Annotated in this window: 112 protein-coding genes and 1 tRNA gene (2 of these 113 cut by a window edge); 45 read left to right on the top strand and 68 right to left on the bottom strand. The window is 71.6% G+C overall.

The window, feature by feature from the left end:
• From MWM08_RS01930 to MWM08_RS01910, 5 genes are all read left to right on the top strand, one after another.
• A protein-coding gene (locus tag MWM08_RS01930; protein WP_244457788.1) for an arylsulfatase crosses the window boundary here: on the top strand, window positions 1-417 show its 3' end. 2,118 nt of this gene lie to the left of the window's left edge; 417 of the gene's 2,535 nt are visible here — the last part of the coding sequence; the start codon falls outside the window, past its left edge; its stop codon occupies window positions 415-417.
• A 59-nt stretch (window positions 418-476) separates the two neighbouring features.
• A complete protein-coding gene (locus tag MWM08_RS01925) occupies window positions 477-800 on the top strand; it encodes a hypothetical protein (RefSeq protein WP_244457787.1) in 324 nt (107 codons plus the stop codon).
• A 70-nt stretch (window positions 801-870) separates the two neighbouring features.
• On the top strand, window positions 871-1,410 hold the full coding sequence (locus MWM08_RS01920; protein ID WP_244457786.1) for a hypothetical protein: 540 nt from the start codon (window positions 871-873) through the stop codon (window positions 1,408-1,410).
• A 40-nt stretch (window positions 1,411-1,450) separates the two neighbouring features.
• A complete protein-coding gene (locus MWM08_RS01915) occupies window positions 1,451-2,308 on the top strand; it encodes a hypothetical protein (RefSeq protein ID WP_244457785.1) in 858 nt (285 codons plus the stop codon).
• A gap of 105 nt (window positions 2,309-2,413) precedes the next feature.
• Complete coding sequence (locus MWM08_RS01910; protein WP_244457784.1) at window positions 2,414-4,759, top strand: tetratricopeptide repeat protein; 2,346 nt, start codon at window positions 2,414-2,416, stop codon at window positions 4,757-4,759.
• 121 nt (window positions 4,760-4,880) lie between these two features.
• Here the strand turns inward: MWM08_RS01910 and MWM08_RS01905 are convergent, their stop codons facing one another.
• Window positions 4,881-5,060 (bottom strand): hypothetical protein, encoded by a 180-nt coding sequence (locus MWM08_RS01905; RefSeq protein WP_244457783.1) that lies wholly within the window; start codon window positions 5,058-5,060, stop codon window positions 4,881-4,883.
• Between MWM08_RS01905 and MWM08_RS26480 the strand changes: the two genes are divergently transcribed.
• From MWM08_RS26480 to MWM08_RS01885, 6 genes are all read left to right on the top strand, one after another.
• Window positions 5,030-5,419: an AraC family transcriptional regulator ligand-binding domain-containing protein gene (locus tag MWM08_RS26480; protein WP_423816005.1), complete on the top strand. Its 390-nt coding sequence runs from the start codon at window positions 5,030-5,032 to the stop codon at window positions 5,417-5,419. The two genes, MWM08_RS01905 and MWM08_RS26480, sit on opposite strands and share 31 nt — an antisense overlap.
• Before the next feature lie 29 nt (window positions 5,420-5,448).
• Window positions 5,449-5,718 (top strand): helix-turn-helix domain-containing protein, encoded by a 270-nt coding sequence (locus MWM08_RS26475; protein WP_423816061.1) that lies wholly within the window; start codon window positions 5,449-5,451, stop codon window positions 5,716-5,718.
• Between the two features lie 306 nt (window positions 5,719-6,024).
• On the top strand, window positions 6,025-7,077 hold the full coding sequence (locus tag MWM08_RS01900; RefSeq protein ID WP_244457782.1) for a helix-turn-helix domain-containing protein: 1,053 nt from the start codon (window positions 6,025-6,027) through the stop codon (window positions 7,075-7,077).
• Window positions 7,078-7,226: 149 nt separating this feature from the next.
• Window positions 7,227-8,765, top strand: a complete 1,539-nt coding sequence (locus tag MWM08_RS01895) for a DUF1254 domain-containing protein (protein ID WP_244457781.1) — start codon at window positions 7,227-7,229, stop codon at window positions 8,763-8,765.
• Between the two features lie 108 nt (window positions 8,766-8,873).
• A complete protein-coding gene (locus MWM08_RS01890; RefSeq protein ID WP_244457780.1) occupies window positions 8,874-10,976 on the top strand; it encodes an NHL repeat-containing protein in 2,103 nt (700 codons plus the stop codon).
• Window positions 10,977-11,053: 77 nt separating this feature from the next.
• Complete coding sequence (locus MWM08_RS01885; protein WP_244457779.1) at window positions 11,054-11,938, top strand: hypothetical protein; 885 nt, start codon at window positions 11,054-11,056, stop codon at window positions 11,936-11,938.
• Between the two features lie 360 nt (window positions 11,939-12,298).
• On the opposite strand, the gene MWM08_RS01880 is transcribed toward MWM08_RS01885, so the two are convergent.
• Window positions 12,299-12,988 (bottom strand): SDR family NAD(P)-dependent oxidoreductase, encoded by a 690-nt coding sequence (locus MWM08_RS01880; RefSeq protein WP_244457778.1) that lies wholly within the window; start codon window positions 12,986-12,988, stop codon window positions 12,299-12,301.
• Window positions 12,989-13,108: 120 nt separating this feature from the next.
• Here MWM08_RS01880 and MWM08_RS01875 point away from each other — a divergent pair, with 120 nt between their 5' ends.
• The 9 genes from MWM08_RS01875 (at window position 13,109) to MWM08_RS01835 (ending at window position 21,337) form a co-directional block, all read left to right on the top strand.
• Complete coding sequence (locus MWM08_RS01875; RefSeq protein WP_244457777.1) at window positions 13,109-13,936, top strand: IclR family transcriptional regulator; 828 nt, start codon at window positions 13,109-13,111, stop codon at window positions 13,934-13,936.
• Complete coding sequence (locus MWM08_RS01870; protein WP_244457776.1) at window positions 13,933-15,036, top strand: four-carbon acid sugar kinase family protein; 1,104 nt, start codon at window positions 13,933-13,935, stop codon at window positions 15,034-15,036. Before MWM08_RS01875 ends, MWM08_RS01870 begins: the two co-directional genes overlap by 4 nt.
• Window positions 15,033-16,061: a 4-hydroxythreonine-4-phosphate dehydrogenase PdxA gene (gene pdxA, locus MWM08_RS01865; protein ID WP_244457775.1), complete on the top strand. Its 1,029-nt coding sequence runs from the start codon at window positions 15,033-15,035 to the stop codon at window positions 16,059-16,061. The genes MWM08_RS01870 and pdxA overlap by 4 nt, the downstream gene beginning before the upstream one ends.
• Window positions 16,058-17,179 carry an iron-containing alcohol dehydrogenase gene (locus MWM08_RS01860; RefSeq protein WP_244457774.1) on the top strand — a complete coding sequence of 374 codons (1,122 nt, stop codon included), beginning with the start codon at window positions 16,058-16,060 and terminating at the stop codon, window positions 17,177-17,179. The genes pdxA and MWM08_RS01860 overlap by 4 nt, the downstream gene beginning before the upstream one ends.
• Window positions 17,180-17,189: 10 nt before the next feature.
• Entirely contained in the window at window positions 17,190-18,371 is a 1,182-nt protein-coding gene (locus MWM08_RS01855) for a sialidase family protein (RefSeq protein ID WP_244457773.1), read from the top strand.
• The gene (locus tag MWM08_RS01850; protein ID WP_244457772.1) at window positions 18,368-19,258 is read left to right on the top strand and encodes a dihydrodipicolinate synthase family protein; all 891 of its coding nucleotides are present in this window, start codon (window positions 18,368-18,370) and stop codon (window positions 19,256-19,258) included. The genes MWM08_RS01855 and MWM08_RS01850 overlap by 4 nt, the downstream gene beginning before the upstream one ends.
• A 54-nt stretch (window positions 19,259-19,312) precedes the next feature.
• Window positions 19,313-20,290 (top strand): Bug family tripartite tricarboxylate transporter substrate binding protein, encoded by a 978-nt coding sequence (locus tag MWM08_RS01845; RefSeq protein WP_244457771.1) that lies wholly within the window; start codon window positions 19,313-19,315, stop codon window positions 20,288-20,290.
• Between the two features lie 11 nt (window positions 20,291-20,301).
• A complete protein-coding gene (locus MWM08_RS01840) occupies window positions 20,302-20,439 on the top strand; it encodes a hypothetical protein (RefSeq protein WP_244457770.1) in 138 nt (45 codons plus the stop codon).
• Window positions 20,440-20,509: 70 nt separating this feature from the next.
• Complete coding sequence (locus MWM08_RS01835) at window positions 20,510-21,337, top strand: SDR family NAD(P)-dependent oxidoreductase (RefSeq protein ID WP_244457769.1); 828 nt, start codon at window positions 20,510-20,512, stop codon at window positions 21,335-21,337.
• 334 nt (window positions 21,338-21,671) lie between these two features.
• Here the strand turns inward: MWM08_RS01835 and MWM08_RS01830 are convergent, their stop codons facing one another.
• The 6 genes from MWM08_RS01830 to kdpF all read right to left on the bottom strand — a co-directional run bounded on the left by MWM08_RS01830 (window position 21,672) and on the right by kdpF (window position 29,910).
• Complete coding sequence (locus MWM08_RS01830; protein ID WP_244457768.1) at window positions 21,672-22,358, bottom strand: response regulator; 687 nt, start codon at window positions 22,356-22,358, stop codon at window positions 21,672-21,674.
• On the bottom strand, window positions 22,355-25,042 hold the full coding sequence (locus tag MWM08_RS01825) for a sensor histidine kinase (protein ID WP_244457767.1): 2,688 nt from the start codon (window positions 25,040-25,042) through the stop codon (window positions 22,355-22,357). The genes MWM08_RS01830 and MWM08_RS01825 overlap by 4 nt, the downstream gene beginning before the upstream one ends.
• Window positions 25,043-25,541: 499 nt before the next feature.
• Window positions 25,542-26,081, bottom strand: coding sequence for a potassium-transporting ATPase subunit KdpC (gene kdpC, locus MWM08_RS01820; protein WP_244457766.1), 540 nt, complete (start codon window positions 26,079-26,081; stop codon window positions 25,542-25,544).
• Window positions 26,082-26,084: 3 nt separating this feature from the next.
• Complete coding sequence (gene kdpB / locus MWM08_RS01815) at window positions 26,085-28,109, bottom strand: potassium-transporting ATPase subunit KdpB (RefSeq protein ID WP_244457765.1); 2,025 nt, start codon at window positions 28,107-28,109, stop codon at window positions 26,085-26,087.
• A 12-nt stretch (window positions 28,110-28,121) separates the two neighbouring features.
• Window positions 28,122-29,819: a potassium-transporting ATPase subunit KdpA gene (kdpA, locus tag MWM08_RS01810; RefSeq protein ID WP_244457764.1), complete on the bottom strand. Its 1,698-nt coding sequence runs from the start codon at window positions 29,817-29,819 to the stop codon at window positions 28,122-28,124.
• A 1-nt stretch (window position 29,820) separates the two neighbouring features.
• Entirely contained in the window at window positions 29,821-29,910 is a 90-nt protein-coding gene (gene kdpF / locus MWM08_RS01805; RefSeq protein ID WP_244457763.1) for a K(+)-transporting ATPase subunit F, read from the bottom strand.
• A gap of 790 nt (window positions 29,911-30,700) precedes the next feature.
• Here kdpF and MWM08_RS01800 point away from each other — a divergent pair.
• Window positions 30,701-32,173, top strand: coding sequence for an FAD-dependent oxidoreductase (locus tag MWM08_RS01800; RefSeq protein ID WP_244457762.1), 1,473 nt, complete (start codon window positions 30,701-30,703; stop codon window positions 32,171-32,173).
• A gap of 136 nt (window positions 32,174-32,309) precedes the next feature.
• Entirely contained in the window at window positions 32,310-32,927 is a 618-nt protein-coding gene (locus tag MWM08_RS01795) for a MarC family protein (protein WP_244457761.1), read from the top strand.
• A 21-nt stretch (window positions 32,928-32,948) separates the two neighbouring features.
• Here MWM08_RS01795 and MWM08_RS01790 read toward each other — a convergent pair whose 3' ends face one another.
• Window positions 32,949-33,581, bottom strand: coding sequence for a helix-turn-helix transcriptional regulator (locus MWM08_RS01790; protein ID WP_244457760.1), 633 nt, complete (start codon window positions 33,579-33,581; stop codon window positions 32,949-32,951).
• Between the two features lie 239 nt (window positions 33,582-33,820).
• On the opposite strand from MWM08_RS01790, the gene MWM08_RS01785 reads away from it, so the two are divergent.
• On the top strand, window positions 33,821-35,440 hold the full coding sequence (locus tag MWM08_RS01785) for a tetratricopeptide repeat protein (RefSeq protein ID WP_244457759.1): 1,620 nt from the start codon (window positions 33,821-33,823) through the stop codon (window positions 35,438-35,440).
• 19 nt (window positions 35,441-35,459) lie between these two features.
• On the opposite strand, the gene MWM08_RS01780 is transcribed toward MWM08_RS01785, so the two are convergent.
• The 18 genes from MWM08_RS01780 to hrpB form a co-directional block, all read right to left on the bottom strand.
• On the bottom strand, window positions 35,460-36,971 hold the full coding sequence (locus tag MWM08_RS01780) for an AMP-binding protein (protein WP_244457758.1): 1,512 nt from the start codon (window positions 36,969-36,971) through the stop codon (window positions 35,460-35,462).
• A 4-nt stretch (window positions 36,972-36,975) separates the two neighbouring features.
• On the bottom strand, window positions 36,976-37,473 hold the full coding sequence (locus MWM08_RS01775) for a Spy/CpxP family protein refolding chaperone (RefSeq protein ID WP_244457757.1): 498 nt from the start codon (window positions 37,471-37,473) through the stop codon (window positions 36,976-36,978).
• 38 nt (window positions 37,474-37,511) lie between these two features.
• Window positions 37,512-37,829 (bottom strand): GCG_CRPN prefix-to-repeats domain-containing protein, encoded by a 318-nt coding sequence (locus MWM08_RS01770; protein ID WP_244457756.1) that lies wholly within the window; start codon window positions 37,827-37,829, stop codon window positions 37,512-37,514.
• Window positions 37,830-37,851: 22 nt separating this feature from the next.
• Complete coding sequence (locus MWM08_RS01765; protein WP_244457755.1) at window positions 37,852-38,112, bottom strand: hypothetical protein; 261 nt, start codon at window positions 38,110-38,112, stop codon at window positions 37,852-37,854.
• A gap of 400 nt (window positions 38,113-38,512) precedes the next feature.
• Complete coding sequence (locus MWM08_RS01760) at window positions 38,513-39,307, bottom strand: heme ABC transporter ATP-binding protein (protein WP_423816004.1); 795 nt, start codon at window positions 39,305-39,307, stop codon at window positions 38,513-38,515.
• Window positions 39,274-40,344, bottom strand: a complete 1,071-nt coding sequence (locus tag MWM08_RS01755) for a FecCD family ABC transporter permease (protein WP_244457753.1) — start codon at window positions 40,342-40,344, stop codon at window positions 39,274-39,276. The genes MWM08_RS01760 and MWM08_RS01755 overlap by 34 nt, the downstream gene beginning before the upstream one ends.
• Window positions 40,341-41,207, bottom strand: a complete 867-nt coding sequence (locus MWM08_RS01750) for a heme/hemin ABC transporter substrate-binding protein (RefSeq protein ID WP_244457752.1) — start codon at window positions 41,205-41,207, stop codon at window positions 40,341-40,343. Before MWM08_RS01750 ends, MWM08_RS01755 begins: the two co-directional genes overlap by 4 nt.
• Window positions 41,204-42,238 (bottom strand): hemin-degrading factor, encoded by a 1,035-nt coding sequence (locus MWM08_RS01745; RefSeq protein ID WP_244457751.1) that lies wholly within the window; start codon window positions 42,236-42,238, stop codon window positions 41,204-41,206. The genes MWM08_RS01750 and MWM08_RS01745 overlap by 4 nt, the downstream gene beginning before the upstream one ends.
• A gap of 133 nt (window positions 42,239-42,371) precedes the next feature.
• Complete coding sequence (locus tag MWM08_RS01740; RefSeq protein WP_244457750.1) at window positions 42,372-44,306, bottom strand: TonB-dependent hemoglobin/transferrin/lactoferrin family receptor; 1,935 nt, start codon at window positions 44,304-44,306, stop codon at window positions 42,372-42,374.
• A gap of 185 nt (window positions 44,307-44,491) precedes the next feature.
• Window positions 44,492-44,653 (bottom strand): hemin uptake protein HemP, encoded by a 162-nt coding sequence (hemP, locus tag MWM08_RS01735; protein WP_244457749.1) that lies wholly within the window; start codon window positions 44,651-44,653, stop codon window positions 44,492-44,494.
• 564 nt (window positions 44,654-45,217) lie between these two features.
• Window positions 45,218-45,859, bottom strand: coding sequence for a TetR/AcrR family transcriptional regulator (locus tag MWM08_RS01730; protein WP_244457748.1), 642 nt, complete (start codon window positions 45,857-45,859; stop codon window positions 45,218-45,220).
• Between the two features lie 6 nt (window positions 45,860-45,865).
• Window positions 45,866-49,015: an efflux RND transporter permease subunit gene (locus MWM08_RS01725; RefSeq protein ID WP_244457747.1), complete on the bottom strand. Its 3,150-nt coding sequence runs from the start codon at window positions 49,013-49,015 to the stop codon at window positions 45,866-45,868.
• Window positions 49,016-49,027: 12 nt separating this feature from the next.
• Window positions 49,028-50,236 carry an efflux RND transporter periplasmic adaptor subunit gene (locus tag MWM08_RS01720; protein ID WP_244457746.1) on the bottom strand — a complete coding sequence of 403 codons (1,209 nt, stop codon included), beginning with the start codon at window positions 50,234-50,236 and terminating at the stop codon, window positions 49,028-49,030.
• 228 nt (window positions 50,237-50,464) lie between these two features.
• The gene (locus MWM08_RS01715; RefSeq protein WP_244457745.1) at window positions 50,465-50,725 is read right to left on the bottom strand and encodes a hypothetical protein; all 261 of its coding nucleotides are present in this window, start codon (window positions 50,723-50,725) and stop codon (window positions 50,465-50,467) included.
• A 57-nt stretch (window positions 50,726-50,782) separates the two neighbouring features.
• Complete coding sequence (locus tag MWM08_RS01710) at window positions 50,783-52,207, bottom strand: sensor histidine kinase (protein ID WP_244457744.1); 1,425 nt, start codon at window positions 52,205-52,207, stop codon at window positions 50,783-50,785.
• A 12-nt stretch (window positions 52,208-52,219) separates the two neighbouring features.
• Window positions 52,220-52,900, bottom strand: coding sequence for a winged helix-turn-helix domain-containing protein (locus tag MWM08_RS01705; protein ID WP_244457743.1), 681 nt, complete (start codon window positions 52,898-52,900; stop codon window positions 52,220-52,222).
• Window positions 52,901-53,195: 295 nt separating this feature from the next.
• Window positions 53,196-54,254, bottom strand: a complete 1,059-nt coding sequence (locus tag MWM08_RS01700; RefSeq protein ID WP_244457742.1) for a S1C family serine protease — start codon at window positions 54,252-54,254, stop codon at window positions 53,196-53,198.
• 31 nt (window positions 54,255-54,285) lie between these two features.
• Entirely contained in the window at window positions 54,286-56,811 is a 2,526-nt protein-coding gene (gene hrpB, locus MWM08_RS01695; RefSeq protein WP_244457741.1) for an ATP-dependent helicase HrpB, read from the bottom strand.
• A gap of 197 nt (window positions 56,812-57,008) precedes the next feature.
• Between hrpB and MWM08_RS01690 the strand changes: the two genes are divergently transcribed.
• The 5 genes from MWM08_RS01690 (at window position 57,009) to MWM08_RS01670 (ending at window position 62,296) form a co-directional block, all read left to right on the top strand.
• Window positions 57,009-59,012 (top strand): VWA domain-containing protein, encoded by a 2,004-nt coding sequence (locus MWM08_RS01690; RefSeq protein ID WP_244457740.1) that lies wholly within the window; start codon window positions 57,009-57,011, stop codon window positions 59,010-59,012.
• A 123-nt stretch (window positions 59,013-59,135) separates the two neighbouring features.
• Entirely contained in the window at window positions 59,136-59,792 is a 657-nt protein-coding gene (locus MWM08_RS01685; RefSeq protein WP_244457739.1) for an EI24 domain-containing protein, read from the top strand.
• Between the two features lie 107 nt (window positions 59,793-59,899).
• Complete coding sequence (locus MWM08_RS26395) at window positions 59,900-60,565, top strand: bactofilin family protein (RefSeq protein ID WP_279323226.1); 666 nt, start codon at window positions 59,900-59,902, stop codon at window positions 60,563-60,565.
• A gap of 22 nt (window positions 60,566-60,587) precedes the next feature.
• Window positions 60,588-61,121: a hypothetical protein gene (locus MWM08_RS01675; protein ID WP_244457737.1), complete on the top strand. Its 534-nt coding sequence runs from the start codon at window positions 60,588-60,590 to the stop codon at window positions 61,119-61,121.
• A gap of 188 nt (window positions 61,122-61,309) precedes the next feature.
• The gene (locus MWM08_RS01670; RefSeq protein WP_244457736.1) at window positions 61,310-62,296 is read left to right on the top strand and encodes an AEC family transporter; all 987 of its coding nucleotides are present in this window, start codon (window positions 61,310-61,312) and stop codon (window positions 62,294-62,296) included.
• Between the two features lie 63 nt (window positions 62,297-62,359).
• Here MWM08_RS01670 and MWM08_RS01665 read toward each other — a convergent pair whose 3' ends face one another.
• The 3 genes from MWM08_RS01665 to secB are packed head-to-tail and all read right to left on the bottom strand — an operon-like array spanning window position 62,360 to window position 64,648.
• Window positions 62,360-63,007, bottom strand: coding sequence for an HAD family hydrolase (locus MWM08_RS01665; RefSeq protein WP_244457735.1), 648 nt, complete (start codon window positions 63,005-63,007; stop codon window positions 62,360-62,362).
• Window positions 63,004-64,098 carry a ferrochelatase gene (hemH, locus tag MWM08_RS01660; protein WP_341482850.1) on the bottom strand — a complete coding sequence of 365 codons (1,095 nt, stop codon included), beginning with the start codon at window positions 64,096-64,098 and terminating at the stop codon, window positions 63,004-63,006. The genes MWM08_RS01665 and hemH overlap by 4 nt, the downstream gene beginning before the upstream one ends.
• 52 nt (window positions 64,099-64,150) lie before the next feature.
• The gene (gene secB / locus MWM08_RS01655; RefSeq protein ID WP_244457733.1) at window positions 64,151-64,648 is read right to left on the bottom strand and encodes a protein-export chaperone SecB; all 498 of its coding nucleotides are present in this window, start codon (window positions 64,646-64,648) and stop codon (window positions 64,151-64,153) included.
• Between the two features lie 327 nt (window positions 64,649-64,975).
• On the opposite strand from secB, the gene MWM08_RS01650 reads away from it, so the two are divergent.
• The gene (locus MWM08_RS01650) at window positions 64,976-65,956 is read left to right on the top strand and encodes a Bug family tripartite tricarboxylate transporter substrate binding protein (protein ID WP_244457732.1); all 981 of its coding nucleotides are present in this window, start codon (window positions 64,976-64,978) and stop codon (window positions 65,954-65,956) included.
• 12 nt (window positions 65,957-65,968) lie between these two features.
• On the opposite strand, the gene MWM08_RS01645 is transcribed toward MWM08_RS01650, so the two are convergent.
• The 4 genes from MWM08_RS01645 to MWM08_RS01630 all read right to left on the bottom strand — a co-directional run bounded on the left by MWM08_RS01645 (window position 65,969) and on the right by MWM08_RS01630 (window position 68,850).
• Window positions 65,969-66,784 (bottom strand): hypothetical protein, encoded by an 816-nt coding sequence (locus MWM08_RS01645; RefSeq protein WP_244457731.1) that lies wholly within the window; start codon window positions 66,782-66,784, stop codon window positions 65,969-65,971.
• A 242-nt stretch (window positions 66,785-67,026) separates the two neighbouring features.
• On the bottom strand, window positions 67,027-68,346 hold the full coding sequence (locus tag MWM08_RS01640) for a hypothetical protein (RefSeq protein ID WP_244457730.1): 1,320 nt from the start codon (window positions 68,344-68,346) through the stop codon (window positions 67,027-67,029).
• Window positions 68,347-68,376: 30 nt separating this feature from the next.
• Entirely contained in the window at window positions 68,377-68,514 is a 138-nt protein-coding gene (locus tag MWM08_RS01635) for a hypothetical protein (RefSeq protein WP_244457729.1), read from the bottom strand.
• Between the two features lie 81 nt (window positions 68,515-68,595).
• Entirely contained in the window at window positions 68,596-68,850 is a 255-nt protein-coding gene (locus MWM08_RS01630; protein WP_244457728.1) for a hypothetical protein, read from the bottom strand.
• Between the two features lie 129 nt (window positions 68,851-68,979).
• Here MWM08_RS01630 and MWM08_RS01625 point away from each other — a divergent pair, with 129 nt between their 5' ends.
• Window positions 68,980-69,828 (top strand): NHL repeat-containing protein, encoded by an 849-nt coding sequence (locus MWM08_RS01625; RefSeq protein ID WP_244457727.1) that lies wholly within the window; start codon window positions 68,980-68,982, stop codon window positions 69,826-69,828.
• Here the strand turns inward: MWM08_RS01625 and MWM08_RS01620 are convergent, their stop codons facing one another.
• The 12 genes from MWM08_RS01620 to MWM08_RS01565 all read right to left on the bottom strand — a co-directional run bounded on the left by MWM08_RS01620 (window position 69,829) and on the right by MWM08_RS01565 (window position 80,366).
• Window positions 69,829-70,215, bottom strand: a complete 387-nt coding sequence (locus MWM08_RS01620) for a hypothetical protein (RefSeq protein WP_244457726.1) — start codon at window positions 70,213-70,215, stop codon at window positions 69,829-69,831.
• Complete coding sequence (locus MWM08_RS01615; protein WP_244457725.1) at window positions 70,212-70,811, bottom strand: hypothetical protein; 600 nt, start codon at window positions 70,809-70,811, stop codon at window positions 70,212-70,214. Before MWM08_RS01615 ends, MWM08_RS01620 begins: the two co-directional genes overlap by 4 nt.
• A gap of 5 nt (window positions 70,812-70,816) precedes the next feature.
• Window positions 70,817-71,776: a Bug family tripartite tricarboxylate transporter substrate binding protein gene (locus tag MWM08_RS01610; RefSeq protein ID WP_244457724.1), complete on the bottom strand. Its 960-nt coding sequence runs from the start codon at window positions 71,774-71,776 to the stop codon at window positions 70,817-70,819.
• Window positions 71,777-71,953: 177 nt separating this feature from the next.
• Complete coding sequence (locus MWM08_RS01605) at window positions 71,954-72,925, bottom strand: Bug family tripartite tricarboxylate transporter substrate binding protein (RefSeq protein WP_244457723.1); 972 nt, start codon at window positions 72,923-72,925, stop codon at window positions 71,954-71,956.
• A 26-nt stretch (window positions 72,926-72,951) separates the two neighbouring features.
• A complete protein-coding gene (locus MWM08_RS01600; RefSeq protein ID WP_244457722.1) occupies window positions 72,952-73,740 on the bottom strand; it encodes a sugar phosphate isomerase/epimerase family protein in 789 nt (262 codons plus the stop codon).
• A gap of 7 nt (window positions 73,741-73,747) precedes the next feature.
• Complete coding sequence (locus tag MWM08_RS01595) at window positions 73,748-74,176, bottom strand: SRPBCC domain-containing protein (protein WP_244457721.1); 429 nt, start codon at window positions 74,174-74,176, stop codon at window positions 73,748-73,750.
• A 23-nt stretch (window positions 74,177-74,199) separates the two neighbouring features.
• Entirely contained in the window at window positions 74,200-75,357 is a 1,158-nt protein-coding gene (locus MWM08_RS01590; RefSeq protein ID WP_244457720.1) for a dihydrodipicolinate synthase family protein, read from the bottom strand.
• A gap of 4 nt (window positions 75,358-75,361) precedes the next feature.
• Window positions 75,362-76,516, bottom strand: coding sequence for a Gfo/Idh/MocA family protein (locus MWM08_RS01585; RefSeq protein WP_244457719.1), 1,155 nt, complete (start codon window positions 76,514-76,516; stop codon window positions 75,362-75,364).
• A 13-nt stretch (window positions 76,517-76,529) separates the two neighbouring features.
• Window positions 76,530-77,582, bottom strand: a complete 1,053-nt coding sequence (locus MWM08_RS01580) for a dihydrodipicolinate synthase family protein (protein WP_244457718.1) — start codon at window positions 77,580-77,582, stop codon at window positions 76,530-76,532.
• Between the two features lie 58 nt (window positions 77,583-77,640).
• Complete coding sequence (gene ald / locus MWM08_RS01575; RefSeq protein WP_244457717.1) at window positions 77,641-78,747, bottom strand: alanine dehydrogenase; 1,107 nt, start codon at window positions 78,745-78,747, stop codon at window positions 77,641-77,643.
• Window positions 78,748-78,762: 15 nt separating this feature from the next.
• Entirely contained in the window at window positions 78,763-79,107 is a 345-nt protein-coding gene (locus MWM08_RS01570) for a DMT family protein (RefSeq protein ID WP_244457716.1), read from the bottom strand.
• Window positions 79,104-80,366 carry an AmpG family muropeptide MFS transporter gene (locus MWM08_RS01565; RefSeq protein WP_244457715.1) on the bottom strand — a complete coding sequence of 421 codons (1,263 nt, stop codon included), beginning with the start codon at window positions 80,364-80,366 and terminating at the stop codon, window positions 79,104-79,106. The genes MWM08_RS01570 and MWM08_RS01565 overlap by 4 nt, the downstream gene beginning before the upstream one ends.
• 108 nt (window positions 80,367-80,474) lie before the next feature.
• Between MWM08_RS01565 and MWM08_RS01560 the strand changes: the two genes are divergently transcribed.
• Window positions 80,475-81,011: a Yip1 family protein gene (locus MWM08_RS01560; RefSeq protein WP_244457714.1), complete on the top strand. Its 537-nt coding sequence runs from the start codon at window positions 80,475-80,477 to the stop codon at window positions 81,009-81,011.
• 73 nt (window positions 81,012-81,084) lie between these two features.
• Here MWM08_RS01560 and MWM08_RS01555 read toward each other — a convergent pair whose 3' ends face one another.
• Window positions 81,085-82,209, bottom strand: a complete 1,125-nt coding sequence (locus MWM08_RS01555) for an MFS transporter (RefSeq protein ID WP_255751427.1) — start codon at window positions 82,207-82,209, stop codon at window positions 81,085-81,087.
• 264 nt (window positions 82,210-82,473) lie between these two features.
• On the opposite strand from MWM08_RS01555, the gene MWM08_RS01550 reads away from it, so the two are divergent.
• The 3 genes from MWM08_RS01550 (at window position 82,474) to MWM08_RS01540 (ending at window position 85,295) form a co-directional block, all read left to right on the top strand.
• Window positions 82,474-83,682, top strand: a complete 1,209-nt coding sequence (locus tag MWM08_RS01550) for a type VI secretion system contractile sheath domain-containing protein (RefSeq protein WP_244457712.1) — start codon at window positions 82,474-82,476, stop codon at window positions 83,680-83,682.
• 159 nt (window positions 83,683-83,841) lie between these two features.
• A complete protein-coding gene (gene aqpZ / locus MWM08_RS01545; RefSeq protein WP_244457711.1) occupies window positions 83,842-84,549 on the top strand; it encodes an aquaporin Z in 708 nt (235 codons plus the stop codon).
• A complete protein-coding gene (locus tag MWM08_RS01540) occupies window positions 84,546-85,295 on the top strand; it encodes a maleate cis-trans isomerase family protein (protein WP_244457710.1) in 750 nt (249 codons plus the stop codon). The genes aqpZ and MWM08_RS01540 overlap by 4 nt, the downstream gene beginning before the upstream one ends.
• A 63-nt stretch (window positions 85,296-85,358) precedes the next feature.
• On the opposite strand, the gene MWM08_RS01535 is transcribed toward MWM08_RS01540, so the two are convergent.
• Window positions 85,359-85,580: a hypothetical protein gene (locus MWM08_RS01535; protein ID WP_244457709.1), complete on the bottom strand. Its 222-nt coding sequence runs from the start codon at window positions 85,578-85,580 to the stop codon at window positions 85,359-85,361.
• A 163-nt stretch (window positions 85,581-85,743) separates the two neighbouring features.
• On the opposite strand from MWM08_RS01535, the gene MWM08_RS01530 reads away from it, so the two are divergent.
• Together MWM08_RS01530 and MWM08_RS01525 are read left to right on the top strand one after the other, a co-directional pair.
• Complete coding sequence (locus MWM08_RS01530) at window positions 85,744-86,490, top strand: SDR family NAD(P)-dependent oxidoreductase (protein WP_244457708.1); 747 nt, start codon at window positions 85,744-85,746, stop codon at window positions 86,488-86,490.
• Window positions 86,491-86,720: 230 nt separating this feature from the next.
• Entirely contained in the window at window positions 86,721-87,119 is a 399-nt protein-coding gene (locus tag MWM08_RS01525; RefSeq protein WP_244457707.1) for a thiol-disulfide oxidoreductase DCC family protein, read from the top strand.
• Window positions 87,120-87,133: 14 nt separating this feature from the next.
• Here the strand turns inward: MWM08_RS01525 and MWM08_RS01520 are convergent, their stop codons facing one another.
• Window positions 87,134-87,682, bottom strand: coding sequence for a hypothetical protein (locus MWM08_RS01520; RefSeq protein WP_244457706.1), 549 nt, complete (start codon window positions 87,680-87,682; stop codon window positions 87,134-87,136).
• A gap of 193 nt (window positions 87,683-87,875) precedes the next feature.
• Window positions 87,876-88,601: an MlaA family lipoprotein gene (locus tag MWM08_RS01515; RefSeq protein WP_244457705.1), complete on the bottom strand. Its 726-nt coding sequence runs from the start codon at window positions 88,599-88,601 to the stop codon at window positions 87,876-87,878.
• 331 nt (window positions 88,602-88,932) lie between these two features.
• Between MWM08_RS01515 and MWM08_RS01510 the strand changes: the two genes are divergently transcribed.
• Window positions 88,933-89,742 carry a bestrophin-like domain gene (locus MWM08_RS01510; RefSeq protein WP_244457704.1) on the top strand — a complete coding sequence of 270 codons (810 nt, stop codon included), beginning with the start codon at window positions 88,933-88,935 and terminating at the stop codon, window positions 89,740-89,742.
• Window positions 89,739-90,122: a hypothetical protein gene (locus MWM08_RS01505; protein WP_244457703.1), complete on the top strand. Its 384-nt coding sequence runs from the start codon at window positions 89,739-89,741 to the stop codon at window positions 90,120-90,122. Before MWM08_RS01510 ends, MWM08_RS01505 begins: the two co-directional genes overlap by 4 nt.
• A 48-nt stretch (window positions 90,123-90,170) precedes the next feature.
• On the opposite strand, the gene MWM08_RS01500 is transcribed toward MWM08_RS01505, so the two are convergent.
• Genes MWM08_RS01500 through MWM08_RS01485 form a run of 4 tightly spaced genes read right to left on the bottom strand, consistent with a single transcriptional unit; the run spans window position 90,171 to window position 93,350 of the window.
• Complete coding sequence (locus tag MWM08_RS01500) at window positions 90,171-91,199, bottom strand: hypothetical protein (RefSeq protein ID WP_244457702.1); 1,029 nt, start codon at window positions 91,197-91,199, stop codon at window positions 90,171-90,173.
• The gene (locus MWM08_RS01495) at window positions 91,196-91,612 is read right to left on the bottom strand and encodes a DUF6524 family protein (RefSeq protein WP_244457701.1); all 417 of its coding nucleotides are present in this window, start codon (window positions 91,610-91,612) and stop codon (window positions 91,196-91,198) included. The genes MWM08_RS01500 and MWM08_RS01495 overlap by 4 nt, the downstream gene beginning before the upstream one ends.
• Window positions 91,609-92,343 carry a hypothetical protein gene (locus MWM08_RS01490; protein ID WP_244457700.1) on the bottom strand — a complete coding sequence of 245 codons (735 nt, stop codon included), beginning with the start codon at window positions 92,341-92,343 and terminating at the stop codon, window positions 91,609-91,611. Before MWM08_RS01490 ends, MWM08_RS01495 begins: the two co-directional genes overlap by 4 nt.
• Window positions 92,340-93,350: a hypothetical protein gene (locus tag MWM08_RS01485; protein WP_244457699.1), complete on the bottom strand. Its 1,011-nt coding sequence runs from the start codon at window positions 93,348-93,350 to the stop codon at window positions 92,340-92,342. The genes MWM08_RS01490 and MWM08_RS01485 overlap by 4 nt, the downstream gene beginning before the upstream one ends.
• 24 nt (window positions 93,351-93,374) lie before the next feature.
• Between MWM08_RS01485 and MWM08_RS01480 the strand changes: the two genes are divergently transcribed.
• Entirely contained in the window at window positions 93,375-93,974 is a 600-nt protein-coding gene (locus tag MWM08_RS01480) for a hypothetical protein (protein ID WP_244457698.1), read from the top strand.
• A 14-nt stretch (window positions 93,975-93,988) separates the two neighbouring features.
• Here the strand turns inward: MWM08_RS01480 and MWM08_RS01475 are convergent, their stop codons facing one another.
• From MWM08_RS01475 to MWM08_RS01420, 12 genes are all read right to left on the bottom strand, one after another.
• Complete coding sequence (locus MWM08_RS01475; RefSeq protein ID WP_244457697.1) at window positions 93,989-94,789, bottom strand: bestrophin-like domain; 801 nt, start codon at window positions 94,787-94,789, stop codon at window positions 93,989-93,991.
• Window positions 94,790-94,857: 68 nt separating this feature from the next.
• Entirely contained in the window at window positions 94,858-95,157 is a 300-nt protein-coding gene (locus MWM08_RS01470) for a hypothetical protein (RefSeq protein ID WP_244457696.1), read from the bottom strand.
• A 25-nt stretch (window positions 95,158-95,182) separates the two neighbouring features.
• Window positions 95,183-95,617 carry a hypothetical protein gene (locus MWM08_RS01465; RefSeq protein WP_244457695.1) on the bottom strand — a complete coding sequence of 145 codons (435 nt, stop codon included), beginning with the start codon at window positions 95,615-95,617 and terminating at the stop codon, window positions 95,183-95,185.
• Window positions 95,618-95,672: 55 nt separating this feature from the next.
• Window positions 95,673-96,386 carry a hypothetical protein gene (locus MWM08_RS01460; RefSeq protein ID WP_244457694.1) on the bottom strand — a complete coding sequence of 238 codons (714 nt, stop codon included), beginning with the start codon at window positions 96,384-96,386 and terminating at the stop codon, window positions 95,673-95,675.
• A 25-nt stretch (window positions 96,387-96,411) separates the two neighbouring features.
• Window positions 96,412-97,470: a PstS family phosphate ABC transporter substrate-binding protein gene (locus MWM08_RS01455; protein WP_244457693.1), complete on the bottom strand. Its 1,059-nt coding sequence runs from the start codon at window positions 97,468-97,470 to the stop codon at window positions 96,412-96,414.
• A gap of 29 nt (window positions 97,471-97,499) precedes the next feature.
• Window positions 97,500-98,294 (bottom strand): hypothetical protein, encoded by a 795-nt coding sequence (locus MWM08_RS01450; RefSeq protein WP_244457692.1) that lies wholly within the window; start codon window positions 98,292-98,294, stop codon window positions 97,500-97,502.
• A gap of 115 nt (window positions 98,295-98,409) precedes the next feature.
• Complete coding sequence (locus MWM08_RS01445; RefSeq protein ID WP_244457691.1) at window positions 98,410-99,789, bottom strand: L-serine ammonia-lyase; 1,380 nt, start codon at window positions 99,787-99,789, stop codon at window positions 98,410-98,412.
• Window positions 99,790-99,840: 51 nt separating this feature from the next.
• On the bottom strand, window positions 99,841-100,830 hold the full coding sequence (locus MWM08_RS01440) for a Bug family tripartite tricarboxylate transporter substrate binding protein (protein ID WP_244457690.1): 990 nt from the start codon (window positions 100,828-100,830) through the stop codon (window positions 99,841-99,843).
• 63 nt (window positions 100,831-100,893) lie between these two features.
• Entirely contained in the window at window positions 100,894-101,688 is a 795-nt protein-coding gene (locus MWM08_RS01435) for an N-acyl homoserine lactonase family protein (RefSeq protein ID WP_244457689.1), read from the bottom strand.
• Window positions 101,685-103,667: an NAD(P)/FAD-dependent oxidoreductase gene (locus MWM08_RS01430; RefSeq protein WP_244457688.1), complete on the bottom strand. Its 1,983-nt coding sequence runs from the start codon at window positions 103,665-103,667 to the stop codon at window positions 101,685-101,687. The genes MWM08_RS01435 and MWM08_RS01430 overlap by 4 nt, the downstream gene beginning before the upstream one ends.
• 4 nt (window positions 103,668-103,671) lie before the next feature.
• Window positions 103,672-104,607 carry an NAD(P)-dependent oxidoreductase gene (locus tag MWM08_RS01425; RefSeq protein ID WP_244457687.1) on the bottom strand — a complete coding sequence of 312 codons (936 nt, stop codon included), beginning with the start codon at window positions 104,605-104,607 and terminating at the stop codon, window positions 103,672-103,674.
• A 4-nt stretch (window positions 104,608-104,611) separates the two neighbouring features.
• The gene (locus MWM08_RS01420) at window positions 104,612-104,947 is read right to left on the bottom strand and encodes a carboxymuconolactone decarboxylase family protein (RefSeq protein WP_244457686.1); all 336 of its coding nucleotides are present in this window, start codon (window positions 104,945-104,947) and stop codon (window positions 104,612-104,614) included.
• Window positions 104,948-105,159: 212 nt separating this feature from the next.
• Here MWM08_RS01420 and MWM08_RS01415 point away from each other — a divergent pair, with 212 nt between their 5' ends.
• Entirely contained in the window at window positions 105,160-106,092 is a 933-nt protein-coding gene (locus MWM08_RS01415; protein WP_244457685.1) for a LysR family transcriptional regulator, read from the top strand.
• Between the two features lie 48 nt (window positions 106,093-106,140).
• Here the strand turns inward: MWM08_RS01415 and MWM08_RS01410 are convergent.
• A tRNA-Thr gene (locus MWM08_RS01410) sits at window positions 106,141-106,215 on the bottom strand.
• A 131-nt stretch (window positions 106,216-106,346) separates the two neighbouring features.
• Between MWM08_RS01410 and MWM08_RS01405 the strand changes: the two genes are divergently transcribed.
• Genes MWM08_RS01405 through MWM08_RS01395 form a run of 3 tightly spaced genes read left to right on the top strand, consistent with a single transcriptional unit; the run spans window position 106,347 to window position 109,260 of the window.
• The gene (locus MWM08_RS01405; RefSeq protein WP_244457684.1) at window positions 106,347-107,339 is read left to right on the top strand and encodes an efflux RND transporter periplasmic adaptor subunit; all 993 of its coding nucleotides are present in this window, start codon (window positions 106,347-106,349) and stop codon (window positions 107,337-107,339) included.
• Entirely contained in the window at window positions 107,336-108,580 is a 1,245-nt protein-coding gene (locus tag MWM08_RS01400; RefSeq protein ID WP_244457683.1) for an ABC transporter permease, read from the top strand. The genes MWM08_RS01405 and MWM08_RS01400 overlap by 4 nt, the downstream gene beginning before the upstream one ends.
• Window positions 108,577-109,260 (top strand): ABC transporter ATP-binding protein, encoded by a 684-nt coding sequence (locus tag MWM08_RS01395; protein WP_244457682.1) that lies wholly within the window; start codon window positions 108,577-108,579, stop codon window positions 109,258-109,260. The genes MWM08_RS01400 and MWM08_RS01395 overlap by 4 nt, the downstream gene beginning before the upstream one ends.
• A gap of 15 nt (window positions 109,261-109,275) precedes the next feature.
• On the opposite strand, the gene yddG is transcribed toward MWM08_RS01395, so the two are convergent.
• Window positions 109,276-110,118 (bottom strand): aromatic amino acid exporter YddG, encoded by an 843-nt coding sequence (yddG, locus tag MWM08_RS26390; protein WP_279323225.1) that lies wholly within the window; start codon window positions 110,116-110,118, stop codon window positions 109,276-109,278.
• Between the two features lie 137 nt (window positions 110,119-110,255).
• Between yddG and MWM08_RS01375 the strand changes: the two genes are divergently transcribed.
• Together MWM08_RS01375 and MWM08_RS26385 are read left to right on the top strand one after the other, a co-directional pair.
• Entirely contained in the window at window positions 110,256-110,651 is a 396-nt protein-coding gene (locus tag MWM08_RS01375) for a phage holin family protein (protein WP_244457681.1), read from the top strand.
• A 168-nt stretch (window positions 110,652-110,819) separates the two neighbouring features.
• Window positions 110,820-112,772, top strand: partial view of a PQQ-dependent sugar dehydrogenase gene (locus tag MWM08_RS26385; protein WP_279323224.1) — the 5' portion only. It continues 483 nt past the right edge of the window; only the first 1,953 of its 2,436 coding nucleotides appear in the window; the start codon lies at window positions 110,820-110,822; the stop codon falls past the right edge of the window.

Here is a 112,772-nt window from a genome sequence, read left to right as displayed (position 1 = left end):
GAAGCGCCGGCGGCGCTGCCGCCCGGGCGCCACACCATCGTCTTCGACTTCGCGCTGAACCCGCAGGGGCCGATCCCCTTCGGCCATGGCGGCACCGGCACGCTCTCGGTCAACGGCACGCAGGCCGCGCAGCGCGCGATCCCTCGCGGCGTGCCCTTCACCTACGCCTGGGACGAGACCTTCGATGTCGGCTTCGACACCGGCACCGGGGTGGATGACCAGGACTACCAGGTGCCCTTCGCCTTCACGGGGCGCATCGGCCGCATCGTGGTGGACCTGGGTGAAGGCTCGGTGACGCCGCAGGCCGTGCGCGCCTTCGCCGAGGAAATGGCGGCCCGCGCCCGTGCGGCCGAGCGGCCCGCGCCGGGCGCGGCACCGGCCGCGCCGGCGGCCACGCCTCCGGCCCGCCGCAACTAGGGCACTCGCCGGGCGTCGAATGCCGACGCCCGGCGGACTGCATGAAGGAGGGCGTTGGCATGACCATCTCGCGTGCCGCCTTCGCCGTCGCGATCCTGGCATTTGCGGCGGCCGGATCGGCTCCCGCCCAGGCCACGCCCGGCGCCGAGGTCCGCCCCGACGCCACGCAGTCGGCAATGGCAGACCTGGCGCGCGCGGCGCAGAACCCGGTCGCCGACCTGATCAGCCTGCCCTTCCAGAACGACACGAACTTCAACTACGGGCCGAACGGGCACATCCAGAACGTGCTCAACATCCAGCCCGTCGTACCGATCCGGCTGAGCGAGGACTGGAACCTCGTCACCCGCACCATCCTCCAGATTGCCTTCCTGTTCCCGAAATGACGCAACAGCGCGAAGCGCCGGCGTGCACCACGCCGCGCGCCCAGCCCGCAGCAACGGAAAGTCCGCCTCCATGACAACTCGTCGCAATCTCGCCATCACCGCAGCGGCAGCAGCGGCCCTCGTGAACGCAGCCGGTCCCGCCGCTGCGCAGGCCCCGGCTGCAGCGGATGCGTCGGGCAATGCCGACTTCCTGTTCGTGCAGACCGCCCGCCGCATGACTTTCGACCGCACCGCCAGCCGCCTGACCCTGCACGAAGTCAGCCCCGTCACGTTGTTCTTTTCGGACCGGCCGGACCGCATCGCTGGCAACATGCGCACCGCGGCCTTCGTGCCGTTCTGGAGCCAGGGCCGCGACAGCTTCCTGTCCGACCCGCCCAACGCCGACCTGTCGATCGTCGAGGGCGGGGAACTCCGCCAGGTCGTGGTGGTGCTGCGCAATCCGGTGCTGGAGGGCGGCAACCTCGCCTACACCGTGCAGGTCCTGTCCGGCACAATGCCCGAAGCCGGTGAGGAGGTATCGGTCTTCATCGACATCATCGGCATGCCGCGCACGCCTGTCTCCTTCGCCGGTGCGGCGCGGCGCGGCTACCGCCGCGCCTGGATGCGCTAGCCTGCGAAAACAGCTGAAGACCGAACAAGAGAGACGGAACATGAAGAATTTCTCCGCCCGGAAGCTTGCTGCAGCCGCCGCGCTGATCGCCATCGGCGCCTCCTCTGGTGCCGCGGCGCAGGACACCGGACTCCGGCCTGGCTGGAGCTTCGAGATCGCGCCCTATGTCTGGCTGCCATCGGTCAGCGCGAACCTGCGCTACAACGTGCCCAGCAATTTCGGCGGGACCGCGGACGTCAAGGCGAATGCCGACGACTATTTCGCTAATCTGAATGGCGCCCTCGCACTCGCCGGGACGGTCCGCTACGACCGCTTCTCGCTCGTCACCGACATCATGTACGTCAGCGCCAGTGCGGGATCGAGCCGCGTCCAATCCGTGAACCTGTTGGATGTCGGGCGCGACCCGATCTCCAGCCGCGTGGACGCCAGCGGCGACTCGACCCTCAAGACAACGCTCTGGACGCTCGCCGGCGGCTACACGGTCGCGTCCGGCACCTGGGGCAATGTCGATGTGCTGGCAGGCTTCCGCTACCTCGGCATCGATTCCACCACCGACTACAACGCCGCGGTCACGCTGGTCGGGCCACGCGGCAATGCCGGGCCGACCTTCGGCGGCGCCGGGCGCCTGTCCGGCACCGACAACATCTGGAACGGCATTGTGGGCGTGCGTGGGCGCATCAACATCGCGGAGTCCGGATTCTTCGTGCCCTACTACCTCGACCTCGGCGCGGGCGATTCGAACTTCACCTGGCAGACCTTCGCCGGCATCGGCTACCAGTCCGGCTGGGCGGGCGTGCAGATCGGCTGGCGCTACATGTCCTATGACCAGGGCGGTAGTTCGGTGGTGCAGGACATGACCATGAGCGGCGCCTACCTCGCGGTGAATTTCAGCTTCTAGTGCCCGGGCGCTCGGCTGATTTCGGCGGCACGCTCCGCGCGGGCTGGGCGTGCCGTGCGCGCGCGTGGTCTGATGGCAACATGACCACGGCAGAACGCCACCCGCATGTTGCCTGAGGACGGCCGTCGACCGGCGGGCTGGCCGCGCCTCCTGCTCGCGTGCCTCGGCATTGCCGCCGCGATCGCTGTTCCGTTGGCGAGCGCCCTGCTGCTCGCTGGCGGCGCACCTGTGGTGGCGGGGGAACGCGCGCGGCCGGGCTTCGTGGGATCAGGCACCTGCGCCAGTTGCCACACCCCCGAGACCGTTGCCTGGCGTGACAGCGACCACGCGCGCGCGATGGCCGCGGCGACCCCGTCCACGGTGCTCGGCGATTTCTCCGGCCAGACCGTGACCGATGGCCGCCACAGCGCCACCTTCCTGCGCGACGGCGACCGCTTCGTCATCCGCACCGACGGCCCGGGCGGCGCGATCGCGGATTTTCCGGTGAGCGAGACCTTCGGCGCCGACCCGCTGCAGCAATACCTGGTGCAGTTCCCCGATGGCCGGCGCCAGCCCCTGCCCTGGGCCTGGGACAGCCGCCCGCGCGCGGATGGCGGCCAGCGCTGGTATCACCTGATGGCCGAGGCGCCGCTGCGCGCCGGCGACCCGCTGCATTGGACCGGGCGGGACCAGACCTGGAACTTCATGTGCGCGTCCTGCCATTCGACAGGGCTCGAGCGCGGCTACGACGCGACGACGGACCGCTACGACACCACCTGGACCGAGGTCAGCGTCGGCTGCGAATCGTGCCACGGGCCCGGGGCGGCGCATGTCGCCTGGGCGCAGGCCGGCGCGCGCGCCGATGTGGCGCATCGCGGCCTGTCGGTCCGGCTGCGCGATGCCTCGGGCGGTGCATGGCGCATCGCCGCCGACGACCCCCGCGGCATCGCCCGCTGGGAGGGGCCACCGCGCCAGGCCGCCGCCGCGCAGGTCGAGACCTGCGCGCCATGCCATTCCCGCGCGCGGCCCATCGTGGCCGACCCGCTGCCCGGCGCGCGCTTCCTCGACACCCACGCGCCGATGCTGCTGCGCCAGGGCGAATACCATGCCGATGGCCAGATCCAGGGCGAGGTCTTCGAATGGGGATCCTTCGCGCAAAGCCGCATGCAGCGCGCCGGCGTCACGTGCAGCGACTGCCACGACCCGCATAGCGGCCGGCTGCGCGCCGAGGGCAATGCCGTCTGCGCGCAATGCCACCTGCCCGCACGTTTCGACACCGCCGCGCACCATCACCACACGCCGGGCACGCCGGGTACGCAATGCGTGTCCTGCCACATGCCGGCGGTGACCTACATGGGCGTCGATCGCCGTCGCGACCACGCCTTCAGCATCCCAAGGCCCGATGTGGCGGCGGCAGTCGGGGCGCCGGATACCTGCACGTCCTGCCATGCCGGCGCGACGCAAGACTGGGCGGCGACCCAACTGGCCGCCTGGCATGGGGTGCCGCGCGGTGGCCCGCATCCGGCGCTGGCGATCCAGGCCGGGCGCACCGGCGCGCGCGGCGCCGACCAGGCGCTGTCGCGCCTCGCGCTCGACCGCGCATACCCGGCCATCCTGCGCGCCACGGCGCTGTCCCTGTTGCCCAGCCCGCCGACCCGCCCGGTGGGCGAAGCCGTCGGCGGGGCGCTATTCGACCCCGAACCCCTGGTGCGCGCGGCGGCGTTACGCGCGCTTGATGCCTTGCCGCCACAGAACAGGGTTCACGCGACGCGCCTGCTCGCCGATGAGGTGCGCCTGGTGCGCATCGAGGCGGCGCGCGCCTTGGCGCCGGTACCGCTCGGCACCATGCCCGAGGCAGCGCGCCCCGCCTTCGCCCGCGCCTGGGAGGAACTGCTCGCGAGCGAGCGTGTCGCGGCGGAACGGCCCGAGGCCCATGTGAACATCGCCGGGCTGCTCCTGCAGCGCGGTGACCAGGCGGGCGCCGAGGCGGCGTTTCGCGCGGCGCTTGCGCGCGACCCCGCGTTCCTGCCGGCACTGGTCAACCAGGCCGCCTTCGAGGAGGCTCGCGGCCGGGCGGATGCGGCGGAGACGCTACTGCGTCGTGCCGTCGCGGCGCATACGGCAGATCCCGAACCCCTCTATGCGCTCGCGCTGCTGCAGGTGCGGCGCGGTCGTATCGCCGAGGCGATCACGATGCTCGACGCGACGGCACGGTTGGCGCCGGATCAGCCGCGCTACGCATATACCCATGCGCTCGCGCTGCATCGCCAGGGCCGCGTGGATGATGCGCTTGCCGTGCTATCGCGGCATCCGCGCCATCGCGCGAGCCTGATCGCCGCTGCCACCTTCGAGCGTGACCGCGGCAGGGTCGTGGAAGCGCAGCGGCACGCAAGGGCCGCGCTCGCGATGGATCCCAACGATCGCGACGCTGCGGCGCTCGTGGCTGAGATCGAACGGCGCCTCCAGCGTTGAGCTGGCGCATCGTCCTTGCATCCTGCGGCGATAAGGCCCGCCAGCTCTGCACGGAAGCACCCGATCCGGCCGGCGGGCGTGGAGTGCAGGGCGACCGTCGGCGACGCTTGTCCGGGCCGAGTCAGGATGACGCTGGCCGTAACCTGATGGTGGCTGTCGCCTTGCCGGGGCCATTGCCAGAGGCGGGGTCGAGCGTCGTGTTCGAGGTGCCCTGCACCACCACGCACAGGCCGCTTGCGAAATCCCGCCGGAACATGAGGTAGGTGTGGCGTGCCTCCCCGCCTGCTTCCAGCAGCAGCACACAGCGGCGCAGATCGGCGGAGAGGCGATTGCCAGCACGCAGCCGGCGCTGCCGCTGCGCAGCGTGCTGGCCATCGTGGACGGCGCGACGGGCGTGCGCTGCGCGACCTCTGCGGCAGCACGCCCGAAGAAGTGCGTCTCGGCCATGCAGCGCCGGTCTATGCCGGCTTCCGCCGGGCCTTCGGCATCCCCTGCGTCTTCGATGCCGAGCAGACCGCGCTGGTGCGCTCCGCGGAGACTTTGGCCGCGCCGGTATGGACCGCCGATCCTGTGCTGCCGAAGAGATCCAGCAGAATCAGGTCGCGGGCTACTGGGCGCGGAGCCAGCCCAGCATGGCGGAGCAGACCCGGCGCCTGCTGACAGCGCACGTAACGATGGTCTAGCCAACACTGGAACTGATCGCGACCGAACTCGGCATCGGCACGCGCACGTTGAATAGGCGGCTGCAGGGGGAGGGCACGAGCTTCCGTCGCGTACTCGATCAGGCGCGCCACGAGATGGCGTGCCAACTGCTGGGCACGACACGGATGGCGGTCACGGAGATCGGAACGGCCCTGGGCTACGCCACGCCGCCGGGCTTCGTGCGCACCTTCAGGCGCTCGGCGGGGCTGCCGGCACGAGAATGGCGGCGGACGCAAGACAGAACGCAAACGGTATAGCGTCGCGGACGCCATATCGGAGGGCGTTCAGTCGGCGCGGCGCGCATGGTTGCTCGTGGCGACCGTGGCCCAACCGGAGCGCCTGCCTGCCGAGCAGGGTGTACCGCCTCTGAAAAAGGCAGTTTCACCGCCCTGCGCGAGGCTTGCAGCGAACTCGATGCAAGAAAGCGGCAGGATCCCTGGCGGAACCCTGGCATTCTTGACGCAGGTCAATGCGAATGCCGACGAGCCGGCCCCAATCATCGTTGTCGTCGGGTCCTTATCCACGACCTTCAAATCCCGTTGGCTGACAGTGGAGCCGCGTCGATGCCTTTCGCAACGCAGGATCTCGTTCGCCCGGCGAACGCGGCTTCGACCGCCTGCGACACGCAAGCCCGCTCCCGTCACCTCGTCTTCGATGACCCGGAGCTCCACGCGGCGTCTATCCAGAATGCGCAGGTTCGGCCGATCTTCCGCGAAGGGGGAAAGTTCCGCAGCTGCTTGACGCTGGTCCGGCTTCCGCAGATCCACATGTCGGCCGGCGAGGAGAACCTCAGGCGCATCGTGCGCGCCTGCTACGCGCCCGACCGGATCTACTTCCGACTGAAGCGTGCGGACGAACCGACCGAGGTCGTCGACGGGCGGGAAGAAGTGCCCCAGACCGTGACGGTCAACCAGCGTGGGCGGCCGGTCATCCACTACTCGAGCGGGCTGACGCGATGGCGCAGCATCTCCATGTCGGCCACGGAGCTGGCGGCCCGCGCGGCGCTTGTCCTGGGGCGGGACCTGGATGCGCTCCTGCGCGACGCCGTTGTCCTGCATCCCGCCGTCGACGCCTTCACCAGGCTCTCCGCGCTGCAGAGCGATGCGCTGCGCATCGCGCGGGAGGCGCCGGACGTGCTCGCGCATCCCACCGCGGCCGCCGCGCTCGATGTGCAGTTGAGCGAGGCCGTGCTCGCGATGCTCGGCGATGGAACGGCCGTGTCCGACAGTGCTGCCCAGCGGCGTGGACACACGATCATGCGGCGCGCGGATGACTTCATCGAGGCCAATGCCACGGTGCCGGTCAGCAGGACGGATCTGTGCCGTGCCGCCGGCAGCTCGGCCCGCACGCTCGACATGCTGTTCCAGGAACGCTTCGGCTGCTCGATGCAGACCTATCTCCGGTCGCGGCGGCTCTGGATGGCGCGCCGGGCGCTCATTGCCGGGGATCCACTCCATCAGACCGTCACGGATATCGCGTTGGGCTGCGGCTTCTGGGAACTGGGCCGCTTCGCCGTTGCCTACCGGCATGCCTTCGGCGAACGCCCATCCGAGACGCTGCGTCGCGCTGCATACGGAACGAGCGCTGCCCCCACCGTTTTTGCGCAAACTGCATAGCCGCCCATCGGGCTGGCACCGAAAACTCGGCGCTGTCGAGCCTGGGTGGTGCGTCGCACGCGGCGCCTTCGCGGCGGCGTATGCCGCAGCCGCGCGCCAGCCGCTGCTCGACATTCGACACCATCGCGGGTGACCGCACAGGAGCATCCATGACCAACCCGGACAGCGAGCACGTGGCGCTCAATCGCAGGAACGTCTTCGCCGGCGGCGGCGGACTCATTCTCGCGAGTGCACTGATCTCCGAGGCCCAGGCGCAGCGGACCGCACCGGCCGAGGCCTGGCGTCCCGGCAGTTCTGAAGCACGGGCCCGCGCGCGCGAAGCGATCTCGGCGATGGAAGGCTGGGGCGGATCGCTGGTGCTGCAGGCGGCGACCTACGCGGCGCCGCTGGTTGCGATGTACAATCTGCGTGCAACGGTTGCCTTCGGTCCGGACGCGAAGGCGCCGCCGGGCAGCATCTGGCGGTTCGAGGACATCGCGACGCCCACGCTTGCGGCGCAGTCCGGCTATGTCTCGCCGAACGTGAACGTCATCTATGGCTTCGGCTTCGCGGATCTCGGCCAGGAACCCTACATCCTCACCGCCCCGGACTCGGGCGGCCGCTACTACATGATCGAGGTCTGCGACATGTGGACGCGGGCCTTCGCCTATCCGGCAGGTGGCCCGTCAGGCTATCGCGGCGGCAAGTTCGCCTTCGTCGGGCCCGGCTGGACCGGCACGCTGCCGGCCGGCGTGACGCGGGTCGATTGCCCGACGCGCTGGATCGAGTTCCAGCCGCGCGTACACGTGAAGAACGAGGCCGACCTGCCGGCCGCGCAGGCGGTGCTGCGGGCGATCAAGCTGGAAGGCCTGGCACAGTATTCCGGACGCCCCGCACCGGCGCGTCCCGCCTACAACTACGAGACGCCCGTCATGGCACCTGGCGTGGCCAGCAGCATGATGGACTTCACCGATCCCATGCAGTTCTGGTCGATCTTCGCCGCAGCGATGAACGAGAACCCACCGCCGCAGAAGGAGATCGACGCCGTCCTGCCGCAGTTCAGGTATCTCGGCATCGAGTTCGGTAAGCCCTGGAGCGCGGCCGGCGTCAACCCGATCTACCTGGCGCAGATGCGCAGGATCACCGCGGAGATCGGCCCCATGGTCGTGCAGTCGATGCCGCTGGTCGGCCGGCTGAAGAATGGCTGGATCATACCGCCGGCGAACACCGGCGATGCGGGCGCCGACTACATGTCCCGCTGTGTCGTCGCGATCTTCGGCCTGACGGCGAACACGCCGATCCAGGCCATCTACTATCCCGGGCCGCTCGACGCCAACAACGAGCCGCTGACCGGTGCGCGGAAATACGCGATGACCTTCCGCGGTGCGATGGAGTTCGCGCAACCGGTCGCGCCGGGCTTCTGGTCCGTCACGATATACGACGCGGCCACGCGCTACAGCGTGCCGAACGCGATCAACCGCTACGCGCTCGGCAGTGACAACGCGCTGGCCAAGAACGCCGACGGGTCCTTCACGCTGTACCTGCAGCACGAGAACCCGGGGCCGGACAAGCAGGCCAACTGGCTGCCGGCGCCGGCCGGGCCGTTCTACCTGATCCTGCGCAACTACGCGCCGGTCCCGGCCGTGGCAGCGGGGTTGCAGAACCTGGACACCTTCCAGGGGCCGCCGCCGGTGGTGCCCGTCGGCTAGCGAAAGAGCCCGCGCTCGCCGGCGTGGCACGGCCCGCCGCCGGCGACCGAGCGCACCGGTGCAGCACAACACGGGGGATGGAACAGGATGCGGAACGGGATGCGGCGGGTGCTCGCCCGCCTTGGGATCTGCGCGGATCAACGCGCCGGGACGACCACGGCGCTGCGGATCGCGGCCTTGGCCGCGACGACGCTCATAGCCTCGGCCGGCGTCGCGGCGGCCGCCACGCGGATCGAAGGCCAGGTGCAGGCCAGCGGCAGCGCCGTGGGCGGCGCGAGCGTGACGCTCTGGGCCGCCGGCGCACAGTCGCCGACGCGGCTGGCGGAAGTTCGCAGCACCGCCGATGGGCGCTTCGTCGTCGCGGTACAGCGCGTGCCGGCCGGCGCGAGCCTGTACCTGGTCGCCTCGGGTGGCGAGGCGGCCACGAACCGGACGGGCCGGCCCAACCCGGCGATCGGGCTGATGGCGGTGCTGGGCGCGGCGCCTCCCGCGCGCGTCGTGGTCAATGAATTCACCACCATCGCCTCGGTCTGGACGCATGCGCAGTTCATCGAGGGCACAGCCATCCGCGGCCACGCGCTGGGCCTACGCATCGCCGCCGGCAACGTGCCCAACTTCGTCGACCTCCGGACCGGGGGATGGGGCGCGACCATCCAGGATCCGTTGAACAGTTCGCAGACGCCGACCATGGCGAATTTCGCGACGCTGGCGAATGTGATGGCGGGCTGCGCGACGCGCGTGAAGGTGGACGCCTGCAGCAGCTTCTTCGCCGCCGCCACGCCGCCGGCGGGCGCGGCACCGGCCGATACCCTGGCCGCGGCGCAGGCGATCGCGCGCAACCCGGGCCACGAGCCCGCGCGTGTCTTTGCCCTGCTGAACGATTTCTACCCGGTGCCCCCGGCGAGTCGCGGCCTGCGCGCCACGCCCTTCCTGCCGTATCTGAGCCGCGCGCCGAGTGCCTGGGTGATGCCGCTCCGCTTCGCCGGCGGCGGCTATATCGGTGGCGCGCGCGTGGCCTTCGACGCCGAGGGCAATGCCTGGAGCGGTGCGAACTTCATCGTCGGCTCGCAGGGCGGCGATGCGCTGTGGAACGGCAACCTGTCGCGCTTCGCACCCAACGGGCGCGCGACATCGCCGCCCACCACGGGCTTTGTTGGCGGCGGGCTGCAGGGTCCGGGCTTCGGCACCGCGATCGACCGCAACGGGCGCGTCTGGATCAACAGCACCAGCGGCCGGACAATGTCGCTGTTCGATCGCAACGGGCGGCCCATCTCACCGCCGCAGGGCTACGATATGGGTGGGCGGCTCGGCTTCATGCAGGGCGTGATGGTCACGCCGGGCGGTGATGTCTGGGCGCTCGACTTCACCAATGACCGCGTGGTGTTCATGCCGCAGGGCGATCCGGGGCGGGCGCGCTTCTTCTGCGAAGCCACCGATAGCCGGCCGAACCGCGAAAGCCCCTGCAGGCTGAACGGTCCCTTCCACCTGGTGATCGACCAGCAGGACCGAATCTGGATCAGCAACGCCATCGGCGACACGGTCACGCGCTTCCCTGCGAGCGACCCCAGTCGCGTCGAGGTATTCCCCGCCGGCGGCCACAGCGGCAAGGGCATGGCGGTGGACAGTCGCGGCAATGTGTGGGTCACCAACACGCTGGGCGCTGGCCTGTCGATCGAGACTCGGCTGCATCTGCTCTACCTGAAGGAGACAGGTGCATCGCTGTCGACCATCGACCAGGTCGTGCTGCGCCAGCTGCTCGACAATCCGGGCATGGGCAGCGTGTCGGTGCTGCGGCCCGACGGAACTCCCTTGCCGGGGTCGCCGTACAACCCGACGCGCAGCATCTGGGGCGCCTGGGCGGTGTCGATCGATGGCAACGACAATGCCTGGGTGTCGAACTTCGCGCCTGGCGGCGGCATCACGCAGATCTGCGGCGTGCGCACCGAGACCTGCCCGCCCGGTGCACGCACCGGTGACGCGATCTCACCTGCCGGCGGCTATGTCGGCGGCGGCATGCAGATGCTGGTGGACGTGTCGATCGACCCTGCCGGCAATCTGTGGGCGTCGAACAACTGGCAGGATCCGACCGCCTGCTACGGCAGCGGGCCGGAGCGCGATTCAACGCGCTGCGGCGGCCAGGGCATGACCGTGTTCTACGGCATGGCCGCGCCGGTGCGCACGCCCCTGATCGGGCCGGTCCAGCGGCCCTGACGCCGCGCATGTTCCCATCGACCCCGGCGCGCTGGTGCAACCGCGCGCCGGGCCCAACACGGCACAAGGCATCGGCCATGACACGACGTGCGCTTCCCACCGTCCGCTTCCTGCTCGCACTTGGGCTGTGCACCGGCCTGCCCCTGGCGGCATCGGCGCAGTCGCCGGCGGCGCCCGAGCCCGAGGTCCGCACCCGCGCCGGCGTCGCGCCGCCGGCATCGTCGGCCAGCGCGACGGAACTCGCCAAGAAGCTGCAGAACCCGATCGGCGACCTCTACAGCTTCCCGTTCCAGTCCAACACGAACTTCCGCGTCGGTCCGAACAACGGCACGCAGGAGATCCTCAACATCCAGCCGGTAATTCCGATCCACGTGAACGAGGATTGGAACATCATCACCCGCACCATCCTGCCGCTGGTGTGGAACCCGTCCTTCCAGCCATTCGCCGACACGGTGCCCTTCGGATCCGGGCCGATCACCTTCTCGGCCTTCCTGTCGCCGTCCAAGCCGGTGAACGGATGGCTCTGGGCGGTCGGGCCGGTGCTGCAGATCCCGACCGCAAGCGACCGCTCGCTGGGTTCGCCGGTGTGGGGCGGCGGGCCGACGGCGGCGCTGGTCTACATGGGCGGGCCATGGGTGGCCGGCGCGCTTGCCAACAACGTGTGGTCGTTCGGCGGCACCTCGGGGCGCGGCGGCACGCAGTACAACAACTTCCTGCTGCAGCCCTTCGTGAACTACAATTTCGGCGAAGGCTGGTACGTCGGCACCGCACCCATCATCACCGCGAACTGGCTCGAGCGTGGCAGCAATGCCTGGACCGTGCCGGTCGGCGCCCAGGTCGGGCGGGTGATCCGGTTGGGCCGGCTGCCGGTGAACCTGCTGGCCGGCGCGTACTACAACGTGGTGCGGCCGGACGATGCCGCGACATGGCAGTTGCGCACGCAGGTGACGTTGATTTTCTGAGGTGTTTCGGAAATCCGTTCCGGAACGCTGGTTCGTACGACGGCATCGCCGCTCGTGACATGGCCCGCCTTGCGGTTGAAGCCGCCGCGCTTGAACCGCCCCGCGATCACAGCCTGCGTCTGGCGACCATCGCGAAGGCGGTGCCTGCCTGAGCCGACGTGAGCCGCAACCATATCCCGCGGTCGCAGAGAAACTCGCCCCCCCGGTTCCCATCGCTGCGCCAGCGAAAACCAGCGATCGAAACGCCCTGGCAGCAATGCGCAGCACACCGTGCACCGACAGGCGGTCCAGCGGAGCGCGTTCGCCGGTGCATCAATCGACATCTCCGGTCGACGGACAGAGCCGTTGCCCTCGGCCCAGTCAGAGCGAACTGCCGCCGCAGATCAGCAACTGCTGGCCCGTGATGGCGCCTGCCTCAGGCCCCAGCAGGAACGCCGTGAGCGCGGCGACCTCCTCGGGACGAATGTAGCGCCCGATCGGTGGCAGCTTCGGCGCCACGCCCGCCCGCGCCGGGTCGCGCAGCATCGGCGTGTCGGTCGCAGCCGGTGCCACCACATTCGCCGTGATGCCGCGAGCGGCGAGTTCGATCGCCCAGGACCGCACCATCGCGACGAGCGCCGCCTTGGTCGCGGCATACTGGCTGCGCCCAAGGGCGCCCGCCGCGGTACGGCTGCCGACCAGCACGATGCGTCCGCCATCCGGCATGCGCGGCACCAGCAGGTTCGCGAGCAGCATCGCGGCATCCACATGTAGCCGCCACAGCAGGCGCCCCGCCTCGACATCCAGGGCGCCGACGACGCCACCGCGCATCAGCCCGGCGGCATGGATGAAGGCCGTGGGCCGCAGGCCCGCGACCGCCGGCTCGAGCGCGGCCGCGTTCAGGAGATCGACGGTCCGGTGATCGTAGTGCGCGTGGTCCAAGCCGGGATCGCTCCGGCTCAGCCCGGTGACGCGCCAGCCCTCGAGCAGCAGCCGCGCGGTGATGGCGGCGCCGATGCCGGAACTCGCGCCGGTGACGATCGCGTGGCCCGCGCTGGTCTCGATCGGCATCCGGCAGCTTCTCCCGCGGGGGGTCCGACGCGCTTGACGCGCGCTGGAGGTGCGGATAGCAATTCACCACTAATCGAACAAGTGTTCGCATTCCGAACATTGACGGGAGGGCAAGCGGCGGTGGACGGCACGCAAGGCCGCGTCGAGAACCCGAAGAACCTGGTCCAGTCCGTCGCCAAGGCCTTCGCCGTGCTGAAGGCCTTCGGCCCCGACCGGCCGGAGCTGACCCTGGCCGAGGTCGCCGCGATCACCGGGCATGACCGCGGCACCGCCTTCCGCCTCGTCCACACGCTGCTCGGCCTCGGCTACCTGCGCCCCGTGCCGGAGGGCCGCCGCTTCCGCCTCACGCTGAAATGCCTGGAGCTCGGCTATTCCGCGCTATCCGCCGGCGACCTCCCCACCCATGCCCGCCCCCTGCTGCGCGAACTTGTGCCGGACGTGGCCGATGCCGGCTCCCTCGGCGTGCTGGAGAAGGGCGAAGTGATCTACCTGGCGCGCGTCGAGGCAGGGCTCGAACGCCACGGCGTGGTGCGCCGCCCGGGCACGCGCATCGGCGCCTATGCCACCGCGCTCGGTCAGGCGATCATGGCCTGGCTGCCCCGCGAGGAGCAGGTCGCGCAGCTCGGCAGCGTGCCTCGGGTCAAGCTCTCGGACCGCACGGTGACGGACCTCGATGCGCTGCTCGTGCGGCTCGATGAGGTGCGGGCGCGGGGCTATGCGGTCTCGGATGGGGAGAACGCCTATGGGCTGCGCACCGTCGCGGCGCCGGTGCTCGACGCACAGGGCGCGCCGGTCGCGGGGGTGAGCCTGACCATCGGCGGCGACCGGCTGCCGCTGCCCGACTTCATCGCGCTGACCGCGCCACGCGCCTGCGCGCTGGCGGCGGAACTCGGCACTGCGCTGCGCCTATCGCTCGGCACCATCGGGGCGGGTAGGCGCGGCCCATGACGCGCCCGGTGCTGCGCCTGATCGCAGACGACCTCACGGGCGCCTTGGATTCGGCGGCCGAGCTGACCGGGCTGTGCGGCGCGGTGCCGGTGCGCTGGCACGACGTTGCGCCAACGGGCAGCGTCGCGATCGATGCCGGCACGCGCGAGGCGTCACGCGATGCCGCGGTGGCGAGGCTGCGCACGGTCGCGCCCGCACTGCGCGGCGGCGACATCGCCTTCAAGAAGATCGACAGCCTGCTGCGCGGGCATGTCGCGGCGGAGCTCGCGGCCTGTATGGCGGCGGCGCCGTGGCGGCATGTCGTGCTGGCACCCGCGTTTCCGGCGCAGGGGCGCATCATGCGCGGCGGGCGGGTGCTGGCGCGGCAGTCGGATGCGTCCTTTGCCCCGGTGGCGCCGGACCTTGCGACGCTGCTCACCGTGGAAGGCCTGCAGGTGCTGCGCGGCGATCCCTTCGCTCCGCTGCCGCCGGGCCTGGCGGTCTTCGATGCGGACCAGGATGCCGACCTCGCGCGCATCGTCGACCTTGGCCGCCGGGCGGACGGCCCGGTGCTGTGGTGCGGCAGCGGCGGCCTGGCGCGCGCGCTGGCCGGCACCTCGGCCGCGTCGGTGGACACGGCGCTGCGTGGCCCGGTGCTCGGGTTGTTCGGATCGGACCAGGTGGCGACTGCACGGCAGCTTGCTGCGTGCGGCGCGAGCAGCATCGCGATCGGGGCCGGTGACGACACGGCCGCGGTGGCATGCAGGCTGGACACGATCGGCGCCGCGATGGTGCGCGTCCTGCTGCCCGACGGCCTCGACCGCGCCGAGGCGGCGCGACGCATCGCCGCGACCCTGGCTGGTCTGACGCGGCGCCTGCCGCGGCCTGGCACGCTGGTTGCCGCCGGCGGGGAGACGTTGCGCGCGATCTGCGATGCGCTCGGCGCCGGCGGGCTCGACGCCGTGGGCATCGTGCAGCCTGGCGTGCCACGCTCCGTGATGCGCGGCGGCGCCTGGGACGGCGTGCCCGTCGTCTCGAAGTCCGGCGCCTTCGGCGGCGACGCGCTGTGGCGTGACCTGCTCACCGACTCCCTTCCGACCTTCCGGAGCATTCCTGCATGACGCCCCGCCACCTCGCGATCACCATGGGCGATCCCGCCGGCATCGGGCCCGAGATCATCGTGAAGGCCTGCCGCGCGTTGCACGATCGAATCGCGGAGGGCTCGCTGCGGTTGCTGGTGATCGGCAGTGGCACCGCGCTGGATCGTGCGCGGGCCGCGCTGACGCCGGAGCTCGCGCTGCCCGAGGTCGCGGCGGACGCCGACTGGCCGGGGCTGGCCTTCCTGCAGGCTGGGCCGGAAGGCGCGCCGATCGAACCCGGCGTGCTCTCGGCCGATGCGGGGCGTTTCGCCTACCTCGCGGTCGAACACGGCGTGCGCCTCGCGCAGGCGGGCCGTGTCGGCGCGATCGTGACGGCACCGCTGAACAAGGAAGCGCTAAACAAGGCCGGCTACCACTATGCCGGCCATACCGAGATGCTGGCCGAACTGACCGGTGTGAAGGGCAGCGTCATGCTGCTCGCGCACGGCAACATGCGGGTCAGCCACGTCACAACCCATTGCGCACTGGAGGAGGTGCCGAAGCGCGTCACGCCGCAGCGTATCCGGCTGGTGCTGGACCTGACTCAGCAGGCGCTGCGCAGCCTGGGCATCGCGCACCCGCACATCGCCGTGGCGGCACTGAACCCTCATGCCGGCGAGGGCGGGTTGTTCGGACGGCAGGATATCGACGTCGTCGCACCGACCATCGCGCAGGCGGTCGCGGACGGGATGCGCGTGACCGGTCCGGTGCCGGGCGACACGGTCTTCGTGAAGCTGCGCGCCGGGCAGTTCGACGCGGTGGTCGCGATGTACCATGACCAGGGGCACATCCCGGTGAAGCTGCTGGGCTTCCATGTCGATCCTGCGACTGGCACATGGGATGCGCTGTCGGGGGTGAACATCACGCTCGGCCTGCCGGTGATCCGCACCTCGGTCGACCACGGCACCGCCTTTGACATCGCCGGCCGCGGCATCGCCAGCGAGCGCAGTCTGATCGAGGCGATCGAATACGCCGAAATGCTGGCGTCGCACGGTACCCACGCATGACCGACCTGCTGCGACCCATCGACCTCGATCGCCCGGCGCGCATCGCCTTCGGGCCCGGGCAGGTGGACGCGATCGGCCCCTGGGCCCGCGAGCGCGGCATCACACGTAGCCTCGTCGTCGCCGGCGGCTTCAACGCGGCGCGCGTGGATCTGCTTGGCCTGCCGGGCGAGGTGAGCGTATTCGGCACGGTGAAGCCGGAGCCCGACATCGCGAACCTCGATGCCGCGCTGGCGCTGGCGGATTGCGTGCAGCCGCAGCTGGTGGTGGGCTTCGGCGGCGGCAGCGCGATGGATCTCGCGAAGCTGGTCGCCGTGCTGCCCGGCAGCGGGCAGACGCTGCACGAGGTAGTGGGGCCGGAAAAGGTGGCGGGCCGCCGCGTCGCACTTGCGCAGGTCTCGACCACGTCCGGCACGGGCAGCGAGGCGGGATCGCGCGCGCTGGTGACCGACCCCGCGACGCAGAACAAGCTCGCGGTGCAGTCGCGCCACATGATCGCCGACCTCGCCGTGGTCGCCCCCGACCTGACGCTGAGCGTGCCCGCAGCGGTGACGGCGGCGACCGGCGTCGACGCGCTGGCGCATTGCGCGGAAGCGTTCACCAGCCGCCGCGCGCACCCGACGATCGATCTCTATGCGCTGGAGGGCATCCGCCTGGTCGGGCGTTTCCTGGCGCGCGCGGTTGCGGATGGAGCGGATCGCGAGGCGCGGGCCGGGCTTGCACTCGCCTCGCTGTATGGCGGCTTTTGCCTGGGCCCGGTGAACACCACGGCGGGGCATGCCGTGGCCTATCCGCTGGGCACGCGGCACCATGTCGCGCATGGCCTCGCCTGCGCCGTGATCTTTCCCCACACGCTGGCCTTCAACGCATCCGCGGTACCGGAGAAAACGGCGCTGGTGCTGCACGCGCTCGGCCTCGGCGGCGCGTCCGACGTGCTGGCGGCGAGCCATGGCTGGTGCGCGTCGCTCGGCATCGAGATGCGGCTCTCGCGTCTCGATGTGCCGGAGGACGACCTGCCCGTGATGGCGAGCGAGGCGCATGCCATCCGCCGCCTGCTCGACAACAACCCACGCGAGATGCGCCGCGAGGACATTCTCGCGATGTATCGCTCCGCCTTCTGAGGAATCACCCATGCCCGACGCCGGCGTGATCGACCGTCCCGAGACCTTGGCCCCCGCGCCTGGCGATCCGGCGCGCATCGAGGCCTTCATCCCGACCCCCTGCGTACAGAACCACGCGGCCTTCCTGCTGCCGCTGCCGGGCGGCGACATGGGGTGCGTGTGGTTCGGTGGGACGCAGGAAGGGGTGCCGGACATCTCCATACATTTCTCGCGCCTGGCCGCGGGCGCGGATCGCTGGTCACCGGCCGAAAGGCTGTCGGACGACCCGATGCGATCGGAGCAAAACCCGCTGCTGTTCCGTGCGCCGGACGGCAAGATCTGGCTGCTCTGGACCGCACAGGTCTCGGGCAACCAGGATACCGCCATCATCCGCCGCCGCATCTCGAACGATGGTGGGCGCAGTTGGGGCCCGATCGAGACGCTGTTCGGCGAACAGCCCGGCTTCGGCACCTTCATCCGCAGTCCGATCGTGGTGCTGGACAACGGCGACTGGCTGCTGCCGATCTGGCGCTGCACCAAGCCACCGGCTGGCGCCTGGACGGGGGACCTCGACACCAGTTCGGTGATGATCTCCACCGATGCCGGCACGACCTGGATAGAACACGCCGTGCCCGCCAGCACCGGCTGCGTGCACATGAGCATCGTCGACCTGCGCGACGGCACGCTGGCCGCGTTCTATCGCAGCCGCTGGGCAGATTTTGTCTACGTCAGCCGGTCACCGGATGGCGGACGGAGCTGGTCGGCGCCGGTGCGAACGGAACTGCCAAACAACAATTCCTCGGTGATGGCGACGCGGCTCACCGATGGGCGCCTTGCGATGGTCTACAACCATTCGAGCGCGGCGGATGCGACCGGGCGGCGGCTGTCGCTGTATGACGACATCGGCGGCGAGGACCTGGCGCCCGCCGCGCCGCCGACCGGCCGCAGCGCCTTCTGGGGCGCGCCGCGGGCACCGATGACGCTGGCGATTTCGGCCGACCAGGGCCGCACCTGGCCGGTGCGGCGCGCCCTCGAGATTGGCGACGGCTACTGCATGACCAACAATTCGAAGGACCGGCTGAACCGGGAGTTTTCGTACCCATCGCTTTGCCAGACGCCCGACGGCGCGTTGCACATCGCCTACACCTACTGGCGCCAGGCCATCAAATACGTGCGCGTCGCACCCGACTGGGCGGCGGGCGAGACCGCATGACCGCGCTGCACCCGCGCGGCGTGTTTTGCGCCGCACTGACCCCGGTGACCGCGCAGGGCACGCCCGACGCCGCGCTGTTCGTCACGCATTGCCGCCGCCTGCTGGCCGAGGGCTGCGATGGCGTAGCGATGCTCGGCACGACGGGCGAGGCGAATTCCTTCTCCTCCGACGAACGCCGCGCACTTCTGGACGCTGTGATCGCTTCCGGCATTGCGCCTGACCGGCTGCTGCCCGGCACCGGGGTGGCCGCGCTGGCCGAGACGGTGGCGCTGACGCGCCATGCGCTGTCGCTGGGTGTGACGACCGTCGTAATGTTGCCGCCCTTCTACTACAAAGGCGTCACCGAGGACGGGCTGTTCGCCGCCTATACCGAGGTGGTGCAGCGCATCGGCGATCCGCGCCTGCGGATCGTGCTCTACCACATCCCGCAGATGTCGGCGGTACCGATCCCCTTCCCGGTGATCGAGCGCCTGCGCACCACGCATCCAGGCGTGTTCACGGGCATCAAGGACTCCGCTGGCGACCTCACGCACATGGAAGCGCTGGTGGCGGCCTTTCCGGGCCTGGCGGTGCTGGCCGGCGCCGATCCGCTGATGCTGCCGCTGCTGCGCAAGGGCGGCGCGGGCTGCATCACCGCGACATCGAACCTGGTCGCGGCCGACCTCGCCTTTGTCTTCCGCCACTTCGCCGATCCCGCGCGCGCGGCCGAGGTGGACGCCGCGCAGGCGCGCATCGTCGCCATGCGCAACCGCGCGTCGCGCTTCGCGCAGATGGCATCCTTGAAGGCGCTGCTCGCGCAGCGCACCGGAGAGGATGGCTGGCATCGCCTTCGCCCGCCCCTGCTGCCGCTCAGCGAGGCGGAGCGCAGAGCGCTGCTGGACGGCTGACCGCATCAACACGGCCGCGCGCAACGTCGCGCGACCCTTCGGAGGAAGCACACCATGAACCGACGTCATCTTCTCGCCACGGCCGCCAGCGGCGTCGCAGCGCTGGCCGCGCCCGCCGTCCAGGCCCAGGATGTATGGCCGCGCGGTCGGCCGATCCGCGTCATCTGCCCCTGGCCACCCGGCGCGGCGAACGACGCGCTCGCACGACTGACGGCGCAGCGCCTGCAGGAAAAGCTGGGCGCCACCGCGGTGGTCGAGAATCGCACCGGCGGCGCCGGCCTGATCGGCACCAATGCGGTGCTGCAGGCGGCACCCGACGGCTTCACGCTGCTCGCCTCCGCCTTCAACACCGCCGTCATGCCGCTGGTGTTGCGCGGCGCGACCTTCGACCCGCAGCGCGACCTGGAGGTGATGGCCCGCACCGCGGCGGCGCCGCTCGTCATGGTGATGAGTGGCCAGCGCCCGCAGCGCACGCTGGCCGAGGTGATCGAGGCGGCGAAGGCGCGGCCGCGCGATTGGAACTTCGCACTCTCCTCCCTCGGCTCGGCGGGGCATCTTGCGACGATCGAGTTCCTGCGCCGCAGCGGCGTGCAGATCGACATGGTGACGTATCGCGGAACGCAGCCCGCGCTGACCGACCTGATGGGCGGCAATGCGCAGTTGCTGATCGACCCGAGCTTCGCCCTGCTGCCGGCAACGGGCGATGGCCGGGTCCGCGCGCTCGGCATCGCGACGGCCGCGCGTTCGGGCCTGGCGCCGAGCGTGCCAACCATGGCGGAAGCGGGCCTGCCCGGCTTCGAGTTCCAGTCCTGGTACGGCGTCTGGGCACCAAAGGGCACGTCGGCCGACATCAACGAGCGGGTCAATGCACTGATGCAGGAGACGATGCGCGAACCCGGCATCGTCGATCGGCTCAAGAGCCAGATCCTGGAACCCGTGACGGAGAGCATCGAGCAGACGCGAAGCTTCATCGCCGCCGAGATCAATCGCGCCACCGAATTGCTGCGCAGCGTCAACTACCAGCCGGAGTAGGGAAGGTAGCCATGGTCACCAGACGAGCGCTGGCGATCGGCGCGGCCGCGATGGCGCTCGGCGCGCCAGGCGTGGGGCGCGCGCAGACGGCCTGGCCGCTCGGCCGGCCCGGTCGCGCCTGCCCTGCGCGCATCGTGATGCCGTCATGATGTTGACCGAAAACCTGCCCTGGCTCGGCAGCGCGGACATGGCCACCGTGATGGGTACATCGCGCTGCCCATGGCTGAACTGGCGGGCATGATGGCCGATGCCGGGGCGCATCGGCGCAGTGTTTGCGTCACCGGTGGCGCACGCGGCCTGGGTGCCGCCATCGTCCGCGGCTTCGCGTGCCAGGGTGCCCATGTGCATGTCTGCGACATCCTGCGGCTGGAGGGCGAGAATCTCGTCGGAGCACTGCAGGCGGAGGGCCTTCGCGCATCCTTCCACCTGCTCGACGTCGCGCAGGAGAGCGACTGGCAGGCACTGGCCAGCGTCCTCGAGCGCGGGCCGGGGCGGCTCGATGTGCTGGTCAATAATGCGGGGTTGATCATCCGAAAGTCACTCGCCGCGACGACGCGCGCTGAATGGGACCGCGCCATGGCCGTGAACGTGACCGGGGCGTTCCTCGGCATGAAGCACTGCCGCGCGCTACTCGCACGCTCGCCGCCCTCGGCGGTCGTCAACATTTCCTCGACCGCCGGTCTGATCGCGCATGCCGACCCGTCCTACACGACCAGCAAATGGGCGCTGCGCGGCCTGACGAAATCCGCGGCGCTGGAGTTTGCGGCCGAGGGTATCCGGGTCAACTCCATCCATCTCGCGACGATCGCCACACCACTGACGGATGCCGCGCCGGACGGCCATCTCGAAGCCAATCGGCATGCGATCCCGATCGGCCGCGAGGCGAGCGCGGAGGAGATCGCCGCCATCGTGCTGTTCCTGGCCTCCGAGGCGGCGTCGTTCATGACGGGTAGCGAGGTCACGGCGGATGGCGGGCTCACGACCGGCGGCGTGGCCCACATGCGGTCGCACTACCAGAAGATGTTTGCCGAGAGCGGGAAGGCCTGACACCGTCCACCATCCCCGCAGGTGCGGTGCACGCGTCATCTCCGACAAGCCCGGCGCGCCACCGCATGGCCGTGGCGGAGGCGAGCACGTCGCCCGCGATCTCCTCCCGCACCGTCGGAGGCCCGCACGCAAAGGCGGCTGTCCAGTACGAATGCCTACGCAGGCGCCGTCTGCACCGCGAAGTCGACGCCACGGTTGGCGTCCAGCAACTCCCGACCGCCCGCAGCACCGGCGTGCCGAAGGCGTCGACGACCCGATCGGCGCCCGATCGCCCGTGACGGCGCGAAGGCTCCTACCTGAATGCGCAGCCGCCGGGGTTCGTCAGCGCTGTCGTTCACCCGGCATCCAATAGCCGGTATCCAACCCCCGGTTCCGTCCGCAGCAGCCGCGCTGCATCGCCGAGCTTGGCCCGCAGCTGCCCGACATAGACCCGCAGATACTGGCTGTCCTGCACATGCGCCGGCCCCCAGACCTCGGTCAGCAGCCGCCGTTGCGTGACCACTTTTCCCAGGTCACGAGCAAGCGCCGCCAGCAGGTCCCATTCGCGCGGGGTGAGCGAGAGCTCGACCCCGGACACCCGCGCCAGCCGCCGTTCCAGATCAATGGCGAGCGCGCCGGTGATCACGACGGGCGAAGGCGCTTCGGTCAGCACCGCACGGCGCGTCGCAGCGCGCAATCGCGCGAGCAGTTCCGCCAGGCCGAACGGCTTTTCCACATAGTCATCGGCACCGGCATCCAACGCTGCGACCTTCTCCGCCTCGCGATCGCGCGCGCTGATGATGATCACGGGCACGCTGCTGAAGGCGCGCAGCCGGGCGAGCACCTCCTTCCCGTCCATGTCCGGCAGACCGAGGTCGAGCAGCACGCAGGCCGGCCCGCGCGATGCCGCGAGGCGCAACCCCTCGCGCGCCGTCTCCGCCCGCAAGGGGGCATAGCCCGCGGCCTCAAGCGCCGGGCCAAGGAAGCGGTGGATCTGCGGCTCGTCATCGATCACCAGGATCGGCAATGGTGCAGCCGTCATGCGGGGAAGCGCAGCGTGACGCGTGTCCCTCGCTCTGCCGCGATCGGGCTCTCCGCCGTGATGCGTCCGCCCATCGCTCCGACCAGACCGCGGCAGATGGACAGGCCGAGCCCGGAGCCGGCGGCGATGCTGTCGGTGCGCGCCGCGCGGAAGAACGGATCGAAGATTCGTGGCAGATCCTCGGCGGGAATACCGGGACCATCATCCTCGACAGCCAGCACGATCTCCGTTCCTTCCCGACGAGCCAGCAGGCGCAGGGCAGTGCCTGGAGCAGAATACTTCATCGCATTGTCCATCAGATTCTCCAGAACGCGATCCAGCAGCGCCGGGTCGAGTCCTGGACGTGGCAGATCCGCCGGCAGGTCGCGCAGCACTGTCCTGCCCGGATGCGCCTGCTGCGCGCGCAGCGCCGCCTCCTCCAGCGCCTGGGCCACATCGACCGGCTCGCGCCGCGGCACGACCTGGCCGCTCTCCAGACGCACGATGTCCAGGATGGCGGACATCCAGCGGGCGAGGCGCGTCGCTTCCTCCTCGATGCTGCTGAGCAGGTCGGCGCGGGTTGCGTCCGACAGCGCCGTGCCGGCGGTGCGCAGCGTCTCGGCCGCGCCGCGGATGACGGTGAGCGGCGTGCGCAGATCATGGCCGAGGCTTGTCAGCAGCGCCGTGCGCAGCGCTTCCGTCTGGCCGCGCGCGCGCGCATTGGCCGCCGTATCAGCCAGGCGCGCGCGTTCCAGCGCCACGGCCGCCTGGTCCAGCAGCGCCTCGATGGCGCGATCCGCCTCGGGGTCGGCGGTCTCCTCGACCGGCCGCAGACCGAGCAGCGCGAGCACGATCGTCTCGCCATCGCGCGGCGCCGTAAGCGGCAGGAAACGCCAGGCGCTGGTCGGCAGCGTCGCGGTGCCTCGTCCGGCGGCGCGGCCGTTGGCCAGCGCCCAGCGCGCAGCGGCCATGGCGCCGTCATCGGGCGTGGCGTCCGCCGGGCTCGCCGCACGCAGCACCGGTTCGGCCTTGAGGATGGTATCCCGGCTGAACTGATCCGGCAGCGTCGTTGCCAGGGCTTCGTCAAGCGGCAGCAGAAGGCAGGCCGGGCCACCGATGATCCGCGCGGCCTCCTCGACCACGGCCATCTGCAATTCCGGCATCGAGGCCTGGGCATTCAGCCGGCGCGACAGTGCGGTGAGCCGCCGCAGCGCCGCCAGCCGCACCGCTGCGGATCGAACATTCCGTCCAAGCCGGCCGGTGGTGCCGGCCAGCAGCGCGGCGACGGCGCCGAACACCGCAGCGCCCAGCACGTCCTGGGCCGACGCGATGGCGAGCGTATAGCGGGGCGGCAGAAACAGAAAGTTCCAGACCAGAAAGGACAGCGCTGCGCCGACCCCGGCATGCACGGGCCCGACGATAGCGGCGATGGCCACGATGGCGGCCAGGTAGACCATCCCGAAGGCGGCATCCGGCACCATCCCATCCAGCGCCAGGCAGACCAGCGTCGCCGCACCGACCAGGAGCGGGACCGCAAGCCACGTCGTCCATCGCGGCAGCGGACGGGACGCCGGCGTGGCACGCGCGGCCGCCTGGCTCGGCACCACATGCAGGGTGAATTCCTGCGCCTGCCGGGCCAGCGCAGCCACGAGCGTCCGCCCGAACACCCGTCGCCACCAGGGTGGCTCGCCCCGGCCGAGGATGATGTGCGTGGCACGCCGGGCGCGCGCATGGGCAAGGATCGCCGCCGGAAGGTCCGTGGCGGTGGTCACCTCGGTCTCCGCGCCCAAGTGCTGGGCGAGCGCGATGCCGGGGCCAGGGTCGGATTCCTGGCCCGGCTGCTCGACATGCAGCGCCAGCAAGGGCGCGTGGAGCGCATCGGCCAGGCGGCGGGCCTGATGCAGCACCGGGTCGCCGCTGGCGCCGCCGGGAATCAGCACCAGCACCCGCTCGCCGACCGGCCAGGGTCCGGCCACCGCGTTGCGACGCATCCAGGAGGTGACGTCGGCATCCACGCGGTCCGCCGTGCGGCGCAGCGCAAGTTCGCGCAAGGCGGCGAGCGCGCCCTCCTTGAAGAAGCCGCGCAGGGCGCGCTCGGCCTGCTCCGGACGGTAGATCTTCCCGGCGCGCATACGCTCCAGCAATTCGGCCGGGGGGATATCGACCAGCTCCACCGCATCGGCACCTTTGAGAACGGCATCCGGCACCGTCTCGGCCACGCGCACGCCGGTGACGCGCGCAACCGCTTCCGCGCTGCTGTCCAGGTGCTGGACATTCATCGTGGTCCAGACTTCGATGCCGGCGTCGCGCAGCTCCTCCACATCCTGCCAGCGCTTGGCGTGGCGGCTGCCGGGCGCGTTGGTATGGGCGAGTTCATCCAGCAGCAGGATGCCGGGCCGCCTTGCCAGCGCCGCGTCCAGGTCGAATTCGTGCAGCACCTGGCCGCGGTACGCGATGGCGCGCAGCGGCAGCCGCGCCAGCGTGCCGATCGCGGCTTCCGTCTCGGCGCGCCCATGCGTCTCGGCCAGGCCGATCAGCACGTCACTGCCGGCCTCATGGAGCCGGCGCGCCTCCGTCAGCATCTCCACGGTCTTGCCGACACCGGGTGCTGCGCCCAGGAAGACCTTGAGCCGGCCGCGCCCTTCCCGGGCCGCGATCTCGGCCAGGGCATCGGGGTCGGGGCGTTCCGGCTCGGCCGTGCTCATCGGCCGGCACGATAAGCCGGCATGGGCCTCACGTCAGCGACGCCCGGCGCGTCCTGCGCAGGCGAGGTCCGAGATCGGCAGGGACAAGCCGAACCACGGCGTGAGCGCCACCAGGACCGGCGCGGCCGGAGCGCGGGGCAATGGCCCCACGTCGGATCATTGCGCGAGACGGCCCCGCGGAGGTCGCGCGTCCCCTCGTCCACGGGCGAAGAAGCGCTGCAAGGGCGAGGGCGGCAGGGGCTGGCGAGGCAGGCCGCACCGCGCGAGGTCGGGTCTGCCCGGGCTGACGCGGCGCAGATCGCGCAGCACGCGGCCCAGGCCCCAGAGCCACAGCGCGGCGAGCGGCGGCAGAAGGGCGCGCAGCAGATCAACGAAACCGAGAGGGTCTTCCATCTGTCCCGGCAAGGCGTTCGCCTGCCTCCTTGTTGACGGCCAGACCATCGCATCGCGGGGGATCAGGCCGCGATGCGGAAGCTGGCGCGGCCCCGTAAGGGCGGCATCAACGCATCGCCTCCAGCGCCAGATTGAGCCGCAGGACATTCACGCGCGGATCTCCCAGAAGGCCGAACTCACGGCCTTCGACGTGCTGGTCCACGAGTGCGGCCACCCGCTGCGGCGGCAGGCTGCGCGCCGCCGCCACGCGCGCGACCTGCGCCCGCGCATTCTCCGGGCTGATATGCGGATCGAGGCCGGAGCCGCTGGCGGTCGCGGCATCGGCGGGCACATCCCGCGCGCCGGCGATACGCTCGGTGACGGTCGCGAGCAGCGCCGCGCTGGTCGGCCCCAACTGCGATGCAGCCGAGGAGGCGGCGTCATAAGGTGCGGCGGAGGTCGCGGAAGGCCGGCCCTGGAACCAGCGTGGTTCCTCGAAGTGCTGACCGATGAGGGCGGAGCCGATCACCTGGCCCTCGCGCCGGACCAGGCTGCCGCCGGCGCGCTCGGGCAGGGCAAGTCCGGCGATGGCGGTGACGCCGAGCGGCACGACGACGCCCAGCAACAGCGTGAAGCCGAGCAGGAGAGAGACAAGCGGGCGCAGCATGGTTCAGGCTACTCCGATCAGGGTGAGGAAGACGTCGATGATCTTGATGCCGATGAAGGGTGCGACCAGGCCTCCCAGCCCGTAGATCAACAGGTTGCGGCGCAGCAGCGCGGCCGCGCCCACCGGCGTGTAGGCAACGCCACGCAGTGCCAGAGGCACCAGCGCCACGATGATCAGCGCGTTGAAGATCACCGCCGAGAGGATGGCGCTCTGCGGGCTGGTCAGCCCCATGACGTTCAGCGCGGCGAGGCCCGGATACTGCACGACGAAGATCGCCGGCAGGATGGCGAAATACTTCGCCACATCGTTGGCGATCGAGAATGTGGTCAGCGCGCCGCGGGTGATGAGCAGCTGCTTGCCGATGTCCACCACCTCGATGAGCTTGGTGGGGTCGCTGTCGAGGTCCACCATGTTGCCGGCTTCGCGCGCCGCCTGGGTGCCGGTCTGCATGGCGAGGCCGACATCGGCCTGCGCAAGGGCCGGCGCGTCGTTGGTGCCGTCGCCCGCCATGGCGACGAGGCGTCCTTCGGACTGCTGCGCGCGGATGTAGTCGAGCTTCTGCTGCGGCTTGGCCTCCGCGAGGAAGTCGTCCACGCCGGCCTCGGCGGCGATCGCGGCCGCCGTGAGGCGGTTGTCGCCGGTGACCATCACGGTGCGGATGCCCATGCGGCGCAATTCGGCGAAGCGCTCGCGGATGCCGGGCTTGACGATGTCCTTCAGTTCGATCGCGCCGAGGATCCGGCCATCCCGTGCCACGGCCAGCGGCGTGGCGCCGCTGCGCGCGATGCGGTCGATCCCGGCGGCCAGTTGGGGCGGGATCTCGCTCCGCAGCGTCGCGGCCAGGCTGTCCACCGCGCCCTTGCGATAGGCGCCGCTCGGCAGGTCCATGCCGGAGATGCGCGTCTGCGCCGTGAAGGGCACGGCTTTCGCACCCTCCGGCATAGTGGCGACGATGCCGTGGTGTTCGCGCGCGAAGGCCAGGATGCTGCGGCCCTCCGGCGTCTCGTCCGCGAGGCTGGCCAGCACTGCCGCCTCGGCGATCTCGGCCTCGCTCACGCCGGGTGCGGCGATGAAGGCGGCGGCCTGGCGGTTACCGAAGGTGATGGTGCCGGTCTTGTCCAGCAGCAGGACGTCGACATCGCCCGCCGCCTCCACCGCGCGGCCGGAGGTGGCGAGCACGTTGAAGCGAACCAGCCGGTCCATCCCCGCGATGCCGATCGCCGAGAGCAGCCCGCCGATCGTGGTGGGAATGAGCGTCACGAGCAGCGCGGCGAGCACCACGACCGAGGGCGCGGCGCCGCTGTAGCTCGCGAAGGCCACGAGCGTGACCACGGCGATGAGGAAGATGATCGTCATGCCGGCCAGCAGGATGTCGAGCGCGATCTCGTTCGGCGTCTTCTGGCGCGATGCGCCTTCCACCATCGCGATCATGCGGTCGAGGAAAGTGCCGCCCGCCTCGGCGGTGATGCGCACCATGATGCGGTCACTGACCACCAGCGTGCCGCCCGTGACGGCGCTCCGATCGCCCCCCGCTTCGCGGATCACCGGCGCGCTCTCGCCGGTGACCGCGCTCTCGTTCACGCTGGCGATGCCCCGCACGATCTCGCCATCGGACGGGATGATCTCCCCCGCCTCGACCAGCACATGATCACCTCGGCGGAGTTCGGCGGCGGGGCGCGGTGCGGTGATGGCGGGGTCATCGGGGTTGGGCACCCAACGCGCCATGGTGTCCCCCCGCGCAGCGCGAAGCGAGGCGGCGCGTGCCTTGCCGCGGCCCTCGGCCACCGCCTCGGCGAAGGTCGCGAAGACCACGGTGAGCCACAGCCAGGCGGCGACGCTCAGCTGAAAGCCGAAGGGGCCGCCTTGCACCGCGTCCCGCACCGCGAGCAGCGTGACCAGGATGGCCACGACCTCGGTCACGAAGATCACCGGATTGCGGATGAGGTGCCGCGGGTCGAGCTTCAGCACAGCGTCGAGCGCCGCGCGGCGAAGAATGGCGCCGTCGAACAGCGCGATGGAGGTTTGCATCGGGAACAGCCTTCAGAAGGTCTGGCCGGCGAGCATCGCGACATGCTCCGCGATCGGGCCGAGAGCGAGGGCCGGCAGGTATTGCAGCCCGCCGAGGATCAGGATCACACCGGCCAGCAGGCCGATGAAGAGCGGCCCATGGGTCGGCAGCGTGCCGGGCCCGTCAGGCGCGCGCGGCTTGGCAGCCAAGCTGCCGGCGATGGCCAGTACCGGGATGACGAAGCCAAAGCGCCCGGCCAGCATCGCGAGGCCCAGCGTCGTGTTGAGCCAGGGCGTATCGGCAGTGAGGCCACCGAAGGCCGAGCCGTTGTTCCCCGCCGCCGAGGTATAGGCGTAGAGCATCTCGGATAGCCCATGCGGCCCGGCATCCTGAAGCGAGGCGGTGCCGACCTCGAGCACCAGCGAAAGACCGGCCAGTCCCAGGATAACCGCCGGCAGCACGAGGACGGCGAGCATGGCGAGCTTCACCTCGCGCGCCTGAACCTTCTTGCCAAGGTATTCGGGTGTACGGCCGACCATGAGCCCGGCCACGAAGACCGCCAGCAGCGCGAAGACCAGCATGCCATAGAGCCCGGATCCCACGCCGCCGGGCAGGACCTCGCCCAGCTGGATCAGGAACATCGGTACCAGGCCGCCCAGCGGCGTGAAGCTGTCGATCATGGCATTGACCGCACCGCAGCTCGCCCCCGTGGTGGTGGCGGTAAATAGTGCGGCGAGGGCGATGCCGAAGCGCAAATCCTTGCCTTCCATGTTGCCCTGCGCGGGTGCCAGGCCGGCCGCAATGTGCAGTGGGTTGCCGGCTGCCTCGGCGGCGTAGATCGCCAGCGTCGCGACCAACACGAAGCCGACCATCACGGCGAGCAGCGCGCGCCCCTGCCGCAGATCGCCGACGATGCGGCCGAAGGCCAGGCACAGGCCGAAGGGAATCACCGTCTGCAGGATGATCTGCAGGCTGGTGGCAAGCGCGCTCGGCCCCTCGAAGGGGTGCAGCGAGTTCACCCCGAAGAAGCCGCCGCCATTCGTGCCCAGGTGCTTGATGGCGAGCTGGAAGCCGACGGGCCCGAGTGCGATGGTCTGCTCGCCGCCCGCCAGGGTGGTGGCGGCGGCGCTGGCCTGCAGCGTCTGCGGCACGCCCATGGCGATGAAGGCGAAGGCGGCCAGGATCGAACCCGGCAGCAGCAGCCACAGCGTGACGCGCGTGAGGTCCGCCCAGAAATTACCGAGCTGCGCCACGCGGCCAACGGCGAAGGCGCGCATGACGGCGAAGGCGAGCGCGATGCCTGTGGCGGCGGAGAGGAAGTTCTGCACCGCCAGGCCCGTCATCTGGCTGAGATGCGACATCGCCACCTCGCCGGAATAGGCCTGCCAATTCGTGTTTGTCACGAAGGAGATGGCGGTGTTGAAGGCGAGATAGGGCGGGATGCCGCCAAGGCCCTGCGGGTTCAGCGGCAGCACGCCCTGCAGACGCAGCATGGCGTAGAGCACTGCGAAGCCCGCCGCGTTGAAGGCGAGCATCGCCAGCAGGTAGGCCTGCCAGCCTTGGCCGCGCGACGCATCCACGCCGGCTGCGCGCAGCACGACAGCGTCGAGACCCGCGAGCACACCAAGCCGGCCCTGCGCCAGCCGCGCCAGCCATAGGCCGACCGGTACCGCGAGCAGCAGCGTACAGCCGAGCACGAGCGCGATCTGCGCCCAACCGATGAGAGTCATGTCAGAGGCTTTCGGGCCGCAGGAGTGCCCACAGGAGATAGGCGAACAGGCCGCACGCGACGCCGCCGCCAAGCCAGAGTTCGAGGCTCATGGTCAGACCCGCCCGCAACCACGAACGTAGAAACCAAGCAAGCCAAAGGCGCCCAAGGCGGTGGCCAGCAGGATGAAGTCGAGCATGGAATTCCCCTCGTCAGGGGAAACACGTTGCAGGTTGTCGGCGTTGCGGCGCGATGTGGAACCGACGCCATGGGCGTAAGGGATTCGTAAGGGCGACACTGGACGGAGGCCGACCTGGTCGTTGCATCTCGCTCAGGGCGTACGCCGCCTCGTCACCCGCGCCGCAACGCGGTCGAAAGCCGCCGGAACCTTGTTCTCGTGCAGGGCACGACAGCGCACGGAGGCAACCTGCTCCGGCCTGACACGCGCGTCGGTGAGCAGATGCGTCAGCAGCACGAGGTACCCCAATCGACCCAGATGATGCTGACCACGACGCGCCGAGAGAACATACCTCACACGGCAGGTCCGGTGACCTTCGCGCAGGTCGGCCGCGGAGGTTCATCCGTGCGGCAACCTGGTTCGCCTGTCGCGCGTGTCCACCGCGCAGGCGGGCGCGGTCGCTGGGCCTGCCGAGGCGCCCAGGTGCCGATGGCGCGATCGGCGGTGCCGGCGCTCAACCACCACCCACGTGGCCTGCCGCCAAGGGCGGTCCGGCGGTTCGCCAGAAGATCATCGCGCCGCACGGGCATGTCGAACACGGCGCATCTCAGCAGCACGACCAGCGCGACGATACGCCGGCGTTGACGGCCACCACTTCTGGGCATGCCGCCAGGCCGCCCGACCTGCACGGTGGTCGCCGTCACAGCAGTCCGCCGGAGGAGATCATGACCGACACCGTGCTCATCATTGGATCGGGGCCCGTCGGCCTGACCCTCGCGCTCGAACTGGCGCGGTACGGCGTCGCGGTCCGTATCGTCGACCGCATCGCCACGCGCAGCACCACGTCGCGGGCCGTCGGTATCTGGCCCCGTACGCTGGAGCTGCTCGAACGCCAGGGCCTGTCCGACGACCTTGTGGCCCGTGGCAATAGGGTGACCGCGATGAATATCAGCTCTGCCCGCAAGCCCATCGCGCGGATCGACCTGGCAGCGGTCGCCTCGCGCTATCGCTTCGCGTTGATGCTACCGCAAAGCGATACCGAGGAGATCCTCGAACGGCATCTCGACGCCGCCGGCATCCGCACCGGTCTCGGTGTCGAGCTGACCGGCCTCGACCAGGATGACGCGGGCGTCAGCGCCACGTTGCGCCACGCCGACGGGCGGGAGGAGACCGCTCGCTTCGCCTGGCTGGTCGGCTGCGACGGCGCCCACAGCACGATTCGGCACGCGCTCGGACTTTCCTTCGACGGCGACACGATGGACACCAGCTGGATCCTCGCGGATTTCCGACTGAACGGTGCGCCGTTCCCTCCGCACGAGGGATTCACCGACTGGCATCCCGACGGACCGCTGCTCATCCTGCCGCTGGGGGCGGGTCGCTACCGCATGATCGCGAGCGACGGCCCCGCGGGGAGCGCGCCACGCGCGGCACCGGACGCGGCCGCGGTGCAGGCGGTCCTCGACCACCGCGGGCCGGGCGGGGTAGCCTTGACCGAGCTGATCTGGAGCAGCGCCTTCCGCATCAACGAGCGCCAGGTGCCGCGGTATCGCGACCGCCGCGTCTTCCTCGCGGGCGATGCTGCGCACATCCACAGCCCGGCCGGCGCCCAGGGCATGAACACCGGCATGCAGGATGCGGTAAATCTCGCGTGGAAACTCACGCTTGTCAGTCGCGGCCTGGCCCGGCCCGCCTTGCTCGACAGCTACGACGCCGAACGCCGGCCGGTGGGCGCGGCGGTGATTGCGGCCGCGGGCCGCATGACGAAGGCGACGCTGATCGACAGCGCCACCGGCCGCGCCTTGCGCGACGGCCTGGCGCACCTGCTGCTCGGCTTCGCGCCCGTGCAGCATGCGGTGGTGGATGTTGCGGCCGAGACGTCGGTCGGCTACCCCCACAGCCCGATCAACGGCGCTTCGCGCCACGCGCCACGCGCGGCGGGATCGCGGGTGCCGCCGGTCGAAGGCGAGGCGCCCTATGGCGCGGGCGATACGCCGCGCTTCGTGCTGCGGGCCGACGAGCCGCCACCGCCCGGATTGCTCGAACGCTTCGGTGCGCTGATCGATCCCACGCCCCGCAGCGCCGCGGGCAGCGGCTTCATCGAAGTGGTCCGCCCGGACGGCTACCTTGTCCTCGCGGCGCCGGCGGGGGATTGGACCGCGGTCGCGGCCTGGTTCGACGCATTCGTGCCGGCCGGATGACCGTACGACCCAAGGGGCTTGCGGCGCGATCCGGCGCGGCAGGCCCGGGAGCACCGCTGCACGGCTTTGCCGCACGGCTTGGCCGCCTGCTACGCACGCGGCCCGGAACACGAGAGGGAAGACGGTGATGATGGGCGTGGATGACGCGTTCGCCCTGAAGTTTCTCGGCGCGCTGATCGCCATCATGAATCCGCTCGGCGGCCTGCCCTTGTTCCTGGCGCTGACGGCTGGTCTCGGTGCGCAGGCGCAGCGGGGGATCGCACTGCAGGTTGTCCTGTGCATCGCGGCGATCGGCGCTGTCGCCGCGATGGCCGGCACGCCGATCCTGGCCTTCTTCGGCATCGGCATCCACGATCTGCAGGTCGCCGGCGGGCTCATGGTCCTGAAGATCGCCTTCGACATGCTGGCCGGCACACCGGGCGACGCGCCAGCGTCGCCGGACGGCGCTGCCGGCGGCGTGGCCTTCTATCCCCTGGCCTTCCCGATGCTGATGGGTCCCGGCGCCATCACCACCATGATCATCTTCGCAGGCCGGGCCCAGCATCGCGGGGCGGATTGGGCTGCCTGCGTTGTCGCCTTCGGCGCGGCGCTGCTGTGCGTCGCGGTGGTCCTGCTGCTGGGTGCCAGATTCGGCGCGCTGCTGTCGGATACCGCGCGGGTGATCATGACCCGCGTGATGGGGCTGATCCTGGCCGCGATCGCGGTGCAGATGGTCGTCGATGGGCTGCGCGCCCTGTTGCCGGGACTGGGATGACGGCGCGCCGCCGCCCGAACGTCATACCGCCGCGGCGATACTGGCCGCCACCGTCGCCATCAGGCGTTCGAAGTCGCGCAGGTTCGCCGCATCGGATTTGCGCAGGATCGCCCGGATCTGTCCCCGCACGGTGTCGAGTGATACGCCACGGCTGATCGCCACCTCCTCCGCGCCCGCACCGCCACTGAGGCCGAGCGCCACCTCGGCCTCGGCCCGGCTGAAGCCGAACAGGGCGCTCAGCGTCGCCACGGACGGCACGGCGCGGCGCACGAGGTCCTCGATCTTCACCAGCGCCAGCCCCGGTGAGGCCGGCAGCGGCAACACGAAAGCCACCTGCATCGACTCGCGCGCATCCTCCGCCCCGTTGGACCGAATCCGCAGCGAGCCGCCCGCGCCGCCACGCGCGGCATCGCCGATCAGGCGCCGCAGCAGGGCCGCGTCCTCGCGGTGCAGCGCCGTCAGCACCAGCCCGCCGGTGCCGCCCGGTGCCGCCGGCCGCAGCGCCACGCCCGACCCGGCGCGGCGGATCGCCGCCACACTCATGACGCTGGCCAGGCGCACCGCCGCCTGGCTGTCCACCACCAGGGCGCAGACCGCCAGCGCATCCAGCACGCCCGAGGCCACCGGCGCCGCATCCTCGGTGACGATCGGCATGCGCGCCGCATCTTGCGCCGGCCGATCCCATCGGGCCGGGACGTATCGCGCGGGTCCGCCGCTGAGCATCGCTTCCGTCATTGCCATCGCCTGTCTCCAGATCATCCACGCCGCAGCGTGCCTGGCGCCGGAGGTACCGATGCCCTTCGTGGAAGTCCTGAGAGGCGCCTCAGCAAGTTCCGAACAACTTCCGATCGAGCGCCAGCTCGCCGCTTTCCGCCTCCTGCCGATGCGGCATAATGCGTGAACACCTGTGGGCAATGACGCGCGTCATGCAGACCGAGGCGAGCGATGCGGCGTATCTGTTCGCCAGCTATCGGCTGGACCCGCTGCGCGGCATGTTGTTCGACGCGACGGGCGGGGAAGTGCGGCTGCGCCCCAAGCCGTTCGCGTTGCTGCGCTACATGCTCGACGATCCCGGCCGGCTGTTCGGGCGCGACGAACTGCTTGCCGCGCTGTGGCCGGGCGTGGTGGTGACCGACGATTCGCTCACCCAATGCATCAGCGATCTGCGCCGTGCCTTCGGCGACCGGGCCGCGGAGATCCTGCGGACGGTGCCCCGGCGCGGCTACATCCTTACCGCCACCGTCACGCGCGAGGCCAGTCCGGAAGCCCTGCCCGCGGCCGTTCCTCCGGTGGACCACCCCTCGCCCGCGCTCGGCCTGCAGCGGCGCGACACGCTGATCGTCGTGCCGGCGGCGACGCTGCCGGGCGACGCCGCGGCAGCGCGGCTCCGCCCTGCCTTCGCCGCCGACCTGATCGCCGAGCTTGTCCGCTTCGAGGATCTGCGTGTGGTCGCCGGCCCCGACACGGCTGCGTCCCATGGCTATGCGGTGTTCCTGGACGTGCACGCGGCGGAGGAAGCGGCACGCGCCGTCATGCGGCTGGAGGACATCGCCACCGGCACGACCTTCTGGGCCGACCGCATCACCTGGCCGGTGCACGACCACGCCCCGCCGCTGGCCGCCATCGCGGCGCTGGCCGGCGCGATCGACCTGCAGATCGGCCGCAAGAGCCTGCGCCGCGCCCAACAGAAGGCGCCGGAGCGCCTGACCGCGCGCGAACACATGCTGCTGGGCCGGGACCTGCACCAGCACGGCACCGAGCAGGACACCATCGCCGCGCGCGCGATGTTCCTGCGCGCAACACGGATGGACCCGACCTTTGCCGCGCCCTATGCCTGGGCCGCCTTCACGCTCATGCGCGTCACCACCTTCGATTGGAACGCCGCGCTGCACGGCGGCGGCGCCGAGGCGGCGGTGGAGCTCGCGCGCCAGGCGGCGCGGCTCGACCCGGAATCCCCGCTATGCCAGTCCGCGCTGGCCTTCGCGCTATCATTGACCGGGCACTGGGACGAGGCGGTGGATTTCGCGCGCCTCGCGCTGCAGCTCAGCCGCGTCGCCGACTACGGCACGCGGTCGGCCTGCGGCGAGGTGCTGACCGCGGCAGGCCATCCGGAGGAGACGATCGCTGCGCTGGGCGAGACCCTCGCCCTCGATCCCCATTGCCCACCGCGCACGCGCGCCGTGCTCGGCCGCGCCCTGCTGCTGGCCGGCCAGCCGGAGGAAGCGATGCGTGAATTGCGGCGCTGCGCCGCGCATCTGCCGGACTACGCGCCCTGCGCCCGCACGATGGTCGTGGCCGCGATCGAGACCGGCATGGTCGAGGAGGCGCGCAGCGCCATCCAGCTGGTGCGGCGGCTGCGCCCGCAGTGGCTGCCCGGCGGTGATCCGATCTTCTGGTTCCTGCGCCGGCCTGGCGACATCGCGCGGTTCGAGAAGGCTTTCGCCGTCGCGATGCGCCTCGATGCCGCCGGGGCGTCCGGCGGACTGGCACGTCCGAGCACCATGCGGTCCTGACCCGGCGGCGCCAGGCGCCTCACGCGGCCGCGGCCAGGCGCAGGATCGCGGCGCGGTCGGGCTTGCCCTGTTCGGTCAGCGGCACGCGGCTCACCGGCAACCAGGTCACCGCCCGCGCCAACGCATCGCCATGCGAGTCGGCCACCGCGCGTTCGCACGCCGCGGGATCGAAGCAGCGGCCAGGCCAGGCCACCACGGCGGCGACCCAGCACCGCATGCCCGGATTCGCCACGACGGAGGCGTAGCGGATGCCCGGCAGCCGGCACAGCGTCTCCTCGATCATCGTCGGCAGCACCGTGACGCCATCGACCGCGATGGCATCGCCGGCGCGGCCCAGCACCTGCAGCGCGCCCGCGGCATCGCGGCGCGCCAGATCGGTGCTGCGGAACCATCCATCGCGGAAGGCCTCCGCCTCCTCCTCGGGACGATTGCGGTAGCCGGTGGCCATGGCGGGGGACCGGATCTCCACGATCCCGGGTTCATCCACACCCGCCAGTCCGCCACCGGCGCAGCGCAGCCGCAGCGTCACCCCGGGCAGCACATGACCGGCAGAGGAGAAGCTCTCGGGCCGCGCGGGATCGAGCCCTGTCGGCGGCAGCAGGCTGACCAGCCCCATGTCGCTCGCGCCGTAGGTATGCGCGATGACCGGCCCCAGGCGCTCCCACGCGCGGCGCCGCAGCACCGGCGGCGCCGAGGCACCGACATGCACAAGCTGGCGCAGCGACGACAGGTCGCGCCGCGACAGGTCCGGATGGTCCATCAGCTCGAACAGCTGCGGCTCCACCAGGAACAGGTGCGTGATGCGCTCGCGCTCGATGGTGGCGAGCGTATCGGCGGCGTCGAAGCCGTCGCGCAGCACCACCGACCCACCGCCGAGCAGCGTCGCATCCACCAGCGTCTGCGATAGGTAGGCGAGTGGCCCGTTCACCAGTTGCCGCCGTCCCGGCGGGCTCGGCGCCGCGACCAGCGCGCCGTAACCGGCGAAGCTGCGCCACGATCCATGCGGCACGCCGGTGGTGCCGCCCGAGGAGACGATGATGCCGAGATCCTCCGGGCGTGCCGCGCAAGCGAGCGGTGCATCGGATTCCGTGGCGGCAAGGTGATCGAGCCGCACCGCACCGTCGATGGCGATGCCGACCGTCGCCAGCCGCACGGGGGTGCCGGGCGGGATCAGCGCCGCCGTGTCCCGGAATACCACCAGCAGCGACGGCGCCATCTGCGCGATCAGGCCGGCGCGGCTCTCCTGCGCCGGCGGCGCGGAGAGGAACACGCTGCCCGCACCGAGCAGGCTCGCCGCGTAGCGGATGGCCAGCGCATCCGGGCAGTTCGGTGCCAGCAGCGCCACCAGGCTGCCGCGCCCGATGCCCAGCGCATCGAGGGCACGGGCATGACGGTGGATCGCCGAGCGCAGCGCCGCCGCCGGGATGTCCCGCCCACCGGCACGCAGCACGGGCGCTGCGCCCCGGCCGGCGAGGCGCTCGACGAGCGCCTCGATGTACGTCGTCGTGCCGAGGGCGGCGGCGGCGCTCATCGGATCAGCCTTCCTCTTCCTCGAACAGCCAGAGCTGCCCGCTGGCCTGCGCCGGGCCGGCATGGTCGGTCATGCCGAGGAAGGCCGGCAGGCGCCGGCGCTGGGCGTCGGTCAGCGCGTTCACCAGCGGCTTCGCGGCATCCACGAAGCGGCGCAGGTCGCGCCCGCGCGCCGCCTCGCCGTCGGCGATGGCGCCGAGTACATCGAGGAAATGCGCCGGCGGCGTGGCGGCGAAGCGCTGCGCGCGCCGGTTGGCGGCGTCACGCACGATGTCCCGGATGGCCGCTTCGACAGCCGCCCAGAGCGGCTCCTGCTGCGGCGTCAGCGCGATCACCGCCTTGAGCGCGGCGAGGCGCGCGTTGAGCACGGCGCGGGCGTCGTCCGCCGTGTAGTCGGGCACGGTGGCCGCGGCCGGCGCAGGCTGCGCCTGGGCGAGGCTGATGGCCGGGGGGGCGGCGACGGCCAGCATGGCGGCGGTGGCGAGGGTGAGCAGGGTTTTCATGGCGAAGGTCCTTGGGATCCGGTGTGTCGGTTCGGGTGTCATTGCCAGCCGCCGCCAGGCAGGCGGCCGTGATACGGGGTGTCGCGGCAGTGCCCCCAGGGCCCGTGCCAGAAGCCAGGCGGGCAGCCGTTCCAGCCAACCGGCGGCCCGCCGTAGCCGTAGCCAGGGCCGGGGCCCCAGCCGGGGCCGCGACAGCCGCCCCAGGGGCCGCGCCAGCGGCCGGGCCCGCAGCCCTCGGCGACCGGGGTGACGGGCGTTGCCGCCATGCCGAGCGCCGGCGGGAAGGGCGAGGCGGAGGCCGGGGCCGCCGCGGCGATCAGTCCGGCGAAGGCCGCGATGATGGTCAGGGTTCTCATGGTCATCGTCCTGGTCTGGAGGTCAGCGGAAGGCGAGGCGGGCGAGTTCGATCTCGTTCAGCGCGCCGCGGATCAGCCGCGCCGCCTCGGCCTTGTGGCCGCCGAAGCGGTCGGGGGCGCGGTGCAGCGCCTCGAGCGCCGCGGCGAGGTGTGCTTCCGCCTCGGTGAGGTTTGGGAAGGGCAGCTGCGCCACGGTGCAGCCGGCCGCCAGCATGCCGATGCCGGCGGTCAGCAGGGGCAGGGCGCACAGCATTCCGCGCCGGTCGTGTTCGGTGTCCGTCATCATGCTCTCCGTCAGCGACGATCGGCGCCCGGCCGTGTCGTGGAGACGCTTTTGCGCCGCAGCAGCACGGCGCGCATGACCAGGACTGATGATGGCGCGCGGGGGCGCGCAATTGGCCGGGCCAGCACGCAAACCCTGACCCCACGCGCGGTCGGCAGGTCGCCGTTCCCCCTGACCCGCCACGACTTCAGGCCTTCGCGCGCACAGGCTGCCTGCCCTGCCGCAGAACATCGCGCTGCGGCGCGAGCCTGGGGCCAGGGGTTGCGCGCCGATACCGAGGATTCAGCGCTTCCGCCGCACTGGCGCCGGTCGCGGTGCCGAGCACCTCCGGCCGCATGTCGGTGCAGAGGCGACCCGCGCGACCATGACGCGGCGTCGCCTCAGCCGTCGGCCGCCGGCGTCATGCGCCAAAGGCCGGCGCCAGCACGCCGTCCAGGCTGCGGAAGCCGATGCCATAGACGCGTTCCAGCAACGCGGGCTGCAGCACCGCCCCCGTCGGACCGAATGCCACGAGCCGCCCGGCGTCCAGCACCGCGACTTGGTCGGCCACGAAGGCGACCTCATTCAGATCGTGCAGCACCACCAGGATGGCGAATCGATCCCGCGCGAGCCGACGCAGCAGCGCCAGCAGCGCCGCGCTGTGCTTCACGTCGAGGCTCGCCGTCGGTTCGTCCAGCAGCAGGGCCGCGGGCCGCGCCGCGACGTCGAGCTGCGCGAGCGCGCGCGCGCATTGCACGCGCTGGCGTTCCCCGCCCGACAGCGTGGGATAGGTGCGGCCCGCCAGGTGCCCGACACCGGCCGCGGCAAGCGCGGCCAGAACGGCAGCGGCGTCGCGTGGCGCCTCCGCCGTGCCGCGCCACGGCAGGCGCCCGAGGCCCACCACCTCGGCCACCGTCATTGGGAAGGCGAGCGCGACATGCTGCGTTACCACCGCACGCCGGCGCGCCAGCGCCAGCGGCGTCCAGGCCGACAAGGGGCGCCCCTCGCATGACACACGCCCCACATGCGGCGTGAGCTCGCCCGCCACGACGCGCAGCAGCGTGGACTTCCCCGCCCCGTTCGGCCCGACCACCGCGACAACCTCCCCCGGCACGAGCGCGAGCGAGACGTCCTCCAGCAGCGCATGTCGTCCGGCACGGATGCCGATGCCCTCGGCTGCGATCATGCCGCTGTCCCCCGCCGTCGCAGCAGCCACAGGAAGAAGGGCGCGCCCAGCAAGGCCGTGACCACGCCGACTGGCAGTTCCGCCGGCGCCGCCAGGCTGCGTGCGGCAAGGTCGGCCAGCACCAGCAGCGTGCCGCCGAGCAAGGCCGCGCCCGGCAGTACCAGCCGATGGTCCGCGCCAAAGCCGAGGCGAATGAGGTGCGGCACCACCAGCCCCACGAAGCCGATCAGCCCCGTGAAGGCGACGCCCGCCGCGACGGCGATGGCGGCGAGCACCATCGTCATGCGCTTGACCACCTCCACCGGCACGCCGAGGTGAAACGCCTCCGCCTCACCCAGCAGCAGCGCATTGAGCGGGCGCGCCAGCAGACACAGTAGCAGCGCCGGCAGCCCGACCAGCAGCAGCACGACGGGCACGTGCGCCCAACGCGCACCGGCCAGGCTGCCCAAGGTCCAGAAGGTTATGTCGCGCACCTGGCGGTCATCCGCCATGAAGATCAGAACACCGGTGAGCGCGCCGGCCAGCGCGTTCACGGCCACGCCGGCAAGCAGCAGCGTCGCGACCGAAGCGACACCGCCGACCGTGCCCAGCCGCGCCATCAGCAGCGTCGCCACCACCCCGCCGACGAAGGCTGCGACCGGTAGCAGCCACAGCCCGAGCAGCCCGGCCGCGGGGCCGAACACGCTGCCGCTCAGCACGATCGCCGCGACGGCGGCCAGCGCGGCGCCTGCCGAGACGCCGATCAGCCCCGGATCGGCCAGCGGGTTGCGGAACAGCCCCTGCATCGCAGCTCCCGCCGCGCCGAGCCCGGCGCCGATCAGCGCAGCCAAGACCACGCGCGGGGCGCGGATCACGCCGAGCACCGCGGCATCGCGCGCATGCTCCGCCGGCAGCGGCGCGATGCCCAGCGCATCCGCGATCGTCGCGAACAATCCCGCCGCCGTGATGCGCGCCGGCCCCAGCAGCAGCCCCGCCACGACCGCGCCCAGCAGCGGCAGCAGCCCGAGCGGGAGGAGGGCGAGGCGACGCCCTGCTCGCGGCAAGGCGCCGGCCAGGCTTGCCCTCACGCCCAGGCCCGCGCCGGCAGGTCGGGCAGCATCGCGCCCGGATGCACCAGCCGCGCAAGATCCCGCCGCGCATGCGCCGCGCGCGGCCCGAAGCCGAGCACGTAGGATCCATCCACCACCAGGATGCGCCGATTGCGCGCCACCGGCGTGACGGCGAGCGCGGGCATGCCGAGCAGCGCCTCTACGCCGCCGGATTCGGCGATCGCGTGGTCCATCATCACCACCGCTTCCGGCGCCGCCTGCGCCGCTGCCTCGGCCGAGAGCGGCCGGTATCCGGTGAAGCCGGAGACGGCATTCACCGCACCGGCCGACCGCAGCATCGCATCCGCCTGGGTGCCCTGCCCGGCCACCAGCGGCGCGCCGCGCGCGGCCGACAGCACGAACATTGCCCGCACGGGCTGCAGCGCCGCGATCGGCGCATCGAGCAACGCCCAGTCCGCCCGCACCGCCGCGGCCAGCGACGCGCCGTCGGTGCCGAGGGCCGCCGCCACCGCCGCAATCTTGCGCATCACCGCCTCGGGTTCCTGCGCCTCGGGGATGGTCGCCAGCGGCGTACCCGCGGCGCGCAGCACCGCGATCGCCTGGGCCGGGCCGGCATCCTCCGACAGCAGCACCAGGTCGGGGCGGAGCCCGACCAGGCCCTCGGGCGCCAGCGCGCGCATGTAGCCGACCTGCGGCAATGCACGCACCTGCGCCGGAAAGCGGCTCGTGCTGTCCACCGCGACCACGTTCTCGCCGGCGCCGAGGGCGAAGACCGTCTCGGTGACCGACCCACCAATCGAGACGATGCGCCCGGCCTGCGCCGCCCGGGCCGCGATCGGCGCCGCGAGCACGGCCGCGAGGACCGATCGCCGGCCGGTCACGCCGCGTGCTCCGCGAGCGCATGGCGCGTCTCGACGCTGGCGGCCACCTCGCGCCATTCATCGCGTTCGGGCTGGCCGGGCTTGCGCGCGCCGAACAGCAGCGCGATCACCTCGCCCGCGGCGTCGAGCAGTTCGACGGACGTGACGGCTCCATCCTCGGTCGGCTTCACCACGCGCCAGGCCTCGGCCACGCCGGCCTCCCGCAGGTGAAGGTTGAAGTCGGGGTCGAGCACGTTGAACCAGCCGCGCACATCCACCAGGCGCGACACCGGACCGGTATGGATCTGGATGGCGGCGCGGTTGCCCACGAACACCATCACCGGCACCGCGCCGGCGGCGGCCAGGCGCAGCGCCTGCGCGCCGGCATCGGCCGACAGGCGCAGCGCGAGATCCTCGCCCGCCAGCCCGAAGGCCTGCCGGCGCGAGGTGCCGTGCCGGCGAAGCATCGGGAAGAAATCGTGCGTGTCGCGCAGGCCAAGCCAGTCGCTGCGCAGCGCCGCGGCATCCACCACGCCCGGCGCCGCCACGGGGCTCGGTGCCACGGGCGCGGCAGGCGGCGCGGCGGCGGCATCGATCGCGAAGTCGCGCAGGATCCCGGCCCAGCCGTCGCGGTCGGTCGCGTCGGTCGCGAAGACCTTGTGCGCGGCCACGCCATCGGCGTCGAAGACCTGGATCGACGGGCGTTCGCCACCCAGTGCATAGGCATGCGCCCAGCGCCCGGGGAACAGCCGCAGGTCGATGTCCGGGCCGAGCACCAGGATATGACCCGGCCCAGCGGAGACATCTTCGAAGCGCCCGTGGCGTTCATGCACCGCGTGGTCGTTGCGTGTCAGCGCCATGACGCGCCCGGCGCGTGGCATGGCGCCGATCAGCGCGGCCCAGTCGGGGCGCAGCGGGGTGGCGGGGCCGGTGGCGCCCGAGGCGACCAGCGCGGCCTCGGTGGTGCCGAGCCGTTCGGCCGCATCGCGCGCGCGGACCATGGTGCCGGCGCTGCGCAGCAATTCGGCGTGGCGTTCGACCAGGGCGGTCATGGGCGGTCTCTCCTTCGTCGGTTCGGTCGGAAATGGAGGGCAGCTCGACGCAGGCGGCCCAGGCGCGCGGCCGCTTCGACGGCGGGGCGGCAGCGCCGCGGCATCGCGCAAGGCGGGCCGCCGCGGGCATCGTTCAGAAGGTGAGCGTGACGGCGCCGCGGATGTTGCGCCCCGTCTCGTAGAAGGGCGGCGGCGGCGAGGAGTTCCACGTCGACCGGCGGTAGGCCTGGTCGAACAGGTTGTCGACGCCGACGTCGAAGCGCAGGTTCGGCGCGAAGGTCGGCCGCCAGGACGCGTAGATGTCGAGCAGCCCGTAGCCCGGCGTCTCCTGCGCGAGGCCCGGAATGTTCGTCGGGTTGCGGTCCTGCGTGGCCACCAGTTGCCAGCGTGCGCCGACCACCACCCCGTCCTCGAGGAAGCGGTAGCCGCCCGACAGCGTGGTGCGCGCCGCCGGCACCGATGCCAACGGCTGGTCGTCGGTCAGGTTGTCGCCACGCAGCGCGCTGGCCGACACGGCGGCGAACCAGCTGCCGGCATCGTATTGCAGTTCGGCCTCGACGCCCGAGATGCGCGCCGTACGTACGTTGCGCGAGACGGTGGTGCGCGTGAAGACCAGCTGCTCGATGAAGTTGTCGATGGTGTTCCGGAAGGCGGTGACGCGCATGCGCAGTCGGTCGCCGTCCCGCAGGACATCGCTGAACCGCAGGTTCACGCCGGCCTCGATATTGTGCGAGGTCTCCGGCTGCAGTGTCGGATTGGGCACGAACACATTGCCAGGGAAGTGCTGGCCCGCGACGTACAGCTCGGTCAGGGACGGCGCGCGGAACGCCTCGGCATAGGAGACATAGGGCTGCAGCCAGGGCAGCAGCTGGTAGGCGGCGCTGACCTTGGGCGAAAGCCGGTCCACATCGTTGCCCGGCAGGTTGCCGGCGGCCGACTGGCTGAAGGCGTCGTAGCGCAGCGCGCCCACCAGTGTCAGGTCACCGATTGCGACCTGGTCCTGCAGGAACACCGCGAAGACTTCCTGCGAAGCGGAGGGGAACTGCGCGCGCGGGCGGCCGTTCTGCGTGCCCTCCTGTTCGTCGCGGTAGAATTCGGTGCCGACGGTCAGCGTGTGGTTGTCCCAGCCGAACAGGGCAAACCGGCTGGTGTTCTGCGCATCGATGCCGTTGGTGGTCAGGTCCGTCGTGTCGCGCGCGCGGGTGCCGGTCTGGCGGCGTTCCTGAAGCAATACGTGATTGTGATAGGCGACGATCTGCGGGTTCAGCCAGGGCAGGTCGGGATCGGCGTAGCTGTAGCGCAGCGTATAGACCTGCTGTTCCGTGATGCGGTCCGTCACCGACTGCGTCGTCGCGGTATTCGCCGCGATGGGGATGACGTGGCTGTCGCGGAACATGATGCCCGACAGGTCGAAGCTGTGGTTGCCCGGCCGCCACTGCAGCCGTGCCAGCCCGTTCGCGACGCGGTCCGCGGAATACGGAATGGTATTGCCCGGCCCGTCGGTCAGGTTCTGGTTGTTGAAGCCCGAGATCGCAGCGAGTGCCGCGAAATCGTCCACCCGCGCCGCGCCGGCGGCGAGGCCGCGCCACATGCTGCCCTGCGACTGGTAGCCGCCGCGCAGGTATGCGCCGAGGTCGTTGCCCGGCTGGATGATGTCGTCGGGTTCGATGGTGCGCATGGCGATCACACCGCCGATCGCGCCCGATCCGTACAGAGTCGATCCCGGCCCGCGCAGCACGTCGATCTGGCGCAGCAATTCGGGGTCGATGAACATCCGGCCGCGATGGCCGGCGTTGAAGTTGTTCCGCGCACCGTCGACGCGGAAGACGATGCGGTCCGACCCCAGGCCACGGATCAGCGGTTCCATCGCGGTGGTGCGCGGCGCGCCGGAGATCTCGACGCCGGGAACGTCGCGGATGGTCTCGCTGACCGATCGCGCGTCGCGGTCCAGGATGTCCCCGCGCCGCAGCACGCTGACCGGCACCGCGCTGTCGCCCGAGACGGTCGGCGTGCGGGTGCCGGTGGTGGTGACGGCATCGAGCGGCGTGGCCGCTGCGGGGGGCGCCACGGGATCCGGGGCCGGGCTCTGCCCTGCGGCCGGGAGACCTGCGAGCAGGACAAATGAGGCGGTGAGGAAATGACGCGAGTCCATCGGGTTCCGATCTCGTTGGTCGGCGCCTGGCGGGCTCGCAGACGGACCGGCTGTCCGTGGCTGGCTGGCTTGGCTTGGTGTTGATGCCGGGAAGCGGCGGGCTACTTGGTGAGGATCAACTTGCCGTTGCTCGTGAGGCGAAGCCGGTAGGCCTCGCCTGCATGCTGGATGACGACCTCGCGTGCGCCCTTGAAGACGTCCTCGCTGCGCAGCACGACAGGCGTGTCGGTGATGTTCTGCTGCTCGGCCAGGGGCTCGATCACGCGTGAGCCCCCGCGCCCGCTTGCCGGCCGCGAGCGCGAGCGACCCAGATATGGCGCACGGACATTTCGACGGGTTCCCTTCGGCGAGGCTTGAGCTGGCGACAACGGCGCGCGCGCCGCTGACGACGCGCCGCCGCGGGCGTTTTAGCAAACTTGCGAATGCGTCGCAATGGCACAATTCAGGATGGTACGGTTAGGTCCCTGCCCCAGTCGTCCTTCGGCATGACGGCCGCGGCATCCGCGGCCGCCCGCACGCTCTGCGCGCGCAGCGACGTGGCGATGGTGGCCCGGTCGGACGCGTCGTCGTGGTATCCCGAACCGTCTTCGCGCCGCTACGCGCGGGGCTGGTCACGGGACGCATCACATCGCGCGGGATCGACGCGGCGATGCCCACGCCGACATGTTTCGGGTTGCAAGTGCGAGTCCCGCACCGCGCGCGGCGTTCACGGCCGGCGGGTCAGTCCGGCTGGTCCTGGCGGCCATGCCCGCCGGCAAGGCCGGCGCCGAAGGGCCCGCATCGCGCAGACAGTCCAATGGCGGAACCGCAGCCCGGCGGAAGGGTGGTCAGACGCCGGCGGGATCCTGCACGCGGACAGCCACGCCATCGAGGAAGATCCTGACCGCCTCCCCGGCGAGCGCCTCGATCTCCTGCGCTTCCAGGGGGTCGCGCACGCCGAGCAACAGGCGCATCTGCGCCGAGCCCAGCACCATGCCGTACAGCATCCGCGCCGCCGCGGCAGGATTGGACAGGCGCAGCCGTCCCGCCGCGACCTCCGCGCTCAGGCGACGTTCCAGCGCGCTTGACCCGCGGCTGGTCAGCACGCGATGCGTCGCCGCCGCGAGTTCCGGCGAGCGCTGCCGCTCGCCGATCACCAGCCGGAAGATGCCGATCTGCCGCGCCGCCAGCAGGTGCCCCGCGGCCGCCGTCAGGATGCCGGCGAGCGCCCGCCGTAGGTCAGGCTCATGCTCGGCATCGAGGGCGATCGGCACCAGGGTCGCCGCGATCGTCGCCTCGAACAGGGCGGCCTTGGACGGATACACCTGATACAGGGTGCGCTTCGACATCCCGGCCGCGCGCGCCACCTCGTCCATGCTGGCGGCGGCATAGCCGTCGCGCAGGAACACGCCGGCGGCCGCCTCGCACAGACGCTCGCGGCGCGCTTCGCAAGTTACGACGCCGCGCGGACGGTCCAGCACCTCGCTCACGCGCGTCTATTCCGCCGGTGCGTGCAGGGATGTCGCCGGCGCGGGCGCCGCTTCCTCCTTGCGGCGCGCGCCGAAGATGCGCAGCACCAGCACGAAGAACAGCGGCACGAAGATCACCGCGAGTACGGTGCCTGCGACCACGCCGCCAATCACACCGATACCGATCGCGTTCTGCGCGCCCGACCCGGCGCCCGATGCAATCGCCAGCGGCACCACGCCGAGCGTGAAGGCCAGCGATGTCATCACGATCGGCCGCAGCCGCTGTCGTGCCGCCTCGGTCGCTGCCTCGGCCAGGGACAGGCCGCGGTCGAAGCCCTCGCGTGCGAATTCCACGATCAGGATGGCGTTCTTTGCGGTCAGGCCGATCGTCGCCAACAGGCCGACCTGGAAATACACGTCGTTGGCCAGGCCCTTGAACAGCGTGGCGGCGACGGCGCCCAGCACACCGAGCGGCACCGCCAGCATGACCGAGGTCGGGATCGACCAGCTTTCGTAGAGCGCGGCAAGGCACAGGAACACCACCAACAGCGACAGCGCATAGAGCGCCGGCGCCTGGCCGGAGGATTGCCGTTCCTGGAAGGATATGCCGCTCCATTCGAAGGCGAAGCCGGGCGGCAGCTGGGCCGCGAGGCGTTCCATCTCCGCCATCGCCTGGCCGGTGGTGAAGCCGGCGGCGGGCATGCCCTGGATCTCGCGCGATGGGGTGCCGTTGAAGCGTTCGAGCCGCGGCGAGCCGAATTCCCAGACGGTGCGCCCGAAGGCGGAGAACGGCACCATCTGGCCCTGCGCGTTGCGCACGAACCATTTGTCGAGGTCCGAGGGCACCATGCGCGCCTCGGGCTGGCCCTGCATGAAGACACGCTTGACCCGCCCGCGATCCATGAAGTCGTTGACGTAGGTGGATCCCCAGGCGGTCGACAGGGTGGTGTTCACCTCGGTGACCGACAGGCCGAGCGCGCTCGCGCGTTCCCAGTCCACGATCAGGCGGAACTGCGCCTCGTCGTTCAGGCCATTGGCGCGCACGCGGGTGAGCACGGGGCTCTGCTGTGCAAGCGATAGCAACTGATCGCGCGCGGCCATCAGTGCCCCATGCCCCTGCCCGCCCCGGTCCAGCAGCTGGAACGAGAAGCCCGTGGCATTGCCGAGTTCGCGCACCGCCGGCGGCGAGGAGGCGATGACCAGGGCATCCTGGTAGCGCCCGAAGCGTTCGTTGATCCGCGCGGTCAGCGCCAGCACGTTGTCCTGCGGGCCGCGCCGGGCGTCCCAGTCGCGCAGCGTGATGAAGCCCAGGCCGGAATTCTGCCCGCGCCCGCCGAAGCTGAAGCCATTGATAGCGAAGAAATTGTCGACGACGGCGTTCTCTTCCTCGCGCAGGTAGCGGCCGATCTCGTCAAGCGCGCGCTGCGTGCGGTCGGCGGTGGCGCCCGGCGGTGCGGTCACCTGCACGAAGGCGATGCCCTGGTCCTCGTTCGGCAGGAAGCCGCCGGGCAGGCGCATGAAGCCGTAGCCGAGTGCCGCCAGCAGCGCGGCATAGACCACCAGCATACGCGCGGGCCGGCGCAGGCTGGCGCGCACGCCACCCACATAGCCGCGGGTGAGCCGGTCGAAGCCGCGGTTGAACCAGCCGAAGACGCCGCGCTTGCCCTGGTCGGGCTTGTGCGGCTTCAGCATCGTGGCGCAGAGCACCGGCGTGAAGAAGATCGCGACCAGCACCGACAAGGCCATGGCGGTGGCGACAGTCACCGAGAACTGCCGGTAGATCACGCCGACCGAACCGCCGAAGAAGGCCATCGGCAGGAACACGGCCGACAGCACGAGTCCGATGCCCACCAGCGCGCCGGTGATCTGGTCCATCGACCGCCGCGTGGCCTCGAGGGGCGAGAGGTGCTCCTCCGCCATCACGCGCTCGACGTTCTCGACAACCACGATGGCATCGTCGACCAGCAGTCCGATCGCCAGCACCAGGCCGAACATAGTGAGCGTGTTGATGCTGAACCCCAGCGCGCTCAGCACGGCGAAGGTTCCCAGCAGCACCACCGGGATCGCCATGGTCGGGATCAGCGTGGCACGCAGGTTCTGCAGGAAGACGAACATGACGACGAACACGAGGACCACCGCCTCGATCAACGTCATGATCACGGCCTTGATGGACCGCTGCACGAAGGGCGTGGTGTCCTGCAGGTACATTACCTCGAGCCCCGGCGGGAAGCTCGGGCGCAGGCGGTCGATCGTGGCACGGACGGCCGCGGCCGCCTCCAGTGCATTCGCCCCGCTTGCCAGGCGGATCCCGATGCCGCTCGAGGGCCGGCCGTCCAGCAGCGTGGTGATCGCGTAGTTCTCGCCGCCGATTTCGATGCGCGCGACATCGCGCAGGCGCACCTGCGCGCCGTCAGCGCGCACGCGGATCAGAATGGCGCCGAAATCCTCCACCGTCTGCAGGTAGGACGGGCCGATGATGGTGGCGTTCAGCTGCTGCCCGGGCACCGCCGGCAACGCGCCCATCTCGCCGCTCGAGACCTGCACGTTCTGCGCGCGCACCGCGGCCGCGACATCCGCGGGCGTGAGGCCGAAATTCACCAGCTTCGCGGGATCGAGCCAGATGCGCATGGCGAACTGCGCGCCGAAGACCTGGAAATCCCCCACGCCGGGCGTACGGCTGATTGGGTCCTGGACATTGGCCACCAGGAAGTCGGAGATGTCGATCCGCTCCATCCGCCCGTCGGTCGACACGAAGCCCACCACCAGCAGGAAGTTGCCCGACGACTTCACGACGCGGATGCCCTGCTGCTGCACGGTCAGCGGCAGGCGCGGCACGGCCAGCTGCACACGGTTCTGCACCTGCACCTGCGCGGTGTCGGAATTGGTGCCGGGCGCGAAGGTCAGCTGGATGCGGGCCTGGCCGTCCTTGGTGGTCTGGGAATCGAAGAACAGCAGGTTGTCGATGCCGCTCAGCTGCTGCTCGATCACCTGCACGACGGTGGTCTGCACCGTCTCGGCCGACGCACCGGGGAAGGTCACGTTGATCGAGATCGCGGGCGGCGCGATCGCCGGGTATTGCGAAACCGGCATGCCCCGCAGTGCCAACAGCCCCGTCAGCATGATGCCGATGGCGATCACCCAGGCAAAGACCGGGCGATCGATGAAGAAGCGGGCCATCGCGCGCGCGCCTCAGCTGCCGGTGGTGGCGCGCTCGCGCGCCTGCACGCGTGTGCCCGCACGGATGCGCTGCAGGCCTTCGATCACCACGCGCTCGCCTTCCGCCAGGCCCTGCGTCACCAGCCAGTCATTGCCCACCGTGCGGCTCGCGCGCAGCATGCGGCTCTCGACCACGCCCTCGGCGTTCACCACGAAGGCCATGGGCTCGCCGCGCGGGGTGCGCAGCACGGCGCGCTGCGGCACCAGGATCGCGCGATCGGTCACGCCTTCCTCGACCCGCGCGCGCACGAACATGCCCGGCAGCAGCAACTGGTCCGGGTTCGGGAAGACCGCGCGCAGCGTGACCGACCCGGTCCCTTGGTCGACGATTACCTCGGAGAACTGCACCTCGCCGGCATGGGGGTATTCCGACCCGTCCTCGAGCACCAGGCGCGCCGTCGCACGGTCGGCCGACGGGCGCCGCAGCGCGCCGCTTTCAACGTCGCGCCGCTGCTGCAGCAGTACGGCACTGGGCTGGGTGAGGTCGACCAGGATCGGATCGAGCTGCGTCACCGTCACCAGGGCGGTGGACTGGTTCGCGGTGACCAGCGCGCCGGGCGTCACGGTCGCGCGCCCGGTCCGCCCCGCAATCGGGGACGCCACGCGCGTGTAGCCGAGGTCGATCCGCGCGGTCTCGAGCGCGGCGCGGCTTGAGATGATGTCGGCCTGGACCTGGCGCAGCGTCGCCTCGGCATTCTCGAGGTTCTGCTCGCTCACCGCCTGCACCCGCGCCAGCGCACGCAGCCGGTTGGCGGTGCTGAGCGCCACGCGTTCGGCGGCCTCGATGCGCGTGAGCGCCGCCTCGGCGCGCCGCACAGCCGCCTCGAACGGTGCGGGATCGATCTGGAACAGGGGGTGGCCGGCGGCCACGGACTCGCCCTCGGTGAACAGGCGTTCGCGCAGCACGCCGCCGACCTGGGGGCGGACCTCGGCCGCGCGGTAAGGCGCGGTGCGGCCCGGCAGCACCGAGGTCACCGGGATCTCGCGGCGTTCGAGGGTTACCACCGTCACCGCAACCGGTGCGGGGGGCGCACTGCTGGCGGCGGCACGCATGGGGGATTCATCGCAGCCGGCCGCGGCAACCCCCGCAAGGCCCAACGCCAGGATGCGCGCCCGCCAGGCGGCCGACGCCAGGATTGCGCGCGTGGCCACGCGCGGCGGTTCGCCGGACAGTCTCGACATGGGGCCTCGTTTCGTTCGGAGAATTCGTCGCTGCCGGGAACTGGTGAGTTTCCGAAGGACTTCAACCGGCCGTCCGAGACGATTTCCGACGAATTCGAGCTGACGGCGCGCGATCTGGCGCGGAAATGTGCAGGCAATCCACCCGGTGACGCCAGCATGGGCGGTGCCGAACATGACGCGCACGCTGGCCGTCTCCAGGGTCCGGGACGCAGCCGCTCCCGGCCCGCGTCACTCCTCCAGGCGCGCCGCCCGGATCGCCCGGCGCAACCGCGCTACGCCGGATCGTGGGTGGCCGCTCTCGCACAGGCGCATCCCGTCCTCGGCCAGGCTGCGCGCGGGTTCCTTGTCGGCCCCAGGCAGCGGTGCCAGGCGCTGCACCAGTTCGCGGCAATAGTCCGGGCTATCGGTGGTGACGCGCGCGACCGGCTCCGCTCCGGTCACCGGGACAGGTGCAGCCAGTACGAACACGAGGAACGGCAACCGTACCATGATGCCAGCATCGCAGACGCCGCCTCGCCGTCCGGTGACCCAGCCATGACCTTGCCGTCATGCAAGGCCCAGGCGGATGCTCGCCCGCAGGCCCGGCAGCGCCGCGCCGGGCGTCGCGTCCTCCAGCACCAGGTCGCCACCATGCAGGTAGGCCACCGCGCGCACCAACGACAGGCCAAGCCCCGAACCCGGCGTGCCGCGCGAGGCGTCGGCGCGAAAGAAGCGTTCGCCGGCGCGCGCCCGGTCGGGCGGCAGCAGCCCCGGCCCGCTGTCCTCGACGATGATGTCGATGCGCTCGCGCGCCGGCGCCCGGGCCGTGATACGGACCTGGCCGCCCGGCGGGGTGAACTTCAGGGCATTGTCGACCAGGTTGCCCACCGCCTGCGCCAGCAGGTCCCGGTCCCCCACCACATCGAGCCTCGGCGGCACGTCGATGGCGATCGCCTGGCCCCCGCTCTCGGCGACGGCCCCGTAGAACTCGGCCACGTCGGCCAGCAGCGGCACGAGGTCGAGCGGCGCGAAGGCGGCGCGCCGTGCCCCGGCCTCGGCCTCCGCGATGCGCAGCAGGGCGCCGAACACGCGGGTGATGTGGTCAAGGTCCGCAATGCCCTGTTCCATTGCCATCCGCAGCGCCTCGGCGTCGGCCTGCCCGCCCAGCGCCTCCTCAAGCTTGGCCCGCGCGCGCGCGATCGGCGTGCGCAGGTCGTGCGCGATGGAATCGGACACGCCCCGCACGCCGTCCATCAGCCGGTCGATGCGTTCGAGCATGTCGTTCATGCTCTCGCCCAGCCGGTCGAATTCATCGATGCGCGTGGAGATCGGCACGCGCCGCGACAGGTCGCCCGCCGCGATCGCCTGCGCGGTCAGCGTGGCGGGACGCAGGCGCTGCTCCACCGCGCGGCGCAGCACTGCCGCGCCGACCAGCGCCACGAAGGACGCCGCCACCGCCGCCCAGGCAAGGCCCTCGGCCAGCAGGGTGCGCAGCGCCTGCTTCTCCTCGACGTCGCGCCCCACGACCAGGCTGTGGCGTTCACCCAGCAGCAGGGCATAGAGCCGCGCGTCGATCCGGCTGCCTTCGCGCTGGACCGCGCCGAAGGACCAGGGTGCCTCGGGCGAGACGTCCGGCGGCCAGCGGTCGAGATTGCCGGCGAGCCGCACGCCGTTGGCGTCGAGCAGCAGGTAGATCGCCGTGCCCTCCACGTCCGAGGCGAGCCGGTCGGCGATCGCCTCGGTCACCGCGCCCGGTCCGGCCTCGCGCCAGCGCTCGATCAGGCCGAGCGCATCGGTGCGGATGGCCGCGTCGGTCTGCCGGTCGAGCGACCCCGCAGTGGCGTACCACAGCACCAGTGCAAACAGTGCGGCGGCGCCGATGAAGATGCCGGCGAACAGCAGCGCGAAGCGGAAGCCGGCGCTGCGCAGGAAGCGCAGCAGCCCCTCCCAGCCGCCGGCCGGCGCGCCCAGGGGATAGGGCGGGGGCGACATGGTCGGGCCCGCTCAGGCCTCGGCGCGGATCATGTAGCCGGCATTGCGCACGGTATGGATCAGCGGCTTGTCGAAGCCCTTGTCGATCTTCTGGCGCAGCCGGCTGACATGCACGTCGATCACGTTGGTCTGCGGGTCGAAGTGGTAGTCCCACACCTTCTCGAGCAGCATGGTGCGCGTCACCACCTGTCCGGCATGGCGCAGCAGGTGCTCGAGCAGGCGGAACTCCCGCGGCTGGATCTCGATGCGCTTGCCCGCGCGCGTGACCGACCGCGCGAGCAGGTCCATCTCGAGGTCGGCGATCTTCAGCCGCGTGGCAGGCGCATCCATGGTCGGGCGCCGAGCCAGCACCTCGACCCGCGCCAGCAGTTCCGCGAAGGCGAAGGGCTTGACTAGGTAGTCGTCACCGCCCGCCTTCAGCCCCTTCACGCGTTCATCGACCGCCGACAGCGCCGAAAGGAACAGCACCGGCGTGCGGTTGCCCTGCGCGCGCAGCGTCTCGACCAAGCGCACCCCGTCCACGCCGCCCGGCAGCATGCGGTCCAGCACCAGGATATCGAAGGATTCCGACGCCGCGAGGAACAGCCCGTCGCGCCCATTGGCCGCGTGCTCGACATTGTGCCCGGCTTCGGCCAGGCCCTTGCGCACGAAGCGCGCGACCTCGGCATCGTCCTCGACCAGAAGTATCCGCATTCCGTGCTTCCAGGGCTCGCACGCGCCCATGCGGCGCGACGTCCAGAGACCATAGACCGGATTCCGGCCCGGCAGGAATCCCGGCCACCCTTTCGAGCACCTGGCGTGGGCGGACCGGCCGAAGCTCGGCGCCGGCGGCCCTCGGCGCCTGTAAGGCACGTCCGGCACGTCCGGCACCGGCCGGTACGCCCACCCGGCCACCCCCGTCAGTGTCCCGGAAGGGCTGGCCGTGCGGGGGTGCGAACCCGTGCCCAACGTCTCGAATGCATCAAAAGGCGCATTCGCGATCAGACACTCAGCCCTCGCTCGGCCGCCGTCCGATCTGCACCGCGATCTCCTGCACCCGCCCCGCGCGCTGCAGCGTCAGGCGCACCGTCTCGCCCGGCGGCAGCACCGCGACACCGCGCACCAGCGCGCGTGACGTGGTCACCGCCTCCCCGTTCAGCGCCGTGACCAGGTCGCCCTGGCGCAGGCCAGCGCGCGCGGCGGGGCTGCCGCGCTCGACACCCATGATCACCGCACCGCGCTGGCGCCTGCCCTGTTCCTCGGCGTCGGAGACCGACACGCCGAGCCATCCGCGATCGACCCGCCCGCCCCTCAGCAGCGCCTCGATCACCGGCCGCGCGAGGTCGGAGGGCACCGCGAAGCCGATGCCCGCCGAGGCACCGGAGGGCGAGTAGATGGCCGTGTTGATGCCGATCACCTCGCCCTGCATGTTGAACAGCGGCCCGCCGGAATTGCCCGGGTTGATCGGCGCGTCGGTCTGGATGAAGTCGTCGAAGGGCCCGGCGCCGATATCGCGCCCGCGCGCCGAGATGATGCCGCTGGTGATCGACCCGCCCAACCCAAACGGGTTGCCTGCCGCCATCACCCACTGGCCCACGCGCATATTGCCCGAAACGCCGAGCGAGACGGCGGCGAGCGGCGCGCGCGGCGTGATGCGCAGCAGTGCGAGGTCGGTCAGTTCGTCCGCCCCGATCAGGCGCGCCACATAGTCCGTCCCGTCCTGCGTCGTGACAGTGACGCGGGTGGCGTTGCCGACGACATGCCCGTTGGTCACCACGATGCCCGCCGGCTCGATGATGAAGCCCGATCCGGCGCCCTGGACCAAGGGCGCGCGCCGACCGCGTTCGACCGGGCCGCCGCGCGACTCCGCCGCACCGCCGGTCGTCTCGCGGCTCGTGACCTGGATGCTCACCACCGCCGGCAGCACGCGCTCGGCAAGGTCGGCGAAGTCGGGCAGGCCGCGCTGGGCGCGCGCCGGTCCCGAGCAGGCGGCGAGCACACCCGGCAACAGCAGGGCCGCGCGGCGCGACAGGCGGGGCGAATCGGACGATGGCTGGGGCGCGGTCACGCAGGCAATCTGCGCTTGCCACCCCGCCCGTTCAACCAGGCGCTGCCGGATCCTCCGGCCAGGCGTGCTTCGGATAGCGGCCGCGCATGTCGCGGCGCACCTCCGCCCAGCCGCCTTTCCAGAAGCCTGCCAGGTCGCCTGTGACGGCCACCAGACGCCCGGCGGGCGACAGCAGCGCCACCTGCAGCGGCACCCGCCCGCCGGCCAGCGGCGGCATGGCGGCCAAGCCGAACAGGTGCTGCGCGCGCGCCTCCAGCGTGGGGGTGTCGCGCGCGTAATCGATGGCGGCGGACCGCCCGCCCGGCAGGGCGATGCGCGCCGGCAGCGCGGCATCCAGCGCGCGGCGACGGTCCCAGGGCAGGGCATCGACCAGGAGCACCGCAAGGTCCAGCGCGCGCAGTTCGGCCAGGCGCGTGCGCCCGTGCAAGTGCGGCGCGAGCCAGTCGCGCACCGAGGCCACCAGCGCGGCGTCCGAGACATCCGGCCAGGCCTCGCCCTCGACCCGCCGCATCCAGCCGATCCGTGCCTGCGCCTGGCGCGCGGCGTCGATCCAATTGAGGTCGCGCAGCCCGCGTTCGGCCGCCGCCTCGGCCAGGGCGATCGCCACCGCGGCGGGGTCGGCATGCGGCAGCGTCGATTCCTCGAGCACCAGCGGGCCGAACATCAGCCGGCGCCGCGCCACCACGGCGCCGGCACGTGCGTCGAAGGCCGCCCCTTCGTCGCGGCGGAGCCGTTCCGGGAAGCGCGCTTCCAGCACGGCGCGGTCGATCGGCGCTGCCATGCGGATGCGCGTGTCGGTGCCCTGCAGTTCCAGGTCGGCCACGGCCAGCAGCGCGGCACGCGCGAGCGGATCGGTCACAGGCAGCCGGGCGCCCTGGCCTGATGCCAGCCGGAAGGCGCCATCCATGGTGCCGCGCTTGGCCGCGATGCGGTCGGGGAAACCGGCGGCGAGCAGCGCGCCGGCATCGCCCTGCGCCGCGACCGACCCATGCACGCGCAGCCGCCTCCGATGCAGCGCCGCGGCGCGGCGGATGCGGTGGATGGCACCTGCGTCGGAATCGCCGCGGTCGCGGCCATGCAGAAGGTCCAGGCGCAGATGAATATCGGAAGGCGCGTCGCGCCCGCGAATGGGGTCGCGTTCCTCGAGCAGCGCGGCGATGTCCGCCGCCAGCGCGCGTTCCCCGTCATCCGTCGCTGCCAGCATCATGCGCGCGAGGCGCGGATGGGTGCCGAGGCGCGCCATGCGCCGCCCGACATCGGTGATGCGCCCGGCCCCGTCCAGCGCATCGAGATCGCGCAGCAGCGCCTGCGCCGCGGCCACCGCGCCGGCCGGCGGCGGGTCGAGGAAGGCGAGTGCTGCGGGCGCCGCGCCCCAGGCGGCGCAATCCAGCACCAGGGAGGAGAGCTCCGCCTCCAGCATCTCGGGCCTGTCGGCCTGCGGCAGGCCTCGGTGCAGCGCCTCGGTCCACAGGCGGATCGCAACGCCCGGCGCCTGCCGCCCGGCGCGCCCGGCGCGCTGTTCCGCGGCCGCGCGGCCGATGCGCAGCGTGGCCAGCCGCGACAGGCCGGTCGCGGCATCCAGCCGCGGCGCGCGGCGATACCCGCCATCCACCACGATGCGCACGCCGGGCACGGTCAGCGACGTCTCGGCAATGGAGGTCGCCAGCACCACCTTGCGGCGGCCATCCGGCGCGGGGTTCAGCGCGATATCCTGTTCGGCCGGCGGGAGTTCGCCATGCAGCGGCACGACCAGCGCATCGAGGCCCGACAGGCGTTCGGCCGTGCGCCTGATCTCGCCCCAGCCGGGCAGAAAGGCGAGCACATCGCCGGGGTGGTCGCGCAGCGCGTCGCGGATGGCGCCCGCCATGGCCTCGGGCAAGTCACGAGCGTCCTTGAGGTCGCGGCTGCGATGCTTCACCTCCACCGGAAAGGCGCGACCCAGGCTTTCGATGACCGGCGCCTCGGCGAGCCCGATCGTCGGCCCGCCGGCGGGCGCGGAGGCGTCATCCGGCCCGGTCTCCGCATCCTGCGACGCCCCGGCGCCCATGAGCCGCGCGAAGGCCGCGCCGTCCAGCGTGGCCGACATCGCCAGCAGCCGCAGCTCCGGCCGCAGGTTCGCCTGCAGGTCGAGGCACAATGCGAGCGCGAGGTCGGTGTCGAGGTTGCGCTCATGCGCCTCGTCGAACAGCACCGCGGCCACGCCTTCCAGGCCGGGGTCCGATTGCAGCCGGCGCACCAGCAGGCCCTCGGTCACCACCTCGACGCGCGTGCGATCGGACACCAGGCGGTCGAGCCGTGTCGCCAGGCCGATGGTGCCGCCGGGCTGGCCTTCGCCCAGCATGTCGGCCATGCGCCGGGCAGCCGCGCGGGCCGCGACGCGGCGCGGTTCCAGCACCAGGATGCGGCTTCCCTCGGCCCAGGGCTCGTCCTTCAGCACCAGCGGCACCAACGTGGTCTTGCCCGCGCCGGGTGGTGCGACGAGCACGGCGTTGGGCGCGGCGCGCAGCGCGGCGGTGAGGCGCGGCAGCGCCTCGGCAACCGGGAGGTCGATCATCATGCCGGCCCCGTCTAGCGCGTGGCGCCGCGAACCGCGATGGCGCGCGCTGCGGTCGGCGCGCGCAGCGCCCGTCCCCGGTGTCGCGCGGGCCACCCGGCTGCACGAAGCGCCGCGCAGATCTTGCCGTTGCAGCGCGTCCCCGCGATGGTTGCGGCAACGTCGTCAATCAAAGCGACATCGCACGGAGCCGGACCCTGATGCGCCACTTCCTTGGCCTTGCCTTCACGCTCGCCTGCCTCGGTGCGCCATCCGCGCATGCGCAGCAGCCGGCGCAGCAAGCGGGCGAGACCATCGTCATCCTCGACATGTCGGCCTCGATGTGGGGGCGGATCGGCGACCAGACCAAGCTCGAGATCGCGCGCGAGGCGGTGCGCGGCATGTTCTCCCGCTTCCCCGCCGGCAGCCGGGTTGGGCTGATGGCCTATGGGCATCGCCGCGCCGGGCAATGCAGCGACATCCAGGTGCTGTTCGAACCCGGCCCGGTGGACGCCGCCGCGGCCGGCCAGGCGCTGGACCGCCTGACCGCGCGCGGCCGGACGCCGCTGACCGAATCGGTCCGCCAGGCGGCGGCGGCGCTGCGCGTGCGCGAGCGTGGCGGCACCATCATCCTGGTCACCGACGGCATCGAGACCTGCGACGGCGACCCCTGCGCCCTCGCTGCTGAGCTCGAATCCGCCAATGCGTCCTTCACCGCCCATGTCGTGGGCTTCGACCTGCGGACGGCCTCCGAGCGCGCCCGCGTCGCCTGCATCGCCGAGCGCACCGGCGGGGTGTTCGTGCCCGCGGCCAATGCGGATGAACTGGCCGGCGCCCTGGCCCGCGCCACCGAGGCGCGGCCCGCGCCCACCACCCCTGTCGCGCCCCCGCGTGGCGTCGGCCTGCGCGCCACCAACGGCCCCGGCGGCCCGACCCTGGCGGAGGCCACCTTCACCGTGCTGCGCGAAGGCGAGGAAACGCCGGTGCATGAAGGCAGCGCCGCCAGCCTGCCGTTGGCGCCGGGCCGCTACATCGTCACGGGTTCGACGATCGACCGCATCGGCACCGTGACCGCCGAGGTGACCGCGACCGCCCCGGCCGAGATCGTCGTGCCACTGGCCGACGCGCTGCCGCGCGCGACGGTCACGCCGGCGCGCACCAGCGTCGATGCCACCACGACGGTCGAGGTCACCTGGACCGGACCGAACGAACCCGGCGACTACCTGGTCATGGCCCCCGCCGCGCAGGGCCAGGAGGAACCCGAGACCCGCCATTACGCCTATGCCCGCGACGGCAGCCCCGCCACGCTGCGCGCCCCCGGCGTGGCCGGCGCCTACGAGGTCCGCTACGTGCTGGCCCGTGCCGCGCGGCCGATCGGGCGTGCCTCGATCACGGTCACACCGGTCACCGCCACCCTTGCCGCGCCGGCCGAGGCCGCCGCCGGCAGCCCGGTCGCGGTGCAATGGACCGGCCCGCGCGCGCCGGGCTCCTGGATCGGCATCGTGCCGGCGGGCGCGCCGCCCGCCCAGTACATCGCGGGCGGCTTCGTCTATGTCGAGGATGCCGCGACGCCGCTGACCCTGACCGCCCCGGCGGCCGCCGGCGCGTACGAGATCCGCTTCGTCGAGGGCATCGACGGCACGCCACTGGCGACCCGGCCGCTGGCGGTGACCGCCGCGACAGCGACGCTGGATGGTCCGGACAGCGGCATGGCCGGCAGCCCGGTAACGATCCGCTTCGCGCCGGCCGCGGCATCGCAGGGCAGCTTCATCGCCATCGTCGCGCCCGATGCGGCTGCCAGCGACTATATCCAGGGCTCCTGGGCCTATGCCGAAGGCGGCGAGGTCGCCTTCCACCTGCCGCCAACGGCCGGGCGGTACGAGCTGCGCTATGTCCTGGTCGCGCCGGGCAGCGCCGAGATCATCCTGCGCCGCCCGATCACCGCGACGGCGCCGGCCGCGACGCTGACCGCGCCCGCGACCGGTGCCGCCGGCACGCCGATGACGGTCGGCTTCACCGGGCCGCGTGGCAGTGCGGATTACATCGCCGTCGCCGCGGTCGATTCCGCTGGCGACCAGTACATCACCTACTTCACCATCGGCGAGGCGGCGCAGGGCGAGATCACCCTGCCCGAGGAAAAGGGCACCTACGAACTCCGCTACGTCATGGGCGCGGCGGATGCGGCGAACGCCGTGATCGCCCGCCAGCGCATCACCGTGCACTGACGCGGCAGGGGCGGCCCGGCACGGCCCAACCGGGGCGCAGCGTGCCGCCCGGCAGCGCCGTTGCGGGCCGGTGCGGCGGCGCCCCCCTCGTCGTGACGCGCGATCCGTCCGATATGGCGGCGCATGATCCGCGCCGTCGCACTCGCCTTCGCACAACTCGACGACCCAGCCTTCCGGCGCCCCTTGCTGTGGGGCGTGCTCGGCGCCCTGCTGGCGGTCGGGCTGCTCACCTGGGGCGCCATCGAGGGCGCGGCCTGGCTGGCCGGCGGGACCGGCTGGCTGTCCTGGCTGGCCCAGGCGGGCGGCGGGCTGGCCGCGCTGGTCCTGGCCTGGTGGCTGTTCCTGCCGGTAGCGGCGGCGATCGCGGCACAGTTGGTCGAACCGGTCGCTGCGGCGGTGGAACGCCGCCACTACCCGGCCCTGCCGCCGCCGCGGGGCGCCTCGGTCGCGGCGCAGGTGGCGTTCGGGTTACGATTCGGCTTGCGGCTGCTGGTCGTGCAGGTGCTGTTGCTGCCGCTGCTGTTCATTCCCGTGGTGGGGGTGGTGCTGGCGCTCGCGGTCTCGGCCCATGCGCTGGGGTCGGGCATGGTGCAGCAGACCGCGCTGCTGAGGATGGACCCGGCGCAGGCGCGCGCGGCCTGGCGCCGCCTGCGCTGGTCCGGCTGGGGACTCGGCCTGGTGCTCGCGGCGATGGCACTGGTGCCGCTGCTCAACCTGCTGGTGCCGGTGCTGGGCACCGCGGCCGCCGTTCACCTGCTGCAGCGTGGCACGATCGCGTGAGGTGGTGATTCCTGGGGATAATCCCGGCTGCGGCGTTGTGGCGGGCTTCCGGCGCGTGCTAGCCCCGACGGGCACCACGCAACAGCCGGGAATCGAGGGGAACCGACATGTCGATCTTCCGCCGCAAGGATGAGACGGGCCAGCCCGAAGCCACGCCGGCCAGCGTGCCGGTCGCGCGCGATTCCGACCTCGCCATGCCGCCCTTCCGGCCGGCCGGCGTTCCGCTGCCGGCTACGGCATCGGGCCCCGCCGCGCCGAAGCCCAGCGCACCGCCCGCCGGCGCCGGCGTGGCGCGGGTGCCGCCCGCACCCGGCGCCGCGCCCAGCGGGCCGGCCGCCGCCCGTGGTGGCCCCGGCCGCGCCGAGGCCGCCGACCGCCGCACCATGATCATCGGCAAGGGCATCAGCCTTCAGGGCACGGTGACCGAGGCCGAGAAGCTGGTCATCGAAGGCACCATGGAAAGCCAGTTGCTGCAGGCGCAGGAATTGGTGATCAGCCATTCCGGCGTCTTCAAGGGCGAGGTCCAGGTCGAGGACGCCGAGATTGCCGGCGTGTTCGACGGCACCCTCACCGTCAATGGCAGCCTGACCATCCGCGCCACCGGCCGGGTGATCGGTGTGGCGCGTTCGCGCCGCCTGTCGGTCGAGGATGGCGGCCAGCTCTCCGGCAAGATGGAGATGATCACCGGGGATGCCCCGGCCGCGACCGCGCCGCGCCTGGCGCCGGTGCCGGTGCCCGCGCCGGCCCGCACCACCGAGCCCGCCGACGCCTGACGATCCGGCCCGGGCGCGCCCGATGTCTGGCCTGCGCCCGGCCGTCCTGCTGCCGATCCTGGCCCTGGGCTGTTCTGCCGACCGGGGCGAGGAAGCGACAGCGTTGTTGCAGCAGGCACTGTTCTCGACCCAGGCGAGCCTCGCCATGGCCGGCGGCGCGGCACCTGCGCAATCCGGTCGGGCGGCACCGCCTGCGGGCCGGCCCTCGGTCGCGGCCGCCACGCCACCAGCTGTCGCGCCAGGCCCCCGCCAGCGCGGCAGCACGCCGCCTGGGTCGGCGGCGGCGCTCATGGGGTCGAGCGCCGACCAACTCCGCCGGATGCTCGGCGACCCCGCGCTGCGCCGCGCTGAAGGCGAGGCCGAGATCTGGCTCTACGAGGCACCGCCCTGCCGACTCGACCTCGTGCTCTATCCGCAGGGCGGCGCGCTGGTCGTGGCGCATGCCGCAGCACGGGCGCATGGCACCGCGCAGGGCGTGACGGAAGCAACGTGCCTGTCCGCCATCGCCGCAGCGCCCGCCACCCTGCCCTGGGGCGACCCGGGACCACGGGCGTGATGGCCGTTCCATGACACGCCCGGTGCTGCCGGGCGGCAGCGCGGCGCGAGCAGACGCCAATCGGATGGAACCCTCCGATGGGGTGAAGATGCGCGCGACAACGGAAGGCTAGACGCGTTGCAGCGGGCCAAGACAAGCGGAACGGGCTGCAGCGGACGGGCAAGCGCCGCTTGCACGGACGCGTGGCGATGTCCGTCCTGCGAATCGGCCTGCGCCAATGCAGTGGTGCGCGGCCGGCGCGCGTCTCGTCCGGGGTGCGCATGAACGCCTGGCTCGATGCCTTCGTGCCGGCCTTCGCCCTGCTGGCGCTCGGCGCGCTGCTGAAGCGGCGCCTGCTGCGCGACGACGCGGTCTGGGCAGGGATGGAGCGGCTGATCTACTGGGTGCTGCTGCCCTCGCTCATCATCGCCGCGCTGTCGCCGCTCGACCTCGCCACGCTGCCGCTCGGGCGGATCGCCGGCGCCATCTGGGGCGCGCTGGCACTGGGCAGCCTGGCGGCGCTGGCGCTGTCGCGCGTGCTCGGACTGGCGCACCCGGCCATGACATCCGTGCTGCAGGGCGGCATCCGCTTCAACAACCTGATGGGCTTCGCCATCGTCGGCGCGCTGTTCGGCGCCGAGGGCACCGGCTTCGGCGCGGTCGCCACCGGCATCATCGTGCCCTTCGTGCAGACCGTCACGACGCTCGCCTTCGCCTTCGATGGCCAGCGCGGGCCGCCGCGGCCGCTTGCGGTGCTGCGGCAACTGGCGCTGAACCCGCTGCTGCTGGCGGTGGGAATCGGCTTCGGCATCGCGGCCCTGGGCGGCTTGCCGGCGGGTCTGGCGCCGACGGTGCAGACGCTGGGTCGGGCTTCGGTCGCGCTTGGCCTGCTGTGCGTGGGGGCGGCGCTGTCGCTGCAATCCTTCTCCGACCGGGTGGGCGTACAGGCGGCGACAGGCGTGCTGAAGCTGGTGGTGATGCCGGCGGTCACCTGGGGGCTGTGCGTGCTGCTGGGCGTGCCGCCGCTCGCGACCGCGGTCGCGGTGGTGTTCATGGCGCTGCCGACTGCCGCCACATCCTATGTCATGGCGCGCGCGATGGGCGGCGATGCGCCGCTGATGGCGGCGATCACGACGACCGAGCACATCGTGTCGATCGTCACGCTGCCGCTGTGGGTGATGCTGGTCGCGCCGTGAACCGGGGGGCGCCGCCCCGCGGGATCCCCGCCCGGGGGACCGTGTCCCCCGGACCGGCCGAGACTAGAGGCCCAGCAGGGCGGGCAACTCCGCCATCGACGCGAAAGGCTCGGCGCCATGCGCCGACAGGACACCAGCAGGCGTCTCGTGCGCGAAGCCCAGCACGCGGCAGCCGGCAGCGCGGCCGGCGCGCACGCCGGGCACGCTGTCCTCGATCACGACGCAATCCTGCGGCGCAACGTGGCAGGCGGCGGCCGCCGCCAGGTAGATGTCCGGCCAGGGCTTGGGGCGGTCGACATCCTCGAAGGAAAACACGCGGTCGGCGAAGACCGCAGCAAGGCCCAGCGACCGCATCTTCGCCATCAGTTCCGCGCGCCCGGAATTGGACGCGACCGCCACGGGCACGCCGGCGGCGACCACGGCGCGCAACGCATTGGCAGCGCCCGGGATGGGCGGCGTGCGCCGATTCATCTCGTGTGCGATGAGGGTCGAGATTTCCTCGACCCAGTCCGGCGGAAGCTGGCCGACCCGCGCCTCGATCCGCGGCACCATGTCGGGCAGCGCCATGCCGAGGAAGGTTTCGCGCGATTCCGCCGCACTCATGGGCCAGCCGAGCGCGGTGAGCTGCTCCGACACCAGCGTGTTCACCAGCATCTCGGTGTCGGCCAGCACGCCGTCGCAGTCGAACAGGACCGCGGCAGGTCGGCTCACGCGGGTTCCTTGACCGCCACGCGCGCCTCGACGCGCGCCTTGGCATGCGGGCAGTCGCGATGCTGCTTCGGGCATTGCCGTCCGCCGGCGAAGGAACACAGCGACCGCCCCGACCCGAGCGCGCCGCGCGCCAGGTCCGCCAGCGCCGCGATGAAGGCCGGGTCGGAGTTCTGCGCGGGCACGCGGAAATAGCCGGGGATGCCGAGGTGGTCGGCCTCTTCGCGGTATTCCACGTCCAGTTCCACGAGCGTCTCCGAATGCTCGGACACGAAGGCGATCGGGCAGATCAGGATCGCCACCTTCTCCTCGGCGGCGCGCTCGATCTCGTCCTCGGTGGACGGGCCGATCCACTTCTGCGGCGTCACGCGCGACTGGTAGCAGACGATGTGGTCCATATCCGGGATATCGAGGTGCTTCACCACCGACGCCACGGTCTGCTCGACCTGCCACTGGTAGGGATCGCCGGCGTTGACGATGCTCTCGGGCAGGCCGTGCGCCGAGAACAGGATGCGCAGCTTCACATCGGCCGGCAGTTCCGCGCGCGCCTTCTCGAAGCTGTCCTGCACCAGGCGGGCGGTGGCGGCGGCGAAGCCGCCATCGGAATGCCAGCAGCACAGCGTCGTGGTGGGCACCGACAGCCCGGCCTTGCGGCAGGCTTCGTCCCAGGCCGCGATCGAACTGCCGGTCGTGGTGGTCGAGAACTGCGGATAGAGCGGGAACAGCAGCACCTCGTCCGGCGCCCAGTCCTTCACGGCATGGGCGGCCTCATCCGACATCGGGTGCCAGTAGCGCATGGCCACGAAGGACCGGACCTCGATGTCCGGGTCATGCGCCATGGCGGCATCGAGCGCGCGGCCCTGCTCCTCGGTCAGTTCCAGCAGCGGGGACTTGCCCCCCAGCACGGCGTAGTTCTCCATCGCCGGCTTGGTGCGCCGCCAGGCGATCAGCCGCCCGAGCCAGGGCCGGATGAAGCCTGGCACGCGCAGGATGGCGGGGTCGGTGAACAGGTTCACCAGGAACGGCCGCACGCTCTCGGAGCGGTCCGGACCGCCGAGGTTGAACAGCACGATGGCGACGCGGCGCTTGGTCATGGCCTGTCCGCACATGTCCCGCCCCGCGCCCGAATCAAGGCCCCGCGTTCCCTCAGGCATTGGCCACGGATGCGGATGACGGCTGGCCGCGGCGCGACTGCCACAGCTGCACGAAGTCGATCGGCGCCAGCAGCACCGGCGGGAAGCCGCCGTCGCGCGTGACATCGGCCAGGATGTTCCGGGCGAAGGGGAACAGCAGGCGCGGGCATTCCACCAGCAGCACGGGCTCCAGCATCTCGGCCGGCACGCCGTTCAGGGTGAAGATGCCGCAATAGACCAACTCGGCGATGAAGGCCGTCGCGCCCGCACCGGTCTTGGCGTCGGCGCGGATCTGCAGGGAGATCTCGTAGGTCTCCTGGCCTTCCTGCAGCCGGCGCGCCTGGACATCGAGGGCGATGTTGATCGCCGGCGCCTCGCGCATGGTCAGGTAGATCTCGGGCGCGCCGGGCACCTCGAAGGACAGGTCCTTGGTGAACTGCAGGTTCAGCACCACCGGGCCGGTGGCAGGGGCGGCGCCGCCGTTCACGGGCGGAGTCTGCTGTTCGGACATGTCAGGGCCTTTCGAAGCGGGCGCGGCAGACGCGCCTGTCGGTCGCGCGGCGGTTAGCACGAGCAACGGGGAGCGCCAACCCGCGGCCGCTACGGCCCGGCCATGGCGGGGCGCCTGCGGCTGCCATGCTTCGGGGCAGGCATTCCCACGTGAAAGCTGCACGGCAGCCGGGAACCGCACCGTTCGCCCTGGCGCGCGTCAGCCTCACTAGCGGCTTGTTTTGGCAGGCATCTTCGCCCGGATTGCACGATTCCGTCCGGTCGGCATGTGCTCTAGGCTGGCGGTCGAGCGGCCCCGACCAAAGCGGGCCGCCAGGGAGGATTCCGCATGACGCTGATCGCCATCCGCCGTCGCAGCCTTGTCGCGGCCGCCGGTCTGCTCGCCGCCCCGCGCCTGGCCCGCGCGCAGGAGGCCTGGCCGGCGCGTCCGGTCCGCTACATCAACCCCTATACCGCCGGCGGGCCGACCGACACGCTGTCGCGCCAGATCTGCCAGAAGATGGCGGAACTCTCGGGCCAGCAATTCGTCGTCGAGAACCGCACCGGGTCGGGCGGCATCGTCGGCAACCAGGCGATCGCAGCCGCCGCGCCGGATGGCTACACGGTGGGCCTGGGCGGCATCGCCACGCATGCCATCGCGCCGACGCTCTATGCCCGCCTGCCGTTCGACCCGCATCGTGACTTCACCTTCGCGTCCGGCATGTGGCAGCTGCCCAACCTGCTGGTGGTGAACAACGATATCCCCGCGCGCAACGTGCCCGAGCTGATCGCGCACCTGAAGGCGAACCCGGCCAAGTACAGCTATGCCTCGGCCGGGTCGGGCACCACGCTGCACATCTCGGGCGAGTTGTTCCGCGCCATGGCGGGCGTGGAGATCACACATGTCCCGTATCGCGGCAGTGCGGCTGCCTATCCCGACATCATCGCCGGGCGGGTGCACATGATCTTCGACAATATCCCCGGCGCGCTGGCGCAGGCGCGGGAGGGGCGGGTGCGCGCGCTGGGCGTGACCTCGCTCGCACGAAGCCCGGTGGTGCCCGACACCCCCGCCATCGCCGAGACGCTGCCCGGCTTCGACATGACGTCCTGGACCTGCCTATGCGGCCCGGCGGGCATTCCGCCCGCGGTGGTGGCGCGCATCGCGGCCTTGGCGCGGCGCGCGCTCGAGACCGAGGAATTGAAGCGCGCCTACCTGGACCAGGGTGCGACCGCCTGGCCGACAACGCCCGAGCAGATCGCCGATTTCCGCGCGGCGGAGGAAGCGCGCCTCGCGCCGATCATCCGGGCGTCTGGCGCGCGCGTGGACTGACCGGGCGCGACGTCAGGCGGCGTCCGGGCAGCCGACCACCACGCGCTGCTGGGTGCGCACGCCTTCGAGCGTGTCCCGCCAGCGCTGGTCGCCCTGCGGCGGCGTGAGCAGGCGCACCGCCTGCGCCAGGTCGGCGCAACGCTGGTCGTCGGCCCCGCACGAGACGGACACACCGACCAGCCGGGCGCTGCCGCCGTAGAACCGGGCGCTGGAATTGCCCGGCGCGTCGCGCAGCAGCGTGTCGGCCTCGGCGCGCATCAGGTCGTTGTCCGGGCAGATCCCCGCGCGCGGCGTGATGGCGCGTCGGTCGAACAGCGCGGCGAGCAGCTCCTCGCGCCAGCCGTTGCGCTGCGCCTGGGTGTTGGCCCCGCCCGCCGCCAGCGCCGCCTGGCCGGCCGAGACGGCGCAGTCGAGCAACCCCGTCCGCTGGTCCCGCGCCGCCGAGGCCGCCTGGCGCCGACACGCGCGCGCACGCAGGGCCTGGGCCTCGGCGCAGTCCTTGTCGGCGTCGCCGGTGCAGGCCGCCAATTGGGTGGCGGCGATGGAATCCCAGGCATTCTGCCCCGCCGCGGCGGTCATCTGCGCGAGCTGCGCGGCCGCCGGGCTCGCGGCCGCACCCGCCGCCGCCCCGGCCACCTGGCCTGCCGGTCCGCCGACCGCGCCGGCCACCGCGCCGGAGGCCGCACGCCCAGCCGCGCCGCCGGCAACCCCGGCCGCCTGGTTCGCGGCGCCGCCAGCGATGCCGGCCGCCTGGTCGCAGGCACCGAGCAGCACGAGGGTCGCGAGCAGCGGCGCGGTGCGGCGCCAGGACAGGACATGGACCGGCACGGGGCGTCTCCATTGTTGTGACGGCGCGGGGGCCGCCGTCGCGATCACGACGTCTAAGCCAGAGTAGAGCAGTTTCCGATGAACCGGAAACGACCGATCGGATTTCTTGCTCCAGAAGCCATTGAGTCTACAGCACGAAATCCGATCACACCGTTTCGGTGCGACCGGGCCGTGCTGTCGGGCAGCCCCGGCCCGGGTGGGCACCGCCGCGCGGCCACGCCGGCACCCAGCGCTGAAGGTGTTCACGGCCCGGCCACGACCGCGAACAGCCGGAAGCCGCCGAGGTCCGCGGGCAGCGGCACGGGCGTCAGGCCCGCCACCGGGCGGCCGCCGCGGATCGCCTCCGACACCGCGCCGCGGCGGGCCGCGGGCCATGGGTCGGTCGGGCAGGCCAGCAGCAGACGCACCCCGCGCCGCTGGAGCACGCCGAGCGCCGCGGCATCAGGGGATTCGAGCACGGCGACGGTGTCGGCGATCGCGGGCCCGGCGCGGTGATGCGCCAGCGCCACGATACGATAGGGCGTGCGCCACGCGACCTCGGCGCCATGGAACAGGTCGGCCGTCATCAGGATCGGCGCGGGATCGCCCGGCGTGACGGCGGGGCGCGCGGCGTCCAGCCAATGCGCCATCGCTGTCCAGTCGCAGCCCCCCGCCCGCGCCGCCGGGCGCGGCGCCTGCGGCAGCGCCAGGCCAGCATAGGGCAGCGCCAGTGCGCCGAAGAACACCGCGGCAGCGAGCAGCGCGCGCGTCACCGCCGCGCGCGGCCAGGCGGCGTGCACCAGCAGCCCGACCACGCCGGCGCCGGCCACCGGCGCCGGCGCCGCAAGGTCGAGCGCGAAGCGTCGCGCCAGGAAGGCCGCCGCCAGCGTCACCAGCAGCGCGCCTGCCAGCACCATGCCCGCCGGCCAGCGCCCGTCCCGCCACCAACCAGGCGCACCGAGCAAGATCCCGGCAAGCCCGAGCGGCACCGCGCCGCCGAACAGGATGATCGGTTCGGCCAGGCTGCCCGGACCGAGCGGGGGCAGCGTGCGGATTTCCTCGACGAAGGGCACGAAACTCGCGAGTGCCTGCGCATCCGCGCTACCGAGCGGCCCACGCAGCATGTCGGGATACAGCGCGACCAGCAGCGCGAAGGCCACCAAGCCCGCGCCGCCCGACAGCACGACCCGCCACCTACACGGCGCCGCGCCCGCCTGCCAGGCCACCGCGAAGACTGCCGCCATCAGCAACGCCAGCACGAGGTGGTGCACCGTCACCACGTCATACGCGACCACCGCCCATTGTGCCGGCGCGTGCTCCACCACGATCGCCGCCGCCAGCATCGCCGCCATGCCGGACGCGACCAGCAATCCCTGGCGCGCCGCGGTGCGGCCGTCGGGTGCGATCACCGCCACGATCCCCGCCGTGGCGAGGACAGGCACCGCGACCAGCACCACCTCCGGCCCGACCCACAGGCCGAAGCCGTAGGCCGCCCCCGCAGCGACCGCCATGCCGGCCCGCGCACCCGGCAGGAAGGCGCGCAACGTCGCACCCAGCGCCACCACGATCGCGAGCAGGATCAACGCGTGATGATCCGCCCGCCCGACGCTGCTTTAGGCCTGCGCCGTCGGCATGATGGCCAGCAGCAGGGCCGCGAACCACGGCGCCGCGCCCTGCCACACCGCCTGCGCCGCCCAGGCCGCAGCCACCACCGCCGCCACCAGCAGCACCGGCGAGACGAACAGCCCCACGACGAACAACGCCGACGCCGGCGGCAGGCCCAGCAGGCGTTCGACCGCGAGCGCCGGCAGCAGGATCAGCAGATCGAGCGGTCACGTCCATTGCATGACCAGGCCCTCGGGCGCGGCCACGCGGGGCATCAGGTCGTCGAACCAGGCGCCGCCCTCGCGCAGCGCCAGCACGCGCAGCAGCCGCAGGTAGCCATCGGCATCCGCGAGGCGTTCCAGTTTCAGCATCCCGTCGGGCCGCACGACAAGCGCCAGGTCGGCCAGCGCCACGATCACGGCCGCGAAGACCACGAGCCCGATGCCGATGCGCGCGGGCGGCGGCGCGGAAGAGATCGACATATCGAAGCGAAGCCCCCCGGGCTGCCGCATCCACCGTGTGGAAGCCGGCCGCGTCGCGTCAAGCGGCGGGGCGATGCTTGCCTGGCCTGTGGTGCGGCGGCAGGCTGCCTGCAGCCGCAGGAGTGCCCCATGCCCCGCCACGAGCTTCGCGTCCGCCTTGGCGAGACGGTCTATCGCGTTGAACGCCCGTGGGGCGAGGTGCCATCCGGCCAGGGCGTGCCATCCGATGTCGCCTGCGACGCGAAGGGCCGCGTCTATGTCCAGTTGCGCCAGGACCCGATGACGGACGCGGAGGGGCCCGCCGTCGTCGTCCTCGCGCCCGATGGACGGCGCGTCGCCGCCTGGGGCGGGGCGGAGGTGGCCGATGGGCACATGCTCTCGGTCCATCCGGACGGCCGCGTCTTCGTGGTGGACCGCGACGCGCAGGAAATCATCATCTTCTCCGCCGAGGGCAAGCGGCTGGGCGGCATCGGCAAGCGGCACGCACCAGGCGAGCCCTTCAATGCGCCCTGCGACGTGGCCTTCGCGCCGGACGGCACGATCTACGTGGCCGATGGCTACGCCGCCTCGGTCGTGCATCGCTTCAGCGCCGAGGGCACGCCGCTCGGCCGCTGGGGCCGGGAAGGCACGGGGCCCGGCGAATTCTCCACGCCCCATTCCGTCTGGGTGCTGCCCGATGGTCGCGTGACGGTGGCCGACCGCGAGAACAACCGCGTGCAGGTCTTCACGCCGGAGGGCGCCTGGCTCGCCGACTGGCGCGGCAACCACAAACCCATGAGCGTCCATGGCGGCCCCGATGGCGGCCTGTATGTGACCGACCAGGTGCCGCAACTGTCACTGCTGTCGAAGAATGGCGCGATCCTGGGGCGCTGCCGGCCGGTGCTGAACGGCGCGCATGGCATGTGGCGCGCGCCGGATGGCTGCATCTTCCTCAGCGAGCAGACGCCGTCGCGACTGACGCGTCTGGTGCCGGTGTGATCATTCGGCCCAGGAGGACCGCCCCTCGATCGCCCAGCGGCCGTCCTTGAGCGTCACGATATAGAAGGACCGGTAGGACCCGATCAGCGATCCATCCTTGCGGTAGCGGCTGAACTGCACGCGGAAATGCACCTTGCCCGGGCCGGCATCGACGCATTCGACGTAGTCCCAGGCGCTGCGCGCCCATTCCGCCGCCTGCCCGGTCTTCGCCAGCACGATCGAGGCATAATCCGCCGGCGTCTGGAACACCGTCACGCGGCTGCTGTGGAAGCGCACATGCGGGAAGTGGAACCAGCGGGTGCGGATGGCCTCCGCATCCTCGGCATTCAGCGCGGCCATGAAGCCATCCATGGCGGCGCGGGCGGCGGCGATGTCGGACTCGCTCATGTCGATTCGGCTCCGTGCACGGTGACCCAGGTGTCGACCAGCATGTCGCGGCGCCGCGCGAACAGCGCGCCCCATTTGGCGCGCTGCGCCTGGTCCGGGCCGGCGGCGGCGCTGTTCCAGAAGCGGCTCTGCTCCCAGCCCGCGAGCGACGGATACCAGGTCATCAGCAGCACATGGGCGGGATCGCCGGCCGCGCGGTCCTGCCACAGGCCGAGCGGCTCGCTGCCGGTATCGCCCTCGAAGCCGACCCAGGCCTCGGTGGTGATGGCGACCATCTCGGCCACCTTTTCGGCCGGCAGGATGAACCAGCGATGCGTGACGATGCCGCCGCGCGCGGGGTCGGGTGGCGTCTCGCCGCGGGTGAGGATGGTGAGCGTGCGGCTGCGCAGCGCGGCGATGTCGGGGTCGGCAGCCTCCGGCGTCGCGGGCGGTTCGCCCGGCCACAGCGAGGCGCGCGTCACGATGTTCATCGACGGCCCGATCTGCGCGCGCCACAGGCCGAACAGCCGGCCGCCCGGGGTATCGCGCAGCTTGCCTTGCAGCGCGGCGGCCCGGCGGGGCCGTGCGGTGAATTCCTCGAATCGCAGCAGAGTCATCCGCGTCATCCCTCCAGCCTGAGGCCCGTGCGGGCGATGATCTCGCGCCACCGAACGCGCTCGGCCGCCAGGAAGGCGCGGAACTCCGACGGGCCGAGAAAGGCGGGGTCGAGCGCCAACGCCTGCAGCCGCTCCGCCGTATCCGGCTCGGCGATGATGCGTCCGAGCAGCGCACCGGTCTGGTCCACAAAGGGGGGCGCGACGCGCGCCGGCGCCGAGAGCGAATAGAAGGCCGAATGGTCGTATTCCGCGAAGCGTGCCTCCGCGATGGTTGGCACGCCGGGCAGCGCCGGCTGCCGGCTGGCCCCGGTCACCGCCAGCACGCGCACCGTACCTTCGCGCAACAGGTTCAGCAGCCCGCCGGCCGAGACCGCGTAGAACTGCAATCGTCCCGCGACCAGGTCCTGCAGGGCCGGGCTCGCGCCGCGATAGGGCACGTGCTGCATGTCGAGGCCAAGGCCCTGGCTCATCATCTCCCCGATGACATGCGCGAGCGTCCCGGGCCCGGCAGACCCGTAATTCACCCGCCCCGGATTGGCCCGCGCCCAGGCGACGAATTCCGCCAGCGTGCGCACCGGCAGCGCCGCATTCACCGCGACGGCGTACCAGGAGACCACGAGGCGCGCGATCGGCGCGAAGTCGCGTTCCGGATCATAGGGGATGCCTCGGCGCAGCATCGGGTTGCGCACCAGCGAGGAATCGCTGCCGAGGATCAGCGTATGCCCGTCCGGTTCCGCGGCGGCGCCGGCCTGCATGGCCAGGTCGCCGCCCGCGCCCGGGCGGGCTTCCACAACCACCGCCTGGCCGGTCAGCGCGGTGATGCGCGCACCCACCAGGCGGGCCAGCGTGTCGGTCGAACCGCCGGTGGCGAAGGGGGTGATGATGCGCAACGGACGCTGTTGCGCGCGCGCCGCAGGGGCGGCGAGCAACGCAGGCGCGACGAGCAGGGCTCGACGGCTGGGCATGGCGGTTTCCTCCGCCACGGATGCTGCGCCCGCCGTGGACGGAAGGGAAGGTCGGGGGAGGAGAACCTCCCCCGAGCCCCCACCCTTCTTCTGTCACCTGGGACCTGACAGCCGAGGTCAGTTCCCAACGGCCAGAAAAAGGAGAGGGTTTGGGGGAGTTCTCTCCCCCAACCTTTCTCAGTTCACCGTGATCCGCGCCTCGCGCACCACGCGCGCCCACTTGGCACTCTCGGCACGCAGATAGGTGGCAAGTTCCTCCGGCGAGGAGGCCACGCCATCGGCACCGGCCGCGGCCAGCCGGTCCTTCACCGCTTGCTGCGCCAGCGCCTCGCGGATCGCGGCATTGAAGCGCGCGACGGCGGGGGCAGGCGTACCGGCAGGCGCCATCACCGCGCCCCACGACGTCGCCTGCGCGTCGGGCAGGCCGATCTCGGCCATGGTGGGCACGTCGGGCAGCAGCGGCGAACGCCGCGCGCCGGTGACCGCCAGCGCACGCACCCGCCCGCCCTGGATCTGCCCGATGGCGGACGGGATCTGGTCGAGCATCATCTGTACATTGCCCGCGACCAGGTCATTCAGCGCCGGCGCGCTGCCGCGATAGGGCACGTGCGCGATATCGACCTGTGCGGCGAGCTTGAACAGTTCCGGCACGGTATGGGTGGACGACCCCGCGCCAGCCGAGCCGTAGGACAGCCGCCCGGGCTGCGCGCGCACCAGCGCGAGGAATTCCTGCGCGGTCTGCGCCTGCACCTGCGGGTTGACCACCAGCACGTGGTCGGTGGTGAAGGCCATCGAGATCGGCGCGAGGTCGCGCAGCGGGTCGAAGCCGAGGTTGGAATACAGATGCGGGTTCACCGTCAGCGTGCCGGTCGTGCCCATCAGGATGGTGCTGCCATCCGGCGCGCTGCGGACCACGTTCTCGACGCCGATATTGCCGCCGGCGCCGGTGCGGTTCTCGACCACCACGGGCTGGCCGAAGCTCTCCTGCATGCGATCGGCGAGCACGCGGGCGACCACGTCGGTCGCACCGCCCGCGGGGAAGGGCACGACGAAGCGCGTGGGCCGCGTGGGTGCCCATGGCGCCTGCGCGCGCGCCACGGCGGGGGCGAACAGCGTGGCGGCGATGAGCGTGCGGCGCGTGGCGGTCATGGTTGTTTCTCCCGGTTGTTGTTTGGTCAGCAGAAGGCGTGGCGGGCCTTGATCTCGCGCAGCACCGCCTCCGGGTCCTGCGCCCACCAGTGGTTGGACAGGATCTCGACTTCCACGCCGCCGGTCCAGCCCGAAGCCTCGGCCATGGCGCGGATGGCGGGGATGTCGATGACGCCCTCGCCCGGCAACCCGCGGTCGAAGACCAGGTCCGTGGTGGGCGATTTCCAGTCGCACACATGGAAGCCGGCGATGCGGCCCTTCGCACGCGCCATCTGCCGCGCCAGGTCGGGGTCCCACCACACGTGATAGACATCGACGGCGACGCCGGTGCCCTCGCCGAGTTCGTCGCACAGGTCGAGCGCCTGGCCGAGCGTGGAGAGCACCGAACGATCCGCGCAGGTCATCGGGTGCAGCGGTTCGAGCGCGATGGTCACGCCGGCGGCGCGGGCCTCGGGCAGGATGGCGTGCAGGCCGTCGCGGACGTTGTCGCGCGCGGCGGGCAGGTCCTTGGACCCGGCGGGCAGGCCACCGCAGACCATCACCAGGCAATCGGCGCCGATGGCGTGGGCCTCTTCGATGGCGCGGCGGTTGTCGTCGATCGCGCCGGGCAGGTTGAACATGCCGCCGCGGCACAGGCCGGTCACCTTCAGCCCGGCATCGCGGATGTGCTTCGCCGCGGCATCGACGCCCATCGCCTGCAGCACGTCGCGCCAGGGCGAGATGCCGGGGATGCCGTGCCGCGCGCAGGCCTCGATGCATTGCGCGAGGGTCAGCGACTTCACAGTGATGGTGTTGAGGGAGAGTTCCGGGCCCATGCGTTTCTCAGCACCCCCGTGCGATGATGAGACGGGCCTTCGCGGCGGTAAGCCCTGCGGAACGGCCGCTTTCCAGCCAGGTCTTCAGGTCGGACAGTACGATGGCGAAGCCTTCCGTCGTCGCCAGCGCCGTCGCGACCTGTGTTTCCGCCGGACCATCGAAACCGGTGCAGGCAACGGCGACGGCCGTCTCCTCGCCTTCGGGTTCGATCGTGATCTCGACCTTCGTGCCGTCGGACCAGTTCCAGGCCAGGCGACGCGGGCGGTCGAGCGTGGTGGCCGTCGCCTCGGCCTCCGCGCCGGGGACCAGGAATGTCCAATGCGCCGGCTGACCGAGGCGCAGCGGAGCGCTCGCTGAGCCGAGCCAGAAGCGGACCAGCGACTCCGGCTCGACGAAGGCGTCGAAGACGCGCTCCGGCGTCGCCGCGATCATCATCGACGCACGGGCGACAAGGGGCGTCATGCGACGCCGTGCAGCGCGAGCAGCGAGCGCATCCGCGCCACCGCCATGTCCGGGTCGCGCAGCAGCCCGGCCTTGTCGGCCAGGCGGAACAGCTCCGAAAAATGCTGGAGGCTGCGCGTGGACTGCTGCCCGCCCACCATGACGAAATGGTCCTGGTGGCCGTTCAGCCAGGCCATGAACACGACGCCGGTCTTGTAGAAGCGCGTGGGCGCCTTGAAGATGTGGCGCGACAGCGGAACCGTCGGCGCCAGGATGTCGTGGAAGGTGCTGAGATCGTTGCGCGACAGCGCCGCCAGCGCGCCCCCCACCGCCGGCGCGATCGGGTCGAAGATGCCCAGCAGTGCGTCCGAATGGCCGTGCTCGTCGCCGGCGATCAGTTCCGCGTAGTTGAAGTCGTCGCCGGTATACATGCGCACGCCGCGCGGCAGGCGGCGGCGCATCGCGATCTCCTTCTGGTCGTCCAGCAGCGAGATCTTCACGCCATCGACCTTGTCGGCATGGGCGTGGATGACCGCCAGCGCGGTTTCCATCGCGGCCATGTGGTCATGGTTGCCCCAGTAGCCTTCCAGCGCGGGGTCGAACATTTCGCCCAGCCAGTGGATCACCACCGGCTGCTTCACCTGCGACAGGATGCGGGCATAGACGCGCTCGTAATCCGCCGGGGACTTCGCGGCCTTCGCGAGCGCGCGCGAGGCCATCAGGATGATGCGCCCGCCCATCGCCTCGACGGCTTCGCATTGTTCCTCGTAGGCGCGGATCACGTCGTCCACGGTCACGTCCGGGCCGGGCGTCAGGTGGTCGGTGCCGGCGCCGGACGCCATCACCGCACCGGGATGGTCCTTCATCGCGTCCAGCGAACGCCGGATCAGTTCCTGCGCACCGGTCCAGTCGAGGCCCATGCCGCGCTGCGCGGTGTCCATGGCTTCCGCCACGCCGAGGCCGAGAGACCAGAGATGCTTGCGGAAGGCGATGGTGCGGTCCCAGTCGATCTTCACATCGAGCCACGGGTCCTGCTCGGCCAGCGGGTCGGCCACGACATGCGCGGCGGCGAGGGCCACGCGCGGGAAGGGCGGCGTGGCCTTGGCGAATTCGCGCGGCGGGCTGGTGGCGAAGGGCTCCACGCGCGCGCCGTTGGGCAGGTTGATCACCGGCATGGCGTCACGCCTCAAGCTTCGGCAGGTCGATCCAGCGGCGTTCGGCCCAGGACTTCAGCCCGGCCTCGGCGAGCTGTACGCCCTTTGCGCCGGCCATCAGGTCCCACGGATAATCGGCGCGCTCGCCCGCGACGTGCTTGAGGAACTCCTCCCATTGCACGCGGAAGCCATTGGGGAAGTCCTGCGTGGTCGGCACTTCCTGCCAGCCGGCGAAGAAGTCGATGGTCTGCGGCTGGTCGGGATTCCACACCGGCTTCGGCGTGGCGACGCGCGACTGCGTCCAGCACTTGTGCAGCCCGCAGATCGCGGAGCCATGCGTGCCATCCACCTGGAAGGTCACCAGGTCGTCGCGCCGCACGCGCGTCACCCAGGATGAATTGATATGCGCGATCGCCCCGCCTTCGAGCTGGAAGGTCGCATACGCCGCGTCATCCGCATCCGCGACATAGGGCTTGCCGTCCTCGCCGATGCGTTCCGGGATATGCACGGCACCGAGGCACGACACCGCCTCCACATTGCCGAACAGATTGTCCAGCACGTAGCGCCAGTGGCAGAGCATATCGAGGATGATGCCGCCGCCCTCGGCCTTCTTGTAGTTCCAGGACGGCCGCTGCGCCGGCTGCAGGTCACCCTCGAAAACCCAGTAGCCGAATTCGCCCTTCACCGAGCAGATGCGCCCGAGGAAGCCGGAATCGATCACCATCTTCAGCTTGCGCAGCCCGGGCAGGAACAGCTTGTCCTGCACCACGCCGTTCTTGATGCCCTTGTCCTTCGCGAGCTTCGCAACGGCGAGCGCATCGGCCAGCGTGTCGGCCGTCGGCTTCTCGCAATAGATGTGCTTGCCGGCGTTGATCGCCTTGGTCAGCAGGCCAGCGCGCATCTGCGTGGTGGCGGCGTCGAAGAAGATTTCGTCCTTCGGGTCGGCCAGGCACGCGTCGAGGTCCGTCGACACGCGCGAAATCCCATGCGCCTTGGCCAGCGCCTCCAGCTTGCCGCGGTTGCGCCCAACGATCACCGGGTCCGGCATGATGGTGTCGCCATTGCCGAGCTTCACGCCGCCATCCGCGCGGATCGCCGCGATGGAACGGATCAGGTGCTGGTTCATCCCCATCCGGCCGGTGACGCCGTTCATGATGAGGCCGATGCGGCGTTCCGCCATGTGTCGTGGTCCCTTAAGAAAGCCAGCGATGGAGATTTTCGCGGACGAAGCCGTCGTCCGTCAGGTGCGGGTAGCGTTCGGCCACCGCGGTCAGCAGATCGGCCTGGCCGGGCGAGAGCGCCTCGTGTTCATCCAGGCACCAGGTGCCTTCCAGCAGCCCTTGCCGGCGCAGGATCTCATGGCAGCCGGCAATGACGCCGTGGAAGTCGTGCGCGACGTCGAAGACCGCGGCGTTCATCTCCGTGACGGCGGCGTCCAGCGCCAGCAGGTCGGCCGGTATGTCGCCTTGCACCGTCGCGCATCGCGCCTGCACGTGCACCGCCGCGCGCGTCCAGACGCTCCAATGGCCCAGCAGCCCGCCGACAATCCGCAGCGTGGTCGGCTGGCCGCGATGCACCAGGCTGAAGGGCGTCAGCAGGTCGGCGACGATGTGGTCGTCATTGCCGGTGTACAGCGCGATTCGATCCTGCGCGCCCGCCTCCAGCACGCCGCGCAGCACATCGAGCGTGGCGTACCGGTTGAACGGCGCGATCTTGATGGCGACGACATTGTCGATCGCCGCGAAGCGCCGCCAGAACGCTGCCGACAGCTTCACCCCACCCACCGCGGGCTGAAGGTAGAAGCCGAAGATCGGCATCTCCGCCGCGACCGCCGCGCAATGCGCGATCATCTCGTCTTCCGACGCGCCTTTCCAGGCCGCCAGCGACAGCAGCACCGCGTGGTAGCCGAGGCCGCGCGCGACCTGCGCCTCGGCCACGGCCTGCGCGGTGCGCCCGATCGCGCCCGCCACCAGGATCGGCTGGCGTGCCTGCTCCGCCGCCGCCTCGGCCGCGACCCGCAGCACCGGTTCGAACAACCCCGTCTCGCGGATCGCGAACTGCGTGGTGTGGACACCGACGGCCAACCCGCCCGACCCGGCATCGAGGTAATAGCGCGACAGCGCCTTCTGCCGGCGCGGGTCCAGGGCACGCGCCGCGGTCAGCGCGAGCGGATGCGCCGGGATGGCGCAGCCCGCGCGCAGCCGCGCACCCAGGCCTTCCGGCCAATCCTGCCAGCGCAGGCCCACGGCGTTTCCTCCGCAACCAGTAACCAGGCGGTTACCTTCGCCCGCGGCTGCCGGCCGGTCAAGCCGGCAGCGCGGCCAGCGGCAGCCCCAGCGCGGCCGCCACCGCGGGATGCGTCACCGCCCCGCCGTGCACATTCACCCCGGCCGCCAGATGCGGGTTCTCCGCCGCCGCGCGCTGCCAGCCCTTGTCCGCCAGTTGCAGCGTGAAGGGCAGCGTCGCGTTGTTCAGCGCCACTGCGCTGGTGCGCGCCACCGCACCCGGCATGTTGGTCACGCAGTAATGCACCACACCATCCACCACATAGGTCGGATCGGCATGAGTGGTCGGGCGCGACGTCTCGAAGCAGCCGCCCTGGTCGATCGCGACATCCACCATCACGCTGCCCGGGCGCATGCGCGACACGGTCTCACGCGACACCAGCCGCGGCGCCGCGGCACCGGGCACCAGCACCGCGCCGATCACCAGGTCGGCGTCCAGCACAGTGCGCTCCAGCGCATCGCGCGTGGCGAACACGGTATCCACCAGCCCGTTGAACTCGATGTCGAGCGCGGCCAGCACGCGCGGGTTGCGGTCCAGCACCGTGACATTCGCGCGCATGCCGTTGGCGATGCGCGCCGCGTTCGACCCAACCACCCCGCCGCCGATGATCGCAACGCGCCCCGGCGGTACGCCCGGCACGCCGGACAGCAGGATGCCCGCGCCGCCAGCTTCCTTCTCGAGGCAGCGCGCGCCGACCTGCACGGCCATGCGGCCTGCCACCTCGCTCATCGGCGCCAGCAGCGGCAGCCCGCCCTGCGCGTCCGTCACGGTCTCGTAGGCGACGGCGGTGCAGCCGGACGCCATCAGCCCTTCGGTCTGCGCGCGGTCGGGGGCCAGGTGCAGATAGGTGAACAGCACCTGCCCCGGCTTCAGCCGCGCCCATTCGCCGGGCTGCGGTTCCTTCACCTTCACCACCAGCTCGGCCTCGGCGAAGACCGTCGCGGCGTCGGGCGCGATGCGCGCGCCGGCGGCGATGTAAGCCTCGTCCGGAAAGCCGATCGCAGCACCGGCCTGCGTCTCGACCAGCACCTCGTGCCCGTGCAGCACCAACTCCCGGACCGACCCCGGCACCAGGCCCACGCGGTATTCATGGACCTTCACTTCCTTCGGGACACCGATGCGCATGGCCGTTGCCCTCCCTCACTCCACCGGCAGGAAGATGAACACGACCGCCGCCACCAGACAGGCCCCGGCCGCGAGGAAATTCCAGCGCAGCGTCTCCCCCAGGAAGGTCACGGAGAATACGCCGAAGACGGCGATCGTGATGACCTCCTGCATGACCTTCAGCTGCTGCCCGGTGAAGGTGCCGTAGCCGATCCGGTTGGCCGGCACCGCCAGGCAGTATTCGAAGAAGGCGATCCCCCAGGACACCAGCACCGCCAGCCACAGCGGCCAGGACGGCGCCTTCAGGTGCCCGTACCAGGCGAAGGTCATCAGCACGTTCGACCCCACCAGCAGCAGCGGCGTGACGATCCAGGGGTTCATGGTCTCTCCGCGGGCGTAGGCGGCGGCAGGCGCCGCAACAGGAACAGCATGATGGCCATGGCCGGCAGCGCCGCCGCCGTGGTCAGCAGGAAGAACCACGTCCAGCCCATCGAGGCCGCCAGCACGCCGCCCGAGGCCCCCAGCGTGCGCAGCGGCACCGCCGCAAGCGAGGACAGCAGCGCATACTGCGTCGCGCTGAAGCTGCGGTTCACCAGCCCCGACAGGTAGGTCAGGAAGGCCGCATCCGCGAGCCCGTCGGTGAAGTTCTCCACCCCCACCTGGGCGAACAGCATGGGCAAGTCGCGCCCGCCCCCGACCAGCGTGAGGTACATCAGGTTCGACAGCATCTGCGTGATCCCGGTCAGGATCAGCGCCCGCCCCACGCCGATCCGCCCGATCAGCCAGGCGCCGCACACCGCGCCCACCAGCGTCGCCGCCAGGCCGAACACGGTGCCGACCGTGGCGACGTCGTCGCGGGTGAAGCCCTCGGACCGGTAGAAGGGCGTGACCATGATCCCGGCCAGCGCCTCGCCCAGCTTGAACAGCGCGACGAAGGCCAGGATCGCAAGCCAGTAGCGCCGCCCGGTGAAGTCGATGAACGGCCCCACCACCGACAGCCGCATCCGCGCCCGCCAGCCGACCGGCGCGACGACAGGCGCCGGCGGCTCGCGCCCCGCAAGGGTGGCAACGATGCCGACCAGCATCAGCGACGCCGCCACGCCATAGGCCATATGCCACCCGACATGGCCCACCAGCAGCAGCGTGCCGGCACCCGAGGCCAGCAGGCCCGCCCGGTAGCCCCAGACGTAGGCGGTCAGGCCCCAGGCCTGGTCGCGCTCCGATGTCTCCATCATCTCGATTCGCCAGGCGTCGATGACGATGTCCTGGCTGGCCGACAGGAATGCCACGACCACCGCCAGCACCACCGTCATCGTCGCACCGCCGGCCGGGTCGGTGGCCGCCAGCGCCGCGATCGTGGCCACCAGCGCAACCTGCAGTAGCAGTAGCCAGCCCCGCCGCCGCCCCAGGACGGGCGGCCGCACGGCATCCAGCGCCGGCGCCCACAGGAACTTGTTGGCATAGGCCAGGCCGATCAGCGCCGTCAGGCCGATCTCGGCCAATGACATGCCGCTCTCGACGAACCACTGGCGCAGCACCTGCCCCGCCACCAGCGGCAGCGGCACGGCGGCCGCGAAGCCCAGGGCGAGCATCACCAGCAGCCGCCGATCGGCCCAGCGCGAGAACCGCGAATCGTCCATCCGGGTCAGGCTGGCAGAAGCCCCGGGGCGCCGCCAGCGCGCCGGGCTTGCCCCGGGCCGCGCCCCCTGGGCAGTATCGCCGTGGGAACGAGGGGCAAGAGGCTAGGCATGAACCACCTGATCGAACGCGTGAAGGGCATGGCGATGGCGCCGGCCCAGGAATGGCAGAAGATCGCGCGCGAGCCGATCGAACTCGTGCCGGTCTTCACACGCTACGTGATGATCCTGGCAGCGATCCCGGCCATCGCCGGCTTCCTGCTGCTGCTGTTCTGGGCCCCCTTCACCGCCTTCAGCATGGCGATCGTGGGCTACATCCTGTCGGTGGTCGGCGTCTTCGTGACCGCGAAGATCATCGAGATCCTGGCGCCGAAGTTCGGCGGCCAGCCCGATGCCGACGCGGCGCTGAAGCTGGCGGCCTTCGCGCCGACCATCGCCTGGGTCGCAGGGGGCGCCATCATCATCCCGCTGCTGGGCGGCATCATCGCGCTGATCGGCGGGTTCTACGCGCTGTACACGCTGTACATCGGCGTGCCGATCGTCATGCGCGTGCCGCAGGAAAAGGCGCTGACCTTCACCCTGGCGGTGATCGGCGTGGCTATCCTGGTGAACATCGCGGTGCGCATCCTCACCGGCGTGTTCATCTGACCGGACCGGTACCACCCGGGAATGCGCCGCCCGGCGCAGCCCCGGGCCGGCGCCGGTAGCGGCTGGGCCGTCCTCAGCGCAGCGGCATGCCGGCGACCCATGCCGCCAGGCCCGCGGTCGCGGCGGCCGCGAGGGCGAACACCGCCCCATAGCCGCCGGCGTGCAGCACGGCGCCGAAGGCAAGCGCGCCCGCGCTCTGCCCCAGGAACAACGCCATCGCGAAGGCCGACACCGCAGTGGCGCGGGAATCGGGCAGCGCCTCGGTCGCGCGCGCCTGCAGCACGCCATGGAACATGTAGAACGCCATGCCCAGCGGCACCTGCAGCAGCGCCACCACCCACCAGGCGGGTGCGACCGCCAGCGCCGCGAGCGCCACCGCCAGCACACCGCCGCCCACGCCGAGCAATCCCGGTTCGCCCAGCCGCGCCACCAGCCGCTTGGCCAGGCGCGTGTAGATGAAGGCGCCGATGCCGAAGCCCGCCACCACCAGCCCCGCCTGGCCGGGTGACAGTGCGAAGCGCTCGATCAGGAAGGCACCGATGAAGGGGAAGGCGCCGCCGAACAGCACCGCGCCATCCAGCGCTGCCGCCCCCATCAACCGCCGGCCGGCGGGCGCGCGCAGCAGCACGCCATACTGCGACAGCCCCAGCCCGCGTGTCGTGGCCACGCGCGGTTCCGGCGCCGCGCGGCGCAGCATCAGCACGCCGACCACGAGCGCGAGCGCCGCCAGCACCAGGAAGGATGCGCGCCAGCCCGCGATCTCCGCCATCACGCCCGAGACGGGCCCCACCAGCAGCTGCGCCATCACCATGCCGGTGAGGAACTTCCCGATCGTCGCCTGCCGCTCCGCATAGGGCACCGCATCGCCGATCCAGGCGATGGCGAGCGGAATGACCGCGCCCGCCACCAGCCCCGTACCGGTGCGCAGCACCACCATCGAGGTCAGGTCCCACGCCAGCGCCGAAGCCGCCAAACCCACGCCGTAGAGCACCAGCGCAATGGACGCGACCCACACCTTGCCGAAGCGGTCACCCAGCGGCCCCGTCACCAACTGCCCCGCGCCATAGGCCAGCGTGAACCCCGCCACGACCGGCGCAATGGCCGCCACGCCCACGCCGAAATCCGTCGCCAGCAACGGCAGCAACGGGTCCATCAACCGCATCCCGCCCCCGGCGGCGAAACCGGCAAGCGCGAGCAACGGGAGCAAGGAAAGGTCAGGGCGCAAGCGGGCAGCCTCGCAGGACAGGCGGGGGCGTCAAGCGTGGGTGCGGGCGCGCGGAGGGGGCTTTGCCCCCTCCGGACCACCCCCACCAAGGGCCTAAGGGCCCTTGGAACCCTCGACTTGATCGGGCGGTCCAGGGGGCCGTAGCCCCTTGGCGGGTGGGGTCCGGGGAGGGCAGAGCCCTCCCCGCGCCGCCCATCCCGCGCTAGCGTTCCCCCCCAGCCGCGAAGGACGCCCGCCATGCCCGACACGCCGCCCGGCGCCGACGACCCGCTCGCCGCCGTGCTCGCCGCCACCGAGGCCGCGCGGCCGGTCCAGGCCACCGGATCGGAAGCCCAGGCCATTGCGAAGGTCGACGCGATGATCGCGCTATTGACGGCCGCGATCCGCAACCATCCGCGCTTCGTGGCGCTCGAGGCCGCTTGGCATTCGCTGCACCGCCTGGTGGCGCAGCAGCAGGACGCCCCCGTGGTGACGAAGCTGCTGCCGCTGACCAGGCGCGATATCGTCCGCGACCAGCGCGCCGTGCAGGACCCCGAGGACAGCACCCTGGTCGCGCTGCTCTGGCACGAGGGCCTGGGCGCCGGCGAGCCCTTCGGCCTGCTGCTGGCCGACATGCCCTTCGGCGCCGACGCGGAGGATGTGCAGGCGCTGCGCGGCCTCGCGGCGGCGGGCGCCGGCGCCTTCGTCCCGGTGGTCGCGCATGTCGACCCGGCGCTGGTCGACCTCGCGGCATGGCCCGACCTGCCCGGCAAGCGCGACATCGCGCGCGTCCATGAAGGCCCGCGCCACATCGCCTGGCGAAGCCTGCGCGAAAGCGAGGAGGCGCGCTTCCTCGCCCTGGTGGCCCCGCCCGTGCTGGCCTGCGACGCGCAAGGCGCACCGCGCTGGACGGGCGGCGGCTGGGTGCTCGCCGCGCGCATCGCCGCCGCCTTCCGCCGCGACGGCTGGGCCGCCGGCATCGAGGGCCGCGAGGACGGGACCGAAACCGGCCTGCCACCGATGGGCAGCATCCCCACCGCCTGCGACCCGGCCGATGGGCAGGAAGTCGCGCTCGCGGCGCTCGGCCTCACGCTTCTGGTGCCGCGCGGGGCGGACCGCGCGGCGGTTCTGCTCGCGCCCAGCCTGCACAAGCCGCCGAAGTTCCAGGCGGCCGCCGCGACCGCCGATGCGGCACTGGCGGCGCGGCTGCCCTGGGTGCTCGCAACCGGGCGCGTGCTGCAGGCGCTGGCACTGCGGGCGCGCTGGGAACTGCAACGTGGGCGCGGCACGGCGGCGGCGGTGCAGGCGCTGAATGCCTGGCTCGGGGCGCTCGCCACCGAGGACGGCCCGCTGGCGTCGGCCAGCGCGGAACTGCCCGAACCCGGCGTGGTGGCGGCGCGGCTGCGCGTGCGCCTGCCGCAGGGCACGCCGGCGGCGGCGCACCGGCTGGCGCTGGCGCTGCCATAGCGCCTGCTGCGCGCCGGCGGCGTCGCGACCGGCGTCTGCGGCGCACCGTCACCTGTGGGACGCAGCGTCACGAAACGGGCCATGACGTGCCCTTGCCGAGGTGTCACAGTCCGGCGCTAAGCTCGGTCGTGACCGACAATATGTTAGGGAGATAACTGCATGGCCCCGAAACTTGCCGCCGAATTCCTCGGCACCCTCTGGCTCGTGCTCGGGGGCTGCGGCTCCGCGGTGCTCGCCGGCGCCTTCCCGGAATACGGGATCGGATTGCTCGGAATCTCCTTCGCCTTTGGGCTCACGGTGCTGACCATGGCCTATGCGATCGGCCACATCTCGGGCTGCCACCTGAACCCGGCGGTCACGCTCGGCCTGGTGGCAGGTGGGCGATTCCCAATGGCACACGCGTTGCCCTACATCTTCGTGCAGGTCCTGGGCGCCATCGCCGGCGCGGGCATCCTGTACGTGATCGCCACCGGCAAGCCGGGCTTCGAGCTGGGCGGCTTCGCCGCCAACGGCTTCGGCGACCATTCGCTCGGCAAGTACAGCATGAATGCCGGGCTGGTCTGTGAGATCGTGATGACCTTCTTTTTCGTGCTGATCATCATGGGCGCGACCCATGGCCGCGCACCGGCCGGCTTCGCGCCGATCGCCATCGGCCTGGGCCTGACGCTGATCCATCTGATCAGCATTCCGGTGACTCAGACCTCCGTGAACCCGGCGCGCAGCACGGGGCCGGCGGTGTTCGTGGGCGGCTGGGCGCTGCAGCAGCTCTGGCTGTTCTGGGTAGCGCCGATCATCGGCGCGGTGATTGCCGGCGTGGCCTCGCGCACGCTGTGGCCGAACGCCACCACGCCGGTCGAGGGCAAGTGACGGATCGCTGCCCTCTCGCGCAGCGGCTGCTGATGGGCGTGGTGGTCCCGGCCACCAACGTCACCACCGAGGCGGAGATGGACGACCTCCGCCCGCGCGGCGTGATCAACGCCACCGCGCGAATCGCCAACCCCGATGCGCGCGTGGCCGGCGATGCCGATGCGGCCGCGGTACGTGCCGCGATGGTGGGCGGGCTGATGGGCGCGCTGGACACGCTGGCTCCCGCGCGGCCCGACCATGTCGCAATCGGCGTCATGGTCGAGAATTTCGTCGGCGGCGGTGCCGCTGGCGATGCGCTGCTGGCCGAGGCCGCGGCGCGTATCGGCTGTCCCGTGACGGCGCCGACGCACGCGACGCTGGCCGCGCTGGCGGCGCTGGGCGTCACGCGCATCGCGCTGCTGACGCCTTTCTTCCCGGCCGGCGATGCGGCGGCGAAGGCCTTCCTGGAACAGGCGGGCATCGACGTGCTGCGGGTGGTCGGCCTGCGCGCGCCGGGACCGGCAGCGATCGCGCATGTGCCGCTCGACCGCCTGCGCGATGCGGTGCGGGACCTGGACGGCCCGGATGTCCAGGCCGTGGTGCAGGTTGGCACCAACCTGCCCTTCGCGGGCGTGGCGCGGGCGGCCGAGGCCGAACTCGGCAAGCCCGTGCTTGCCACCAACCCGGTCACCTACTGGCACGCCCTGCGGCGTGCCGGGATCGGCGAACGCATCGCCGGCGCGGGGCGGCTTTTCGCTCTGGCCTGACGGACCGGTCGCGACTTCACGCCCGGCGGCGCGTCCCGAAGCCCGCCGCGCGCATGCGACGGGTCAGCTGCCCGCGTCGTCGTCCTCGACCATAGCGGCCTGCAACTGCTCGGTGCTGATGAGCAGGATGCGGCGCGCGTCCAGGATCTGCGGCGCCTGGTGCTGCAAAGTCTCCCAGCGCGCCTCGACGGCGTCGAGCGCGGCGTCGAGGTCGGGGAAGGTCTCGGTCTCGGGCGCGGCGGAGCCGGTGCGCCAACGGAGATGGACGGGGCCTTGGGTGGTCATGGTGTCATCGCTGCATGCACGGGGTGGGGGCGGCACCGGACCGCCGAGGCGCCATGGATACGGGGGAAGCGGGGCGCTTGGCAAAGGGGGCGGCCGGCGCCTCGCCAGCCTCGGTGCCACGCGGTAGGAACGGTGGACAGCATCCATCGGGGGAACGCAGGACATGGCAGGACGCGGCAAGACGGCGCTGGTGACGGGCGCGGGGCGCAACATCGGGCGCGCGGTCGCACTCGGCCTGGCGCAGGATGGCTTCGACGTGGTGGTGAACGGATCCTCCGACCGCGCCGCCTGCGACCGGGTGGCGGAGGAAGCGCGCGGCTTCGGCGTGGCGGCCGAGGTGGTGATGGGCGATGTCGGCTCCGCAGCGGAATGCGCGCGCATCGCCGATGCAGCGATCGCGCGCTTCGGCGCCGTGGACGTGCTGGTGAACAACGCCGCGCTGCGCCCGCAGAAGCCCTTCCTCGAGATGACCGAGGAGGAATGGCGGCGCGTCATGGCGGTGGACCTCGATGCCGCGGTGTGGCTCTCGCGCGCCTGCCTGCCGGGCATGGTCGCGCGCGGCTGGGGGCGCGTGGTGAACTTCACCGGCATGAATGCGATCCACGGCTATGCCGGGCGCGCGCCCGTCAGCGTGGCGAAGCACGGCGTCTGGGGGCTGACCAAGGCACTGGGCAAGGAATTCGGGCCGAAGGGAATCACCGTGAACGCGATCTCGCCCGGCCCGATCGCGGCGGATGACGAGGCCGGTGCGCCGCTGTCGTCCTATCGCCAGGCGATCGTCGCGCGCGTGCCGCTGGGGCGCGAGGGCCTCCCGGCCGAGGTCGCGACCGTGCTGCGGATGCTCGTGAGCGACGGCGGTGCCTACGTGAACGGCCAGATGCTGCAGGTGAACGGCGGCGCGCAAACCTGATGGCGCGGGCGCCGCGACTGGATGGTGCCTGAGCCGCGGGCGTCGACGCCTCCTTTCCGGGGCCGCTGCATACCTCGCCGCGGCCGTGACGATGGATGGGAGCTTCGGCACAGCCGGACCGACCGCCGGCTTGCCTGGGCCCCGTCACGCGCCAACATCAAGCCTCGATGGGTGCTCGCGAAGGGTGTTGCACAGCGCGCCGGGCAAGACGGCTGGACGCGGGAGGGGTCATGGAAAGCCAAGTCTTCTACAATGGAGAATGCCCCGTCTGCGGACTCGAGGTGGCCCGCTACCGGCGCATGCTGCCAGGCGCCGACGCAACCTGCTGGAGCGATGTCGCGGTCAATCAGGACGCGCTGGCCGCGCATGGCCTGACCGTCGATGACGTGGTGCGCCGCATCCACGTGCTCACCCGCGACGGACGCATGCTGGTCGGCGTTCCGGCGCTTGCCGCGATCTGGCGAGAGACGCCTTCCCGTCCCTATCGGGCGCTCGCGCGATTTGTCTCCCTTCCCGTGGTTCGATGGGTCGCGGCCGGCGCCTACGAGGTCTTGGCCGCGATCCTCTATGCCTGGAACACGGCGCGAGGGTCGAATCCGGCCAGGCGCCAGGCCGGCGCGCAGACCTGACGGCACACCGCGCATCACCCCACGCGCTGGATGGTGCCGTCCAGGTCCATGATGGCAGTCACCACCTGAAGCTCGGGCTGGCGACGCGCCGCCTCGGCGCGGAAGGCGGTCAACGCTTCCGCGTGGGTCGCGGTTTCCTGTGCACGGGTGGCCACGGCGGCATCGCCGAAGGCGAGCTTCGCCGCGCCGCAGTCGCGATGCGTCATCGCCATGACCTGGCGGATGCCGTGCAGTTGCACCGTCACGCCCAGATTGTCCCAGAAGGCCTGGTGCCAGCTGGCGAAGCGTGGATGCACCACGCCGATCGGCCCCCCGGCGATGGTGAACTGGCTGTAGCGGTCGCGCAGCCCGTGCGAGGACATGAACAGGAAGCTGCCGGTCGTGAAGCGCGGGTCGATGCAGTTCAGCAGCATCGCCTCGTACTGACCGGACCCGGCCGCGGCCCCGCGCGCGATGCCCGCGGCGGCCAGCAGCCCCAGCACGGCGCGCCTGCCCGGCCGCGCGGTACAGCCGCAGCCGGGAGCATGGTGGAACCGTGGCATGGCGTCGGTGCAGGTGCGCATGGGGGACCTTTGGGCTGCGGCGCGGTGCGGCACGCGATCATGCGGCGGGCAGGCTTAACCCCATGTTGCCGCGACAGTGCCGCGACCACGGACCCGACTCATTGCACGGCGCGCACGGGCAGCGGGCGCCGTGGCCAGGCTGCCGTCGCAGACCGACAGACAGGCGATGAAGGATCGCCCTGCCCCGCAGCGGTCAATCCGTTGCGGCCAGCGCCTCGCGCGGGGCGGGTTCGTCCTCCTCCTCGGCTATCGCCTGCCGGTCCGCCGGGCAGGCGGCGGCGCGGCGCTGCAGGAAGGCGCTGCGATGGACCGCGTAGGAATCGAGCGCCTGCGCGTCGATCTGCTGCAGCTCCGCATGGAACGATGCATAGGTCGTGAACAGTTCGCCGCTGCGCCAGCCCAGGAAGGCCTCGGGCCCCACCAGTTGCGACAGCGCGGCGCTGGTCGCGACCATGGCGCCCGCGTCGCGCAGCGTGGACGGGCCGATCACCGGCAACACCAGGTAAGGCCCGCTCGGCACGCCCCAGCTGCACACCGCGTCGGCGGTGGCCATCGGCCTGCGGGGGAAGCCCAGCGAGGCCGCCGCATCCGCCACGCCACCCAGGCCGAGCGTCGTGTTGATGCCGAAGCGCAGCGCCGCATTGCCCGCCCGCGGCAGGTCGCCCGCGGCGATGCTGCTGATGGCGGTGATCGGCTCGCCCAGGTTCGCCAGCGCATTGGCCACGCCCTCGCGCACGCCGGGCGGCGTGTATTCGACATAGACCTCGGCGACCGGGCCCAGCACATGCGCCTGGAGCAGGCGGTTCAGCGCATGGATGCGGCGGTTCACCGGCTCGAGCGGGTCCGGCGCTGCCTGCGCAGGCGCCGCCAGCACCAGGGCCAGCAGGCTGAAGATGAGAAATCTGGTCGAGCGACGCATCCGGTCCGCCTTTGCCTGGGCGCAGGCCCGGCCGCGCCGCTTTTTCCGGCCGGACCGAGCAGGGGGTGCCACGCGCTGCGCGCCGCCCCCGGGCAATAGTGTATTTTCGGTTAACGCGGAACCGGAATCCGCACGCTGGCGGGCGCGCCGGCACGAAGCCGCTGCGAGAACGGACGGCACCAGGCCCGCTGCCCCGCCCGACCTCTCAGCGACATCGCCCCGGATGGGTGGCCGGCCGGAGCCGATACCGGCAGGCCGGACACAGCACTAACCACTTGGTGAAGCACCGCATGCGAGGCTCCCGCCCCTGTCGCGAGCCGCCGCACCCGCCATGCACGCCCTGCCGTCCCTGCACGACCTGCCGAGCACCCTCGTCTACGCCATCTTCATGGCCGCGTCGGGCAGTGCGGCGGCACTCGCCTGCGTGCTGCTCGCCCCCGTGATCCGCGCGCCGCAGACCAAGGAGATGCTGGATGTCGCGATGCGCACCACCGGCGCCATCACCGCCGCGCTGACCCTCACGCTGGCCTTCTGCGCCGTGCAGGCGCGAAGCCAGATGGCCGATGCGCAGCGCCTCGTGCAGGCTGAGGCCAACGCCATCGCCGGCCTCGCACGCATGGCCGACCGGATCGGGCCCGCCGGGCGGCCACTGCTGCCCGCCATCACCGCCTATGCCCGCGAGATCCGCGCCGTCGAATTCCCCGCCATGACCCGGGACGGCCGCCAGGACACCACGCAGCTGCGGGCCGAGGCGCTGGAGGATGCGGTCTACCTCGCCGCCGCCGCGCTCCCGGAAAGCCTGGCAGCCGACCTGATCGACCAGGCCGACCAGGTGGAGACCACGCGCGAGGCACGGCTGCAGGCAGCCGGCGCGGCGCTGCCGACGCAGTTCTGGATGCTGATCCTGCTGCTCGGTGGCCTACTGCTGGCGACCGGGCCGCTATATCCAGCGCGCCCGCATGTCGTCGCCATGCTGGCGATCCAATCCGCCGCGCTCAGCGCGCTGGTCGCCTTCGTATTCCTGATGGACCAGCCCTTCCGCGGCGAACTCACCGTCTCGGCCGAACCGTATCGCGTGCTCGAACACAGTCTGGCGCACCGCGGCACGGCCGCGCGGCCGGCGCGCACGGTCAGCCAGTGACCTGGCCCGGCGTGCGGCGCGGGCCACGGATCGCGGCGCTGAACGGGATCGGCGGGCGTTTGCTGCTGTACCGCGACTGCATCCGGATCGAGCGAAGCGGACCCTGGTTCACGGCCGTGAACCTGTTGTCGCATGTCGAACGCGAGATCGAGACGACCATCCTGCTCGACCGGCTGGTCGCGGTGCACATGGTGCGGTCGCTGCTGCTGGTGCAGTTCCTGCGCTTCACCTATGCCGGCGCACCGACGCCGACCGGGCACTACCTGCGCGACGCCTTCGCGGAGAACGCCTTCATGCTCTCCCTGGTCGACAACCGGCCGCTGCTGGCGATGCAGGCGCGCATCGTGGACGCGGCACGCGCGCGCGACGCCACGCCGTAGCGGTGCGGAAGCCGGGGCCTGCGCACCGCACGGCGGCTGGATGCGGCGCTACGCCTGCGCCATGCGGCGGAACCAGGTGGTGGACCGCAGCACCCCCTCCGGCCGCGGCTGCAGCCCCTCGGCCTCGACCAGCGCGGCGATGCGGCGCGTGGCCTCGGCCTCGGTGGCCTGGCGGCCGGTGACACGGCGGTACAGCGCTGCGGCATGCAGCGCGTCGGTCCGCGCCACGCGCCCGCGCGGGTCGGCCTGGGCGCGCAGATAGGCGCGCGCCTCGGCGGCGGCGGCCGCCGCGCCCGCCTTGCCGCTGCGCGTCGCCTCGGCCTGCACCACCGCGCGCGCATCCGCGGCGGTCAAGCCATGGCGCACCACCCCCTCGGTGAGCAGCGCGAGTTCGGCCTCGGGATCCGCGAGGCCACCGGTCGCGCGCAGGCGCACCAGTTCGGCGAAGGCGGTGCTGTCCGGCGCCGCTGGTTCCGGCGCGGGCGGCACGATCCGCGCACCGCCTGCCATCGCCGCCGCGGCAATCACCGCGCCGGCGGGGTCCACTGCCTCGGCCCGCAGCCCGCCGGACGGCGCGCAGGCCGCGCAGGGCAGCACGCGCGCGCTGCCATCCAGCTCCATCAGCTTGATCTCGACCGTCATGTCGGGATGGCGCGCGCGCACCGCGGCGGCGGCGCGTTCCAGCACGGCGTGATGCTGGCGCAGCTCCTCCGCCGGGTCGTCGGACAGGCGCCGCCCGGCCCACAGGTGCATCGCGCCGCAGTCGCGGTGGTTCACGAAGATCACCTTGCGCACGCCATGCAGCTGTCGCGACGCGGCCAGGTTCTCCCACAGCGCCGTGTTCCAGGCGGGGCGGTTGGCATCGACCGCCGCCAGCGCAGCGCCGGCGATGCGCATCTCGCTGTAGCGGTCGGTGCGGCCGAGTGCCGCCATCAGGCAGGTGACGTCGTCGGTCAGCCGCGGGTCGATGCAGCTGACCAGGAAGGCGTCGGCCTTGCGCGGAGGCGCAGCATCGGTTGTGCGCCAAGGCGCAGCATCGGTCGTGCGCGGCGGCACGGCTTCGGTGGCCGGGGTCACTTGTTGAGGTCCTCCGTATGCGAGATGCCACCCAGGCGATGATGCAGGTGCGAGTAGCAGAGCCCCGCGGTGAACACGCCCGCCAGGCTGGCCAGCGCGCCGATCAGCAGCGTGTCGCCGGCCAGCAGCCGGCTGCCCGTCAGGTGCAACCCGGTCATGCCCATGCCGATGCAGAAGGCGACCACCAGCAGCACGCCACGCGCGCCCAGCACGCCGATCGTGGTACGCCACATGACCATGCAGATAACCGCCAGCGCCGCGCCCGTCGCGAGCTTCACCCAGAACCAGTCGAACCCGGACAGCACCCAATGCACGAAGGACGTGCCGGACGGGTTGTAGATCGCGAAGACGATGAACAGGCAGAACAGCGCGCGCGAGACGACGCCGCGCCAGTCGAAGCGCTCGGCATTCATGGCGCGACCGCCTGGGCGCGCTCCAGCGCCAGGGCCGACAGCCGTGCCTGCGCCTGGTCGGCCGCGACACGCCGGCGCAGCCCCGCGCGCCAGTCGCCCAGCGCCTCGGCGGTGGCGGGCGGCAGCGTGGCGAGCATCGCCTCGGCCGCGACCGCATCGCCCGCGGCCAGCAGCGCCGCGGCTTCGCGCAGCGCCGCCAGCCCCGGCGTGCCAGCGGCGCCGAGCGACGCACCAAGCCGCATGGTTGCGGCAGCACCACGCGCCAGCCAGCCGGCATCGGGGCCGAAGCCCATCTCGGCCAGCACCGCGGCATCGGCGGCGGCGGCGAAATCCTCGGCCAGGCGGCGCAGCGTTGGTGCACCCTCGGCGGCCGCGGGCGCCAGCGGCAACAGCAGCCGCGTCACTTCCGCATCGCCCGACGCCAGCGCCACCGCCACCGCGAAGGCGCGCGGGAAGGGCGCGCCGCGCGGCAGGTGCGGCAACAGCAATTCGATCGCGACCAGGAGGCGCGGCGCATCCCCAGCGAGTGGCGGTTCGGCCCGCACGTTGGCGTTCCAGTTTGGCGTGGCGGCATGGGCCGCGGCGGCGACGGGCGGCGGCGCACCATGCAGCGCCACCACCAGCGCGAGCACCGAGAACAATCCGGACAGCGCCGCCAGGCACAGCGTTACCAGCCCGGTCCAGTCCCCGGCCACGGCGCGCTGCGGCGCCACGTCTGTCGGTTCGGTCATGGGCAGGACGTCTCCGCCACGAGTGCCACGAGGCGCTGCTGCAAGGCCGCCGCCACGATCGCGGCAGACCCTTCGGCCAGATGCCGTTCGGCCCGCGCGATCGCCTCGATCGCCTGGCCTTCGAAGGCAGCGCGGTTGATCGACGCATCGAGCCTGTTGATCAGCCAGTCGATCGCCCAGGAAGCGCCGATGCCGCTGCCCACGCCGATGACGGTGCCGGGCACGCCCGCCATGGCGAAGCCGAGCCCGCCGCCGGCCGCGACCAGCGACCCCGCCTCGCTGACCCGCACCACGACCGCGCCCAGGCGCGCCGCCATCGGGCGCATCGACCGTAGGAACACGGTGCCGCCATCGGCGCCGTCCTCGGCGAGCAGCGCCATCGGGTCGGACGGTGCGGCTTCCAGCACGCCCGCCATGTCTGGCCGTCCCGCGGCGGCCAGGCCAAGCCGGTGGGTCGGCGGCGCGGCGGCGCGCGGCAGCGCCGCGATACGCGCCGCGCTGGCCGCGAGCGCCGCATTCCACGCGTCATCCACCGCGGCACCCACATGCGCGAGGTCGGCGGCGAAACTGCCCTGCCCCAAGGCGGGGGCCAGCACGCGGGCGCGGAATTCGGCGCGGATCGGCTCCGCCATCTCCTCGGCGATGCGGTTGGCGATCGGCGTCTCGTCCTCCGCGGCGACCGACCGCGCCAGGCCGGTCACGCCGCGCAGCAGGATCCGATAGGAGGTGACGTAGCTCTGCACCCAGCCATAGGCCCAGTCACCGAAGCCGGGCACGCCCTCGCGCGCAGGACCGAGGCGCATCGCGGCCGCATCGGCCAGCAGGCGGGCGGCGAAGGCCGCGATGCGCGTGGCCTCGGCCTCGAGCAGCGCGACTTCGCCGGCATGGGTGCCCGGCGGCGCGGCATGGATGCGGCAGGCACCGCCGGGCGGCGCAAGGGCAATGGTCTCGGCCCGCAGCGGTGCCGCCAGCAGCAGCGCCGCGACCCACAGGCAAGCAAGTGTCAACCCGCGGTGTCCTATGCAGGACGCATGGCGGGCGGTCTTGGCGAGATTCTGGGCGGTGTGGCCACGGCGCTGCTGGCGCTGGGCCTGGCCGTGCTGCTGGCGCGCCTTGCCGGCGCGGCCTTTGCCATCGCCGCGCCCCATGATGCCGAAGCGGTGCCGCTGCTGCGCCTGTTGGCGATCTGGTCCGGCTTCTCCTTCGGGCTGGCCCTGGTGTTGGCCGCGCCGCACAGCGCGATGTTCACGCCCGGGCGGTTGCTGGCAGCCGAGGGCCCCTGGAGCGAGGGCCTGCCGACACTGCTCGGCACGCATGCCCTGCCGCACGCGGAGTCCTTTGCCGCGCTGCCGGGCGCGCTGATGGGCGCCAGCGTCGCCACGGCCATCCTGGCCTGGCTGGCGCTGCTGGGCTTCGCCCATGGCAGCCTGACGGCGCTGCGGCTGTGGCGGGGCAGGCCGCGCCGGCGTGCCTTCGCCGCCTTCCTGATGCTGGTGCTGCACACCGCGCTGCTGGCGCACTACAGCGCATACCTGCTGGGGTGGTTCGCGGCGCAGCTCGGCCCCTGGCTGTTCGCGCTGGCGCTGCTGGCGTTCCAGCACTGGCGCTACGCGGTCCGCCCCGCGCACTGACACGGCCGCCGTCATCAGCGCAGGTCCATCATCGCAAGGAAGGGTGCGGGCGTCAGCAACGCCGGGTCGCCCACATAGGGAAAGGCGAGCTTCACCGACACGAGCAGCACCGATCCCACGATCACGGCGATCACCGCCGCCATGGCGTAGTGCATCGCCGCACTGGCGCCGCCGAAGAACCACTGGAAGGCGATCACGGCGACGGAGACGGTCAGCACCAGCATCCAGATCAAGCCCGACAGCGTGCGCGACTGGACCGACAGCCGCGCGATCCGCGCCTCCGCCACCTGGCCGAGCCAGTCGCCGGTCTTCTGCTGCAGCACCTGCTGGGCGGAGCGTTCGCCATCGGCATCGAGGAAGGCGCGCGTCATGCGCTGGAAGGCGGCGTCGGAGGCGGTGGAGGGCAGGCCCGCCTGCATCGCCGGCCAATCCTGCGCCACGACCGACGCGGCATAGGCGCGGATCGCACCGCGCATCTCGTGGCGCGTCGCTTCGAGCCGCGGCCCGTCGAAGGTGTCGACCGCGAGGGCGAGCATGTATAGGCCCGAGGCCTCCTTCTGCAGGGTGTCGCGCGCGGTCTGGAAGGTGTCCCACGCGCCGACAAGCGTCAGGGCGGCCACCACGGCGTAGATCTCGACGACGAAGCCGTACTTGACCGCGCCGACCACGGCGTTCGCTTGGAATTCCGCGTGCGTGAACAGCGTGTACATGACGCGCCCGAGCAGCAGCGCGATCGCCACCGGTACGGCGATGGTGATGGCGATGCCGAGCCAGGCCGGCAGCGTGGCAAGCCCATGGGGCAGCAGGATGTCCAAGGCCCGGATCCTCCGCGGCGCTTCGGGTGATGACGGGCGGCCGCACGTTCTGCGCGGCCGGGTGGGCGTCAGTCGGCGTCGTCGCGGTGGTGTTCCGTCCAGTACCAGTGGCCGACGGTGACGCCGGCGGCCGCACCGATCAGCGCGGCCAGCGCACCACCGTGAATGAGCGCGGAGCCGGCCAGCGCGCCGACGAACATGCCCGCGCCGAGCGCCGCGGCGTGCCCGGCGGAGATCTGCGGCACGCCGGCTGGCGGCGCCGCACGCGTGGCGAAGGGAACCTGCGCAGGCAAGGACGCGGCGGGCACCTGGGCCGCCGCCGGCACAGCCAGCAGCAGCAGCGAGAGGACGGCGAGCATGCGTGTCATGGGATGAGCGCTCCGGGTCATGGGATCAGGCCTCGATCGCGCGGTACCAGCGGCGCGACCGGATGATCCGCCCGGTCGGGCGCGGCTGCAGGTTGAGTTCCTCCATCAGCCGCTTCACGCGCTTCTGCGCGTCGGCTTCGGTGACGCCGCCGCCACTGCGCGCGCGATAGAAGGCGACGGCGCGGCGGAAGTCGTCGCGCGCGATGCGGTCGCGGCGGTCCGCAAGGGTACGCAGCAATTCGCGCGAGGAGGCGCCGAGCTCGCCTTCCAATGCGATCGATTCCTCCTGCGCCGCACCGCGCAACAGGCCGCTCGCCTGGTCGAGGCTGAGCCCGTATCGGGTGATCGCTTCCTCGAGCAGCCGGCGTTCCTGGTCACGGTCGAGGAAGCGGCGGCCCTGGAGCTGCAGCTTCACCAGTTCGGCAAAGCGTTGCCGGGGCAACGTGTCCGTCGCGGTCATCGGGCCTTCTGCCTTTCGCGGTCTGCGCCGTCCTGGCGCGGTCGGGTGAGCGGGATCAGTGCTGGATGGCGGTCGCCGGCAGCAGCGGCTGCGGCGTGTTGCCGGGAAGGTCGAGCGTCTGCCGGCCACCCGGCGCGGGCGCGCGGGACATCGCCTGGACGCGGTGGTTCAGCCGGTCGATCGCGCGCAGGATGCGGCTCGCCTCGACGCCGAGCGGCGCATCGGCGGGCGAGAGCTGGAACTTCACGCGCGGCAGCGGCAGCAGGTCGACCTCGACCTTGTCGACCGCGAAGCCGCCCAGCTCGCCGGCATCCATCACGCCGCGCACGATGGTCCGCTGCAGCGCCGAGATTGGGCCGGAATGGCGCCGCGCATGGCGCTCGAGCATGCGCTCCACGTAGTCGCGGTCGGCGTCGGTGAGCTCGCGCGCCTGGCCGAAGGTGAGCGAGAGGCTGGGAAACAGGCTGATCGAGGATTCGATCTCCTTCAGCTTGTAGCCGGCGATGTCCATCAGCCAGGCGAAGTCGTCGCGGGCCTGCTGGTGCGCCGCGGCCACGGCATGGCCGCGCGCAATCGACCCGCCGGCGCCGAAGCCGATGCCGAAGCTGTCCATCACGCCGCTCCAGAGGCGTTCGGCGCGCGCCATCACGCCATCATCCGAGGGCAGGTCCTGGAGCGGCGCCGGAATCAGCGCCTGGGGCGCCGGCTGCGCGATCGCCACGGCGGGCAGCGCGAGCAGGACGGAGACGGCAAGGGCCTTGGCGAGCATGGGGGGAGCTCCGTTTCTCGGCGATTCAGCGGGACATCAGCCGGGCCTGCTCGGCGATGCGGCGCTGCGCCGCACGCTCCGCCGGCACCAGCGGCACGAGGCCGGCGGCGAGCAGATAGCCGCCCGGGCCCGCGGCCTGCTCGCTGGTGCTCTCGACCAGGAACTCATGGATGCCGCGCACCACGCCGACGCCCTGCTGGTTCCGGCTGTGCTGCCGCTTGGCATAGACAAAGAAGGTGCGCGCCTGCTCGTAGTCGAGGCTGCCGATCGACGCGACCGTGGGCGCGATGCCATCGAGCGGCACCGCCACCAGGTTGCCGCCGCTGGCCAGCAGCTGGTCGTAGCTGACCACCGCGAGCGTGCCGGGCGGTGCGGCGAGCAGCGCGGCCACCGCCTGGTCGGCCCGCACATCGAGGGCGCGGCCGTCGGTGCGCGCGGTGATGCACTTGGTGCGGCGGTAGGCGGCCTCGAACAGCAGACGGATGTCGGGCACATAGCGGCAGCCGGCTTCCATCACGAGGTCGTCGAACAGCGCGCGGTGGCCGGAGCCCACGACCGGGAGGATGACGCGGATGTCGGTGCGCGGCAGGCCGGCACCGACATCGGACCAGAAGCGCGCCTGGTTCGGCACGAATTCCTCGGCGACCACACGCTCGGCAGCCAGGGCCTCGAAGACCTGGCGGGAGGAGAGGGCGGGCATCGGCTCGCCGCGCCGCGCTGCCAGCACAACGGCGCCGAGGCCGAGCTGGACCTCGATGATGTCGCGCACGCCGTTGGCCACGCAGCTCTCGATCACCGCGCGCGACAGGCGGCGGGTGACCAGAAGGATGTCGGGCGTCTGCGGACCGATACCACTGCAGAAGGCTTCCATCGCGCGGGCCGAGCCGAGCGTGCTGGCCTGCGGCGGCTGCACGCCCTCGAACCTCTCGGCGAAGCTGCGCGCCAGAATCTGCGCGAGGCCCGCGGTCGAGGAGGAGTTCACGATGACCAGCCGGTCGCGCAGCGTGAGCGTTCCCTGGGCATGAGCGGAACCCCCGCCCAGCAGCAGGAGCCCGGCGACAAGGCCGAGGACGAGGTGGCGCAAGGCGGCCTCCATTCTGGACGGGGGGTGGGTCATGCCGGAGGCACCTGGGCGACCAGGGCGCGCAGCAGCGTCTCCTGCACGGCCTGTTCGACCGCCAGGCGCGCGCGCGCCTGCGTCAGCCAGCCGGTGAGCAGCGGCTGCAGTGGGGGGGCGAGCGCCGCGGCATCGGCCACCGCGGCCGCCAGATTGCCGCGCCGCAGCTGCTGCGCGACGCCGGCGATCGCCTGCTCCTGATCGGTGGGCGGCGGCGGCGCGGCGATGCCGATGGTCGATGCGGCGCCACGGATAGCCGAGAAGGTCTGGTCCAGCGCATCGCCCTGGCGCGGGGCGCGCGCAACCAGCTGCGGCGCCAGAACGGCGTAGCGTTCGCGCAACTCGGCCTCGGTCGGCAGGCCGCGCACGGCATGGCTCAGCAGCACTTCCGCCAACGGCGCGGGCAGCGCTCCGGGCGGGGCGAGCGCCACCATCACCTGGTATTCCCGCAGCCAGGGCCGCGGCGTCGCGACCGCCGATTGCAGTAGCAGCGCGGCGGCGATGAAGCGGTCGGCCTGTGCGGGCGACGCGGACTGTGCGGCCGGCATCACCGGTGCCGGCGGCAGACTGCGCGCCGCGCTGTCCTGCGCTGCGGCCAGCGCGGCTTCGAGGCGCGCGACGCGCGCGGCCAGCGGATCGGCCGCGGCGCTGGCCTTTCCGCCGCGCAGCGCACCGGCGCCGGCAGCCACGCCCAGCACAACCAGCACCGCCGCGGTGCCCACCAGCGCATACCGCCCGGCACGGGACGTCGTCGCGCTGTCCTGCCTGGCACTGTGGAGGGCGGTGCTCACGTCGGTGTCGATCCATGCGGCCGGAGATCGGACGAGGGCCAGCGCCATCGCCACGACCGCACTTCACCAGAGGTGGGGTTTTGGAACCCTTAATCGCGCCGCACTGCAGCGAAAATCAGCACTGCACGACGTTGACCGCGAGCCCGCCCAGCGAGGTTTCCTTGTACTTGTCGGACATGTCGAGCCCGGTCTGGCGCATGGTCGCGACCACCTGGTCGAGGCTCACCAGGTGCTGCCCATCGCCATGCAGCGCGAGGCGCGCGGCGTTGATCGCCTTCACCGCCCCGATCGCGTTGCGTTCGATGCAGGGCACCTGCACCAGGCCCGCCACCGGATCGCAGGTCAGGCCGAGATTGTGCTCGAGGCCGATCTCGGCGGCGTTCTCCACCTGCGCATTGGTTCCGCCCAGCGCGGCCGCCAGGCCGGCCGCGGCCATCGCGCAGGCGGAACCGACCTCGCCCTGGCAGCCCACTTCGGCACCGGAGATCGACGCATTGCGCTTGATGATGGCGCCGATCGCCGCCGCGGCGAGCAGGAAGGTCTCGGCCCCCGCGGTCGTCGCACCCGGCACGAAGGTGTCGTGGTAGCGCAACACGGCCGGGATGATGCCCGCCGCGCCGTTGGTCGGTGCCGTCACGACGCGGCCACCCGCCGCGTTCTCCTCGTTCACTGCGAGCGCCCATAGGTTTACCCAGTCCATAGCGCCGAGCGGGTCGGACTCGTTCAGCCGGGCGCGCGCCTCGAGCCGGCGGAGTAGGTCGGGCGCACGGCGGCGCACCCGCAGGCCGCCGGGCAATTCGCCCCCGGTGCGCAGGCCGCGGACGATGCAGGCGGTCATCGCCGCGCGCAGCCGAGCGATGCCGGCCGAGACCTCGGCCACGCCGCGCTGGCTGGCCTCGTTCGCGCGCATCAGTTCGGCGATGGTCAGGCCGGCATCCGCGGCGCGACGGAGCAATTCGGCGGTGTCGTGGAAGGGATGGGGGACGTCGCAGGGCGCGGGCGCGGCATCGGCCAGCGGTGCGCCCTGTCCATCGACGACGAAGCCGCCACCGACCGAGTAGTAGGTCTGCACGGCGTCCGGCCGGCCGGGCACCCGCGCGCTGAAACGCATGCCGTTGGTGTGCAGCGGCAGCGTCTCGCGCGGGTGGAAGACGATGTCGGCCTGCGGGTCGAAGCCGATGCGCCGGCCATCGGGCAGCATGATGCGCCGCTGCGCGCGCACCTGCTGCACGACCAGGGCAGCGTCGTCCGGGTCGATGGTGTCGGGTCGCGCGCCCGTCAGGCCGAGGATGATCGCCGCATCCGTCGCATGGCCCTTGCCGGTCAGCGCCAGGGAGCCGAACAGCTCGACCCGCAGGCCTTCGGCCGCGCTTTCGAGCCCCGACACGAAGGCTGCGGCCGCCACCATCGGCCCGACCGTATGCGAACTGGATGGGCCAACGCCGATCCGGAACAGGTCGAACAGGCCGATCCAGGGCGTCGCCGTTCGGGTCATGCGCGGCAGGCTAGCGGCGCGGCGGGCGCCGCCACAACCCTGATCAACGCGTCAGTCGAGCCGCGCACCCGAGAGTTCGACCAACTCGCGCCAGACGGCATCCTGGCTGCGGATGAAGGCCACCAGGGCCTCGGGCGTCTCGTCCCAGACCGGCGTGAAGCCGAGCGGCGTGAGCCTTTCGCGGTAACTGTCCTGCCGCACCGCTGCGACGGTGGCGCGATGCAGCGCGGCGACGATCGGCGCGGGCGTATTGGCCGCGCCCGACAGGCAGTACCAGAACTCCATGTCCATGCCGGAACCGGGCAGCAGTTCCGCCATACCCGGTGTCTGCTCGAGGCCCGGCACGTAGGTCACGCGCTGCTGGCTGCCCACCGCGAGCGCGCGTAGCCGGCCCTCCCGCACATGCGGGATGATGGCGGGAATGCCGTCGAAGATGATGTCGACATTGCCGGCGATCAGGTCGTTGAGGCTCGGCGCCAGTCCGCGATAGGGCACGTGCGTGATCTCGATGCCCGCCGAGGTCATCATCTTCGACAGGCTGAGATGGCTGATCGTGCCGAGCCCGGATGACCCCGCGCTGATCTGCCCCGGCCGGCGCTTCGCGTCCGCCACCAGGTCCTGGAAGGTCTGCCAGGGCTTGTCGGCGCGCACCACCATCAGCGTGGTGCCGACCGACACGCGGGAAATGTGCGAGAAGTCGGTGATGCCGTCGAAGGGCATGCCGCCGCGGTACAGGTACTTGTTCGCACACAGGATGGTCGCGCCGCCGAGGAACAGCGTGTGCCCGTCGGGCGCGCTGCGTGCCACCGCCTCGCCGGCGATGTTGCCGCCCGCACCCGGACGGTTGTCGATGATCACCTGCTGGCCGAGCAGCGTCGCCATGCGTTCGGCGACCAGGCGCGCGGTGATGTCGGCGGCACCGCCCGGCGGGAAGGGCACCACCAGGCGAAGCGGGCGGTTCGGGAAGGCCTGCTGCGCATGCGCGACGCCCGGCGGCGCCAGCGATGCGCCCAGCAGGATGCGGCGGCTCAGTGTGGTCATGGTTGTCGTTCCTCCCGTTGTGGCGGCGCCTTGGACCTGCGCCCTTGCCGTGATGCGTGTGGTTCAGTCCGACGGGTCGCGATGCAGCTCCACCGCGATGCCCTCGAGGCCCAGCACGGCGGGGTAGCGGCGCATCACCTCGGGGTCGTGGCCGGGCACGATGTGCCGCACGCTGGGTGCCAGCGCGCGCAGCCGGTCGAAGCCGTCCAGCATCAGCCCGACATGGAAGCAGGTGGTGAAGGGGCGGCCGCTGTCCATATTCTCATAGAAATGCGTGACGTCGGAGGCGAGCACGACCTGGCCGCGCGCGGTGTTCACGCGTACGCATTGCAGCCCGGCGGAATGGCCGCCCACCGCATGCAGCGTGATGCCCGGCGCGAGGTCCCCATCGCCCATGTGGAACACCGTGCGGTCGGCGAAGGTCATGCGCACGATGCCGGTGACGTCCTCGACCTCGAACGAATGGCGCAGCTTCTTGTGCTTCATGAAGTGGCCGCAGGCGTAGTGCATCTCGGCTTCCTGCAGATGGAAGCGCGCCTTGGCGAATTTGTGGAAGCTGCCGACGTGGTCGTAGTGCAGGTGCGTGAGCACCACGTCCTCGACCTGGTCGGGATCGACACCGATCAGCGGCAGGCTCTCGATCGGGCAGCGCAGGTAGATGCGCTTGCGCCGCGCCGCGACTTCCGCCGTGAAGCCGGTGTCGATGACGATGGCGCGGTCGTCGTTCACCGCCACCCACACGAAGTAGTCCATCGGCATGGGCGCGTCATGCGGGTCGCCGCCGATGAAGTGCTCGTGGCGGCGCGCCTCGCGCATCGCGTAGCGCAGGGCATAGACGCGGTAGGTGGGCTCGGTCATGCGGCGGTCTCCCGGGTGGTGACGTTGGCGGGGCGCGCGCCGAGCGCCAGGCCCACCATCGACGCGTCGCGCAACACGGACAGGTAGTCGCCCGGCTGGTTGGCATCACCCACCAGCGTGTGCGGCAGGCCGGTGGCCTCGACCACCGCCAGCGCATCGCGGTTCGGCAATGCGCCGATGGCGGCGATGACATGTGTGATGCCGTCGTGCCGGTGCGCCGTGCCGGCTTCGTTGAAATGCAGCACGCCATTCTGCAGCCGGTCGGCGCGCGCGTTGGTGTGGAAGGCGACGCCCGCGGCGCGCAGGCGGATCATGATGTCGGTGCGGTTGTTGCGCGCCATGGCCGGCGCGATGGCGGACAGCGCCTCCAGCACCACGATGCGGCAGCCGCGCAGCGCCAGGATCTCGGCCACTTCCAGCCCGACGATGCCGCCGCCGATCACCGTCACGCCCGCGCCTTCGGGCACCAGCGACGGATCCAGGATGACATCCCAGGCCTGCAGCGGCGCGGCACCCGGCAGTGCCAGCGGCCTCGGCCGCGCGCCGGTTGCGACCACGACGTGATCGGGTGCGAAGGCGCGGATCATCGCCGCGGTTGCCTCCACGCCGCAGCGCACGCGCACGCCGGCGGCGATCGCCTGGTCCCAGCGCCAGGTCCAGAGCGGGCGGACCTCCTCCTTGTCCGGCGCGGCGACGGCCAGGTGGATCTGCCCGCCGGGACGCGCGGCCTTGTCCCAGACCTCGACCTCGTGCCCGCGCAGGGCCGCAAGCCGCGCGACCTCCATGCCGCCCACACCCGCACCCAACACCAGGATTCGCTGGCGCTGCGCGGCGGCGGGCAGTGGGGGTTCGGAGAATTCCGGCGCTTCGAATTCCGTGCCGAGCATCGGGTTCGTCACGCAGGCGACGTCACGTTCCAGCGTCAGGCGTTCGAAGCAGACATTGCAGGAAATGCACAGCCGGATCGGCACGGCCGACTCGCCGAACGCCTTGCGCGGCCAATGCGCATCCGCCGTCAGAGCGCGGCCGAGCGAGACGTAGTCCGCCGCGCCGCCTGACAGTACCGCCTCGGCGTCCTCGGGTGTCAGGATGCGCCCGGCGATGATGGTGGGGATATTCACTGCATCCGTGATGGGCTTCGCGTGCGGTTCGAGCGTGCGGCGCGGCATCGAGGGCGGCTGGATGCAGAAGCGCGACAGCGCCGGGCTCTCGTTCGTACCGCCCGAGAGATCCAGCGCGCTGACCCCTGCCGCTTCCAGCATGCGCGCGAGTTCCGCCATCTCCTCGATCGGGTAGCCATCGTCGCAGTATTCGGTGCAGGAGATGCGGACCCAGAGCGGGAAGTCGGGCAGCGCATCGCGCAGGCGGTGCACCGTCTCCAGCAGCAGGCGCGCGCGGTTCTGCAGGCTGCCGCCATACGCGTCCGCGCGCTTGTTGATGCGCGAGGTCAGGAACTGCTGGAACAGATAGCCGTTCGCGGCGTGCAGCTCGACCGCGTCATACCCGGCCTGCCACAGCCGACGCGCGGCGGTGACGAAGTCCTTCTGGATCTCGACGATCTCGGCCTTGTCGAGTGGGCGCACCGCGTCGCCCGTGTTCGGATTGTGCCAGGGCGATGGCCCCACCGGCTCCATGTTCAGCACCATCCGTCGCAGCAGCGCGCCGCGGTGGTTGAGCTGGCCGATCGTGACGCAGTCATGCAGCTTGATCGCCTCAACCAGCCGCGCCAGGCCAGGGATGAAGCGGTCATGGTAGATCCACAGCGAGTTATTGTGCGCGCGACCGCCGGCGCTCACCGCCATCGCTTCCGTCACGATAGCGGCCACACCACCCTTGGCGCGTTCCTCGTAGTAGGCACGGTCGCGTTCGGTGGACAGGCCGTCGCTGGTGCTGAAGTTCGTCCCCATCGGCGCCATGACGACGCGGTTCTTCATGCGCAGCGGGCCGATCATGCCCGGGCGCCGCAGCAGCGAAGGCATGGCGCTACTTCGCCTTGTCGGCGTCGAGCACCGCCTGCACCGCGGCCGGGTCGCACTTGATGGCGACCCCCGCACGCTCGAGCTGCAGCTTCATCGGCACGCGGCTATCCAGGTTCTCCCAGCCGCGGTTCATCGCCTCGTTCATTTCCTCGAGCGTGAGGTTGCAGAAGCGCATCGGCACGCCGAGCTCGCGCCCCATCTGCACCGCGAGCGAGACATCCTTGTGCGCCAGCTTCAGCGAGAAGGCCGGCGGGTCGTACTTGTCCACCAGGAACTGCTCGGTCACGCGGTCGAAGGTGCGCCGCCGGCCGAGCGACCCCTGTCGGATCGCCGCCCACAATTCCAGCGGGTCCATGCCCGCCTTCACGCCCATGGAAAACACTTCGGCCATCGCGGTCTGGATCGCGTAGCCGGCCATGTTGTGCACCAGCTTCGCGACCGTGGCGCTGCCCACCGGGCCGATATAGGCCGCCTGGTCGCCGAAGGCGTCGAGCACCGGCTTGCAGCGGTCGAACACCGCCCGGTCGCCGCCCACCCAGATCGCGAGCTTGCCGCTCTCGGCCCCCTTCGGCCCGCCGCTCACCGGCGCGTCGAAGCCGTAGGCGCCCTTCTGCGCGAGCGCTTCGGCGAAGCGCTTCACCAGCGCCTGCGAATTGGTCGACAGGTCGAAATACGCAGTCCCCGGCTTCACCCCGGCCAGGATGCCGTCGGGGCCAAACACCACCGGCTCGACCTCCTTCGGGCCGGGCAGCGAGGTGAAGATCACCTCCGCCTGCTCCGCCACCACGCGCGGCGTATCGGCCCAGACGGCGCCGGCGGCCAGGCGGTTCGCGCCAGCCTCGCGGCGGATGTCGTGGATGACCAGATCGTAGCCGGCCTTCTGTAGGTTGGCGGCCATGAAGGCCCCCATCGTGCCGAGGCCGATGAATCCCACCTTCATGACGTCAGCCCTTCGCCTTGTCCTGGGCTTCGAACACGTCCACTGCGACATGCGCGGCGGTCATGGCGGAAGGCCAGCCGGAATACATTGCGAGATGCGTAATGATCTCGCTGATCTCCTCACGCGTCAGGCCGTTGGTCAGGCCGCGGCCGATATGGCTGTTGAGCTGGTCCTGCCAGCCGAGCGCCACCAGCGCGGCGATCGTGACCATGCTGCGGTCGCGCTTTGACAGTTGCTTGCGTTCCCACACGTCGCCGTAGACGTAGGTGTTGGTCATCTCGACCAGCTTGGGGAAGGCCGGGTTGATCCGGTCGCGGCGGGCGGAAGGCGGGGCGGCCATGGGGTTCTCCTGTGCGGCGTCGCGGGCGCTGGCCGGCACGCCGCAGGACCGGCCAGGCCACCTGCGGCGACCTGCCCCGAACCCTCGCGTTTCCGTCCCGCGCCGATGCCCTGCGGCATCGACACCACGAGCATTCCAGCCGCCGGGCATGCGGTCCACCGCGATGCCTGCCATGATCCATTGATGCGGTTTATGCCTGACGGGAGCCCGCGATGAACCTGCGCCAGCTCGAAGTCTTCCACGCCGTCATGCGCGCCGGCACCGTGACCGGCGCGGCGCGGCTGCTGGGCGTCACGCAGCCGTCGGTCAGCACGGTGCTCAAGCATTGCGAGGCCCAGCTGCGCATCCCGCTGTTCCGGCGCACCGGGGGGCGGCTGCACCCGACGCCCGAGGCCGAGGCCATCCTGCCGGACATCGAGGCGATCTTCGCGCGGCTCGATTCGGTGGGGCGGCAGCTGCGCGACCTGAAAGGCGGCAGCATCGGCACGCTCTCGCTCGCCGGCGCCTATCCGATCGCCAATGGCTACCTGGCCGCGGCGGTGGCGTCCTTCATGGCGGAACGGCCCGGGGTGCGGGTGGTGCTGCAGGCGCTGGCGTCGTCGGAATTGCTCGACCGCGTCGCGAGCCGGGAGATCGAGCTGGGCGTCGGCCTCGAGCCCATCGTGCATCCGGAAGTCGAGACCGAGGTGCTGGTCTCCTCCGGTGTCGCCTGCGTGATGCGCGATGACCATCCGCTGGCCCGGCAGGAGGAGGTGGCGATCCGCCAGCTCGACGGCCTGCCGATCATCACCTTCCTGCCGCGCGCGCCGCTGCGCGGCTATGTCGACCGCGCATTGTCGGAGGCCGGGATCGTGCCGCGCATCAGCGTGCAAGTGAGCATGTCCATGACCGGCATGGCGCTGGCCTTCCACGGTGCGGGGATCGCGCTGGTGGAACCCTTCCTGCTCAACACCTTCCCAGTGCCCGGCCTGGTGGCGCGGCGGCTGCGACCGGGGATCGAGATGAAGACGCTGCTGATCCGCGCGCGATCGGCGCCCCGGTCCGCGATCATGGGGCATTTCGTGGCGCATCTGCGGCGAGAGGTGCCGCGGTTGCTGGGCGGGGAGGCCACGCGGCGCGACACGTCCAGCCAGGCAGTGCCGTAACGTCCACCTTCCGATGCCTGTCTGTTCTGTAACTCTCGGCTTGGAAGCTGGTGCCGGCACGCGGATTTGAACCGCGGACCTACTGATTACGAATCAGTTGCTCTACCACTGAGCTATGCCGGCCCCGAACCCCTCGCGCGGCATCTGCGCGACCCGGGCCGCGCCTAATACCCGCCGCGCTGTCCCCCCGCAACCGGGTTTCACCCCATCCCCCCCGCGCGCCGCCGCCACTGCCGTGCTAACCATGCCTGACCATGCGTCGCCGCCTGCTGCTGACCCTCCTCCTCGCCCTCGCCGCCGCCGGCGGCTGGTTCTGGTGGACACTGCCCCCTGCCGTCGCGATCGCCGTGGCCACCACCGGCCCGGCCCTGCGCGCCGTCTACGCCACCGGCAGCGTCGAGCCGGTCCATTGGGCCCGCGTCGGTCCCGCCGTCCGCGCCCGCGTCACCGAAGTCCTGGTTGACGAAGGGGCCCGCGTGACCGAAGGCCAGCCCCTGGCGCGGCTCGACAACCGCGAAGCCGCCCACCGCGCCGAGGAAACCGAGGCCCGCGCCCGCTTTGCCCAGGAAGACCTCGCCCGCATCCGCACCCTGGTCACCCGGGACATCGCCGCGCGCGCCAGCCTCGACCGCGCCGAGGCCGAGGCCCGCGCCGTGCGCGCCGTGGCCGAAGCCGCCCAGCGGCGCCTGGACGACTACATCGTGCGCGCCCCGGCCGATGGCGTGGTGCTGCGCCGCGACATCGAGGTCGGCGAGGTGGTCGACACCCCCGCCAGCCTGTTCTGGATCGGCGAACCCAGCCCGCTGCGCGTCACCGCCGAGGTGGATGAGGAAGACATCGCCCAGGTCCGCGAAGGCCAGCGCGTGCTGCTGCGCGCCGATGCCTTCCCCGGCCAGGTGCTGACCGCGACCGTCGGCCAGATCACCCCCAAGGGCGATGCCACCCGCAAGGCCTACCGCGTGCGCCTGGTCCTGCCGGACGACACGCCGCTCATGATCGGCATGACGGTCGAGGCGAACATCGTGCTGCGCCAGACCGACAACGCCGTGCTGGTGCCGCCGGCGGCCTTGCGCGACGGGCGCGTCTTCGTCGTCCAGGGGGAGGCGGTGCGCCCCCGCCAGGTCGAACTCGGCGTGCAGGGCCCCCGCGCGGTCGAGATCCTGCGCGGCCTGGCGCAGGGCGAGACCGTGGTGCTCGACCCGCCGGCCGGCCTCGTCACCGGCCAGACGGTGCGGCTCACACCATGAGGCTGATCCTCGACCTGGCGCGCGGCATGCTCTCCCGCCGGCGGCGACAGACGCTGGTCAGCGTGCTCGGCGTCGCGCTCGGCGTTGCATTCTTCATTGCGATCGCGTCGCTGATGCGGGGCTTCCAGACCTATTTCGTCCAGCAGGTGATCGACGTGCAGCCGCACATCACCATCAAGGACGAAACCCGCCGCCCGCTGCCCCAGGCAGCCGAACTGGCCGCACCCGACGGCGCGGTGTCCGTGAACGGCGTGAAGCCGCGCGACCGCGTGCGCGGCATCCGCTCCGCCGGCGAGAAGATGGCGATCCTGGAGGCGATCCCCGGCGCCGCCGCGGCCCCGATCCTGACCGGCCCCGCGCTGCTGCGCTACGGCTCGCGCGACGTCAGCATCAGCGTCACGGGCATCGAGCCTTCCCGCTATCGCCGCGTCGCGAACCTCGAGAAGGACATGATCCAGGGCAGCCTCGAGGATCTGCGCTCGGCCGCCAATGGCCTGATCATCGGGGATGCGCTCGCGACACGGCTCGGCGTGCAGATGGGCGACAGCGTGATCGCCGTCTCGCCGCGCGGCGTCTCGCTGCAGATGAAGATCGTGGGCATCTTCCACACCGGCCTGGTCAGCCTGGACCAATCGGCCGGCTACGCGCTGCTGAAGGTGAACCAGGTCCTGCAGGACCGCCCCAACGTGGTGAACCAGATCCTGCTGCGCCTGGCCGACGTGACACAGGCCGAACCGCTCGCGCGCAGCATCGAGGCACGCTTCGGCGACCGCACCGAATCCTGGGAGGAGCAGAACCGCAACATCCTCACGGTCTTCATCATCCAGAACGCGATCATGTACAGCGTGACCGGCGCCATCCTGCTGGTGGCCGCCTTCGGCATCTACAACATCATCTCGACCGTGGTGTTCGAGAAGACGCGCGACATCGCCATCCTGAAGTCGTTGGGCTTCACGGAAGGCGACATCCAGCTGCTGTTCCTGGTGCAGGGCATCATCGCGGGGTTGCTCGGTGCGGCACTCGGCTGCCTGCTCGGGCAATTGATGATCGAAGGGCTGGGTCAGGTGCGCTTCCGGACGGAAACGCCGGCCGGCAACGACCGCTTCCTGCTCGCCAAGGACTGGCGGATCTTCGCGGTCGCATCCTTCTTCGCGGTGGTCTCGGCCGCGCTGGCGGCGGTGATCCCGGCGCGCCGCGCCGCACGGCTCGACCCCGTGCAGGTGGTGCGGGGCGCGGCGTGACCGCGCCGCTTCTCGCGGCCGAGGGCGTGACCAAGCGCCTGGGTGAAGGCGTCACGCTGGTCAGCGACATCTCCTTGACCGTGACCAACGGCGAATTCGTCGCCATCACCGGCCCGTCGGGGTCGGGCAAGTCCTCGCTGCTGTATCTGCTCGGCCTGCTGGACCGGCCGAGTTCGGGGCGCGTGCTGCTGGAAGGCACGGATACCGCGCGCCTCGCACCGCCCGACCTCGCGGCGCTGCGCCTCGCACGGCTCGGCTTCGTGTTCCAGTTCCATTTCCTGCTGCCGGAGTTCTCCGCGCTGGACAACGTGCTGATCCCGATCCGCCGCCGCGGCGCGCTGCAGGGCGAGGCAGCGCGGGCGCGCGCCATGGGCCTGCTGGAAGCGCTCGGCCTCGGTGATGCCGCGGCGAAGCTGCCCGAACAGCTCTCGGGCGGCATGCGCCAGCGCGTCGCCATCGCGCGTTGCCTGGCCAACGACCCGATCCTGCTGCTGGCCGACGAACCGACCGGCAACCTCGACACGAAGAACGCCGCCGCGGTGTTCGATATCTTCGCCCGCCTGGCGGCCGAGGAAGGGCGCGCCGTGCTCGTGGTGACGCATGATGCCGACCTGGCGCGCCGCGCCACGCGGCGCATCCACCTGGTGGATGGGCGGATCGTCAGCGACGAGCGCGGCTGAAACCGCCCGCGCCCCTCAGTCGCGCGCGGTCGCCGCCAGCAGGCCCCCGCCCGCCACCAGCGCGGCCGCCACCGCCACCCGCCAGTCGAGCACCCCCTCGCCGGCGGCCACCAGCAGCAGCGTGGAGGCGACCGGCACCGCATAGGCCAGCGTGCCGAGCAGCCGCGGATCGCCCCGCTTCATCCCCGCATCCCACAGGAAGAAGGCGGCGCCGAGCGGCCCTGCGCCGAGCAGCAGCACCGCCAGCCATTGCCGTCTATCCGGCATCACCGGGGTCTCGAAGGCAAACGACGCCAGGCCGGCCAGCCCGGCAGTGGCGAGGCAGAAGCCGGCCAGCGCATCTGTCGGCACCGCGGCCATGCGCTTCGACGTGACGGAATAGACGGCCCAGACCACCGCGCAGCCCACCGCGCAGGCGAAGCCCCAGCCCGCCCCCGCCGGGAAGGACGCGCCCGCGCCCACCAGCAGCGCACAGCCCGCGAAGCCCAGCCCCACGCCCGCGAGCCGCCGCGCACCGAGCCGCAGCCCGAGCACCGGCGCCGACAGCAGCACGATCAGCAGCGGCCACAGGTAGTTCAGCAGGTTCGCCTCGACCGCCGGCGCCAGCGCAAGTGCCGCGAAGTACAGCGCATGGTAGCCGAACAGCCCGCCCACCCCGTGCAACCACGCGACCGGCCCCTGGCGCAGCGCCGCAAGCCGCCCGCGCGCCGCGACCACGCCGACCGCGATGACCCCGCCCACTGCAAAGGCGAGGCTCGTGAGTTGGAGCGCCGGCAGCCCGCTCGCCATACGAGCGAGCAACGCGAGGAAGGCCCAGAGCAGCAGGGCGCCCGTGCCGGCGAGGGTGGAAATCGACATGCGGTCGGCGCAAACTGCCAGGAGATGTGACGGTGGTCGCGGCGAAGGGCCTGACGCGAACCTACAGCATGATCCGATCACACGGAATTCAGTGTGACCGGGTATCGTGCCGCAGGATCGACGGCGCCTGAGGACAGGTGCCGCTGCAGGGGCCGCGCGCCGGCGTGGCGATGTGCGAGGCGGGGGAAATGCTGGGATTCGTGCTCCGGACGACGGTCACCGCGGTGGCGTTGTGGGTAGCCGTCGCCATCGTGCCGGGCCTGCAGGCCGGGAGCAGCACGGCGCTGCTGATCGCCGCCATCGTGCTCGGCATCGTCAATGCCACGATCCGGCCGGTCGCGCTGCTCCTGTCCATCCCGATCACCATCCTGACCTTTGGATTGTTCGTGCTGGTGGTGAATGCCGGCATGCTCGCGCTCGTCGCACGCCTGGTGCCGGACTTCACGGTGACGGGCTTCTGGGCCGCATTTTTCGGCTCGTTGGTGGTGTCGCTGGTCTCCGCGGCCATCAACGGCGGCATGACGAATGGCTGATCCGGCATCGTGACAGGGGCGTGACGGCCCTGCCGCGCGCCCTTCGCTGGCGCGTGCTCCGGACAGACGACGCCCACCCGCACCGCCACCTGGCCAACCGTTGCGCAACGGTGCCGATACCGACAGGTCGAAAACCGCGCTAGGGTCTGGCCCGGCAGGGGGACAGGCATGGCCCAGATCACGGGAAGCCAGGCGGGAGAGACACTGGCGGGCGGCTCGACCGACGACGTGATCATCGCCTTCACGCCGGGCCTCGCCGTCAACAGTATCGTCGCGACACGGATCGCCGAGGGTCTCGCGAAGCCGATCGCGGTTGCCGCACCGCCGGACGAATCCGGCCGCCTGTTCATCCTGGAACGCGACGGCCTGCTGAAGGTGATGGGCCTCGCGACCGGCACCATCGCGCCCACGCCGGCGCTGGACCTGACCGGGCAGATCGCCATCACCGGGGAGCGCGGACTGCTCGGCCTCGCCTTCCATCCCGACTTCGCCACGAATGGACGCTTCTTCGTGTTCCTCTCGCAGCCCGAGGGCACCAGCGAGATCCGCGAATACCGGCTCGGCGCCGACGGCATTGTAGTGCCGGGCAGCGCGCGCACCATCCTCGAGATCCCGCAGCCGAACGCGGTGAACCACAAGGCCGGATGGATCGGCTTCGGCCCCGACGGAATGCTGTATGCGACATCGGGCGATGGCGGCGGCGGCGGGGACCCGAACAACAATGCGCAGAACCTGAACGTGCTGCTGGGCAAGGTGCTGCGGGTCGATGTGGATGGCGACGACTTCGCCGCCGATGACCGCCGCAACTACGCCATTCCGGACGACAACCCCTTCGCGGCCACGGCGGGGCTCGACGAGATCTACGCCTATGGCTTGCGCAACCCGTTCCGCGCCGGCTTCGACCCCGCGACCGGCCGCCTGTTCGTCGGCGACGTGGGGCAGAATGCGCGCGAGGAGATCAACATCGTCGGTGCCGGCGACAACCTCGGCTGGCGCCTCTACGAGGGCAACGCCCCCTACGCGACGCCAACCGCGCCGACCGACGGGCTGGTCTTCCCGATCCACGACTACACGCATGAGTCCGGCGACGGGCGGTCGGTCACCGGCGGCACGGTCTATCGCGGCCCGTCCGAGGCGCTGCACGGCCAATACATCTTCGGCGACTTCGCAAGCGGGCGGATCTTCGCGCTCGACGACACCGATGGCGACGGCACCTGGACGCGCACGCAGATCAACACGCTGATCACGCCCACGGCCGGTGCGATGCAACTGCCGGCGGCCTTCGCCACGGCGCCGGACGGCGCCCTTCTGGTGGTGGACTATGGCGGCGAGGTGTTCCGGCTGGACCCCGTCGCCGCGGTCCCGGCCGATGGCGCGGACCGCGTGCGCGCGGGCGCCGGACGCGATATCGCCTATGCCGGGGGCGGCGACGACACCGTACAGGGCGGGGCCGGCAACGACACGCTGTATGGCATGGACGGCAACGACCGGCTGTTCGGCGAGGGCGAGGCCGACCGCCTCTCCGGCGCCGCCGGCCGCGACACGCTGCTGGGCGGGGCCGGCAACGACACGCTCGACGGCGGCGCGGCGGACGACCTGCTGGCGGGCGGCGCCGGAGACGACCTCTATCTGGTCGACGGCCAGGGCGATCGCGTGAGCGACACCGCCGGCGCCGACACCGTGATCGCTGCGGCGACCTTCCGCCTGTCGTCCGGCATCGAGACGCTGGTACTCTCGGAGGCCGCGGGCGCGGCCGGCGGCACCGCGGCCGGAAGCGCGACACGGATCATTGGCAATGCCGCGGCCAACCGCCTGTTCGGTCTCGCCGGCGACGATACGCTCGAAGGCGGTGGCGGCGCCGACCTGCTCGATGGGCGCAGCGGGCGCGACCGCCTGGTGGGCGGCGCGGGCACCGACACGCTGCGCGGCGGCGCGGGCGACGATACGTTGCTGGTCGACAGCCGCGCCGACCGGGCGCTGGAACTGCCGGGCGGCGGGGCGGACACGGTCATCGCCTCGGGCGCGGACGGATACCAGCTTGGCGCCGGGATCGAAGTGCTGGTGCTGGACGGCGCGGCCCGCTTCGGCGTGGGCAATGGCGCCGACAATACGGTGGTCGGC

The organism is Roseomonas fluvialis (assembly GCF_022846615.1).
GTDB classification, from domain to species: domain Bacteria; phylum Pseudomonadota; class Alphaproteobacteria; order Acetobacterales; family Acetobacteraceae; genus Neoroseomonas; species Neoroseomonas fluvialis.
Note: the sequence above shows the minus strand (reverse complement) of the source record. Positions and strands in the feature narration are given on the sequence as shown.

Coding starts and splice junctions, on each gene's coding strand:
- MWM08_RS01790 (WP_244457760.1), bottom strand. CDS start 33,581: ATGCCGATCGTCACCGAGGATGCGGCGCCGGTGGCCTCGGGCGTGCTG.
- MWM08_RS01830 (WP_244457768.1), bottom strand. CDS start 22,358: ATGACGGCTGCACCATTGCCGATCCTGGTGATCGATGACGAGCCGCAG.
- MWM08_RS01895 (WP_244457781.1), top strand. CDS start 7,227: ATGACCAACCCGGACAGCGAGCACGTGGCGCTCAATCGCAGGAACGTC.
- MWM08_RS01745 (WP_244457751.1), bottom strand. CDS start 42,238: ATGACCGCCCTGGTCGAACGCCACGCCGAATTGCTGCGCAGCGCCGGC.
- MWM08_RS01855 (WP_244457773.1), top strand. CDS start 17,190: ATGCCCGACGCCGGCGTGATCGACCGTCCCGAGACCTTGGCCCCCGCG.
- MWM08_RS01550 (WP_244457712.1), top strand. CDS start 82,474: ATGCCCGACACGCCGCCCGGCGCCGACGACCCGCTCGCCGCCGTGCTC.
- MWM08_RS01525 (WP_244457707.1), top strand. CDS start 86,721: ATGGAAAGCCAAGTCTTCTACAATGGAGAATGCCCCGTCTGCGGACTC.
- MWM08_RS01915 (WP_244457785.1), top strand. CDS start 1,451: ATGAAGAATTTCTCCGCCCGGAAGCTTGCTGCAGCCGCCGCGCTGATC.
- MWM08_RS01420 (WP_244457686.1), bottom strand. CDS start 104,947: ATGGCCGCCCCGCCTTCCGCCCGCCGCGACCGGATCAACCCGGCCTTC.
- MWM08_RS01845 (WP_244457771.1), top strand. CDS start 19,313: ATGAACCGACGTCATCTTCTCGCCACGGCCGCCAGCGGCGTCGCAGCG.
- MWM08_RS01685 (WP_244457739.1), top strand. CDS start 59,136: ATGATCCGCGCCGTCGCACTCGCCTTCGCACAACTCGACGACCCAGCC.
- MWM08_RS01400 (WP_244457683.1), top strand. CDS start 107,336: ATGAGGCTGATCCTCGACCTGGCGCGCGGCATGCTCTCCCGCCGGCGG.
- MWM08_RS01630 (WP_244457728.1), bottom strand. CDS start 68,850: ATGTCGATCTCTTCCGCGCCGCCGCCCGCGCGCATCGGCATCGGGCTC.
- MWM08_RS01705 (WP_244457743.1), bottom strand. CDS start 52,900: ATGCGGATACTTCTGGTCGAGGACGATGCCGAGGTCGCGCGCTTCGTG.
- MWM08_RS01725 (WP_244457747.1), bottom strand. CDS start 49,015: ATGGCCCGCTTCTTCATCGATCGCCCGGTCTTTGCCTGGGTGATCGCC.
- MWM08_RS01775 (WP_244457757.1), bottom strand. CDS start 37,473: ATGAAAACCCTGCTCACCCTCGCCACCGCCGCCATGCTGGCCGTCGCC.
- MWM08_RS01780 (WP_244457758.1), bottom strand. CDS start 36,971: ATGAGCGCCGCCGCCGCCCTCGGCACGACGACGTACATCGAGGCGCTC.
- MWM08_RS01785 (WP_244457759.1), top strand. CDS start 33,821: ATGCGTGAACACCTGTGGGCAATGACGCGCGTCATGCAGACCGAGGCG.
- MWM08_RS01415 (WP_244457685.1), top strand. CDS start 105,160: ATGAACCTGCGCCAGCTCGAAGTCTTCCACGCCGTCATGCGCGCCGGC.
- MWM08_RS01520 (WP_244457706.1), bottom strand. CDS start 87,682: ATGCGCACCTGCACCGACGCCATGCCACGGTTCCACCATGCTCCCGGC.
- MWM08_RS01470 (WP_244457696.1), bottom strand. CDS start 95,157: ATGACACGCATGCTCGCCGTCCTCTCGCTGCTGCTGCTGGCTGTGCCG.
- MWM08_RS26395 (WP_279323226.1), top strand. CDS start 59,900: ATGTCGATCTTCCGCCGCAAGGATGAGACGGGCCAGCCCGAAGCCACG.
- MWM08_RS01670 (WP_244457736.1), top strand. CDS start 61,310: ATGTCCGTCCTGCGAATCGGCCTGCGCCAATGCAGTGGTGCGCGGCCG.
- aqpZ (WP_244457711.1), top strand. CDS start 83,842: ATGGCCCCGAAACTTGCCGCCGAATTCCTCGGCACCCTCTGGCTCGTG.
- MWM08_RS01600 (WP_244457722.1), bottom strand. CDS start 73,740: ATGGGCCCGGAACTCTCCCTCAACACCATCACTGTGAAGTCGCTGACC.
- MWM08_RS01490 (WP_244457700.1), bottom strand. CDS start 92,343: ATGACCGAACCGACAGACGTGGCGCCGCAGCGCGCCGTGGCCGGGGAC.
- MWM08_RS01835 (WP_244457769.1), top strand. CDS start 20,510: ATGGCTGAACTGGCGGGCATGATGGCCGATGCCGGGGCGCATCGGCGC.
- MWM08_RS01625 (WP_244457727.1), top strand. CDS start 68,980: ATGCCCCGCCACGAGCTTCGCGTCCGCCTTGGCGAGACGGTCTATCGC.
- pdxA (WP_244457775.1), top strand. CDS start 15,033: ATGACGCCCCGCCACCTCGCGATCACCATGGGCGATCCCGCCGGCATC.
- MWM08_RS01405 (WP_244457684.1), top strand. CDS start 106,347: ATGCGTCGCCGCCTGCTGCTGACCCTCCTCCTCGCCCTCGCCGCCGCC.
- MWM08_RS01585 (WP_244457719.1), bottom strand. CDS start 76,516: ATGGCGGAACGCCGCATCGGCCTCATCATGAACGGCGTCACCGGCCGG.
- MWM08_RS01515 (WP_244457705.1), bottom strand. CDS start 88,601: ATGCGTCGCTCGACCAGATTTCTCATCTTCAGCCTGCTGGCCCTGGTG.
- MWM08_RS01560 (WP_244457714.1), top strand. CDS start 80,475: ATGAACCACCTGATCGAACGCGTGAAGGGCATGGCGATGGCGCCGGCC.
- MWM08_RS01430 (WP_244457688.1), bottom strand. CDS start 103,667: ATGCCTTCGCTGCTGCGGCGCCCGGGCATGATCGGCCCGCTGCGCATG.
- MWM08_RS01440 (WP_244457690.1), bottom strand. CDS start 100,830: ATGACCACACTGAGCCGCCGCATCCTGCTGGGCGCATCGCTGGCGCCG.
- MWM08_RS01565 (WP_244457715.1), bottom strand. CDS start 80,366: ATGGACGATTCGCGGTTCTCGCGCTGGGCCGATCGGCGGCTGCTGGTG.
- MWM08_RS01880 (WP_244457778.1), bottom strand. CDS start 12,988: ATGCCGATCGAGACCAGCGCGGGCCACGCGATCGTCACCGGCGCGAGT.
- MWM08_RS01570 (WP_244457716.1), bottom strand. CDS start 79,107: ATGAACCCCTGGATCGTCACGCCGCTGCTGCTGGTGGGGTCGAACGTG.
- ald (WP_244457717.1), bottom strand. CDS start 78,747: ATGCGCATCGGTGTCCCGAAGGAAGTGAAGGTCCATGAATACCGCGTG.
- MWM08_RS01465 (WP_244457695.1), bottom strand. CDS start 95,617: ATGACCGCGACGGACACGTTGCCCCGGCAACGCTTTGCCGAACTGGTG.
- MWM08_RS01595 (WP_244457721.1), bottom strand. CDS start 74,176: ATGATGATCGCGGCGACGCCGGAGCGCGTCTTCGACGCCTTCGTCGAG.
- MWM08_RS01850 (WP_244457772.1), top strand. CDS start 18,368: ATGACCGCGCTGCACCCGCGCGGCGTGTTTTGCGCCGCACTGACCCCG.
- MWM08_RS01840 (WP_244457770.1), top strand. CDS start 20,302: ATGGTCACCAGACGAGCGCTGGCGATCGGCGCGGCCGCGATGGCGCTC.
- MWM08_RS01615 (WP_244457725.1), bottom strand. CDS start 70,811: ATGACTCTGCTGCGATTCGAGGAATTCACCGCACGGCCCCGCCGGGCC.
- MWM08_RS01770 (WP_244457756.1), bottom strand. CDS start 37,829: ATGAGAACCCTGACCATCATCGCGGCCTTCGCCGGACTGATCGCCGCG.
- MWM08_RS01610 (WP_244457724.1), bottom strand. CDS start 71,776: ATGCCCAGCCGTCGAGCCCTGCTCGTCGCGCCTGCGTTGCTCGCCGCC.
- MWM08_RS01800 (WP_244457762.1), top strand. CDS start 30,701: ATGACCGACACCGTGCTCATCATTGGATCGGGGCCCGTCGGCCTGACC.
- hemH (WP_341482850.1), bottom strand. CDS start 64,098: ATGACCAAGCGCCGCGTCGCCATCGTGCTGTTCAACCTCGGCGGTCCG.
- kdpF (WP_244457763.1), bottom strand. CDS start 29,910: ATGAGCCTCGAACTCTGGCTTGGCGGCGGCGTCGCGTGCGGCCTGTTC.
- hrpB (WP_244457741.1), bottom strand. CDS start 56,811: ATGATGATCGACCTCCCGGTTGCCGAGGCGCTGCCGCGCCTCACCGCC.
- MWM08_RS01885 (WP_244457779.1), top strand. CDS start 11,054: ATGACACGACGTGCGCTTCCCACCGTCCGCTTCCTGCTCGCACTTGGG.
- MWM08_RS01675 (WP_244457737.1), top strand. CDS start 60,588: ATGTCTGGCCTGCGCCCGGCCGTCCTGCTGCCGATCCTGGCCCTGGGC.
- MWM08_RS01825 (WP_244457767.1), bottom strand. CDS start 25,042: ATGAGCACGGCCGAGCCGGAACGCCCCGACCCCGATGCCCTGGCCGAG.
- kdpA (WP_244457764.1), bottom strand. CDS start 29,819: ATGACTCTCATCGGTTGGGCGCAGATCGCGCTCGTGCTCGGCTGTACG.
- MWM08_RS01900 (WP_244457782.1), top strand. CDS start 6,025: ATGCCTTTCGCAACGCAGGATCTCGTTCGCCCGGCGAACGCGGCTTCG.
- MWM08_RS01860 (WP_244457774.1), top strand. CDS start 16,058: ATGACCGACCTGCTGCGACCCATCGACCTCGATCGCCCGGCGCGCATC.
- MWM08_RS01925 (WP_244457787.1), top strand. CDS start 477: ATGACCATCTCGCGTGCCGCCTTCGCCGTCGCGATCCTGGCATTTGCG.
- MWM08_RS01435 (WP_244457689.1), bottom strand. CDS start 101,688: ATGACCGAGCCCACCTACCGCGTCTATGCCCTGCGCTACGCGATGCGC.
- MWM08_RS01425 (WP_244457687.1), bottom strand. CDS start 104,607: ATGAAGGTGGGATTCATCGGCCTCGGCACGATGGGGGCCTTCATGGCC.
- MWM08_RS01530 (WP_244457708.1), top strand. CDS start 85,744: ATGGCAGGACGCGGCAAGACGGCGCTGGTGACGGGCGCGGGGCGCAAC.
- MWM08_RS01620 (WP_244457726.1), bottom strand. CDS start 70,215: ATGAGCGAGTCCGACATCGCCGCCGCCCGCGCCGCCATGGATGGCTTC.
- MWM08_RS01590 (WP_244457720.1), bottom strand. CDS start 75,357: ATGCCGGTGATCAACCTGCCCAACGGCGCGCGCGTGGAGCCCTTCGCC.
- yddG (WP_279323225.1), bottom strand. CDS start 110,118: ATGTCGATTTCCACCCTCGCCGGCACGGGCGCCCTGCTGCTCTGGGCC.
- MWM08_RS01870 (WP_244457776.1), top strand. CDS start 13,933: ATGACGCGCCCGGTGCTGCGCCTGATCGCAGACGACCTCACGGGCGCC.
- MWM08_RS01765 (WP_244457755.1), bottom strand. CDS start 38,112: ATGACGGACACCGAACACGACCGGCGCGGAATGCTGTGCGCCCTGCCC.
- MWM08_RS01650 (WP_244457732.1), top strand. CDS start 64,976: ATGACGCTGATCGCCATCCGCCGTCGCAGCCTTGTCGCGGCCGCCGGT.
- MWM08_RS01445 (WP_244457691.1), bottom strand. CDS start 99,789: ATGACCCGAACGGCGACGCCCTGGATCGGCCTGTTCGACCTGTTCCGG.
- MWM08_RS01605 (WP_244457723.1), bottom strand. CDS start 72,925: ATGACCGCCACGCGCCGCACGCTCATCGCCGCCACGCTGTTCGCCCCC.
- MWM08_RS01510 (WP_244457704.1), top strand. CDS start 88,933: ATGCACGCCCTGCCGTCCCTGCACGACCTGCCGAGCACCCTCGTCTAC.
- MWM08_RS01495 (WP_244457701.1), bottom strand. CDS start 91,612: ATGAATGCCGAGCGCTTCGACTGGCGCGGCGTCGTCTCGCGCGCGCTG.
- MWM08_RS01920 (WP_244457786.1), top strand. CDS start 871: ATGACAACTCGTCGCAATCTCGCCATCACCGCAGCGGCAGCAGCGGCC.
- MWM08_RS01715 (WP_244457745.1), bottom strand. CDS start 50,725: ATGGTACGGTTGCCGTTCCTCGTGTTCGTACTGGCTGCACCTGTCCCG.
- kdpC (WP_244457766.1), bottom strand. CDS start 26,081: ATGCTGCGCCCGCTTGTCTCTCTCCTGCTCGGCTTCACGCTGTTGCTG.
- MWM08_RS01535 (WP_244457709.1), bottom strand. CDS start 85,580: ATGACCACCCAAGGCCCCGTCCATCTCCGTTGGCGCACCGGCTCCGCC.
- MWM08_RS01480 (WP_244457698.1), top strand. CDS start 93,375: ATGGCGGGCGGTCTTGGCGAGATTCTGGGCGGTGTGGCCACGGCGCTG.
- secB (WP_244457733.1), bottom strand. CDS start 64,648: ATGTCCGAACAGCAGACTCCGCCCGTGAACGGCGGCGCCGCCCCTGCC.
- MWM08_RS01460 (WP_244457694.1), bottom strand. CDS start 96,386: ATGCTCGCCAAGGCCCTTGCCGTCTCCGTCCTGCTCGCGCTGCCCGCC.
- MWM08_RS01720 (WP_244457746.1), bottom strand. CDS start 50,236: ATGTCGAGACTGTCCGGCGAACCGCCGCGCGTGGCCACGCGCGCAATC.
- MWM08_RS01910 (WP_244457784.1), top strand. CDS start 2,414: ATGTTGCCTGAGGACGGCCGTCGACCGGCGGGCTGGCCGCGCCTCCTG.
- MWM08_RS01710 (WP_244457744.1), bottom strand. CDS start 52,207: ATGTCGCCCCCGCCCTATCCCCTGGGCGCGCCGGCCGGCGGCTGGGAG.
- kdpB (WP_244457765.1), bottom strand. CDS start 28,109: ATGCAAACCTCCATCGCGCTGTTCGACGGCGCCATTCTTCGCCGCGCG.
- MWM08_RS01690 (WP_244457740.1), top strand. CDS start 57,009: ATGCGCCACTTCCTTGGCCTTGCCTTCACGCTCGCCTGCCTCGGTGCG.